This window comes from Natronoglycomyces albus (genome assembly GCF_016925535.1).
Taxonomy (GTDB): domain Bacteria; phylum Actinomycetota; class Actinomycetes; order Mycobacteriales; family Micromonosporaceae; genus Natronoglycomyces; species Natronoglycomyces albus.
Window position 1 is genome coordinate 517,898 of record NZ_CP070496.1, and the last position, 115,343, is coordinate 633,240.

The 115,343-nt window shown below is 62.8% G+C and carries 95 protein-coding genes, 1 tRNA gene and 2 pseudogenes (2 of these 98 running past the window's edge); 59 read left to right on the plus strand and 39 right to left on the minus strand.

The annotated features are described in order from the left end of the window. The 3 genes in view from JQS30_RS02180 to JQS30_RS02190 are tightly spaced (each overlapping or abutting the next) and all read left to right on the plus strand, a layout consistent with a single transcriptional unit that may run on beyond the window. Nucleotides 1-589, plus strand: partial view of a helix-turn-helix domain-containing protein gene (locus tag JQS30_RS02180; protein WP_213171771.1) — the 3' portion only. The gene continues 251 nt to the left of window position 1, outside the view; only the last 589 of its 840 coding nucleotides appear in the window; its start codon lies off the left edge, out of view; its stop codon occupies nucleotides 587-589. Beyond that, nucleotides 576-764: a DUF397 domain-containing protein gene (locus JQS30_RS02185; protein ID WP_213171772.1), complete on the plus strand. Its 189-nt coding sequence runs from the start codon at nucleotides 576-578 to the stop codon at nucleotides 762-764. Before JQS30_RS02180 ends, JQS30_RS02185 begins: the two co-directional genes overlap by 14 nt. Next, the gene (locus tag JQS30_RS02190; RefSeq protein WP_213171773.1) at nucleotides 765-938 is read left to right on the plus strand and encodes a DUF397 domain-containing protein; all 174 of its coding nucleotides are present in this window, start codon (nucleotides 765-767) and stop codon (nucleotides 936-938) included. A gap of 61 nt (nucleotides 939-999) precedes the next feature. On the opposite strand, the gene JQS30_RS02195 is transcribed toward JQS30_RS02190, so the two are convergent. Next, nucleotides 1,000-1,869, minus strand: a complete 870-nt coding sequence (locus JQS30_RS02195; protein WP_213171774.1) for an NAD(P)-dependent oxidoreductase — start codon at nucleotides 1,867-1,869, stop codon at nucleotides 1,000-1,002. Nucleotides 1,870-1,950: 81 nt separating this feature from the next. Between JQS30_RS02195 and JQS30_RS02200 the strand changes: the two genes are divergently transcribed. After that, nucleotides 1,951-4,965, plus strand: coding sequence for an ATP-binding protein (locus JQS30_RS02200; protein ID WP_213171775.1), 3,015 nt, complete (start codon nucleotides 1,951-1,953; stop codon nucleotides 4,963-4,965). 58 nt (nucleotides 4,966-5,023) lie between these two features. On the opposite strand, the gene JQS30_RS02205 is transcribed toward JQS30_RS02200, so the two are convergent. The 3 genes from JQS30_RS02205 to JQS30_RS02215 form a co-directional block, all read right to left on the minus strand. Then, nucleotides 5,024-5,662, minus strand: coding sequence for a hypothetical protein (locus tag JQS30_RS02205; RefSeq protein WP_213171776.1), 639 nt, complete (start codon nucleotides 5,660-5,662; stop codon nucleotides 5,024-5,026). An 89-nt stretch (nucleotides 5,663-5,751) separates the two neighbouring features. Further along, entirely contained in the window at nucleotides 5,752-6,936 is a 1,185-nt protein-coding gene (locus tag JQS30_RS02210) for a hypothetical protein (protein WP_213171777.1), read from the minus strand. A gap of 417 nt (nucleotides 6,937-7,353) precedes the next feature. After that, nucleotides 7,354-7,701, minus strand: a complete 348-nt coding sequence (locus JQS30_RS02215) for a hypothetical protein (protein WP_213171778.1) — start codon at nucleotides 7,699-7,701, stop codon at nucleotides 7,354-7,356. A gap of 362 nt (nucleotides 7,702-8,063) precedes the next feature. On the opposite strand from JQS30_RS02215, the gene JQS30_RS02220 reads away from it, so the two are divergent. Further along, nucleotides 8,064-8,924, plus strand: a complete 861-nt coding sequence (locus JQS30_RS02220) for a DUF3137 domain-containing protein (RefSeq protein ID WP_213171779.1) — start codon at nucleotides 8,064-8,066, stop codon at nucleotides 8,922-8,924. 120 nt (nucleotides 8,925-9,044) lie between these two features. On the opposite strand, the gene JQS30_RS02225 is transcribed toward JQS30_RS02220, so the two are convergent. The 3 genes from JQS30_RS02225 to JQS30_RS02235 form a co-directional block, all read right to left on the minus strand. After that, nucleotides 9,045-10,895 carry an ABC transporter family substrate-binding protein gene (locus tag JQS30_RS02225; RefSeq protein ID WP_213171780.1) on the minus strand — a complete coding sequence of 617 codons (1,851 nt, stop codon included), beginning with the start codon at nucleotides 10,893-10,895 and terminating at the stop codon, nucleotides 9,045-9,047. Nucleotides 10,896-11,223: 328 nt separating this feature from the next. Then, on the minus strand, nucleotides 11,224-12,042 hold the full coding sequence (locus tag JQS30_RS02230) for an ABC transporter permease (protein ID WP_213171781.1): 819 nt from the start codon (nucleotides 12,040-12,042) through the stop codon (nucleotides 11,224-11,226). Next, on the minus strand, nucleotides 12,039-13,010 hold the full coding sequence (locus JQS30_RS02235) for an ATP-binding cassette domain-containing protein (RefSeq protein WP_246498009.1): 972 nt from the start codon (nucleotides 13,008-13,010) through the stop codon (nucleotides 12,039-12,041). The genes JQS30_RS02230 and JQS30_RS02235 overlap by 4 nt, the downstream gene beginning before the upstream one ends. Nucleotides 13,011-13,098: 88 nt before the next feature. Here JQS30_RS02235 and JQS30_RS02240 point away from each other — a divergent pair, with 88 nt between their 5' ends. Further along, on the plus strand, nucleotides 13,099-13,908 hold the full coding sequence (locus JQS30_RS02240) for a TetR/AcrR family transcriptional regulator (protein ID WP_246498010.1): 810 nt from the start codon (nucleotides 13,099-13,101) through the stop codon (nucleotides 13,906-13,908). Between the two features lie 91 nt (nucleotides 13,909-13,999). On the opposite strand, the gene JQS30_RS02245 is transcribed toward JQS30_RS02240, so the two are convergent. Together JQS30_RS02245 and JQS30_RS02250 are read right to left on the minus strand one after the other, a co-directional pair. Further along, entirely contained in the window at nucleotides 14,000-15,655 is a 1,656-nt protein-coding gene (locus JQS30_RS02245; protein WP_213171784.1) for a phospho-sugar mutase, read from the minus strand. Nucleotides 15,656-15,870: 215 nt separating this feature from the next. After that, complete coding sequence (locus JQS30_RS02250; RefSeq protein ID WP_213171785.1) at nucleotides 15,871-18,030, minus strand: serine/threonine-protein kinase; 2,160 nt, start codon at nucleotides 18,028-18,030, stop codon at nucleotides 15,871-15,873. Between the two features lie 339 nt (nucleotides 18,031-18,369). Here JQS30_RS02250 and JQS30_RS02255 point away from each other — a divergent pair, with 339 nt between their 5' ends. Further along, a complete protein-coding gene (locus tag JQS30_RS02255; protein WP_213171786.1) occupies nucleotides 18,370-19,965 on the plus strand; it encodes an acyl-CoA mutase large subunit family protein in 1,596 nt (531 codons plus the stop codon). 157 nt (nucleotides 19,966-20,122) lie between these two features. On the opposite strand, the gene JQS30_RS02260 is transcribed toward JQS30_RS02255, so the two are convergent. The 3 genes from JQS30_RS02260 to JQS30_RS02270 all read right to left on the minus strand — a co-directional run bounded on the left by JQS30_RS02260 (nucleotide 20,123) and on the right by JQS30_RS02270 (nucleotide 24,010). Beyond that, nucleotides 20,123-21,397 carry an MFS transporter gene (locus JQS30_RS02260; RefSeq protein ID WP_213171787.1) on the minus strand — a complete coding sequence of 425 codons (1,275 nt, stop codon included), beginning with the start codon at nucleotides 21,395-21,397 and terminating at the stop codon, nucleotides 20,123-20,125. 264 nt (nucleotides 21,398-21,661) lie between these two features. Further along, nucleotides 21,662-22,624, minus strand: a complete 963-nt coding sequence (locus tag JQS30_RS02265) for a quinone oxidoreductase family protein (RefSeq protein WP_213171788.1) — start codon at nucleotides 22,622-22,624, stop codon at nucleotides 21,662-21,664. Nucleotides 22,625-22,732: 108 nt separating this feature from the next. Then, nucleotides 22,733-24,010 carry a nucleotide sugar dehydrogenase gene (locus JQS30_RS02270; RefSeq protein ID WP_213171789.1) on the minus strand — a complete coding sequence of 426 codons (1,278 nt, stop codon included), beginning with the start codon at nucleotides 24,008-24,010 and terminating at the stop codon, nucleotides 22,733-22,735. Nucleotides 24,011-24,647: 637 nt separating this feature from the next. Between JQS30_RS02270 and JQS30_RS02275 the strand changes: the two genes are divergently transcribed. After that, the gene (locus JQS30_RS02275; RefSeq protein ID WP_213171790.1) at nucleotides 24,648-25,910 is read left to right on the plus strand and encodes a glycosyltransferase; all 1,263 of its coding nucleotides are present in this window, start codon (nucleotides 24,648-24,650) and stop codon (nucleotides 25,908-25,910) included. Here the strand turns inward: JQS30_RS02275 and JQS30_RS02280 are convergent. Both JQS30_RS02280 and JQS30_RS02285 read right to left on the minus strand, forming a co-directional pair. Continuing rightward, nucleotides 25,821-27,353, minus strand: coding sequence for a glycosyltransferase family 2 protein (locus JQS30_RS02280; protein ID WP_213171791.1), 1,533 nt, complete (start codon nucleotides 27,351-27,353; stop codon nucleotides 25,821-25,823). The genes JQS30_RS02275 and JQS30_RS02280 overlap by 90 nt on opposite strands. A gap of 137 nt (nucleotides 27,354-27,490) precedes the next feature. After that, entirely contained in the window at nucleotides 27,491-29,029 is a 1,539-nt protein-coding gene (locus JQS30_RS02285) for a glycosyltransferase family 2 protein (RefSeq protein ID WP_213171792.1), read from the minus strand. A gap of 135 nt (nucleotides 29,030-29,164) precedes the next feature. Here JQS30_RS02285 and JQS30_RS02290 point away from each other — a divergent pair, with 135 nt between their 5' ends. The 5 genes from JQS30_RS02290 to JQS30_RS02310 all read left to right on the plus strand — a co-directional run bounded on the left by JQS30_RS02290 (nucleotide 29,165) and on the right by JQS30_RS02310 (nucleotide 37,223). After that, a complete protein-coding gene (locus JQS30_RS02290; RefSeq protein WP_213171793.1) occupies nucleotides 29,165-31,639 on the plus strand; it encodes a glycosyltransferase family 2 protein in 2,475 nt (824 codons plus the stop codon). Next, nucleotides 31,618-31,782, plus strand: coding sequence for a hypothetical protein (locus JQS30_RS02295; RefSeq protein ID WP_213171794.1), 165 nt, complete (start codon nucleotides 31,618-31,620; stop codon nucleotides 31,780-31,782). Before JQS30_RS02290 ends, JQS30_RS02295 begins: the two co-directional genes overlap by 22 nt. Nucleotides 31,783-32,241: 459 nt before the next feature. Continuing rightward, a complete protein-coding gene (locus JQS30_RS02300; RefSeq protein ID WP_213171795.1) occupies nucleotides 32,242-34,383 on the plus strand; it encodes an ABC transporter ATP-binding protein in 2,142 nt (713 codons plus the stop codon). A gap of 119 nt (nucleotides 34,384-34,502) precedes the next feature. Further along, nucleotides 34,503-36,407, plus strand: a complete 1,905-nt coding sequence (locus tag JQS30_RS02305; protein WP_213171796.1) for a CDP-alcohol phosphatidyltransferase family protein — start codon at nucleotides 34,503-34,505, stop codon at nucleotides 36,405-36,407. A 354-nt stretch (nucleotides 36,408-36,761) separates the two neighbouring features. Next, a complete protein-coding gene (locus JQS30_RS02310) occupies nucleotides 36,762-37,223 on the plus strand; it encodes a hypothetical protein (RefSeq protein WP_213171797.1) in 462 nt (153 codons plus the stop codon). Nucleotides 37,224-37,758: 535 nt separating this feature from the next. Here the strand turns inward: JQS30_RS02310 and JQS30_RS02315 are convergent. The 3 genes from JQS30_RS02315 to JQS30_RS02325 all read right to left on the minus strand — a co-directional run bounded on the left by JQS30_RS02315 (nucleotide 37,759) and on the right by JQS30_RS02325 (nucleotide 42,806). Further along, on the minus strand, nucleotides 37,759-38,586 hold the full coding sequence (locus JQS30_RS02315) for a lytic polysaccharide monooxygenase auxiliary activity family 9 protein (RefSeq protein ID WP_213171798.1): 828 nt from the start codon (nucleotides 38,584-38,586) through the stop codon (nucleotides 37,759-37,761). A 689-nt stretch (nucleotides 38,587-39,275) separates the two neighbouring features. Continuing rightward, on the minus strand, nucleotides 39,276-40,271 hold the full coding sequence (locus JQS30_RS02320) for a ribonucleotide-diphosphate reductase subunit beta (protein WP_213171799.1): 996 nt from the start codon (nucleotides 40,269-40,271) through the stop codon (nucleotides 39,276-39,278). A gap of 114 nt (nucleotides 40,272-40,385) precedes the next feature. Further along, complete coding sequence (locus tag JQS30_RS02325) at nucleotides 40,386-42,806, minus strand: ribonucleoside-diphosphate reductase subunit alpha (RefSeq protein WP_213171800.1); 2,421 nt, start codon at nucleotides 42,804-42,806, stop codon at nucleotides 40,386-40,388. Between the two features lie 892 nt (nucleotides 42,807-43,698). On the opposite strand from JQS30_RS02325, the gene JQS30_RS02330 reads away from it, so the two are divergent. Beyond that, nucleotides 43,699-43,770 (plus strand) — tRNA-Arg (locus tag JQS30_RS02330). A gap of 509 nt (nucleotides 43,771-44,279) precedes the next feature. Here JQS30_RS02330 and JQS30_RS02335 read toward each other — a convergent pair. Continuing rightward, entirely contained in the window at nucleotides 44,280-44,534 is a 255-nt protein-coding gene (locus JQS30_RS02335) for a hypothetical protein (RefSeq protein ID WP_213171801.1), read from the minus strand. 851 nt (nucleotides 44,535-45,385) lie between these two features. Between JQS30_RS02335 and JQS30_RS02340 the strand changes: the two genes are divergently transcribed. After that, a complete protein-coding gene (locus JQS30_RS02340) occupies nucleotides 45,386-46,066 on the plus strand; it encodes a slipin family protein (RefSeq protein ID WP_213171802.1) in 681 nt (226 codons plus the stop codon). Nucleotides 46,067-46,219: 153 nt separating this feature from the next. On the opposite strand, the gene JQS30_RS02345 is transcribed toward JQS30_RS02340, so the two are convergent. Beyond that, entirely contained in the window at nucleotides 46,220-46,768 is a 549-nt protein-coding gene (locus JQS30_RS02345) for a DinB family protein (protein WP_213171803.1), read from the minus strand. Between the two features lie 247 nt (nucleotides 46,769-47,015). On the opposite strand from JQS30_RS02345, the gene JQS30_RS02350 reads away from it, so the two are divergent. From JQS30_RS02350 to tsaD, 9 genes and pseudogenes are all read left to right on the plus strand, one after another. Next, nucleotides 47,016-47,771, plus strand: a complete 756-nt coding sequence (locus tag JQS30_RS02350) for a hypothetical protein (RefSeq protein WP_213171804.1) — start codon at nucleotides 47,016-47,018, stop codon at nucleotides 47,769-47,771. A 929-nt stretch (nucleotides 47,772-48,700) separates the two neighbouring features. Beyond that, nucleotides 48,701-51,229, plus strand: a complete 2,529-nt coding sequence (locus JQS30_RS02355) for a S8 family serine peptidase (protein WP_213171805.1) — start codon at nucleotides 48,701-48,703, stop codon at nucleotides 51,227-51,229. Between the two features lie 240 nt (nucleotides 51,230-51,469). Beyond that, nucleotides 51,470-51,880, plus strand: coding sequence for a DUF4190 domain-containing protein (locus JQS30_RS02360; RefSeq protein WP_213171806.1), 411 nt, complete (start codon nucleotides 51,470-51,472; stop codon nucleotides 51,878-51,880). 165 nt (nucleotides 51,881-52,045) lie between these two features. Further along, nucleotides 52,046-53,206 (plus strand): alanine racemase, encoded by a 1,161-nt coding sequence (gene alr, locus JQS30_RS02365; RefSeq protein ID WP_246498011.1) that lies wholly within the window; start codon nucleotides 52,046-52,048, stop codon nucleotides 53,204-53,206. A gap of 326 nt (nucleotides 53,207-53,532) precedes the next feature. After that, entirely contained in the window at nucleotides 53,533-54,825 is a 1,293-nt protein-coding gene (locus JQS30_RS02370) for an alpha/beta fold hydrolase (RefSeq protein ID WP_213171807.1), read from the plus strand. Beyond that, nucleotides 54,825-55,268 (plus strand): annotated as a pseudogene (gene tsaE / locus JQS30_RS02375) (tRNA (adenosine(37)-N6)-threonylcarbamoyltransferase complex ATPase subunit type 1 TsaE); the annotation flags it as partial. The gene JQS30_RS02370 and the pseudogene tsaE, both read left to right, overlap by 1 nt. Before the next feature lie 161 nt (nucleotides 55,269-55,429). Beyond that, nucleotides 55,430-56,119 (plus strand): tRNA (adenosine(37)-N6)-threonylcarbamoyltransferase complex dimerization subunit type 1 TsaB, encoded by a 690-nt coding sequence (tsaB, locus tag JQS30_RS02380; protein ID WP_213171808.1) that lies wholly within the window; start codon nucleotides 55,430-55,432, stop codon nucleotides 56,117-56,119. A 46-nt stretch (nucleotides 56,120-56,165) separates the two neighbouring features. Continuing rightward, a complete protein-coding gene (gene rimI / locus JQS30_RS02385; protein ID WP_213171809.1) occupies nucleotides 56,166-56,648 on the plus strand; it encodes a ribosomal protein S18-alanine N-acetyltransferase in 483 nt (160 codons plus the stop codon). Next, the gene (gene tsaD, locus JQS30_RS02390; RefSeq protein WP_213171810.1) at nucleotides 56,645-57,757 is read left to right on the plus strand and encodes a tRNA (adenosine(37)-N6)-threonylcarbamoyltransferase complex transferase subunit TsaD; all 1,113 of its coding nucleotides are present in this window, start codon (nucleotides 56,645-56,647) and stop codon (nucleotides 57,755-57,757) included. The genes rimI and tsaD overlap by 4 nt, the downstream gene beginning before the upstream one ends. A 287-nt stretch (nucleotides 57,758-58,044) precedes the next feature. Here tsaD and JQS30_RS02395 read toward each other — a convergent pair whose 3' ends face one another. Next, complete coding sequence (locus JQS30_RS02395; RefSeq protein WP_213171811.1) at nucleotides 58,045-59,457, minus strand: PTS transporter subunit EIIC; 1,413 nt, start codon at nucleotides 59,455-59,457, stop codon at nucleotides 58,045-58,047. A 445-nt stretch (nucleotides 59,458-59,902) separates the two neighbouring features. Here JQS30_RS02395 and JQS30_RS02400 point away from each other — a divergent pair. The 5 genes and pseudogenes from JQS30_RS02400 to JQS30_RS02420 all read left to right on the plus strand — a co-directional run. Beyond that, nucleotides 59,903-60,139 (plus strand): annotated as a pseudogene (locus JQS30_RS02400) (PTS sugar transporter subunit IIB); the annotation flags it as partial. 214 nt (nucleotides 60,140-60,353) lie between these two features. After that, nucleotides 60,354-60,863: a PTS sugar transporter subunit IIA gene (locus JQS30_RS02405; protein ID WP_213171813.1), complete on the plus strand. Its 510-nt coding sequence runs from the start codon at nucleotides 60,354-60,356 to the stop codon at nucleotides 60,861-60,863. A gap of 53 nt (nucleotides 60,864-60,916) precedes the next feature. Continuing rightward, entirely contained in the window at nucleotides 60,917-61,168 is a 252-nt protein-coding gene (locus JQS30_RS02410) for an HPr family phosphocarrier protein (protein WP_213171814.1), read from the plus strand. Beyond that, nucleotides 61,161-62,876 carry a phosphoenolpyruvate--protein phosphotransferase gene (gene ptsP / locus JQS30_RS02415; protein WP_246498013.1) on the plus strand — a complete coding sequence of 572 codons (1,716 nt, stop codon included), beginning with the start codon at nucleotides 61,161-61,163 and terminating at the stop codon, nucleotides 62,874-62,876. Before JQS30_RS02410 ends, ptsP begins: the two co-directional genes overlap by 8 nt. 183 nt (nucleotides 62,877-63,059) lie before the next feature. Further along, nucleotides 63,060-63,563 (plus strand): NUDIX hydrolase, encoded by a 504-nt coding sequence (locus JQS30_RS02420; RefSeq protein ID WP_213171816.1) that lies wholly within the window; start codon nucleotides 63,060-63,062, stop codon nucleotides 63,561-63,563. A 40-nt stretch (nucleotides 63,564-63,603) separates the two neighbouring features. Here JQS30_RS02420 and JQS30_RS02425 read toward each other — a convergent pair whose 3' ends face one another. The 3 genes from JQS30_RS02425 to JQS30_RS02435 form a co-directional block, all read right to left on the minus strand. Continuing rightward, entirely contained in the window at nucleotides 63,604-64,002 is a 399-nt protein-coding gene (locus JQS30_RS02425; RefSeq protein WP_213171817.1) for a type II toxin-antitoxin system VapC family toxin, read from the minus strand. Beyond that, entirely contained in the window at nucleotides 63,989-64,249 is a 261-nt protein-coding gene (locus tag JQS30_RS02430) for an AbrB/MazE/SpoVT family DNA-binding domain-containing protein (RefSeq protein WP_213171818.1), read from the minus strand. The genes JQS30_RS02425 and JQS30_RS02430 overlap by 14 nt, the downstream gene beginning before the upstream one ends. 66 nt (nucleotides 64,250-64,315) lie before the next feature. Then, a complete protein-coding gene (locus JQS30_RS02435) occupies nucleotides 64,316-65,272 on the minus strand; it encodes a DUF3109 family protein (RefSeq protein WP_246498014.1) in 957 nt (318 codons plus the stop codon). Nucleotides 65,273-65,541: 269 nt separating this feature from the next. On the opposite strand from JQS30_RS02435, the gene JQS30_RS02440 reads away from it, so the two are divergent. The 7 genes from JQS30_RS02440 (at nucleotide 65,542) to JQS30_RS02470 (ending at nucleotide 71,663) form a co-directional block, all read left to right on the plus strand. Continuing rightward, nucleotides 65,542-66,354 (plus strand): sugar phosphate isomerase/epimerase family protein, encoded by an 813-nt coding sequence (locus tag JQS30_RS02440; RefSeq protein ID WP_213171819.1) that lies wholly within the window; start codon nucleotides 65,542-65,544, stop codon nucleotides 66,352-66,354. 135 nt (nucleotides 66,355-66,489) lie between these two features. Beyond that, nucleotides 66,490-67,410: a proline dehydrogenase family protein gene (locus JQS30_RS02445; RefSeq protein WP_213171820.1), complete on the plus strand. Its 921-nt coding sequence runs from the start codon at nucleotides 66,490-66,492 to the stop codon at nucleotides 67,408-67,410. Between the two features lie 414 nt (nucleotides 67,411-67,824). Further along, nucleotides 67,825-69,216 carry a gluzincin family metallopeptidase gene (locus JQS30_RS02450; RefSeq protein ID WP_213171821.1) on the plus strand — a complete coding sequence of 464 codons (1,392 nt, stop codon included), beginning with the start codon at nucleotides 67,825-67,827 and terminating at the stop codon, nucleotides 69,214-69,216. 193 nt (nucleotides 69,217-69,409) lie between these two features. After that, entirely contained in the window at nucleotides 69,410-69,619 is a 210-nt protein-coding gene (locus JQS30_RS02455) for a helix-turn-helix domain-containing protein (protein WP_213171822.1), read from the plus strand. Nucleotides 69,620-70,026: 407 nt separating this feature from the next. Further along, on the plus strand, nucleotides 70,027-70,128 hold the full coding sequence (locus tag JQS30_RS02460; RefSeq protein ID WP_007465623.1) for a 30S ribosomal protein bS22: 102 nt from the start codon (nucleotides 70,027-70,029) through the stop codon (nucleotides 70,126-70,128). 318 nt (nucleotides 70,129-70,446) lie between these two features. Next, nucleotides 70,447-71,241, plus strand: coding sequence for a lysophospholipid acyltransferase family protein (locus JQS30_RS02465; RefSeq protein ID WP_213171823.1), 795 nt, complete (start codon nucleotides 70,447-70,449; stop codon nucleotides 71,239-71,241). Nucleotides 71,242-71,357: 116 nt separating this feature from the next. After that, nucleotides 71,358-71,663 carry a DUF2516 family protein gene (locus JQS30_RS02470; protein ID WP_213171824.1) on the plus strand — a complete coding sequence of 102 codons (306 nt, stop codon included), beginning with the start codon at nucleotides 71,358-71,360 and terminating at the stop codon, nucleotides 71,661-71,663. A 48-nt stretch (nucleotides 71,664-71,711) separates the two neighbouring features. Here JQS30_RS02470 and htpX read toward each other — a convergent pair whose 3' ends face one another. The 8 genes from htpX to JQS30_RS02510 form a co-directional block, all read right to left on the minus strand. Further along, entirely contained in the window at nucleotides 71,712-72,557 is an 846-nt protein-coding gene (gene htpX / locus JQS30_RS02475) for a zinc metalloprotease HtpX (protein WP_213171825.1), read from the minus strand. Between the two features lie 105 nt (nucleotides 72,558-72,662). Beyond that, complete coding sequence (locus JQS30_RS02480; RefSeq protein ID WP_213171826.1) at nucleotides 72,663-74,153, minus strand: NADH-quinone oxidoreductase subunit N; 1,491 nt, start codon at nucleotides 74,151-74,153, stop codon at nucleotides 72,663-72,665. Then, complete coding sequence (locus tag JQS30_RS02485) at nucleotides 74,154-75,623, minus strand: complex I subunit 4 family protein (protein ID WP_246498016.1); 1,470 nt, start codon at nucleotides 75,621-75,623, stop codon at nucleotides 74,154-74,156. Beyond that, complete coding sequence (locus JQS30_RS02490; RefSeq protein ID WP_213171827.1) at nucleotides 75,614-77,497, minus strand: NADH-quinone oxidoreductase subunit 5 family protein; 1,884 nt, start codon at nucleotides 77,495-77,497, stop codon at nucleotides 75,614-75,616. Before JQS30_RS02490 ends, JQS30_RS02485 begins: the two co-directional genes overlap by 10 nt. 1 nt (nucleotide 77,498) lies before the next feature. Next, nucleotides 77,499-77,861, minus strand: coding sequence for an NADH-quinone oxidoreductase subunit NuoK (nuoK, locus tag JQS30_RS02495; RefSeq protein WP_213171828.1), 363 nt, complete (start codon nucleotides 77,859-77,861; stop codon nucleotides 77,499-77,501). Next, on the minus strand, nucleotides 77,849-78,025 hold the full coding sequence (locus tag JQS30_RS02500; RefSeq protein ID WP_213171829.1) for a hypothetical protein: 177 nt from the start codon (nucleotides 78,023-78,025) through the stop codon (nucleotides 77,849-77,851). Before JQS30_RS02500 ends, nuoK begins: the two co-directional genes overlap by 13 nt. Nucleotides 78,026-78,081: 56 nt before the next feature. Continuing rightward, the gene (gene mqnP, locus JQS30_RS02505; protein ID WP_246498017.1) at nucleotides 78,082-79,014 is read right to left on the minus strand and encodes a menaquinone biosynthesis prenyltransferase MqnP; all 933 of its coding nucleotides are present in this window, start codon (nucleotides 79,012-79,014) and stop codon (nucleotides 78,082-78,084) included. After that, nucleotides 79,011-80,468 carry a menaquinone biosynthesis decarboxylase gene (locus tag JQS30_RS02510; protein ID WP_213171830.1) on the minus strand — a complete coding sequence of 486 codons (1,458 nt, stop codon included), beginning with the start codon at nucleotides 80,466-80,468 and terminating at the stop codon, nucleotides 79,011-79,013. The genes mqnP and JQS30_RS02510 overlap by 4 nt, the downstream gene beginning before the upstream one ends. A 66-nt stretch (nucleotides 80,469-80,534) precedes the next feature. On the opposite strand from JQS30_RS02510, the gene JQS30_RS02515 reads away from it, so the two are divergent. Then, the gene (locus tag JQS30_RS02515) at nucleotides 80,535-81,188 is read left to right on the plus strand and encodes a UbiX family flavin prenyltransferase (RefSeq protein ID WP_213171831.1); all 654 of its coding nucleotides are present in this window, start codon (nucleotides 80,535-80,537) and stop codon (nucleotides 81,186-81,188) included. A gap of 331 nt (nucleotides 81,189-81,519) precedes the next feature. On the opposite strand, the gene JQS30_RS02520 is transcribed toward JQS30_RS02515, so the two are convergent. After that, a complete protein-coding gene (locus tag JQS30_RS02520) occupies nucleotides 81,520-81,732 on the minus strand; it encodes a BldC family transcriptional regulator (RefSeq protein WP_213171832.1) in 213 nt (70 codons plus the stop codon). 116 nt (nucleotides 81,733-81,848) lie between these two features. Between JQS30_RS02520 and JQS30_RS02525 the strand changes: the two genes are divergently transcribed. Further along, the gene (locus JQS30_RS02525) at nucleotides 81,849-82,376 is read left to right on the plus strand and encodes an Lrp/AsnC family transcriptional regulator (protein ID WP_213171833.1); all 528 of its coding nucleotides are present in this window, start codon (nucleotides 81,849-81,851) and stop codon (nucleotides 82,374-82,376) included. Further along, nucleotides 82,309-83,385 carry an L-cysteine desulfhydrase Cds1 gene (gene cds1, locus JQS30_RS02530; RefSeq protein ID WP_213171834.1) on the plus strand — a complete coding sequence of 359 codons (1,077 nt, stop codon included), beginning with the start codon at nucleotides 82,309-82,311 and terminating at the stop codon, nucleotides 83,383-83,385. The genes JQS30_RS02525 and cds1 overlap by 68 nt, the downstream gene beginning before the upstream one ends. Before the next feature lie 98 nt (nucleotides 83,386-83,483). On the opposite strand, the gene JQS30_RS02535 is transcribed toward cds1, so the two are convergent. The 3 genes from JQS30_RS02535 to trpS form a co-directional block, all read right to left on the minus strand. Continuing rightward, the gene (locus JQS30_RS02535; RefSeq protein WP_213171835.1) at nucleotides 83,484-84,716 is read right to left on the minus strand and encodes a YihY/virulence factor BrkB family protein; all 1,233 of its coding nucleotides are present in this window, start codon (nucleotides 84,714-84,716) and stop codon (nucleotides 83,484-83,486) included. A gap of 148 nt (nucleotides 84,717-84,864) precedes the next feature. Further along, a complete protein-coding gene (locus JQS30_RS02540) occupies nucleotides 84,865-85,512 on the minus strand; it encodes a 2'-5' RNA ligase family protein (RefSeq protein WP_246498018.1) in 648 nt (215 codons plus the stop codon). 171 nt (nucleotides 85,513-85,683) lie between these two features. Further along, complete coding sequence (gene trpS, locus JQS30_RS02545; protein WP_213171836.1) at nucleotides 85,684-86,730, minus strand: tryptophan--tRNA ligase; 1,047 nt, start codon at nucleotides 86,728-86,730, stop codon at nucleotides 85,684-85,686. Nucleotides 86,731-87,064: 334 nt separating this feature from the next. Here trpS and galE point away from each other — a divergent pair, with 334 nt between their 5' ends. The 10 genes from galE to JQS30_RS02595 all read left to right on the plus strand — a co-directional run bounded on the left by galE (nucleotide 87,065) and on the right by JQS30_RS02595 (nucleotide 100,074). Beyond that, complete coding sequence (gene galE / locus JQS30_RS02550) at nucleotides 87,065-88,036, plus strand: UDP-glucose 4-epimerase GalE (RefSeq protein WP_213171837.1); 972 nt, start codon at nucleotides 87,065-87,067, stop codon at nucleotides 88,034-88,036. 175 nt (nucleotides 88,037-88,211) lie between these two features. Continuing rightward, entirely contained in the window at nucleotides 88,212-88,550 is a 339-nt protein-coding gene (locus tag JQS30_RS02555) for a hypothetical protein (RefSeq protein ID WP_213171838.1), read from the plus strand. A 578-nt stretch (nucleotides 88,551-89,128) separates the two neighbouring features. Further along, nucleotides 89,129-90,211: a BMP family lipoprotein gene (locus tag JQS30_RS02560; RefSeq protein WP_213171839.1), complete on the plus strand. Its 1,083-nt coding sequence runs from the start codon at nucleotides 89,129-89,131 to the stop codon at nucleotides 90,209-90,211. A gap of 228 nt (nucleotides 90,212-90,439) precedes the next feature. Next, on the plus strand, nucleotides 90,440-92,170 hold the full coding sequence (locus tag JQS30_RS02565; protein ID WP_425498847.1) for an ABC transporter ATP-binding protein: 1,731 nt from the start codon (nucleotides 90,440-90,442) through the stop codon (nucleotides 92,168-92,170). After that, the gene (locus JQS30_RS02570) at nucleotides 92,167-93,444 is read left to right on the plus strand and encodes an ABC transporter permease (protein ID WP_213171840.1); all 1,278 of its coding nucleotides are present in this window, start codon (nucleotides 92,167-92,169) and stop codon (nucleotides 93,442-93,444) included. Before JQS30_RS02565 ends, JQS30_RS02570 begins: the two co-directional genes overlap by 4 nt. Nucleotides 93,445-93,449: 5 nt before the next feature. Continuing rightward, nucleotides 93,450-94,760: an ABC transporter permease gene (locus tag JQS30_RS02575; protein ID WP_213171841.1), complete on the plus strand. Its 1,311-nt coding sequence runs from the start codon at nucleotides 93,450-93,452 to the stop codon at nucleotides 94,758-94,760. Between the two features lie 2 nt (nucleotides 94,761-94,762). Continuing rightward, entirely contained in the window at nucleotides 94,763-95,155 is a 393-nt protein-coding gene (locus JQS30_RS02580) for a cytidine deaminase (protein ID WP_213171842.1), read from the plus strand. A gap of 68 nt (nucleotides 95,156-95,223) precedes the next feature. Continuing rightward, nucleotides 95,224-96,504, plus strand: coding sequence for a thymidine phosphorylase (locus tag JQS30_RS02585; protein ID WP_213171843.1), 1,281 nt, complete (start codon nucleotides 95,224-95,226; stop codon nucleotides 96,502-96,504). A gap of 322 nt (nucleotides 96,505-96,826) precedes the next feature. After that, on the plus strand, nucleotides 96,827-98,305 hold the full coding sequence (locus JQS30_RS02590; protein ID WP_213171844.1) for a SulP family inorganic anion transporter: 1,479 nt from the start codon (nucleotides 96,827-96,829) through the stop codon (nucleotides 98,303-98,305). A 179-nt stretch (nucleotides 98,306-98,484) separates the two neighbouring features. After that, entirely contained in the window at nucleotides 98,485-100,074 is a 1,590-nt protein-coding gene (locus JQS30_RS02595; protein WP_213171845.1) for a cation:proton antiporter family protein, read from the plus strand. A 182-nt stretch (nucleotides 100,075-100,256) separates the two neighbouring features. Here JQS30_RS02595 and JQS30_RS17485 read toward each other — a convergent pair whose 3' ends face one another. The 4 genes from JQS30_RS17485 to JQS30_RS02615 form a co-directional block, all read right to left on the minus strand. Beyond that, nucleotides 100,257-101,873, minus strand: coding sequence for a hypothetical protein (locus tag JQS30_RS17485; protein WP_213171846.1), 1,617 nt, complete (start codon nucleotides 101,871-101,873; stop codon nucleotides 100,257-100,259). A 125-nt stretch (nucleotides 101,874-101,998) separates the two neighbouring features. Continuing rightward, nucleotides 101,999-102,757: a hypothetical protein gene (locus JQS30_RS02605; protein ID WP_213171847.1), complete on the minus strand. Its 759-nt coding sequence runs from the start codon at nucleotides 102,755-102,757 to the stop codon at nucleotides 101,999-102,001. A gap of 51 nt (nucleotides 102,758-102,808) precedes the next feature. After that, complete coding sequence (locus tag JQS30_RS02610; protein WP_213171848.1) at nucleotides 102,809-103,189, minus strand: hypothetical protein; 381 nt, start codon at nucleotides 103,187-103,189, stop codon at nucleotides 102,809-102,811. Nucleotides 103,190-103,430: 241 nt separating this feature from the next. Continuing rightward, nucleotides 103,431-104,108 (minus strand): RibD family protein, encoded by a 678-nt coding sequence (locus JQS30_RS02615; RefSeq protein ID WP_213171849.1) that lies wholly within the window; start codon nucleotides 104,106-104,108, stop codon nucleotides 103,431-103,433. 290 nt (nucleotides 104,109-104,398) lie between these two features. On the opposite strand from JQS30_RS02615, the gene JQS30_RS02620 reads away from it, so the two are divergent. The 10 genes from JQS30_RS02620 to JQS30_RS02665 form a co-directional block, all read left to right on the plus strand. Next, nucleotides 104,399-105,064: a DUF4272 domain-containing protein gene (locus JQS30_RS02620; RefSeq protein WP_213171850.1), complete on the plus strand. Its 666-nt coding sequence runs from the start codon at nucleotides 104,399-104,401 to the stop codon at nucleotides 105,062-105,064. A 73-nt stretch (nucleotides 105,065-105,137) separates the two neighbouring features. Then, complete coding sequence (locus JQS30_RS02625; RefSeq protein WP_213171851.1) at nucleotides 105,138-106,202, plus strand: adenosine deaminase; 1,065 nt, start codon at nucleotides 105,138-105,140, stop codon at nucleotides 106,200-106,202. Between the two features lie 109 nt (nucleotides 106,203-106,311). After that, nucleotides 106,312-107,565 (plus strand): amidohydrolase family protein, encoded by a 1,254-nt coding sequence (locus tag JQS30_RS02630; protein WP_213171852.1) that lies wholly within the window; start codon nucleotides 106,312-106,314, stop codon nucleotides 107,563-107,565. A 175-nt stretch (nucleotides 107,566-107,740) separates the two neighbouring features. Further along, nucleotides 107,741-109,111, plus strand: a complete 1,371-nt coding sequence (locus JQS30_RS02635; protein ID WP_213171853.1) for a hypothetical protein — start codon at nucleotides 107,741-107,743, stop codon at nucleotides 109,109-109,111. Nucleotides 109,112-109,771: 660 nt separating this feature from the next. Next, nucleotides 109,772-110,476, plus strand: coding sequence for a class I SAM-dependent methyltransferase (locus JQS30_RS02640; RefSeq protein WP_213171854.1), 705 nt, complete (start codon nucleotides 109,772-109,774; stop codon nucleotides 110,474-110,476). Nucleotides 110,477-111,333: 857 nt separating this feature from the next. After that, nucleotides 111,334-112,614 carry a geranylgeranyl reductase family protein gene (locus JQS30_RS02645; protein WP_246498020.1) on the plus strand — a complete coding sequence of 427 codons (1,281 nt, stop codon included), beginning with the start codon at nucleotides 111,334-111,336 and terminating at the stop codon, nucleotides 112,612-112,614. 45 nt (nucleotides 112,615-112,659) lie between these two features. Further along, nucleotides 112,660-113,019, plus strand: a complete 360-nt coding sequence (locus tag JQS30_RS02650; RefSeq protein WP_213171855.1) for an NADH-quinone oxidoreductase subunit A — start codon at nucleotides 112,660-112,662, stop codon at nucleotides 113,017-113,019. Further along, complete coding sequence (locus tag JQS30_RS02655) at nucleotides 113,019-113,669, plus strand: NuoB/complex I 20 kDa subunit family protein (RefSeq protein ID WP_213171856.1); 651 nt, start codon at nucleotides 113,019-113,021, stop codon at nucleotides 113,667-113,669. The genes JQS30_RS02650 and JQS30_RS02655 overlap by 1 nt, the downstream gene beginning before the upstream one ends. Next, nucleotides 113,609-114,307, plus strand: coding sequence for an NADH-quinone oxidoreductase subunit C (locus tag JQS30_RS02660; RefSeq protein WP_425498848.1), 699 nt, complete (start codon nucleotides 113,609-113,611; stop codon nucleotides 114,305-114,307). The genes JQS30_RS02655 and JQS30_RS02660 overlap by 61 nt, the downstream gene beginning before the upstream one ends. 42 nt (nucleotides 114,308-114,349) lie before the next feature. Then, nucleotides 114,350-115,343, plus strand: partial view of an NADH-quinone oxidoreductase subunit D gene (locus JQS30_RS02665; RefSeq protein WP_213171858.1) — the 5' portion only. 374 nt of this gene lie beyond the right edge of the window; only the first 994 of its 1,368 coding nucleotides appear in the window; it begins with the start codon at nucleotides 114,350-114,352; its stop codon lies beyond the right edge, outside the window.

Consider the following 115,343-nt stretch of genomic DNA (forward strand, 5'->3'; position numbering starts at 1 on the left):
TCAGCGGGGATGGTGGGAGAGCCATTTTGATCTTGGCTCCGCTAGCCGTATCTCACCGACGACGCAGCTGCTGGTTGAGGCGGAACAGGCGGCTACTCGCATTCGCTCCCTGCAAGCTGAGGTGATTCCGGGGCTGATCCAGACCCAGGAGTATCACCACGAAATGGACCGAGCAGCGGTGCCCTCATTGCGCGATGATTCTGGTGCGGGGTTCCAGATCCGCAGCCGCCGCAGCCAGCTGCTTTTCAGTCGCGACGACCAGCCTCAGCTCGAATTCATCGTCGGGGCGGGCGCGATGCACTATCTGTCGCAGATGCCCGAAGAGGTACGGCGCGGTCAGCTCCAACGACTGGAAGAGGTCGCCTCGCTGCCGAATGCCTCGATTCATGTTCTCGACCGCATCCATGCGGCGGCTGCCGGTGGGTTCACGCTCATTGACTCTCCGGATCTGAGCTTGGTCTACCAAGACGTTGCCCACGAGGGGAGCTATCGTGAAGAGAAGGCACTATTGTCGCTCTACGACGAGATCTTCACCCATGCGTTGAAGCAGGCCGTAGGCATAAGGGAGTATCTGAATGAAATGGCGTAAGAGTTCACGCAGTCAAGCCAACGGCACAAACTCAGACTGTGTTGAAGCGCGCACGATCGCTGGGGCATTCCAGGTGCGGGATTCGAAGCTTGGTGAGTCCTCGCCGGTTTTTGGTCTGGCTGAGGGTGAGTTTGCCGGGCTGCTGCGTGCGGCCAAGCGGTTAGGGAGCATCTGAATGAAATGGCGTAAGAGTTCACGCAGTCAAGGAAACGGCACGAACTCGAGTTGTGTTGAGGCGCGTGTTGCGGCCGGGGCGTTCCAGGTGCGGGATTCGAAACTGGGCGAGCCTTCGCCGATCTTTCATCTGCACCCAGGTGACTTCTCCGCGTTGCTTCGCCGCGCGAAGTGATGACCCCCAGCACCTAAGCGGCCCTCGGTGAACCGAAGGCCGCTTTACTATGGTCGTTTACCTAGTGGCCGCGAATGGTCTGGTACGTGGGCACCGGTTCGCCCTTTTTCTCGCTGGCTTCCAGGCTGCGGCTGTAAATGTCTTGCACCGCGCGGATGACGCTGGCGTCCACCCCGACTTGCTCGCTCGTGTCGATCACGTGCTGAGCCCCGGCATGCATCATCTTCAACTCCGAGACTCCGCCCCAGCCACCGTCTTTGGCCATCATGTTGGTGAAAGCCATGAAATCCGGCAACGTCTTGGGCACGTGCTGCGCAAACGGCAAGAACCGGTCCGGGTCCTCGCCCCACCGTTCAATGGTGGCCCTGGCCTGTTCGAACGCCAACAACATGGGGTGGAACAGGTTTAGCATCGTCTGGTAGTACAGGTTCGCCGTGGCCGGGTCCTCCCCGATGTATTCGGGGCGACTCAGCGGAGCCAACGTCTCCTCATAGGCCTCGTACAGGTGGCGCGGGCCCGAATAGAACACATAGTTCAGCTCGTGCGTCAGATTGTCCGACTGCGTCATGGGCCCACCGGTCAACTGCCGCGCCCCCTGCTCGCCCAGCCAAGCCGCGCCCTCGGCGGTCTCGGTGGGGTTGCCCGAGGTCATATTGACGATGATGCGTCCCTTAAGGTGCTGGGCCACCGGTTCCAACACCTTGCGAACAGCCTCATAGTGCGTCAAGCTGACCACGATCAAAGTGTTCGCCTCCAGCGCCTCGGCCAGAGACGCGGCCTTGATCGCCCCTTCGGCCGCCATCGCCTCGGCCTTGCTCTCGGTCCGGTTCCACACCGTCACGGCGTTGCCGGCCGCCAAGAACTGGCGCACCATCGCCTGCCCCATCGGGCCCAAACCGATCACAGTCACCGGCACTTTCGCGTTCGACATAGTCACTCCTTGGTTCGTCGTTGGCCCAACAGTGCCGCTTCGCGCCTACGGTTGTCCTACGGTCGGCCTACACTTGCCCTCATGCGGTTTGGAGTGCTCGGCCCCATCGCGGTGTGGACGGACACCGGAGACGAGATTCGCATACCCGAACGCAAACTTCGCCTGCTGCTAGCCGCGCTCCTGTGCGACCCGGGGCACGCCGTCTCCGCGCCGCGACTCTGCCAAGACCTATGGCCCCACCTGGACCAGCCATTGGCCACCCTGCAAGCCAAAATCTCGACTCTGCGCCGCCTCTTTGAGCGAGCCGAGCCCGGCGGACGAGCCCTTATCGAACACCGGGCCGGGCGCTACCGCCTGGATCTGAGCCGGGCCACCCTGGACCTAGCCGACTTCGTCTCCCTGACCGAACGCGCCCGCTCCCCTTTGGCGGCAACGCAGCGCATCGCGCTGCTGGAAGAGGCGTTGCGGCTGCGGCGCGGCGACGCCTATGCCGACGCCGAGACCGAAACCTTCGCGGCCGCGGCCATCAGAGGCTGGCACGAGCGCGAACTGTCCGCCCGCCTTGCGCTAGCCGCAGCCCGGCTGGACGCGGGCCAACCGCACACCGCCGCCGTCGAACTGGAGAGCCTGGCCGGGCACCACCGCCTGCACCAAAGGCTGCAAAAGCTACTCATGTTGGCCCTCTACCAGTCGGGCCGCCCCGAGGAAGCATTGCGAACATATGAGGCTCTACGTCGAGGCCTAGCCGATTCACTCGGGATCGACCCGGAACCCTCGGTGGCCCAACTACACCTAGACATGCTGCGCCAAGCCGACCATCTGCGCGCCGAGGCGACACCGCCCCCGGCCGACCTCGCCCCGGTAAGCATGGGGAAGACCATCGGACGCGACCATGACCTGACCCGGCTGCGCGACCTGCTCAAGCAAGGCTCCCTCATCACGTTGACCGGACCCAGCGGCATCGGAAAGACCCACGTGGCCGCAGCCTTGGCCCAGCTGGTGCGCGACGATTTCCCCTCCAACGGGCGATGGGTCGAGTTGGCCCAACTGCCACCGCAGGCCAGCGCTGAGGCCATCGCGGGCGATATCGCCGCCCAGCTGGGCCTCAGCGACGCCGCACCGGAGCTAGACACCGCGACCAACATCGCCGGATCCAGTGCCATCGAACGCCTCCGGACGAACCTTAAAGACAAGTCGCTGCTGCTGGTCCTCGACAATTGCGAGCACGTGGCCGAGAGCGCGGCGACGGTCGTGGCCGCCCTGTTGCGACAGTGTCCGGGCTTGCGCATCGTCGCCACCAGTCAGGAGCCGTTGCGGGTGCGCGGTGAACAGCGCTACCCGGTCGGTGGTCTCGACCTGGCTGCCGCAGCGGAGCTGTTGGTCGTGCGAGCTCGCTCCCATGACCCCAATTTCGTGCCCGCCGAAGGCGAGCGGGAACTCATCGCCCACATCTGCGACCGGCTCGACGGTGTCCCGTTGGCGATCGAGCTGGCCGCCGCCCGCATCCATTCCCTGGGAGCCAAAGATCTGCTGGCGCGCCTTGATGACCAGCTAGGGCTATTGCGCGGCAACCGCCGCGACGCCCCCAAGCGACAACGGACCTTGTACGCGGCCCTGGCCTGGACCTGGAATCTGCTCGACGAGGAGCAACAGCGACTATGGAGCCACCTGTCCATCTTCGGCGGCTCGGCGACCCTAGCGGCGATCGAGGCCGTCACCGATGCGGCGGCCGCTTTGGAGACTCTGGTCGAACGCGGCCTGGTGACCGTGAAGGCCACATTCGAGGCCCGCCGTTACCAGCTACTCAACGCCGTTTCCGCCTTCGGAGCCGAGCAGCTGACCGCTGAGACCGCGTCCCAATTGGCCGCCCGACACCATCAGTACTATGCGAGCCTCGCCGCCTCGGCACACCGGGCCCTGTTTGGCCCCGAACAGGCCACCTGGGTGGCCAGGCTCAACAGCGAGGCCGCCAATGTGCGCCAAGCCCTCACCACCGCCCTCGACCAGGACGCCGCCACCGCGATCGCCATGGCCTGCGACCTGGCCTGGTACTGGTACATCAGTGGACGCATCGACGAAGCACGCCACTGGTTGACCTCGGCGCTCAACCGCAGCGACCCGGCATCCTCCGCGCGCGCCGCCGCCTGGCTATACGGCATCGAGCAGCGGGTCAACCCCACCAGTGAACCAGCGCCGGAGCTCGATGTCGACGATGAGAGGCTGCTGTGGTTTGCCCACCTAGCATTGGCGGACACGGGCCGAGGCCGCGACTGGGAGCTTATGGAACGACTGTTGACCTCGGGTGACGACTGGACCAGGGCCGCCACCCTGTGTACCCGGGTGGTTCACCGCATCGCCGAGGGGGACATTGTCGCGGCCAGGGACGATGCCGAAAGCGCCGCTAAGCTCTTCGAGGATCTGGAAGACGGGTGGGGCCTATGCCAGGCCATCGATTGGCAGGCCGAGGCCACCTTGATTCTGGCTCGCTACGAGGAAGCCCGCGAACTCAACGAACGAGGCCTTAACCTGGCCGTGGAGTTCGGCTTGCCGCTCAAAGTCGCCAACCGGCAATGCGGGCTAGGTCGCGTGGCGCTTCTGAGTGGCGATCTTGGCCAGTCCCGCACCTGGCATCAGGCCGCGTTGGATACCTCGCGGGACCAGGGCTACGTCAAAGGCGTGGTCTCGGCCCGCATCGGGTTGGGTCTGACCGCCCGCAGGGCCGGGGAGTTGGTCGAAGCCGAACACCACATGCGGCAAGTTCTGGAATGGAACCGGGACCCGGATTTCGCCGCCGTGCGCACCCTGGCCTTGGCCGAACTGGGGTTCGCCGCTGAGCAGCGCGGTGACGCGGCCACCGCAGAACGCCTCCACACCGAAGGGCTCACAGTAGCGCGCGCGGCCGGGGACCCGCGTGCCATCGCGCTGGCGCATGAGGGCTTGGCCGGTGCCTGTTCCCTGGCCGGGCAACGCGACCGTGCTCGCCAACACTTGGAGAAGGCCGCACGACTGCGCGAAGAACTAGGTCTTCCGTTGCCTGAGGCCGAACGAGACGACGTGGTGCGCATTGAGCGGCGACTCAGCGGCACCTGTGAATAGACACAGCCTCACGCAAGACCGTCACCGGCGATGGCCGACCGGCCATCGCCAGCCGTGATTAGGTCCGGGTGGAGGTGTCGTCCTCCGCATCGGTATCGGAGTCCTCGGCACTGATCGGGCCTTCCTCGCCCAGCTCCAAACATCCGAAATGGTTATCGGGGTCGTAGGGGCCAGAGTCAGGCAGGCCATACAGCGGAGCGTCGAGCTCTTGCCTGGTCGGGTCGTCGACCTCGAAATCACCCACCACGGAGAAACGAGTGAAGACGTCGTCTTGCACGTCGCACAGCGTAATCCGGGCCTCATAGGGTTCGTCCACGCACTCGGGCATACACCACAGGCCCGAGACGGTGCCAATGGCGACGGCCCGATCGGGACCCCAGATGTACCACTCCATGTTGTCGGCATTCGAATTCTCTTGCAACATCATCGATTCGGGAGTCTGCACCAACTCATCGGGAATCGGGTCTTCCATATGAATGAGGTGCGCGTACACGTCGTGGACCTCTAGTTCGTCCGGGAGACCCTGGGTCAAGTCATCCGGTGCGGCGTCCTCATTGGAGTCGTCATCCTCCGTTGGTGCTTCGGCGGTCGGGGTCGCTTCGTCCTCCGGGGCCGCGTCGTCGCCGGTACCGCAAGCGGCAAGGAGGAGAGCGCTGGCCGCCCCTGCGGCCATGAGCGTCATTCGAGTTAGTTTCATGTCCCCACGATATGTCATGAGCACGCAGGCGCAACCCAACTTGCGCCTGCGTGAAGCACTACGGTTCCCTCAACCCAGCCTGACAAGACTCAGCGAGTGTCAAGATAGTCGCCCCAACCTGAGGTGAATTCCTTGCCCTTCTTAAGCTGCTCCTTCTCTTCCTTGGTCATCTTGTTGTCGTCGCCATCTGTCAGGCTCCGATAACCTTCGTAGCCCGTCACAAGGTCGCCCGTGGCGTCGAAGGCGAAGCCAGCGGCCGCCTCGCCAAATGTTCCATCGTGCTCAAACGCGGTGACCAAATGTTTACCGACGTTGTAGGAGGAGGTAAGGATGTCCATGACCGGCTTAACGTTTTGCAGCACCTTTATGACGGTGTTGAAGATCTGCACCGCAACTTGAAAGACCTGCGAAACCTGCAACTTGAACTTGATGAACGCGATGATCCTCCTGGCCACCGACACAACCGTGGTGGCGATTTGCGTGGCTATGGTGCCACCAAAGGTCACCGCCGAAGCGGCCATCGAAATAAGCCACTGAGTCGCCTGCGCAGCCAGAAAGTCCGAAAGTTCCTTAAGCACGTAGGCATAGGCGTTTTGAGCCAGCTTGGCGGCAGCGTCGAGCAATTCCTTCACAACCCGGCACGCCAGCGCCGCGACCCGAATAAAACCGTACTGCTCATTAATCCGCAGACGAGCCATATCGGCATCGTCGCCCTGCCATTGGCCAAGCGGCCCCTCGACTCTCGTGCGAAGGTTGTCGGCGATTCCGAGGAACTCCTGTCCAGCGGCTTCCCACATGCTTCCGGATGTCTTGAGGCGATCCTCGTTGCCCAGGAATAGGCCGACCAAGTCCTCCAGCGGCTTGACTAGGTTTACCAGAATGTCGAGCCCGAGCTGGATGAGCCAGCTAATCGGGTTCTCAAAGATCTTTTCCAGTCCCTTGATCAAACTTTCGGCAGAGTCGAGAACCTCACCGACGTTGCCGCCCAAACTCAAGAGAGTCTCCAGGTCGAAGCCTTCGTCATACAACTTCTTCCCGTCGGCGTAACCCCCCTCGAACCCATCGGCGATTTTCCCCATGTGCTGGGTGCCGTCGTGGAGCGTCGTGCCATCCGAAGTCTTGGGAGGGCTCTTAAACACATCATCTTTAATCGACTCGTAGACCGAATCTTGGCTTCCTCCCAAGAGGCTGCCATCTTCGTAGCGGAACATGTCCGACTGAGACGGTCCATCCTCTTGCAGCCGACCAAGATTTCTCTCTTCTGCTTCGGACATTGCCGATTCCTTTCAAAAAGTCTGGTTCCTCAGAGCCCTAAGAGCTCCTATCAGGTTTCTCTTCCTACTGCGGTGGAGTGATGTCGCGCCTGGCCGCGTTGTCGGCCCTTGCCCATACCCGCTGGGTATGAACAAGCACCTCCGCCTCCCCACGCACTGACAGCACACCATCCTCGCCACGGAAACAAACCTGATAGGAGCTCTAAGCAGCCCTTATGTCATCAAGGACGGGTTTCTGGCCACGCCGAAAACGCAGGTGAGGCCTATGCGAAGGTGCACATTCACAGCCGCAGGAGGCGACGTTGACGCTCCGCGACGAGCCGACGAGAACGCTGAAAGTGCAAGCCTCAGTGGCGCGAATGTGAGTAGGGCAGGCCGACCTACCGGCGGTCACTGAACCGAAGCTAGGAGCAGCCTCTAGCCAGGTGGTGGCTGGTAGGAGTCGGCAACCTCGGTGGCGTCGCCCAACTGATCGAACGCCCGGGCAATGTCGGCCTCGTTTGCTTCGATCTCTTCGGCCTCGTTTGCGATGCGATCAGCGCTGGCGGTTAGAGACTCAGGCAATTGACCGATCATGTCCCGGATGATGGTGGTTCCAGGGAAGTAAATGCTGGCAAAGAGCGCACCTGGCACTCCCCACATTGTCCAGTCGGGGTCAGCGTCTTCGAGATAGCTAAGAGTGCTTTCCGTGAGATCAGCCGTTTGCCTCAACGATTCAGCTAGCTGGGCGAGCTGTTCGCAGCTGACTTCAATGGATTCGGACATGGATTTTCCTGCCTTCGGCGTCTCCGCCGGTCATCATCGGCCTTAGGGGAGGGCGTCAGTCATGGTTGTTTGCTGGCGATACGCATAGATGCGTTATGGACAGTCTATACTGGCCAGTCAAATTAGACGTACCCTCTGAGCTGGAAAGACATTCAGTCCAAAGTATTGTGTTGATCACATTTGACTCAGGTGTTCCCTCTGGTACTTGGCGGCGCGGTGACCGTTTCAGAGCTTTCAAGCGGCCATATCGATCATGCAGGGAACCGGAGGCATGTGCGGGGCACGGTATCCTCCGGTGAGTCCGTGGCTGACCTCAACCTGGTCGGCAGTTACGAGTTGTGGCCGATGTGAGGTGGCGAAGAATGGGAACCGACAGCCCCCTGGCGCATATTGCCTTGGGTGAACAATTGGCCAACGTGTCATTTGGATGGGTGCTGTATATAACCGTGGCGGCAGCGGTGCTGGGATTCGTCTTCTACCGTCGGGGGGCAGCAGCGCGGGAACGCAACGGGCGGTACCGCACCTACGCGGAAAAATATCGCCTCACCTATTGGCCGCGTGACTTTGGAATGTTGGGATTTTCCAAGGTCAGCCCCTTTGGCGTAGGGGGGAACCGCTTGGCCCGCTTTGTTTTTGAAGGTCCCTACCACGACACCGAACTGGTCACGTTCGAATACAGCTACCAGCCGCGAGCGCTGAGCATGCGGAAACGACAGGGCCCCAATAATTCACAGAAGGAACGGTTCCAGGTGGTGGCGCTGCGGCTGCCGCACACGTGTCCATTCCTCCAGTTGAGCCCCAACGACGGCTTGGAAGACAACACCACGGTCGTGGAAGATCTCAGCAACGCGCTTGAAAATGTGCTGCCCGCCGATGTCAACCGCGACCTGCGCGACTGGTTGGACCGCAAAGTCGGCTCCATCCTCAAGCCAGGCAAAGGCAAGAACGAACTCGCCTTTGACAATCCGGTCTTTGACTATCAGTTCAATGTGACCTCGCCCGATGCCCGGTTCGCCGAGCATGTGCTGACCGAGGAACTGATGCAATGGCTGCTCGAACAGGACAAGGCGCTCAGGCAAGTTATCCGCATAGAGGGCAACTGGTTGATGACCTTCGTCAACAGCGACTTCCGACTCAAGCCGATCCGCCCCAACGCGCGTTTCCTGCACGAGTTGATCGCGCACATGCCCGAACAGATGCGAACCAGCCCCCAACGCGCCTAGGGCGTACGCGAGAAACGCCTTCGTCTGAGGCCTCCTCAGCCCCCTCGAACCGCGACGAGGCCAAAAGTGGGGGCCAACTCCAGAAGTCGACCCCCGCCCCGCATCCATCGGCCAGAGGCGCTATTCCTGGTCAGCCTCAGTATCGAGGATGCCCCACTGCGCGATATTGGACATGCCGCGCTGCGAGGAGGCCCAGTTGTCACGCACGTTGATCAGGCTCTCGTGCGCCATGATCAGCGAAGGCGTGTCAAACAGCGGCAACACATAGGCCTCGGCCACGACTGCCTCCACTGAGGCATTGACCCGCGCAGCGGCCTCATCCATGTCGGTGGTCTGCTTGATGGTGCCCAAGAGCTCGTCGAGATCATCGTTATTCAACCCGCCCCAGTTGGACCCGGACGTGGAGTGCCAATGCTGGATCGGGTAATTGGTGAATGCCGGGGTGGCCGACCAGCCGTAGACGATCATGTCGTAATTGCCCTCGGCCAAGACATCGGCCAGATCGCCGCTGGGGTAGCCCACCAGGCTGACACCCAAACCGATTTGCGCCAGATCATGTTGGGAAAACTCGCCCACGGCCTGGCGATTGGCATTTCCGTTCATCACCGAGAAAGTCACCTCGACGAGCTCACCCTCTTCGGTGAGAAGGCGATCATTGTGGTCCCAGGTGTAACCGGCCTCGGCGAGAATCTCCCGGGCGGCCTCATAGTCGCCCGAACCCTGACCGGTCTCACTGATGTGGTCGACGTGGTACTCGGAGTCCACCGAAAACGTGTGGTTGGTGCGCTTCTTCACGTCGTCAACGTCCATCACCAAACCATGCGTGCGCTCAATGAGCGTGTCCACATTGATCGCGGTAAAGATGGCCTGGCGAAGCGCCAGGTCTTGCAGGAACTCATTTTGCACGTTCAGGTCGATATGCTCCCAACTAGGGCCATCGCCCAGCGCGTAGCGCACCTCGTCCATCGACTCCAGTTGCACGATGGCGTCCGGGTCGAAATTGGCTGGCGTCGCGCCATGAACAGATCCTTGCCGCAGTTCGGTAATCAACGAGTCAAAGTCGTCAATGACCTGGAACGTCACCGAATCAAGCGTGACCTCGGCCGAACCGGCCCACTCCGGATTAGGCTCCATCATCACGAAGTCACCCTCCACAGCGTCGGTGATGCGGTAGGGCCCCGCCGTCCACTCCGGCACCGTCGTCAAGAAGTGCTGCATGGCCTCCCCCATGTGTTCGGGGTCGCTCTTCCAATCCGTGAAACCATGCTCTTCGGCCTGATGCGCCGGATGCGACAGCACTTCCTGGAACTCCCACTCCGGGTCGATAAAACCATCGACCAAAGTGATGACGACGCCGTGATCCCCATCGGCCTCAATCGAGTCGATGGACGAGAAAAAGGCCGGAGCCGGAGAGTTGCAACCCTCGTCGCACAGGGAGGAGTCACCAGCGCGGGCATACCAGTTGAAAATAAAGTCATCGACATTGATGTTCACCCCGTCGCCCCAGGTGGCATCCGGGTTCAACTCATAGCGCACCCGCATGGGGTCCTCACCGATCAGCTCAGCCCGGTCGGCGAACACCCCATCGTTGAACTCCCATTCGCCCACCTGATTGAAGATTCCCGACGTGGGATAGATACCGCCCATCGCCTGCCGCTGATAAGTGCTGCGGCTATCGGCGTGCGCCTCGGACCACCCCGACCACTGGGCATCCATGGCCCACACGATATCCCCACCATCGATGCGAGGCCCGGAATTACATTCCAGGGGATGTTCGATGCACTCCTCGAATCCAGCCCCCCGGTATTGGCCGTCGGTGCCGCCGACCACACAGGCACTCAAAGCCATCGCCGAAGCCGCGAGTACGCCTAGAGGCAGTGAGAACTTACGTATGCGCATAGTTTCCTCCACATAGGGCCGGGCGCGACGGGCGCTGAGGACGCCGCGCCACACCCGGCCGTGTTGGAGCACAGCCTGTCACATTTGGGGCCAAGTGCCGTAAAACCGGCGCGAACCGGGACTTACTTGTGATGACCCCGTAATGATGTGATCGAAATCCGCCACTGCGCTGCGCCACCGCCCATCTGCGGGTAAAAGGCCAGCTCGGCACAGGCAGAGAATGAACGAGGCTTGATCCCTTCCCGGACACAGGTCACCCGCGTTGCCCCGTTCGCACCCGGCGGCGCCCCGCCGCCCCGCTCGGGACCACCAGGGGCCAGACCAGCCCCCACTCCTCTGAGCCCCGACACCCAAAGTGGCCTAGCCAGACTGTCGCTGGTGGCCCGCCACGCTAAGTGATCTAGCGTCCCAGCGCCCGATACTTCCGCATCGCCAAGGGCACAAAGATCGCCAGCAACACCAACGGCCACAACATGGCCAGCAGCACCGAATTATCGGTCACCCACGAGCCACCACTAAAACCAGGATTGCCAAAAAGCTCCCGCGTGGCCGCTGCGGTCGCCGAAATTGGATTCCACTGAGCTAGCGCACCGAGCCAACCGGGCATCGTCTCAGGAGAGACGAACACGCTAGAGGCAAAGGCGAACGGCCACACCATGATCTGTACGGCTACCACTACCTGCGGATCGTTCGCCACCAAACCCAGATAGATCCCCACCCAGGTCACCGCCAGCCGCAGCCACAACAGCAACCCAATCGCCGCCAACGTCTGCGTAATGGAGCCATGTGCCTGCCAGCCCACCAGCAACCCACACGCCATGACCACAGCCAAGCCCACGACCGCGTTGACCATATCGGCGGCACCGCGACCGGCCAGAACCGCCGAGCCAGCCATGGGCAACGACCGGAACCGGTCGGCCAACCCCCGCTGAGCATCGGTCGTCACCGCCATCATCGTCGACTCCATACCGAAGAGCATCGTCAAGACGAACATCCCCGGCAAAAGGAACTCGCGGTAGTCGCCCCCGCCAGGCACCTCCATAGCCCCGCCGAGGAAGTAGCCGAACATGAGGATCATCAACACCGGGAACAGCAACCCGATGAGCGGTGCCGCGGGCTTGCGCACCCAGCGCAGCAGCTCCCGCCGCGTCAGCGTCCAACCGTCAGCGAGGGCCCAACCGAGGCGATTCGACCGCGCGACTGCCTGTACTTGACTCATTGTGCTCCTTGTGTTGCGGCCGTCAGATGCAAAAACACTTCGTCGAGAGTGGGGCGACGCAGACCAATGTCCTCCACGTCGATATCGTTCTCCTCCAAGTCGCGCAGGGCTTGCGACAACGCCCGCATCCGATCGGCGACCGGGGCCGACAGCATGCGGTTATGCGCCTGGACCTCAACCTGCGTGCCCGCGACCTGGCGCACGATCGCCTCAGCGGCGGCAAGGTCATCGTGGCGACGCACCACCACATCCAGCCGGTCTTGCCCGATGATCTCCTTCAACGTCGAAGGCGTGCCCTCGGCGATCACCCGGCCCCCCTCATCCCCAGGCGAAGCCAGCAACGAGATGTGATCGGCCAACTGATCGGCCTCCTCCAAATACTGCGTCGTCAGCAGCACGGTCGTGCCAGCCGCGACGAGATCCCGCACCGCCTGCCAGACCTCGTTGCGCGAACGGGGATCCAAACCCGTCGACGGCTCATCCAAAAACAGCACCGTGGGCGCCATGATCATCGCCGCAGCCAGGTCGAGGCGCCTCCGCATCCCACCTGAATACGTCTGGGCTCCCCGGTCGGCCGCCGAGACCAAGTCGAAGCGCTCCAGTAGCTCCGCAGCGCGCTGGCGGGCGCGTTTCGCGCCCAGGTGATAGAGGCGGCCAAACATTTCCAGGTTCTGGCGACCGGTCATTTCCTCGTCGATGGCCGTGCTCTGCCCGACCAGGCCGATGTGTCGCCGCACGTTGTAGGCGTCCTTGACGATGTCGAACCCGGCGATGGTGGCTCGGCCCGCGTCGGGGGCCAGCAGGGTGGCCAGTAGCCGAACGGCGGTGGACTTGCCGGCCCCGTTGGGGCCGAGCAGCCCGTGGACGGTCCCGGCGGCCACGGCGAGGTTGAACTCTTTGAGAGCGGTGGTGCCTTTAAAGGACTTGGTGAGCCCTTCGGCCCGGACGACAGTTTCGTGTGCTTGCACCTGTTCTCCATTTCCGTATGTCGTACGGTTATGGAGTATAGTATTATCCTTATGGAATACGGAAATGATTGTGGGGTATGTCACTAAAATGGCTGAGCAGTACAGCGGGACCGGAGATCCCAAGCGCAGCATGGATCTGTTGTGGCACCGATACGAAGCGCCCAAACGAGGGCGGAAGGCGCGAATTTCGGTGGAACAGATCGTGGAGGCGGGCATCGACATCGCCGATGCCGAAGGCCTGGAGGCGCTCTCCATGCGCAAGGTGGCCGAAGCATTGGGCGTGGCCACCATGTCGCTGTACTCGCACGTGCCGAGTAAAGCCGAGCTGATCGACTTGATGGTCGACCGCGCCAGCGCCAAACACCTCAACCTCGGCACAGTGCTCCACGAGGGGCCAACAGCGCCCAGCACCCAGACCTGGCGCAGTGGCCTGGAGGCCATCGCCCGGGGCGATTGGGGTCTGTACCGCCGCCATCCGTGGCTGCTGCAAGTCTCCACGAGCCGCCCCAATCTCGGGCCAGCCACTATGGACAAGTACGAGCGGGACCTGCGGGTCATCGAAGGGCTGGGCCTGAGTGATGTGGAGATGGACGCCACCGTCAGCATGATCAACGGTTTCGTACGCGGAGTGGCGGCCATGGCGGCAGAGGCCCAAGCATCAGAGGGCAAAACCGGTGTGTCGGACCAGGAATGGTGGGAGAGTTTCGCGCCGTTGCTGGCCGAAGTCATGGACGAATCCGCCTACCCGACCGCCTCGCGCGTGGGTGCCACGGTGGGGGAGGAGTTCCAGTCACCCAATCAGCCGGACTTCGTCTTCGAGTTTGGATTGCAGCGGCTCCTAGACGGAGTGGCGAGGCTCATCGAACAGCGACAGCCCGGCCAGCCGGGCGAGGGCTAGGCGGGTAGTGGCCGCAGCAGGCGCGCGGGCCCCAGCTAGATGCCCTCATCCATCGATGGGGTGATCCCGCCGGGGCCCGCGCGACGACGCCTCAAATCCCGAGAATGTTCTCCATCTCGGTTTTAAGAGCCTGCAAACTAGCCCGGGCTCGCTCGGTGGCGGACTCGCGGTCAGAGCCGATGGTCTCGCGAACCTCCAAGTAGGCCTTCAGCTTCGGTTCGGTGCCGGAGGGACGACACACTGCGCGAACCGTATTGGTCTCGATGATGACCACATCGGCCTCGGGCAGCAAATCCTGCCACTCCTTGACCGGTTCATCGAGCAGCGTACTGGGCTTGCGGGCCCGCAGACGAGACATGCAGTCGGCGATGTCCTGCACGTCCTCCACCCGCACCGACAGCTGGTCGGTCAGGTACAGGCCGAATTCTTGGGAGATCTCGTCAAGGCGCTCCTGCAACGTCTCCATGCGGGCGGCCTGCCCGGCGGCGATCTCGGCCACCAGCAAGGCCGCGGTGATCCCATCCTTATCGCGGACGGTGTCGGGGCTGACGCAGTAGCCCAACGCCTCTTCGTATCCAAACGCGAGGTCCGCCGCCGCGCGTACGATCCACTTGAAACCGGTGAGCGTTTCGTTGTAGTCGCGTCCCCGCTGGTCACACATGGCCTTCAGCAGGGTCGAGGAGACGATGGTGGTTGCGTAGGTGCCGGTCTTCCCCTTGCGCATCAGGTGGTCGGCCAGCAGGATGCCGACCTCGTTGCCGCTGAGGGCCCGCCAATTCCCGTCGCGGGTGGGGATGGCCACGGCGCACCGGTCGGCGTCGGGGTCCAAGGAAATGGCCACGTCCGCGCCCTCGGTGCGGGCCAGCCGCAAGAGCAGGTCCATCGCCCCTGGCTCTTCGGGATTGGGGAAGGCCACGGTCGGGAAATCCGGGTCGGGTTCGGCCTGTTCGGGGACGAGGACCGGGGCCGCGAAGCCCGCGGCCTTAAGCGCCGAGGTGAGCACGTGGCCCCCGACGCCGTGCATCGGAGTGGCGACGATGGACAGCTGTTTGGGGTCGTGCGGATCGACCACGGTGGCGGCATCGGCCACATAGGCCTCGACGATGTCGGTGCCCAACGTGGTGCCCGGCTCGCCCAGCGGGATCTGTTTGAGCGGACCAAGGTCGGCGATGGCCATCTCAATTTCGGTGTCCACCGGTGAGACGATCTGGCCGCCGTTGCCCCGCTCGCCGCCGAGCTGTTCGCCCAAGTACACCTTGTAGCCATTGTCTTGGGGCGGGTTGTGGCTCGCGGTCACCGTCACGCCAGCGGCGGCACCTAGCTTGCGCACCGCGTAGGCCAACACGGGAGTGGGAAGTGGTTGCGGCAGCAGGTAGGCCTCGCGTCCCGAACCGGTGACGACGCGGGCGGTTTCGGAGGCGAATTCGTCCGAACGGTGCCGGGCGTCGTAGCCGATGACGACTGGCCCGGTGGCGCCTTTGGCGTTGAGCCAGTTGGCCAGTCCGGCGGCGGCGGAGCGGACAACGGCGAGGTTCATTCCATTGGGGCCTGCCCGCAGCGGGCCGCGTAGCCCGGCGGTTCCAAAGCGCAGGCGGGAAGCGAAGCGGGAGGCCAGTTCCGCCGCGCTGCCCGGGAGCGCGTCGAGCAGCCCGTAGAGCTCGTCGCGGCTGGACTTATCGGGATCGTCGGTGATCCACCGCAGCGTGGCGGCGCGGAGTTCGTCTAGGTCAACCATGGTCTGTTCCATGTCGAAATATTCGCATATCGGGCCGCCATATGGGGGCCAGGCGGCACTACCGAGTCGCAATCCACAAAAGGTAGGATGAATTTTGGCGCGGGCCCATCAGGCGGCTCGACGGACTCCCTAGCGTGCGCCGACAGCGGTCCGCCCGGCAGCACTGGGCCAGGCGAACGAGCCGCCGCAAGCGCCGATCGCATGAACCTGCGTTAGCGGACCCGGCGTCAATCAACGGTGAAGGAATCGACCGCTTCGTGGTAGACCTGCTCGGAGAACTCCCACTGATCGGCCGCGCCCGACACGTAAATGCCGATGCCGGGACCCTCAGGGCTTTGCACCACTCCCCAAATCGAGTGCCGCTCCTCCCCAGAGGCCGACAACGTCCCGGTGTACTCGATGACATGGCCCGACATGCCGCCAAACTCCACCGGATCCAACCGCACGATATCGATGTCCCGCATGTGCCCCGACTGCTCCATACCAGCGATCATGTCGTTGAGGAAACCATCGATCGACGGGTCCAGAATGCGCCACGAATTGGAGTAGAAACGCACCCACTGCGACGTGTCGTCGGGGTTGGCGTACTCGATGTAGTCCTCGCCGTTGTTGCCCTCACCCCAGGCGGCCGGGTAATGGGCGCTGAAGCCATTGGCGTCCTTATGCAAAGCCGTCTCAAAGCTTGGCGTCTCATCGTCGGGATCGGCCGAGTCGCTAGTATCCGAGGCGTCGTCGGCAGGGGAAGGGCCGCCGCCGTCACCATTGAGCGCCGACATGTACAGCAAGAACGACAGGCCACCCGCGACCAACAACAAAATACACACGATGGCGACGGGCTTGGCCTTCGACGACTTCTTCGGGCCAGGAGGCTCCGGCATGTCGCGGCTCGGCTCGCGACGAGGCGGCGGCGCCGGTGGCGCGGAACTGGGAGGCACCTGCTGATGTTGGCCGGTGCTCTTCGGGGCCAAAACGCCCGCCAGTTCTTGCCGCACCTGCGCCAACGTCATGCGATGCTCGGGCTCCTTGGCCAGCATCCCGGCCAAGAGAGTAGTCAACGGGCCCGCATTGCGCGGAGACTCCGGCGGATCATGGACGACCGCGCGCATGGTGCTCACCGCGTCGCCGCGATCAAACGGAGGCCGACCCTCGACAGCCGCGTACAAGGTCACGCCCAGACTAAAGATGTCGCTCGGTGGATCGGCCTTACCGCCCACAGCCCGTTCGGGCGCGATGTAGTGGGCCGACCCGAGCACTTTGCCCGGAGTGGTGCCATTGGAGACGTTATGGGCCTGCGCGGCCCCGAAATCGCTCAGGACGCACCGGCCATCGGCCGAAACCAGCACGTTGCCCGGTTTCACATCCCGATGCACGATCCCCGCCTCATGCGCGGCCTGCAACGCCCCGACCAACGCCAGCCCGATCTTCGCGACCACGCGGGGAGGCAGGGGGCCGTCACTGGCGAGGATCTCCGACAGCGACCGAGACTCCAGCAGCTCCATGACGATCCACGGCAACCGGTCATGGGTGACCACGTCGAACACGCGCACCACCGAGGGATGCGACAGTCCGGCGGCGATCTGGGCCTCCCGGACCGAACGCTCCAACAACAACTGGCGTTCGTTTGGAGGAAGCCCAACGGGCAAAAGTACCTCTTTGAGCGCCACGTCGCGTTGCAAAACGGTGTCCTTGGCCCGCCAGACGGTACCGTTACCGCCCTTGCCGACCAGGTCGATCAGCTGGTAGCGCTGCGCGACCATCGTGCCGGGGCCCGCCGGGGCCGTCTGGTCCGGAATCGGAGGTCGCGCGGCGTAATCGGCCCCCGGGGGCACCTGAGTGAAACTGGGTCCCGGTCTCTCGCCCGGGTCGAAATGTTCGCTAGCGCCGGGCCGCGCCGCGAAGGAACCGCTATGCGCGCCGGGCCGCCATGCGCCCGAATTGTGGCCAGCGGGGTCCCGCTGCGGCGGGGGAGCATGCAAATCCCGCTCAAAATGCGATCCGGAATCCCGATAATCGGCCAAAGCTGAATCAGGAGGGCCCCCAGGCCCTCCATGACTAGGCAAGCTGTCGCTGTTGGACCGTACCCCGAAAGCATCGAACGACGTCATCGAACCGCTGGGCTCCCGATTGGGAAGCGGCCGGTCGCCGTGCACGTCACGAACCGGCAGGTCAGACGAGGGCAGAGCTCGCGGCCGGGCATCGGCCGAAGACACAGCGAAAGAGCGCGACGGGCCATCGCCACGGGCAGGCCCTGGATTCAGCCCCGAGTGCTGTCCTGGGCGCTCCGTGCGGGTTCGCATCGGATCGGGCTCGCCACCATTGAAAGCTGGGCTGTGGATCGATCCACCGTTGCCAGGCCCTTCGCGGCCAGCGTCCGATGAATAATGCATCTGCTGCTCCTTGAAAGGGGGTCGCCACTAGTGTGCCCCGCGGATGCCAGTGGCAAATACGCACCCCACTCATTTTTCCCCATCCACGCCTAGAAGTGGTGCCACCAACGCCGAGCCGCGCGCAAAAATCACCGCCAGTGGTGACGCGCCTTCACTGTGGCACACTCCCGCCCCGTACGACACCCCCAAAATAGACCGAAGTTAATGCCGCAAACGGGCACCGAACCGGCCAATGTCAACCACAAAGGCCACGTGCCCAGCGACAGCGGTAGTCAGATTTGCCACCAAACCCCGACGCTTCCTCGCCCACAGCCCACCGGTCGCTTTAGGATGACGGGTATGGCACAGAAGCCGCAAGCATCACGAAGCAGTCAGTCCGGGTTCCCCATCGCGCCGCTATACGGACCCGAGGACCTCAGCGACGATCTCGCCGAGCGCCTCGGAGAACCCGGACAGTACCCCTACACCCGTGGGGTCTACCCGACCATGTACACCCAACGCCCCTGGACGATGCGGCAATACGCCGGCTTCGCCACGGCCGAGGAATCCAACCGCCGCTACCGGCAACTCCTCGACGCTGGAACCATGGGCCTGTCCGTCGCCTTCGACCTGCCCACCCAAATGGGCTACGACTCCGACCACTCCATCGCCGCAGGCGAAGTGGGTAAAGTCGGCGTCGCCATCGATTCGCTCGACGACATGAGAACCCTGTTCAACGAGATCCCCCTCGATCAGGTCTCCACCTCCATGACCATCAACGCCCCGGCAGCGCTCCTACTGCTGCTCTACCAGCTGGTCTCTGAAGAACAAGGCGCAGATCCGGCCGACCTCAAGGGCACGATCCAAAACGACATCCTCAAGGAATACATCGCGCGCGGAACCTACATCTTCCCGCCCGCGCCCTCCCTGCGCCTGGTGTCGGACACGTTCGCCTACTGCCACAAGGAACTGCCCAACTGGAACACCATCTCCATCTCGGGCTACCACATGGCCGAAGCCGGAGCCAGCCCCGCCCAGGAGATCGCCTTCACCATCGCCAACGGCATGGAATACGTCCGAGCCGCGCAAGCGGCGGGCATGAACGTGGACGACTTCGCGCCCCGGCTGTCCTTCTTCTTTGTCGCCCGCGCCACGCTGCTCGAAGAAGTGGCGAAATTCCGCGCCGCCCGCCGCATCTGGGCCAAGGTCATGAAAGAGGAATTCAACGCCCAAAACGAGAAGTCGCTCAAACTGCGCTTCCACACCCAAACCGCAGGGGTTGAGCTGACCGCTCAACAGCCTGAGGTGAACCTCGCGCGCGTGACAGTGCAGGCGCTGGCGGCCGTCATGGGCGGAACGCAGTCGCTGCACACCAACGCTTTCGACGAGGCCATTGCCCTGCCCACCGAGAAGTCGGCCCGTCTGGCGCTGCGCACCCAGCAAGTCATCGCCAACGAGACTGACTTGACGGCGACGGTCGACCCATTCGCCGGTTCCTATGCGGTGGAGGCGATGACCGACGAGGTCGAGGCCGAGGCATGGAAGCTCATTGACGGCGTGTTCGCGCATGGTTCGTCGGTGCAGGCCATCGAGCAGGGTTTCCAAAAGAGCGAGATTGAGCAAAGCGCCTACCACATCGCCAAGTCGATCGATAACAACGAGCGTGTTGTGGTGGGTGTCAACAAGTACCAGTTCGATGACGATGAGCCCTATAAGCCGTTGCGAGTGGACCCGACGATCGAGGCCGCGCAAGCCGACCGTCTCAAGGCGATCCGGGCCAAGCGTGACAACGCCGAGGTCGAGCGCTGCTTGGCTGCGGTGAAGGCCGCCGCGCAAGGAGACCAGAACGTCCTCTACCCGATCAAGGACGCGCTCAAAGCCATGGCGACCGTCGGCGAAACCTGTGACACGCTGCGGGAAGTCTGGGGCCGCTACGTCCCGCCGGAGTTCTTCTAACCGCACTCGATTCCCCAGTGGGGCCAACGACGAACGAGAACCAGGCCGACTCAGCACGCTTCTGAGTCGGCCTGGTTCTCGGTATCGAGCCGATGGAAAAGGGGCGAGCCCACCGCGTTCGCGCCCGGGCATCGACGTCAGGTCAGTGGCGACCGATTCAGCTTCTTACAGCTGGCTCCAGCGGTGCGGAGGTCTGCGCCGGAGTCACCGGAAGCGGAGCCACCAGAGCGGCCACGGCCACAAACAGGGGAATGAACATCGAAATCCACAAGACCAGTGAGAACGAGTCAGTCCAGTCATAGAAGACCGCAAACAACACCGGTGAAAAAGCAGTACTGCCCACGCTCACCGAAGCCACGGCCCCCCGAATGGAACCGATATGGGCCACACCGAACAAACGCGGGGTCATGGCAGCTTCAATGACCCGGACCGCATTGCCGGCCGCCCCAATGGCGATCCCAAATCCCAACGCCGACCAGCCAGGCGTGACCACGGTGCCCCAGGCGATCGCGAAAGCAAAGAGGAGCATCGACACCGCCAAGAGACGACGCGGCCCCATCCGGTCAACCAGATACCCCAACATCAACGTGGCGATAATGCCAGCGATGGACTGCGGTACAAAGTTCGCGGCCGCCTCGGTGGCGGTCAGGCCGTGTTCACCCAGCAACGCGATTTGATGGAAGGCGATAGCGGTACCAAAGAACCCCGCCGCGCCCACAGCACTGAGCAAGACCCAAAAGTACGGATGACGCATCGCCTCGGCCCGGGTCACTCCCCATTCGGGCACTACAGTCGTTCCCGTCGCCAATTCACCGTCGACCCGTTGGCCGATATCGCTGGGACGGTTGCGCACCAAGAACAACGCCAGCGGAATGACCACCACCGCGATGACGGCCGCTTCGATGAGCATGGCGGTACGCCAGTCGGTCGCGGCGATCAGACGCTCAAGCAGCACCGGTGATGCCGCGATGACGCCCCCGCCGATGGCGCTTTGAATGCCGAGGGCCGTGCCCCGGTGTTTGTCATACCAGCGTGAAACCAACGTGGCCGCGCATAGCCCCAGCGCGCCTTGTCCCAACATCCGAATGCCGACGAAACCGGCCCCCAACCCGATGATGCTGGTTGCGAAAGACAGTCCGATCAGGGAAAGGCTGAAGCCACCGGCCACGACCGCCATCGTCAACCTGGTGCCATATTTGTCGACCGCGCGACCAATCCAGGGAAGCGAGAGGGCACCGACGAGCGTGCCAATCAGGTAGGCGGTGGAGATCGCGGTGCGAGAGACTCCGATATCGCTGATCATCGGGTCCAGGAAGACCGAAATGGCAGCGGTTTGGCCCGGAGCGGTCAGGCTGACCACTATGGTGGCGACGACGACGATGCGGGGACCGGCAAAGCGGCGAACACCGGTGGTTGGCTCGGTGGCGATCATGTGAGGTGGGCTCCGGCCATGGTGGAGGATGAGCGGGCAGTGATAAGTGTCGATGCGAACGAGGGGCGGCGTGAAGTCTACTGCGCAAAAGGCCCCAAATGTGTCGTGTGTGATGAATCTCAGCCTGTTGGCCAACACCGCGACTCACCAGCGAGACAAGAGAAGAGCACCTACCTCCGCGGTGCCCTCGTCGGTACATCTCCGCACATTGGCAGGTGCTCATGAGCTCGTTGAACTCGATAAACATTGTTGGTCTTGCATCGGCTAGGGGATGAGGAGGACCTTTCCTGTCGTCTGCCTGCCCTCTAGCGCCTCATGGGCGGCCGAGGCGTTGGACAATGGAAATTCTGCCCCCACCCGTACAGTGAGCTGATCGTCGCCGATGAGCCTGAACAGTTCCCCTGTGCGCCACTGATATTCCTGGGGCGTGGCGATAAAGTCCGCCAGCGTCGGCCGGGTCAGGAAGAGCGAACCGCCCTGGGCCAAAATCTGCGGATCAATGGGTTCAACCGCCCCCGAGGACTGCCCGAACAGCGCCATCGTTCCGCGCGGACGCAATGCCTCCACGCTGGAGGCAAACGTGTCGCGCCCGACCCCGTCGAACACCGCGTGGACGCCAAGTCCGCCCGTTAGCGTTCGCGACAATTCCACGAATTCCTCATAGCCACACACCGCGTCAGCGCCGTTATCGCGGGCCAACGCCTGCTTGTGCGCGGTTGAGGCTGTGGCGATGACATGGCCTCCGCGCTGTTTGATCAGTTGGGTCAGCAACAGGCCAACGCCACCAGCGGCCGCGTGCACCACTGTCCATTCGCCGGAGCGAACCGGATGCACCGAGGTGCACAGATAATGCGCCGTCAAACCCTGCAACATCACCGAGGCCGCCGTGCGGATATCGATATCGTCGGGCACCAACGCCAGCTGATCGACATCGGCGATGATCACATCGGCATAGGAGCCCGACACGGAAGACCAAGCCACCTTGTCGCCCACCTGCACACTGGTGACGCCCTCACCCAGCGCGGTGACCACGCCGGCTCCCTCTGAGCCGGGAGTGAAGGGCAATGGCAACCGATAGGCTCCGCTGCGGTGGTAGGTGTCGATGTAGTTGACGCCGATCGCCGCCACTTGAATAGCCACCTGCGCGGCCTTTGGGGTCGGTTCGGGGACGTCGGTGGGGTGAAGCTGCTGTGGCCCACCGGTTTCCTCGACCAGAATCATGCGCATAGTCAATCGCCTCCAGTGCTCGACTATAGGCATTCACACTAGCCAGTGTCGATGATCGCCCCAGGGTCCCAAGGACGAAGATTCTCGATCTCGGCGGTGGCGAACGGGTTAAAGCTGTTCCACGCTGGCGGCGGAGTGTCGGCGCAGTTGGCCGCGAGTATCCAGCAGCAGCCCCGGCATGTCGGGGATAGTCTGGGCGTATTCGGCGTGTGCTGTCAGCAGGATCGTCAAATCCACCCCAGTGGTATCCACAGTGGGTATACGGTCGATGGCGACCCCGTCGACGCTCCATTGATCCACATGCGGATCGTGATACGTCAGCCGCGCCCCTGCGGCCAGCAACTTGCGGGCCACCGCTTCGGAAGGCGACTCGCGCTGGTCTGCGATGTCAGGCTTATAGGTCACTCCCAACAACAACACCCGCGCCTTCGACAAAGGCAGCTGGGCGAGGTTAAGCAGCTGGGACGCCCGCGACACCACATAGTCGGGCATCCGGTTATTGATCTCCTGCGCCAACTCAACAAACCGAAACGGGTAGCCCAGCGTGCGCACTTTATAGGACAGATAGTTCGGGTCAATGGGGATACAGTGCCCGCCCACCCCCGGCCCCGGGTAAAACGCCTGGTAGCCAAATGGTTTGGTCGAAGCCAGCGCAATCGCGTCCCACAAGTCCACGCCCAGCTCTCGACAAAACACCGCCATCTCGTTGACCAGAGCGATATTGACGTGCCGGTAGGTGTTCTCCAACAGTTTGGCCATCTCGGCCTCGCGTGGGCCCCGGGCTGTCACGACCTGGGAGACGAACGCCTCATAGAACTCGCGGGCCCGCTTGGTGCACCCGGGTGTCAGCCCGCCGACCACCTTCGGGGTATTGGTGATCGTGAAGTGGGCGTTGCCAGGGTCGACGCGCTCGGGCGAAAAAGCCAGATGAAAGTCCGACCCGGCCACTAGCCCATGCTTCTCCAACAGCGGTGCCACCACCTCCTGTGTCGTTCCCGGGTAGGTGGTCGATTCGAGTACCACCAGCGTTCCGGCCCGCAGATGCTCCGCACACGATTCGCTGGCCGCGGTCACGGCGCTCAGGTCGGGGCCGCCGGTATCGGACAGTGGTGTCGGCACGCAGATCACCACCACGTCGGCTCGCGCCTGAACTGACGCGTCGGCGCTGGCCCGGTATCCCTGGGCCAGCATCTGTTTGACCTCCGCGTCGGAGATGTCGTCAATGTGGCTGTGCCCGCTGTTGAGGTCGGCGACGACGCTCGGTGAACGGTCCAGCCCGATGGTGGTTAGTCCGGCCGAGGCGCAGGCTTGGGCCAAGGGAAGGCCCACATAGCCTTGCCCCACGATCACGACCGTGGGAGTGGAGGTGGTCTCGGTTGCCTGCACAAGTGTCCCCTTGCGGTTGGGCGGATGGGTGAACTGTGACGCCCGGTGCGCCTCAATGGCCTCGCAAAAGTCGCTTGCCGGGCCCGAGCTCGCATCGTTGCGGCCTACGCGAAAGTGTGAATTCCAGGCCGCGACTGGCGAAGTTTACGAAGGTAAACGAGCCGATGAGTATGCCGAAAGTGCCTTTTGCATAAGCCTCGTTGTCAAATTCTCGGTAGTTGCACCGTAGGTTTCGCCGCTGAATGAAAAGGGTTATCGGGGTAAACGTCGGTGAGGATGAGGTGAATTGCCGGTGCGGCTTTTGCGGGCGGACCGGTCGGTGTTTTTACACATGCCGCCTTGTGCGGCCTTGCATCCGCCTCTTCGCGCACGTGTTGGCATATGGCGTGCCACGAGGCTTGCGTACAAGGGTGATTTCCAGGCCGCGAGAGGCGAAGTTGACGAAGGTAAACGAGCCGATGAGTTCGCCGACAGTGCCTCTTGTGTGAGCCTCTACTTGAAATGCCGATTTTTACGGGCCATCCGGATAATCCGCTAGCGAACCCTTGCGACACGTTCACGGTTAGTACATTGTTATTTCACGCCTGCGCATGATCGATGACAGTTGCTTTCCGCTTTGCCTTTTTAACGTTTGCGCATGTTGCGGCTTAGCGTGATCATTCCGGTCTATAACGTCGAGGATTGCCTAGCGGATTGCCTCGACTCGATTCTTGGCGACGCTAGCGCCGATGCTGCCCAAGGGTGGCAGGTCGAAGTCATCGCCGTCGATGACTGCTCCACCGACTCCTCACTGTCTATCCTCGACGCCTATGCGGCCTTCGACACGCGATTGCGCCTGCTGCGCACGGAGCGAAACTCAGGCTCCGGGCCCGCGCGCAACCTGGGCTTCGCCCACGCCACCGGCGACTATGTGTGGTTCGTCGACGCCGACGACGTGGTGGTGCCCGGCGCGATTGGCCACGTGTTGCGTCGTTTGAGCGAAGCCACCGGGGCCCGACGGCCCGACGTGTTGCTCGTCGGACACGAAAAGATCGACGATGAGGGGCGACCGGCAGCGGGCAACCTGGACCAGCTGGTCGCGACCGCGCCCATGCGACCGGCCACGTCGCGACCTGGCGAGCAAACGCGGCCTGGCGAGCAGATCAACCGCAGCCGTGGCCTGCTGCGACCCGGACGCACCGGGGTCAGCCGAGCCGCGCCCGCCCGGCAATGCCCGACGAACATCGCCCTGACTGGCTTTGCCCTCAGCGAATGGCCCGAGGCCATCCATTACACCCACACTCCGTGGACCAAGATCGTACGGCGGCGATTCCTCGCCGACACTGGCCTCACCTTCCCCAGCGGCTGGTATACCGACCTGCCGTGGACCTATGGACTGTTGGTTCGGGCCGCGCGCATAGCCGTGCTGCCGTCAGTGGTCTACCGCTGGCGGCAGCGTCGCAGCGGCTCCATTACGCGCACCCAAGACCGCCGACACTTCGAGGTGTTCACCCAATGGGAGCGAACCTGGTCGGCCCTGCCCGAAACGGTGCCCCAGGCAATCCGGCGAGAACTGTTCGCCCGCATGGCCTGGCACCTGCTGTTGGTGGCGGGCAACAACGAACGGATTCGACCGCGCGACCGCCGCGCCTTCTTCCGCCGGGCCGCGCGACTATATCGCCGGTACCTACCGCCGGAGGGCTACCCGATACCCGGTGGCGTCAATGGCCTCAAACAGCGCATCCTCGCCTCAGGCTCCTATTCGGGCTATGCGCTGACGCGTCTGGCTTGGCGCACCTGGAACGGTCTGCGGCCGCAACGCGAGGAGGAACTAGCGCCACCACAGCAGACGTCGCACAGCGCGCTTGGCCGCCCCCACTCCCGCCCGACCGGCCAGAGCCGACGCAGAATCCGCGCCTGAGCCAGCCAGCGGGAAGGAGAACGCGTCGACTCCCCACACCTGCGCGACGACCTGGTCAAGCTCCTCGTCGCCGCCGCGCGGCAACAAGTGCCGCGCCCGGGCCACCGCCGCGGCCCGCTCCAGCCGCATCGGCCCCGCGTCGGTGTCGATGGTGGCCACACCCAGCTGACGCCGGTTGAACTCACCTATGACGTCGCGTAGCACATGCCGAGGAGCGATCAGCCCGGCCGGTACCCACAACCGGTAGGGAGTCAGCGCCTGGGGCGCAAACGAGGTCGCGAACCGCACCCGGGCATCGCCGCGAAACATCTCCCGCAACAACGTGCTGACCAGATGAGGGTGATCAAGCGGGTCGTGTCGGCCCGTCGGAGGCGCAGGCCACTGTGGTGCGATCAGATGGAGCCGCACATCCGGGGTCGAACCGGCCAACAGGCCATTGGCGGTCCGTTCGGTCGCCTCAATATCGGTCACCTCAATGGCCACCTCCACCAGCGGTGTGGCCCAACCGCGCGCGGCGCGAGGTCGTTTCGGGTCCAGCTCAGGCACCCGGTTGGCCAAGAACGGTTTGCGGTAGCGCTTGGCCTCCTCGCCCCGCCCGTTGATCTGGGTACGACCCAAATGCCAGGCCGAGGCATCGCGGCTGAAATCATCGCCGGTGGGAGCATCGTCGGGCACGAACACCGCCCCCGCCTGCGAGGCCCGGTAACCAAACTCAGTGTCGGAACCCAGCAGCATGGTGGAGTCAAACCCACCGGCGGCCTCGAACAGGCTACGACGCATCGACCACGTGGCACCCGTAGTCACCCGAAACGCCCGATGGTTCTCCGTGGCCAAGCCGTCGGTACGGTCGATAATCGCAGCGATCCAATGCGGGTCCCCGCCCTCGAACAGCTCCCCAGCCCGGCCCGCGGCCACCATTTGCCGCACCACATGCGGGCTCAGCTGACCGGGCTCATAGTCGACAAACCGCTTGTGCCCCAACACCAGCAGGTAGTCACACACGTGATGCCAGCGCATGTGCGAGGCCACATGCTGGCCAAAGGCCAGCATGTCGGAGTCCAGCCGCATCACCACGTCGGCCTCACTGGCCGCGACCCCACAATTGGTGGCCTCAGCCGAGGACCACCGGCCCGACTGCGGCGTGATCACGCGCGCGTTCAACTGGCTGTGCGCGGGTATGCGCAACGGTGGGTCGGAGCCGTCGTCAACCACGATCACCTCCAGCAGTTCGCGCGGATAGCTTTGCGCCGACAGCGCCGCCAGGATGACCTCAAGGCGATCCTGATTACCATGCGCGGGCACGATGACGCTGACGCTCAGCTGGGCCCGATCCCACCTCAACGCCGGTCGCAGTGGCCGATAGTCATTGCGCCTCAGCCGGGGCGGCCCCGCCGTCGCGGTGGGGCCCGGCGGGGCCGGCTCGGCCATGATCGTGTCGTTCACTTCTGCCTCCCAATAACGAGGTCACTTATGTGGACTAAGCCCCTGGCGGCTGATGCAAAAGGCACGTTCGGTGTTCTCGTCGGCTCGTTGAAGAGCGCAAATTTCGCCTCCTGTGGCCTTGAGTTCGCACTTTTGCATCAGCTTCCTGGCAGGCGGCCTTGGCGTAGCCGATGCAAACGGTGCCGCACCGGCCCTGGCAACAACGTGCGCACCGCACGGCGGGCCAGGCTGGCCCTGGGCGGGGTAAACGCCGTGACCGATGCGGATCGCCGGTTCGTTCCCGCCAGCCCTCGACGAGTGCTCGCGCCCCAAATCTGGGCCACGACGCGGTCGAGGTCGTGTTGCTCGGGGTCGCCTTCGGCCAGCCGCGCGGCGCGAGCGAACGCGGCGCGTCGCTCCAGACGGGCCTGGCCGCCGCCGGGCAGCTCAACGGTGACCAGCCCGGCCCGGTCGGCATCAGCCGCAGCCGTCAGCCGCCGCACCGTGTCAGTCGAGGTGGCCTCGGGGTAGGGCAGCAGCAGCCGAAACGGCACCGCCGGGTCCGCAGCGGGGGAGCTCTCCAATAGCCGCACGCGGCTCTCGTGCCGGTAGTGTTCGGCGACCAGCCGCAGCTGGGCGGCAGAGCTAGACAGATCCGTGGCCCTCTCCTCGCCCTCGGGCCAGCCCCGCGCGGCCACGAGACTGACGCGCACGTCGCTGACCGTGGCGTCCAACAGGGGAGCCACCGCCGCGTCCACGTTGTCGACAGTTTCCCCAGCTGGAATATCGATGACGATGTCAACGTAGGGCACCTGCCAGGCCCGGCCGGGGCTAGAACGCCGCGCCGCCAGCAGCGGCACGCGCTGTGCGACAAAGGGGGTGCGGAAACGGCGACCTTCGACGGCGCTGGCTTGCATGTGGGAGGTGCCCAGGTGCCAGGCCGAGGAGGTGGTCTCCGGCACGAACACCGCCCCGGCTTGGGCCAGCCGGTAGGCGAATTCGGTGTCTGAACCCAATGGCAGCGAGGGGTCCATACCGCCTACTTCGTCAAACAGTTCGCGTCGGAGAGACCCGGTCGCGCCGACGAACACTCGGTAGGAGTCGACGCGGGCTTGTAGTAGTTGGTTGGTGTCATTGAGGACCGTTTCGATCCAGTGCGGTGCCGAGTGCTGGTGTCCGCGCAATGTGCGTACCTGGCCGCTAGTGACCGCCGCGAATATCTGTTCGGGAGTGAACGCGCCGCTGGTGTAGTCGATAAAGCGCTTGTGGCCCAGCACGGCCAAGTAGTCCGCGCAGTGGTTCCAGCGCATGTGCGCTTCGAGGTGGTCGGCGAACGCGACCATGTCGGAGTCAAGCCGCACGATCACGTCGGCGCAGGAGGCGGCGACGCCGTGATTGACCGCGTAGGCCGAACCCCACCGGCCTCTCGGCGGGCGCAATAGTCGAGTGTTCTCCGGTTTGATGGGTGGCAGCCGCAAGGGTGGCTCGGAGTTGTCGTCGACGACGATGACTTCGAACAATTCGCTTGGGTAGGTTTGGGCGGCCAAAGAGGCAAGAGTGAGGTGAAGTTTGTCGGGGTGTCCGTAGGCGGGGACGATAACGCTGGCGGTCAGTTGAGGAGTCCATTGTGCCGAGTTTGGCAATGACAGTACGCTGTAGTCATTGCGCACAATGCGGGGAACAAATGTGGTAGCCATTTGTTCGCAACATTAGCTTTGCGATCGGGCTTTTTTAATAGGTGAGTCGACAATTCACGCAGTGTTTGAACCCTGGTCATAGATTGTTGTGCCGGTCTTTTCCATACTGGCTTATTGCAATTCGAGACTTTCCCTATGCCAACTCGGGCCCTTTCATATTCTGCGCAGCTTCTTGATGACTATGTCGCCACGTCGCGTCGGCGACCCGGCGGCACTTTGCTGGCCACCTACTTGCGCACCCGCTCGCCTGCGGCCTTGCCGTTGCTGCGTCGCGCCGCCGAGGGCGCCACAGGTACCACGGCGGCCGAGGCGGAGGCGGTGTGCGCCTACGCGGCGGCGGTCGCTTTGCTAGACCCGGCGACGGCCACGGTCACCTCGCAGAGCTTGCGCAAGGGCTTGGTCCTGTACGACCAGGCACTCCAGCGGCTCGGCCCGCGTCGCATTCCTCCTCGGCATCAGGGAATTCACGCGCAAGCGGCGTGGAGCCTCGGCGAGGTCGACCAACTGCGGCACCTGTTGCGGCGATACCGGCGGGTGCCCGAGGCTATCGCCGCGAGCTTGCGGGCGAACCTGGCCAGTCCACCGTTGGGCGATCAGGAGGGCGAATGGATGCGGTTGCTGTCGGCCGCCTCGGGTCTGCCAGGGTTGTCGCTGCGGCCAGAAGCCACGTGCGAGACCGGGGAGGAAACGGCGTTCGACCGGTTGCGCGGGCCTGCGCTGGAGGCGGTTGACGGGCCGCTCATCAGCGTCATTGTCACCTGTTACCGGCCAAATATCGGGCTGCTGACCGCGATCACCTCGCTGGTGGAACAAACGTGGCGCAACCTGGAGATCCTGGTGGTCGACGATGCCTCCGGGGACCAGTACGCGCCGCTATTGCGCCGCGCCGAGGAGCTCGACGAACGAGTACGCCTCATCCGGCTGGACCACAACGGCGGCACCTATGCGGCCCGCAACACCGCGTTTGACCTGGCCAGGGGCGAGTTCATCACCGGCTTGGACTCCGACGACTGGGCCCATCCGGCGCGGCTGCACCAATGCGTCCAGCCGCTACTAGAGGATGCGAGCCTAGTGGCAACGGTTGCCCGGGCGTTCATGGTCACCGAAGACCTCACCGTCGCTCGCCCCGGCCGGGAACCCTCCACAGTGTCGACCGCGTCGATGATGATTCGCGCCGCGAGGGTCCTGCCGCGCCTGGGCTACTTCGACCAGATCCGCAAGGCCGCCGACACCGAGTTCCTACGTCGCCTCCATGTGGCCTTCGGCAACGAGGCCGTGCGCTACCTGGATCGCAATTGGATTCTCATGCGCCAATCGGACGGGTCGCTCTCCCGCGACGAGTTCGGCCCCGGATGGTCGCATCCGGCCCGCTCCGCCTACAAGAGCGCCTACCAGCTATGGCATTCCCGCATCCGAGACCAGGCGGCCGATCCGTATCTGAACCGTTCCCCCAAACCCAGACCCTTTGCCGCGCCTGACCACTTTCTCCACCGGGCCCAGGACCGTCCGCGCCGTCACTTCGAGGCCGTCTACGCGCTGGACTGGCGACCCTACGGCGGCCCCCAGAAATCCACCTTGGAAGAGATAGCCGCCCTGCGCGCCCAAGGCAGGAGCGTCGCCGTGCTGCATATGGAATCGTGGCGGCACATGACCACCCAGCCCCGACCGTTGTGCGAACCCATCCAGCGGCTCATCAACGCCTCAGAGGTAACGCAGCTATTGCCCACCGACGAGGCCACCTGCGACCTGCTGATTTTGCGATACCCCCCGATCTTGCAGTTTCGCGCGACCGAGTCCAGCCGTATCCGCGCCCGCTCCATGATCATCCTCGCCAACCAGGCCCCGAGCGAAAACGACGGCTCCGATCTGCGCTATGTGCCCGAAGACTGCGACGCGGCCGCCTGGGACCTCTTCGGCGTGCGGCCGCACTGGGTCCCGCAGGGCCCTGCCGTGCGAGCGGCCCTAGACGGGCTCACAAAGCTGGCCGATATCGACATGCCGGGCATCATCGGAGAAGTCCAACCCCACCGCGACGGCCCGCGCGGCAATATCCCCATCCTCGGCCGCCACTCCCGCGACGACTGGTCCAAATGGCCCGCCGACGCGGCCACCCTGCGCCGGGTCTACCCGGTCGAACTGGACCCCACCGAAGACATCGACGTGCGCCTGATGGGCGGCGTCTCCGCCGTCGAATCGATACTGGGCGAACCCGTACCCACCCACTGGATCTGTTACCGCCGCGACGAAACCGACGTCGACAGTTTCTTGCGCCAGATCGACTTCTACGTCTACTACCCGCACCCGATTCAAATCGAGGCATTCGGACGCGCCATCCTCGAAGCCCTCGCCGCCGGGTGCGTCACCGTTTTGCCGCCCCACTTTCGCGACACCTTCGGCGACGCCGCGCTCTACCGCCAACCCGAGCACGTCCGCGACACCATCTGGGAATACTGGCGCGACCGCGACGCCTACCTCACCCAAAGCCGCCTAGCCCAGCGGCGAGTCCGCGAACGCTTCAGCCACGAGTCCTACCGCCAGCTGGTCAGCCCATACCTGCCCAGCTTGACCACCACAAGGAGCCAAAACCCGTGCGAGTTATCAAGAAGCTGATGCGCCCACTGTACGAGCGCCTGCCCGCCACCCGGCGCGACCGCGACCTCGCCCGCCGATTGGAACACCTGGAATTCACGCAGCGGCGCATCCTCGCCGCGATCGAGGCATCCCGGCTCGAATCAGAACGTCGCGGCTCGTGATCATCGCCTCATTTGCCGGCGGCGCCACCGGGCCGAATCCCACCGCGCCCCTCCGAGAGTCGGTTATCCGACACTAAGCAGAATCCACAGCTCACACCGCCGCGCCAGCACACAGCCTCGCCGGACCCCGCCACCAACAAGCCAAACCGGAGGCCCACCGCGATCAAATCGGCCCGCAGCACAAAAGCGGACAGAATCTGCCTACAGGCCGTTGCCGCGTATGCTTGTAAACTGGATGCTTGTGCAAAAGCGCCACCGCTGCCCGCGCTAGTGAGCCGCGTGGACGCGAACGTGAACGCGCTGTGCCACCACACACAGCGGGCCCGCCACGCGCCGCCACTTCAGCGGCGACAGCACCTGCGTCCACGTCGCCCCACCGGAGACCAGCCGGTAGGGAAAGCTTGAATGTCGTATCAACCCCCGTGATAGTCCACGCCGCAACTCTCCAGGAGGGCCGCCATGTCAGAGCCGATCATCCAGGCTCGTGACCTCGGCATTCGCTTCGACAAAGGTCGCCAAAAACAAGGAAGCATCAAAAGCCTCTTTGTCCGACGCGAAACCAACAAGCCCAAACACGTCGAAGAGTTCTGGCCGCTACGCAACCTCAACTTCGACATCTACCCGGGCGACTCCGTCGGCGTCATCGGCTCCAACGGAACCGGCAAATCGACCCTCCTACGCCTCATCACCGGCGTCCTCCTCCCCGACGAGGGCTACGTACGCCGCCGCGGCAACGTCGCCCCCCTCATCGCCCTCTCCGCTGGCTTCTCCGGCGACCTCACCGGCCGCGAAAACGTACAACTCGTCGGAGCCCTCCACGGCCTGACCCGCAAAGAAATCGCCGAAAAGTTCGACGAAATCGTCGAATTCGCCGAGCTAGAAGACTTCATCGACACCCCGGTGCGCCACTACTCCAGCGGCATGAAAGTACGCCTCGGGTTCGCCGTCATCACCCAACTTCCACACCCCATCCTGCTGGTAGACGAGGCGCTGGCCGTGGGCGACCGTCGATTCAAACGCAAATGCCACGAAGTGATCGACCGGCTGCTCAAAGAAGGACGCACCCTAGTGTTCGTCTCGCACGCCGCCTCCGACCTCAAGCGCTACTGCAAGCGTGGCCTCTTCATGGACGCTGGCCGCCTCATTGTCGACGGCACCGTACAAGAGGCCCTCGACGCCTACGCCGAGACCGACGAGGCCAAGGACAAGGCAGCGAAGGCCAAGCGGCGCAAGAAAGCCGCCGAGAGGAAGGCCAAGGCCGACGAAGCGGCCATGAAGAAGGACGCCGAGGAAACCAAGAAAGCCAAGTCGAAAAAAGACAAGCACAAAGATAAGAAGGACAAGAAGCAGTCGATCAACCTCGACGACACGCTGGTCTTTCGCTCCCTGAAGCGCCGCAAAGGCGCCACCGAGGACACCGAAGACACCACAGAGCCCACCGGTCACCGCCCGGCCGAGTCCGAGGTGGCCACCCCGAACGCGACCGTGGACTTCCACGACAGCTCGGACCTGACCGGCGACATCGCCTACTCAGCCAGCGCCTCCCTGCGCGACCAGAACCAACCCGCAGGCAGCGACCAGGCGCCAGCAGCGGCGCAGAACTGGGCCGAGGAGTCCACGGAAACCGAAACCACCGACGAACAGACCGAGCCCCCCACCAAGGTCGCCAAGTCCGACCGCGCCGCCGAAAAAGCCTCAAAGAAGGCCAAAGCGCTGGAAGAAGAGTCGCAGTGGGTCTCAGACCTGGCCGCCGACCTGCGCTCAGAGGGACCCCTCGACCGCCGGGACGCATTCGATGAGCCTCACAGGGCCCAGCCCGAAGCGCCGCACCCGGCTGGGCACAACCCCGATGAGCCACCCACCGCGCCATCGGCGCGCACCCAGCCGCATCCCCGCGAAGAATCGGCCGACCACGACCCTGGCTTGGCATTCCCCGAGAATCAATGGCCGCGCCTGAGCACCGACGTGCACAACATCATCGACCAGGTCGCCGCTCCCAAAGACACCGAAGCCGAGTTCGGGGCCCAATACCCGAGCGACCCCGCCACCCCACCGAACCCAGACCACTCACCTGAGAACACACCGGCGTTCACCTCCTACTTCGACCGGCCACCGGCCGCTGGACCAGCCCACCCCGGATCGAACCACCGCCAAGAGGACCCAACGGCCGACTCCGGCCTCAGCCTCACCCAAGAAGTCTGGGAAGGCTACTGGGACGAAAATCAAGGACATCCGCCCGAAATCCTGCCCTCCACCGACGAAACCGCCGTGCTCGACCAGCGCAAAAACAGTGAACCCTCCACAGGCGGTCACGACGAAGACCCCAAGCCCGAACCCGCCGCCTCACTGTTCGAACCCGCCTCACCGCCGAAGGAAACCGCCGAACCCACCACAGCGGCCGAGCCGACCCAGACACCCCCCAACGACCGGCCAGCCGCCGGCATCCCCCAAGCCGGGCGGCCACACATAGGCCGCCCCCAACTGGGACGCCCCCAACCGGGCCGCCCACCCGAGGGCACCTCTGAGACCGACTACTCTGAGACCGGCTCGCCCGTAGGCTCGATCGACTACCGGTCGACCCGAGGTGAGGAACAGCCCTAACCGGGCTGCGAAGCCACCAAAGAACACCGGCCCGCCTCGCCCTCCCACAGCGGCGGACCCGAACGAGAACCTGTGCGAAACCACACCGACGACAAAACCCGCTGGGCCGGAGACCACCTGTGACGACCGCTCTTATCCTGCCTGGTCACCTACCAGGCACCCACGTGCAAGCCCAGATTCGCGCCGCCGGCGTCGACCAAGTGCGCCAGATCGACCCCTCCACCGATGACCCCTGGGAAGCCATCGTCGACGCCGCCATCACAGCGGCCGACAACAACACCGGCGCCCTCTACATCGCCACCAGCGACCTAGTCGCCTCCGACGTCACCATCGGGGCGGTCCTCGCCGACTCCTCCCGCCGCTCCGGCCTCCTACTAGGCGTCGACGACGCCGCAGCCGCCCCCGTGACCGTCGACCGCGGCCTCGTCACCGGACCCGGCCCCGGCCCATGGCGCTCCGGCGCCCTAGCCAAGATCTCGCTCGCGCACCTGAAACAACTGCGCGAACACTGGAACCGCGACCACCCCGAAGGCACCGATGCGTTCGAACGCATCGTCGCCACCCTCTGGGCCGCCGCCATCCCCGTCACCGCCTACCGCACCCCCGGCCTGCCCCACCGCCGTGCCACCAGCGACGCCGAAGCAGCCACCACCCGCGAAACCATAGACGCCATCGACCTCGACGCATGGCGACTCGACGGCGCGGTCAAAAAAGACGACGACATCTTCGCGACCTACTGCGTCTCCAGCTGGTCGCCCCTCCTGGTACGGGCCGCCGCCAAACTCAAACTACAACCCACCCTCATCACCTGGGTCTCCATCCTGTTCGCCGCAGCCGCCGCCGGCCTCTACGCCACCATGGCCGACAGCGCAAGCCCAACGATCTGGTTCATCGTGGCCGGAACCCTGGTCTACTTCAGCTTCGTGTTCGACTGCGTCGACGGCCAACTAGCCCGATACACGCAAAACTTCTCCTCCTTCGGCGGCTGGCTCGACATGATCGCCGACCGCAGCAAGGAATACGCCATCTACGCGGGCCTCGCCGCCGGAGCCACCGCCACCGGCGTCGACAACGCCTGGCTCATCGCACTGACGGCCATGGTCGTACAAACAATCCGCCACACCATCGACACCTGGTACGCCGTCCTACTCGACACCGCCGTGGTCCAACAAGCCCAACGCCGCGAATCCGAAACCGACCCGGCCACCCGCTCCGCCGCCCTCGGCAGCCGCCTCGGCGCGGCCTCGAACCACATCATGTCCGACCGCGGCTCCCTGCTCTACTGGACCAAACGCACCCTTGTCGCCGGAGTGGGCGACCGCTGGATCGTGCTCGTCGTGGCCACCATCGCCTTTGGCCCCTACATCGCCCTGTGCATCCTGCTGGGATGGCAACTATTCGCCCTGGCCTACACCTCCGCGTGGCGATTCCTACGCGCCCTCGCCGCCCGCACCGCCGCCTTCGCCCGCCCCGACATCGCCGCCCACCGTGACGACGGCATCGCCGGAGGCTTCCCCTGGAGCCACGCCCCCGGCACCTACACCCTCCTCGGCGTCGCCACCGCCGCCCTGGCCGTGGCCATGGCACTATACGACCAGCCCTACCCCGCCCTCGCCACCGCCGCCATTGCCCTCGTACTCGGCTTCGGAGGCTCCCGCGCCGCCCACGACGGGTACTTCCATTGGGTGATTCCCGCCGGGCTACGAGCCATCGAATTCGGCGTCATCTCCACCGCAGCCTTCGTCGCCGAAGTACCCTACCCGGCCCTATTCCTCCTCCTAGCCGTCATCGCCCTGTACTTCTACGACCTAGCCGCCGGACTCGACAAAGCCGCATCCCCCGTCACCGACCGACGCTGGGGACTGGGCTGGCCCCAGCGCGCCGCGCTCATCCTCATCCCCGCCCTCGTCGACAGCGTATGGAACACCTCCATCACGACCTGGGCAGTCATGGCGCTGGCGACGTATGTGGCAGTGGTCTTTATCGGCAACGCGGTACGAGGGATGCTGGCACCTAGCTTGTGACACCGGTATGGCCAAGATCATTTTGGAGTTCTCGCATCCGCTGAGGCGCGGGTCATTCCTGCGCTGGCCAACCCCTTGGCCCCTCGGTGGGGCACTTTGGTGTTGTGAGGGGCGCGGCGAGTAACTCGTGGGTTGGGGCCTCAACGGTGCGCGCATTTGTTGTGACAGAACGGGAACGGCCACGGTAAGATACTCATAGGCTTATTCCAAAGTGGGTTAGCCCAAGTGCGACCCGGTCGCCGCGAATGTGCAATGGGAACTAAACGGGCCCGCTGTGGGCTCCACCGGCCAAGCACCAGCAATGGCGTGAATCGGTGAAGTAGAGGCAGGATCTCAGTCCTTCTGTCGGAATTTATGAGTGACAACGGCTACCGTGTAATGGTGAAGAAGAAGTACCGAGTCATACGCACGCTCGTCGGCACCGCGATGGTGTCGGCGGCGGCTTGCTTGGTGCTCGTTTTCGGTGCCTTCATGATGAATTCCTCTGAGCAGACTCCCGACTCGCAATGGGAGCTAGCCGACCGCACGACGCCGATGCCGACCGATCCCGAACCCGATGGCACATTCGCGCCCGAAGAAGTTCCCTCCGAAGACCCGACCGATCCCGACGCCTCGCCCGGTTCTCCTGACCAGGACAAGGGGGAGCCCGGCGGTTCAGGGCCGGGGGTGCCCGAGGAGGACACCGACAAGCGGGGCGGTCCCGGAGTGTTGAACATGTCGCTTCCGGCTCAAGCCGGCCTGTCCATGGGGGTCATTGGTCTGGCGTTCCTGGCCCTGCTGCCGGGCCGCAAAATGCCTGACTACCTGCGTCACTAGTTTTCTAGCTGGAGCGTTTCCGCGCGGGCGGTGAGCTCCTGAATTCTCCCATCCACTAGGCGGACTGGGAGGCTTATGCAAAGGCACTGTCGGCTTTTTCGTCGGCTCGTTTAGAGCTCCTATCAGGTTTGTTTCCTTGGCGAGGACGGTGTGCTGTCAGTGCGTGGGGAGGCGGAGGCCCTTGTTCATACCCAGCGGGTATGGGCAAGGGCTGACAACGCGGCCAGGCGCGGCAGCACACCACCGCAGTAGGAAGAGAAACCTGATAGAAGCTCTTAGGAGCGTAAACTTCGCCTCCTGAGGCCTTGAACGTGCGCTTTTGCATACGTCTCAAGGTTTATGAATTAGTCACGGCACAAAAGAGGTGGGCCGCAACGGATATCCGTTGCGGCCCACCTCAACCGGTAGAACACACAGAAGCCAAGCTCACTGAAGAACTCGTCACGAGGCGACTTACAGCGCTGTCGACGGGGAGATCACAACCGTGTCCGCCTGAGGGCGACCCAGGTTAAGCCCCTGTCCAGCGCTTGGGCCGCTAACACGTTCGCAGGTGGCGCCAGGGGCCCCATTCGCCGCCCGAACCAGGCTGGTCGCCTCGAGTCCAGTAAGCGGCCTCCCACTCGGAGTTGTTGTAGGTAACGACGTCACCGCCGGTGTAGGTCACCGACGAAGCCCAGTTGGGGGCCTCGCAGTCGGTCGGGTCGGTGCCGCCGTTGTCGTCATCGTCATCGTCGTGGTCACCGAAGACGACGTCGGAGCAGGTGTAGAACGCTTCCGGTGAGTCGGTCCGCTGCCAGATGGAGTAGATGAGGTGGCGTCCGTCGCGAGCCGGGATGGTCGCGTCGAACCAGTAGGAGCCGCCCGAGAGTGTCGGGTTGGAAATGTGTCCGAACTTCTCCAGGTCATTCCAGTTCAGGGGGCTGTTGGGGTTCCAGCCTTCCTTGGTGATGAACAGCTCGAAGTAGCCCACGTGTGGAGCCGGGGCGCGGTACTCAAAGTTGTGGTGACCAGAGGTCATCTGGGTGGCAACCCAGTGAGTGCCGGTGTTGTCCAACGCCGAGTATTTGGATCGCCCGGCGCTACAGAGCTGGCCGTCGGGAATGATGGCCTGGTGGTTGCCTGCCGCGTTGGCTTGGTTGACCTCGTGCCAGTCATAGAGCGGCTGGGTGCCGTTTTGCTGGACTAGGTCGATACAGGCTTGCGACTGCGGGCGTTCGGGGCCCTCCAGGAAACAGTTATAGACGCGGCTGACAGGGTCGCTCATCGATCCGTGGGAATGTGCGGGTGCGGCGGCCAGGAGGCTGGCCCCCATGGCCGCGGCTGCGCCGACGCTTATGAGCGCGGCGAGTTTGCGTATACGCATGATCGCGGTTCCTTGTCTTCAATTAGAGGGTGAATACGGGAGTATGAAGTTGGGGTCTCTATGCGGCGTCACCATCACAGCAACTCCAAGGGCTGACTTGTGGTCGTTGTGGACGACCAGAGTTGCTGCGAGGCGTCTTCGCCTCCGGCTGAAGGTCTTTCCCGGCGCTTGAGCGGGTCAGCCTTGAATGTTCCGGACCCTTCGATGACGACTCGGTTGCGGATGTCAGGGTCCGCCAACCGGGCCGATACCCAGGTCTTGCTATGTCGCGGAACACAGCCGCCGTATTTACAAGAAACTTTAATAAATAATTAAGGCGTATGCAAGACCTTCGATGTCTTGAGTCGGAGGATTTTCGCACGTCACGACACACCAGACCCGTTGGGTCACACAGACAACAGGGGTGACGACGGGCAGGGGCGCAAGTTCCCATGGCGGCATCCGGTAGCCGCGTTCACAACGAGAGAGAAGATGTCCCGGAACGCTCAGAAGTGGCATTGTGCGAATCCAGTGCCATCACAGTCCCGATAGGCGCGGTCTCGGTAGCCGAGGCGGTCCTGGCCGCAAAGCTGGCTCGGGCGAGACCGTTGAGGCAGGCACCGGGCCAACCCCGCCTCACTCATCCCAGTGGAGAACACGCGAAACCCCGGCCAGTTGCCCGACCGGGGTTTGCGATACAAACGTGACTCCTAGAAGTCCTCGTCCAAGTCGACCTTGCCCTCAACTGCCACCTGGTAGGCGGTGGGGCGACGTTCGAAGAAGTTCGTCAACTCCTGCACGTCCTGCAACGCCATGAAGGGGAACGGGTTGGTCGAGCCGTAGATCTCCTTCATGCCCAAGCGCTTCAGCCGCTGGTCGGCCACATTCTCCAAGTACGACTTCATGTCCTTGTAGGTCATGCCCGGCATACCATCGCCGATGAGGTCGGCGGCGAACTGTAGCTCACACTCGACGGCCTCCTCCATCATCGAGCGCACATCGGCTTCCATCTTGGCGTCAAAGAGATCGGGCTCCTCTTCGCGCACGATGTCGACCACGCTAAAGGCGAAGTTCATGTGGCACGACTCGTCGCGGAAGACCCAGTTGGTGCCCGTGGCAAGCCCGTCAAGCAGTCCGCGCGACCGCAGCCAGTACACATAGGCGAAGGCCCCGTAGAAGAACAGGCCCTCGATACAACCGGCGAAACAGATCAAGTTCAGCAAAAAGGCGCGCCGGTCGTCCTTGGTCTTCAGCTCGTCGAGCTGGAAGGCCGAGTCGATCCATTTAAAACAGAAATCCGCCTTCTCCTTGATGGAGGGGATGTTCTCCACCGCCGCGAACGCCTTGACCCGGTCCTCGTGGTCGGGCAAGTACGTGTCCAGCAGCGTCAAATAGAACTGCACGTGCACGGCTTCCTCGAACAGCTGCCGGGACAGGTAGAGACGGCCCTCCGGAGAGTTGATGTGCTGATAGAGGTTGAGCACCAAGTTGTTGGCCACAATGGTGTCGCCGGTGGCGAAGAAGGCCACCAGCCGATTGATGAGGTGGCGCTCTTGCTCGGTGAACGAGGCCAAGTCCGTCAGGTCCGAAGCCAAGTCGACTTCCTCGACCGTCCAGGTGTTACGGATGGCCGCCCGGTACTGCTCGTAAAAGTCCGGGTACTTCATCGGCCGAAGTGTCAAGTCCATGCCTGGATCGAGAAGCATGCAAGTATCCTTTCACAGTGGAGAGAGGGTGGGCGCGTCTATGCGGATTGGGCGCCCACCCATTCTGGTGTCGAACCGCCGCAAGGCGGCCCTGGTGCCAGTGAGGAAAAAGCCCTACTGGCAGGCCTCACACGACTCCGGGTTCTCTAGCGAACAGGCCAGCTCCTCTTCGGACTTCGCGACAGTGGCAGCGTCCTTGGCAGGCGCATCCGCGGACACGGTGGTCTGGTTGATGCGAGTGGCCGGGCGCGAACGCAAGTAGTAGGTCGTCTTCAGTCCCTTACGCCATGCGTAGGCATACATCGACGAGAGCTTGCCGATCGTGGGCGTCGACATGAACAGGTTCAGCGACTGTGCCTGGTCGATGAACGGGGTTCGCGCGGCCGCCAAGTCGATGAGCGACTTTTGCGGCAGTTCCCAAGCGGTGCGATACAGCTGCTTAACATCGGCCGGGATGGACTCGATGCCCTGCACCGAACCCTCCGCCACGATCACGGCGCGTCGAACCTCCTCGTTCCACAGGCCCCGCTCCTTCAACTCATTGATCAGGTGGCGGTTGACCTGCATGAACTCTCCGGAAAGCGTCTCGCGCTTAAACACGTTCGACACCACCGGTTCGATGCACTCCGCGCAGCCAGCGATCGAGGCGATCGTCGCCGTGGGCGCGATGGCGATCATGAGCGAGTTGCGCAGACCAGTCTGGGCGATCTTGTCGCGCACCGCGTCCCAGCGGGACTTCCAGGTCACCGAGGCATCCGCGTAGTGGTCCAGATGCAGCACGCCATCGGCGGCGCGGGTTTGGTCAAAGTTGGAGTGAGACCCCAGCTCGGCGGCCAGGTCGGCTGAGGTCTCGTAAGCCGTCACCGCGATGGTCTCGGCGATTTGCGTCGAGAGTGTGAGCGCTTCGGGCGAGTCGAAAGGCAAACGCAGCTTGAAGAACACGTCTGCCAGCCCCATACAACCCAAACCAATTGGCCGCCACTTGCGGTTGGCCTTTTCGGCTTCGCCAGTGGGGTAGAAGGACAGGTCGATGGTGCGGTCGAGGAACTTCACGGCCGTGCGCACCGTCTGCGAGAGGCGGTCGAGGTCCACGCCGCCGTCAACGACATGCTCGGCGAGGTTGATCGACCCGAGGTTGCACACGGCGGTCTCGGAGTCGTTGGTGACCTCAAGAATCTCGGTGCACAGGTTGGACAGGTGAATGACGTTTTCTTTGCGGGCCGTCTGGTTTGACGTCCGGTTGGCCGTGTCGGAGAACGTCATCCAGCCGTTACCGGTCTGGGCGAGCGTGCGCATCATGCGCCCGTACAGCTCGCGGGCAGGGATGGTCTTCTTGGCCTTTCCAGCGGCCTCAGCGGCCCGATAGGCCTTCTCGAAGTCCTCGCCCCAGGAATCCACTAGCTCGGGGGTCTCCTTGGGGTCGAACAGCGACCACGGCGCGTCTTCTTGCACGCGGCGCATGAACTCGTCCGGGACCCAGTTGGCGAGGTTGAGGTTGTGAGTGCGGCGGTCCTCAGAACCGGTGTTGTCGCGCAGTTCCAGGAACTCTTCGATGTCGGCGTGCCACGTGGCCAGGTAGACGCACGCGGCGCCCTTGCGGCGGCCACCTTGGTTGACCGCGGCGACGGAGGAATCCAGCGTGCGCAGCCATGGCACGATGCCGTTGGAGTGGCCGTTGGTGCCCTTGATGAGCGAGCCGCGTGAGCGCACCCGCGACCAGGCGATGCCGATGCCCCCGGCGTACTTGGACAAACGCGCCACCTGGCTGTAACGCTCGTAGATCGAGTTCAGCTCATCTTGGGGGCTGTCCAGCAGGAAGCACGAGGACAGTTGCGGGCGGCGGGTGCCGGCGTTGAACAGCGTCGGAGAGGAAGGCAGGTATGCCAGCTGCGACAGCAGCGTGTAAAGCTCGGCGGCCTCTTCCACACTGGTGGACAACCCGCAGGCCACGCGCAGGAAAAAGTACTGCGGGCGTTCCAACACCAGCCGGTTGCTGGGGTGACGCAGCAGATAGCGGTCATAGACGGTACGCAGACCGAAGTATTCGAAACGGTCGTCGGCGCTCTCATCAATGAGGGCGTCCAAGGCCTGGGAATGCTGTTCGACGAATTCCACCAGCCCCTCGGAGAGCAGCTCTTGGTCCGCGCAGGCGCGCACTGAACTCGAGAACGAGGTGGCTCCGCCTTGGGCGGCCTCACCGGAGATGTGCTCGCTCAACAGACGGGCGGCGAGCTTGCTGTAGGTCGGTTCGGAAGCCACCGACGAGGAGGTGATCTCGATGGCGCGCTCACGCAGTTGGTTGACTGTCGCACCCGGCCATAGGCCCGATTCGATCTGCCTGACGACGTCCTCGGCATCGACGTCGGTGAGGCCCTGGGCGTGGAAGTGAACCTTGGCGGCCACGGTGGCGAAGTTGGAGTCGGGCGTGTTGAGGCCGCTGGGAACGACAGTGTTCTCCTCGAGGGACAGGTCCCGGTCGTGAGCCCCGGTGCCAGGGGCGGGAGCCGTGGATGTGGTTGTAACTGCGGTGTTCATGATTGCGGTCCCCTCGTGCGTCAACTTCGTTGCCAACTTCTGCGGGCCTAGGGCAGCTGGTGGCACAAGCACACGAGGTGCCGATGCCGCCTTCAACCCACCCACGAGGCCAGCGACTTCTTCGCGTCCGCTTGCGGCGGTGCGCCAACCACTGGCAAGTGTCGGACTCATTGCTTGGTAAAAGACGATGTCTTTGTGGCAATTCACCGTTGCGGGGCAGTCTCGGAATGGGACGTCCGGGCGCAGCGGCGACAGCCAACAGAGCGCGAGCCTAGCGGCACGGCCCGACATTTCCGGGCCTCGCTCTGTGCGAGTCGGCCGTGTCGTCGAGATGGTTTCTCGTCGCCACCTGCGCCGGTATCCGCACCGAGTTCCCTCTTGCGTCGACATCGTCAAGGTTGGGGGTAAATCTGACCTGCGACGTTGTTCTCGTAGCGATTTCCCCGCCTCGATTCGATCGAACCAGCGGCAGTTGGAATCATACATGTTGTGGGCGAGTGCGTGGGGACACCCAAGATATTGGGTTTTTCGGGGTTTTGGCTGGATAGGGCAGCTCGTATGAGGTAGGGTGCGCGTCCCAGCGGAGCAAGGCTGGAAAAAGTGAGATCTTTCTGTCAGCCATTCGAGTGGTTGGGACTTTTGCGGCCCCTGTGGCCGCGAATTCGCCCACGTCGAGGCCAACCGTGGCACCCGACTTTGAAAGACCGGCGCTTCGGTCGCGAACCTGGCCCGTCAAGACGGACGCGGCCATGCGAAGCCCAACCGTCCCACCCTAGCCCGAGGACGCCAACGGCATTGCGCAAACACTCCTGACAAGGAGGGCTGCGGCACATCCGGCGGGGTGATCCTGGTCGATCAGCGGTAACTGATAAGCTCGTCTGTGGCTCGATTAGCCCCCATAGCTCAGGGGATAGAGCACCGGTCTCCGGAACCGGGTGCCCAGGTTCGAATCCTGGTGGGGGCGCAGTTTCTTAAATATCGCACATGATCGCCGTGGTGCCTTTCGTAACGAAGGCAGCGCGGCTTTTTCATGCGTGGGTAACCTTCGCGATGCCACCCGCGTGAATTCGCTTCACCGCACCGGCCAGTTGTGACACCATCCGGAAGACCCTCGGTGGCACGCCCGAGGCCAGCCCGGTCGCCATGGGGTCGTTGTTGACTGCGGCCGGGCGGTTCTACGGCGCACCGCCGCAAAATCACCGCAGGAGAGGCCTGAGAGTGATCAGAAACCTGTGGAGAGTCAGCAGCCGTAGCTTGTGGGGACGGTCGGCGGCGCACGCCGACTCAACGGGACATGGGCGCATCTGGACCGGGAACGGGTCCACTCGCTTCCGGTTTCGAAACTCTTCAAAGGGGGAGCGGACCAGCACCTGGAACGGATCGACCTTGGTGGCGGTCGGGGTCGCTAGCGGGCGACCAGAACCGAGCTTTGCGCAGCGCGGAGGCTCCTATGCTCGGTTCTGGCAAGGGAGGTCAGGATTTCAGGGCTTCGGCCTGGCTTTGGAGTTGTTCAAGCTGAGCGACCACTCCGGCTAGGGACGCCTGGGCCTGTTCCAGGCCATCCTTCAACGACTCGATGCCCGACACCAGGGACTCCGAGCCAACTGACTGGGCGCCGCTACTGGCCTCGTCCACCACAGCCTTGCTGGCTTCGATGCTGCTGGACGACTCGTTGACGCTGTCGATGTTCGCGCCGATTTGGCTCACGACTTCTTCAAGACTGGACACGGTAGTCCTTTCCACAAGGGGCGATGGGCTCATGCGGCCCAAGGAATCGCGCTCGCCTGGGCGAGCAACGCTGACAAGCGCTCACGGTACCAAACCAGAGCCGATTTCTCCGTCTAAAGTCCGACACCTTCACGACTGGGTTTGAGCTTCCTGGAACGCGCAAGAGGGGCCCAGTGCGGACACGTCGACGTTCGCGGTCATCGTGACAAAGGCGGGGGCCCATGTCATTCCCAAAGCCCAATGCGAAAGGCACTGTCGGCCTTCTTGTCGGCTCGTTTAGGAGCGTAAGCTTCGCCTCCTGCGGTCTTGAAGGTGCGCGTTCGCATAAGCCTCCAATGTTGCCCCGCACCGTGGTGCCGGGAAAACCCTTTGACCGACAAGAGGATTTCTCTCTACACTGTGGGCACGGTCCAGACAGCAGCGCGCTGGATATCGCCAGTGGCGTCCTGCACATCGGACCTTGTGAGGTAAAGCCTTTTCAAGGCTCGGGTTCGAATCCCGAGAAGTGTCTGGATGGTTTGGTCATCGACCCATTCTGGTCGGCCTTGCGTGCCTGATTCCTCACCTGTGGCCACGAGTTCACCGAGGCCAATGTTTTCAGCAGCGCTCCCTTCGACACGTTTGTTCTGTGGAGCCCACATTTTCAAGTGGGACCCACCTTGCTTGAGGTTGAGGCGTCGTTGCACGAAGGATTGGCCCACGACATCGTTGTCCCGCAAGTGAACACTCGGAACACCCGCCGACCAGCTAGACAACCATCCAGGCACTTCGTGCCTGACCCAATACATTGCGCACTCGTATGAGGGCCTGGAGCGCGCAACTGAGATAACCAAGCAAGGAAAGTGATAGCCATGGCCACCGTCATCGTTCACGATTGGGAACGGGTTCTCCTGTTCACCGATGGCACGCTCCAGCGGACATTGGAGCCGGGACGACACCGCTACCGCAAGCGGAATTCGTTCCTGCACCACGTGGACATGCGACCTGCCGAAGTGCGGGTTCCGGGACAAGAGGTGCTGACAAACGACGGCATCTCGGTGCGCGTCAGCGTGACCGCGCAGTGGCGGGTGGCCGACCCGGTGACCTATCTAATGGGCTCTCAGCTGCCTGACTCCTTCCTGTACTCCTCGCTTCAGGGCGCGATTCGCCACTGCGTTTGCGAAGTGGACTTCGCTACGGCCATCGGCGACCGGTCCGCTATTGACCGAGGACTGCTTGCGTTCGCGCAAGAGGAGGTCGCTTCATTTGGCATCGAACTCGATCAGGTCCGGGTGCGCGATGTGATGATGCCGGGCGCACTGCGTCGAGCCGCGATGGATGTCGCGATCGCCCGTGAAGAGGGCAAGGCTTCCTTGGAAGCGGCTCGGTCGGAAGCGGCCGCCTTGCGGTCCCTGACCAATACCGCGAAGCTGCTGGAGAAGCACCCGCAGCTGATGCAACTGCGTACACTCCAGGTCGCTCAAAACAGTGATGCGACGTTGGTGATCGACCCACGCGCGGGCGTGGCGGGCACACGTTCGGATGCGGTCTAGCCGCGCTGGGCCGCACTGAGACCAACCGTGGCGGCCCGGGCGGATCAGGTGAAGTTACTGGCCAGTGGGCGCGACATGGCTGGGAACGACCCAGTGGGATGGTGCCGCGCTGGAGCGAAGGCGATTGAGAAGCGCCTAGCATCGCGCGGAGGACTACTGAGACTTGTTCAGAGCTTGATATTGCTCGTACCAGCCCTGTGCCATCGCCTTTAGCTCGTACATGGTCTTGCCGTCGATAGATTCGCGGATGATGTCCGCGTGGCCAGCGTGTCGAGCGAACTCTTCGATGAGATGGCCCAGCATCCAGCGCACCGACCAGGATTCTACGCCGGGGAAGAACGGCCGCAGCATGTGCGGGACGGCTATTGGCGCCTCCAGGGGCAGCCCTGCGAGGGTCTGCTCAGTGACTGATGCGACGGCATCAAGCCGGTCGAGCAGTTCTTGGCGGGTCGCCTGCGGCGGTGGTTGGTCATTGTCGAACGATTGTGGAACCGGCTCCCCGACGGCGTCCTTGACCCAGCGGGTCTCGACTTCGGCGATGTGGTGCAGCAACCAGGCCAGGCTTAGGTCTCCGGCGGTCGGCTTTAGGTGAAGTTGCTCGTCAGCCAGTCCGTAAGTGGCGTAGTACAACTGCCCCCGCTGGTGCTTCAGGTACGTCATCAAGTTGTCACGCTCACCAAAGGTGGGTGGTGGCAGCGGCATCGTGACTCCTGGTGGTTGTGAGTGAACCGTTGACAACACTGTAGGTGGAGAGTGTGACAGCGTCGGTTGCGAAGTGCGCCTTCATCGACAGGAGCTGCGCAGACGGGGTCGCATGGGGCGAAACGTCGGAAATGCGTCAGTTGTCGATCGTTGTGGGGAGCACGCGACCACGCCCTGCCTAGTGGGAGTAATCTTGACTTTTCAGAGTTAATGTGACCTGATTGTTATGTCCAGTAAAGGGGTTCACATGCCGCCAACTGCGCCACGCAAGTCGTTGCGAGTATCGGGGATCATTCGCCCCCCTAAGCTGGTTGCCGTGCTCAATGGGTGGGGCATTATCGGCGGAATTGTCGCGGTTGTGGCCTCGGTGATCCTCTTTATCGCCACGTTCCTGCCGTGGGCGCAGTACCGGCCATTGCAGGAAGTCAATCTGTGGAACCTCGCGGGTATCGACGATGTGCAGTTCGGCGCGAAGGTGTGGCTGTTCGTGGCGGCGTGGGCTGTGGTGGTGGTGAGCCAGTTCGGCTACCTGTTGATTTCAAGCCCGATCGCGCAGGTGTGGCTGGTGGCCGCGAGCATGGTCGGTTGGGTATTCGTGGCGATTGGGTTTCTCGGGGTGTTGGCGGTCAGCCGTGACCTGGGGCCATTGTTGTACGGGTTCTACCTCGCCGCCGTGGCGCACGTGATCGTTTTGGCGGGGACGGCCGTGGCCTGGTCTAGTATTTCGCCCTCGGCTCCGTCTGCGCCAGAGCGCCCCGCGACTGTGCGTGGGCATGCGGTCGCGCCGAATGTCGACTTGTCCTCGTTGTCGTCAGATCGCCTAAACTCGATGGGGGAACCGCCAGCCCAGGCATCGGGTCACGATCAGAGCCCGGACCTGGAGAGCACGTTGCGAAGGCTGGGGGAGCAGCGCGACAAGGGGCAGATCTCGGCGTCGGAATACGAAATGTATGCGAATAATTTGCGCAGCAAGCGGGGCACGATTTACGGCAGCGGCGCCTAGAGCGCCCGGGTGACATTCCCCGTCTGCCAAGTTGTGGCCCACCATAGGAATTGCGAAACCCGCGCCCGTGCCGCGTGTTCGCCCCATATGTCGCGGCGCTTCGGGCGCGTGCGGGCCATAGAGGGTTCAGGGTGGCTCAACGCCGAAAGCAGCTCTTGTCTCCGATGCGGATGTGACAGGGGCGATTGAAATGTGCGTAGGGATCTGTGGCGCTCCAGCGCCATCGAAGGTGAATTTTATTCACCTAGGGACCCCCTTTTTTATTCTCGCAGGAACGGCATGTGGCCGTCAATCATGAAATATCCGCCTGTGGATAACGCTGTGGAAAACTATGTATGCGAGCCTGCGAACACCAATGGACGCGAAATTTTATCCCACTCGCGCGTTAGTCCGCGTTCCCCTGGCAAAAATTGCCGTTGCTGGCAATGATTTATGCCTAACGCCGCGACAGGCGCAACAGAACTGCCGGTAAGGGAATATGCGATTTCATCAAGACCGGTCCTATTCCCTTTCCCGCATTGGTTGGAATTGGCTCCGGACTCGCCACTAGTTATACGTATGCAAACAATGCGACGACAGGCCAGTCTCGAGCACTTAGCCGCGAGAGCCAGCCCACGATTGCGGCACGACCGACAGTCGCGCAAAGGCCAAGCTACTGTGAGGCTTATGCAAAAGTGCAAATTCAAGGCCGCAGGAGGCGAAGTTTACGCGGGTAAACGAGCCGACGAGAACACTGAAAGTGCCTTTTGCATAGGCCTCTGTCCCCCATGTGGGCGACACGCCACTCCAAATGCGATTCCTTTCCCCACCAATCCGTGATCATAGTGGAGTCCATTCACTCGAAGAGACATCTCATCGTGAGAACTCGTCCTCTTTCGCATCGCCACCGAATTCTCGGGCACTCACTCTTGCAATCGAAAGGTCGCCAGATGGCTCAATTGCCACGCATGCTCACGGCGTCGCTACTGTGCGGGGCGCTTATCGCCCCCGCAGCGGCCACCGCCAATGAGTCCATATCCGCATCCGCCACCGACATTTGGCTCGTGCAAACGTCCAATATCGAGCAACTGCGCGCCCACGCCAATGGCCTGGATTTCAACGAGCGCAACCACTTCGAGCACCTGTGGCAAGGCATCTCCATCGAAGCCAGCTCCGCCACCGCACGCTACCTGGAAAACGTCGACGGCGTCGAAGCCGTGTTTCGTTCCCAGAACTACGATCTGCCCGATGTCGAACCCGGTCGCACAGCCGAGGCCGACAGTCGAGAGCGAATCGCGGAAATGGACTTCGCCGTCGACGCCACCGGCGTCAGCCAGCTTCCCGACCATCTGACTGGCACGGGAATGAAGATCGGCATCATCGACACCGGCATTGACTACCTGCACCCTGACCTTGGTGGCTGCTTTGGCCCCGGTTGCAAAGTCAGCCACGGGTACGACTTCGTGGGCGACGACTTCGACGCCACCGAACCCGGCAGCGACCCGCAGCCAGGTCCCGACCCGATGGACTGCAACGGTCACGGCACCCATGTGGCCGGCATCTCCGCGGCGAACGCCTCGGACTCCGAGGGCGTCAATGGAGTGGCTCCCGACGCCGAACTGGGCGCCTACCGGGTGTTCGGATGCTCCGGCTCCACCTCCGCCGAAGTGATGCTAGCGGCGATGGAGCGTGCCTACACCGACGGCATGGACGTCGTCAACATGTCCATCGGCCTGGCCTTCTCCTGGCCCGAATACCCAACGGCGGTCGCCGCCAACGAACTAGTCGAGCATGGCGTCTCCGTGGTGGCCTCGATCGGAAACTCCGGAGAGTTCGGGGTCTACTCAGCCTCGGCCCCCGGCCTGGGAACGGATGTCATCGGCGTGGCCTCGATCGACAACCCATTCGCGCGCGCGGACGCCGCGCTGGTGCGTCCGCTCGAGGTCGAGATCGGATACGGCTCGGTCAATGACGCGCCTGGCCTAGTGCCCGGCGAGGAACTGCCGCCGCTGCGGTGGCACGGCCTCGGATGCCCCGACAGCGACGCCGAAAACAACGTCGAAGGCTTCACCGCCCTCATGGTTCGCGGCGAGTGCACCTTCGCCGAAAAGTACGAGCGCGCCATCGCCGACGGAGCCCAGGCAGTTGTCATCTACAACGACCGCCCCGGCCTCTTCGCCGGAACCGGCGTGCCCGAAGGCGAGGACGTCGTGATGGCCACGCTGTCGAAATCTGACGGCGAGCAGCTACACGACCTGGCCTCCTCCGGCGAGGATGTGACCTTGGAAGCCACCGGAGAAAAGGTTCTCGTCGACCTGCCACTGGCGAACCTACCGTCGGCTTTCACCAGCTTCGGGCCCAGCCCAGACCTGGCCGTCAAGCCCGACCTGGCCGCCCCCGGTGGCGGCATCTGGTCGACCTACCTGACCGACGCCAACTCCTATGCCTCCCTCAGCGGCACCTCGATGGCAGCGCCACACGTGGCCGGAGCGGCCGCGTTGGTGTTGCAGGAGCGTCCGGAGCTAAGCCCGTATGAAGTCAAGGGCGCACTGGTCAACACCGCGAACCCGATCCCTAGCGGCCAAGGAGAGTCGACCGTTCTCGAACCGGCGCACCGGCAGGGATCTGGCATGGTGAACGTGCCCGCGGCCGTAGAGAACGAAGTCCGCCTCACACCAGAGGCGCTGGCACTGGGGGACTCCACCGAGCAGCCCCGGATTGAACACATCGAGGTGAGGAATACCTCCGACCACGACGCCCGTTACGAACTGGTTCACCGTCCTTCGCAGGCGACAACCGGCTCGGTGTTCACTCCCCAGACAATCGTCGCGACCGCGGACGTCACGTTCGAGACCGACACTGTGGACATCCCCGCCGGTCAGACGGCGAGGGTCCAGGTGTCAGTGACCGCACCCGAGGGCGTGGACGACGGGACCGTCTATGGCGGTTACGTGGAGTTCCAGCCGCTGCGCAAGGGCCACTCACTCGTGGCGACCTACGTCGGCTACGTGGGCGACTACCGTGACATCGTGGTCATGCCCAACGACATCTGGCTGGCCATGCCCGCCCAAGCGGAGAGCCTGCCAGGCAACGACCGTATTTCAGAGACCATCCTCGGCCGGATCGTCAACACTGACGAACTCAGCCCGCTCGAGGACGGAGCGGTCTTCGCCGCCGACGCCGAGGAGCTCCCGACCGCAGTGGTGCATGTGGCCCACCAGACTCCGGTACTGGAGGTCAGCGTCGAACGCCTCGACAGCACCGAATCGTATGACCTCATCATGGCCTCGTGGGTGAGCCGCAACGCCACCGAGGATGCGAACTACGCGTTCGATTTGCGGGAGTTGCTGGGAGAGACCGAACTGAGCGAGGGCGACTGGCAGGTGCGCGTGAGGGCGTTGAAACCTACCGGCGAATTCGATAACCCCGACCATTGGGAAGACAAGGTCTCACCTCCGTTCACGATCCAGCAAAGCTGATGCGGAAGCGCCCCGCCAATCGTGGCCCACGGCCAGGCGGGGCGCTTCGGCACTCGCCATCACAGCCAGTGCCAACGAACGGGGAATGACCACCTACGAAGGGCGCTGGCGGACTGGGTTCCGCCAGCGCCAATTCCGACAAACATTCGCAAAATGACTCGCGGGGTCGCCAACGGCATTAAAATCCCCTCGTAGTGGAAATACGTCATCGTTACCGTCTACGAGAACAGGGAGTCAGCCATGACCTTTCCTCCAGGGCCTCCGCCAGCAGGTCCACCGCCCACCGGCGCCGGACCTGGCGAACCTCCCGAAGAACCACCCCCACCCGGTATGCCCCCACCTCCAGGAGGGGCCCATCCACCACCCGGTATGCCCGCAGGTGGTGACCAAGGAAATGGCCTAGCCATCACCGGCATGGTGCTGGGCATTGTCTCGATCCCGGCGCTGTGCATACCCGTGGTCAACTTGGTCATGGGCCCGCTGGCGATCATCTTCTCCGCGCTTGGGCTCAAACGCGCCCCCGTGGTCTACAAGGGCAAAGGTATGGCCATCGCCGGCCTGGTCCTAGGCATCATCGCCACAGTCTTCGTGATTCTCGGGCTTATCGGACTGGTCACCTTCGACTCTGACATTGGCGACTGGGACTACTAGGGCACCTCATCGGTTCAGGTAAGGCACCGTGGCGTATTCACCGGCGTCCGCCGGGCTTGAATCCGCAGGTGTACATACGTGTGCCCACTGGGGATCACAGTCGGCGATCGCGACGCGGGCTCCTCTGACAGCAGAGGAATTGCGTGACAGCGTAGGGTTACAAACGTGGCTAACACTGCGATTCCCACACCGGACAACGTCGAATCCAGCGCCTGGCAAGCCGAAGCGGTCGTAAACACAGACACGATGGCTGCCAACATGGAGTGGCTGGATTCCCAGACCTCTGCCGACACCATGGCGGTGGTCAAGGCAGATGGCTACGGCCACGGCATCGTGCCAACGGCGCGAGCATGCCTGGCCGGGGGAGCCACCTGGCTGGGGGTCGCCACGCTCGAAGAAGCCCACCGCCTGCGCGACGCCGGGATCACCGCTCCGCTGCTGGCGTGGCTTATCTCGCCGGGCTTGAATGTGGCTGGCGCCATCGAACGCGATATCGACCTGTCGGTCTCCGGCGTCGAACTACTCGAAGAGGTGCGCCTCACCGCTGAACGGCTGGGCCGCCGCGCCCGCGTACACCTGAAGGCCGACACCGGAATCAGTCGTGGGGGAGCCCCCCAGTCGGCATGGGGTCTGTTGGCCGACACTGCCGCGAAGTACCAAGCCGGTGGAGCGATAGAAGTACTCGGAGCGTGGAGTCATCTGGCTTGCGCCGAGGACCTGCAAGGCCAGACGAACGCCGACCAGATCGCTGGATTCGATCTGTTCTTGCAAGCGCTGGCAGAGGCCGGTCTCCAACCATCTTTGCGTCACCTGGCCAATTCGGCGGGTGTGATCGCAGTGCCACGGACTCACTATGACTTGGTGCGTCCGGGCATCGCGATCTACGGCTACAACCCGGTGGTCGAGGTCGACACTCCGCTGAAACCGGTGATGGAGCTGCGGGCGCGCGTCACCCTCACCAAGCGAGTCGAAACCGGTCGCGGTATCGGCTATGGCCACACCTATGCCACCGAGCGCGAAACCACGATCGCGCTGGCCCCACTGGGCTACGCCGATGGGATTCCGCGGGTGGCCTCCAACAAGTGTGAGCTGTTGTTGAATGGTCGTAGGCGGCCCATTCGAGGTCGGGTGAGCATGGATCAGGTCATTGTCGAGATGGGCGACGATCCGGTGCGACCGGGCGATGTCGCCACCTTTTTCGGGCCTGACCCAGCTGGACCTACCGTTGATGACTGGTCGGTATGGGCGGGCACGATTCCCAACGAGATCCTCACTCGCATCGGGGCGCGAGCCAGGCGCCGTTACGTCGGTTCGGCCCATCTTTAGCACCGGAGGGCTGCGCATCCTCAGGGGCGCAACGCGACCGGCCGCACCACCGTAGATCCAGAGTGGATTAGGGATTGGTTACCGGCAACGTGAATCTCCTCGGGGGTTGAGCTTGGGCGATGGGGTTCCCTGTTCGCGACGCCACTTGTGGCCGCTGGGAGAAGGACGAACAGGTTCGCATGGATCACACTTGAGGGCATCTGCACGCCGAGGCTGTCGAATGCCGCGACCTACCCGTGAACAGAAGCGGCGACCACCGCTGCGGCCACTGCGCAGAGGGCACCCACTGTTTGAGGTCAACACTGTTTTGGGAAAACGTAGTATTTATGAACCACACACAACGCAGTAGCGGAGGAGACGTGGGGCGCTGGAAAAAAGCCGGAATCATCGGGGCGACGGTTGGTGCCGCAGCGGCCGCCGTGGCCGCTGGTGTGGCCGCACCGCGCTATCTTGCGCGGCGGGCCCGCAGCGATAAGGCCGACCCCTATGCCGCCGAACCTTTTGAGTTCCCACCCACCGACCACGTCGGCATCGTCACCACTCGCGATGGGGTTGACCTCAACGTGGAGGCAATTGGGGACGAGGACGCCCCGCTGACGGTCATCTTCGCTCACGGCTACTGCATGGAGTCGGGCGTCTTCTATTTCCAGCGTAAGGCGCTTAACGAGGTTCTCCATCCGTCTAAACACCATGGGCCTGGCACGAACGGCAGCCGTGGCAACGGGCACTCGCCAGATGCCGCCAGCCGCCGTAATCTCATCGCATACCTGCATGAACATCCCAACGCTGGTTTCCGCGCCGTCTTTTACGACCAGCCCGGCCACGGACGTTCTGGGGCGTTGCCCGACACCGAATACAGCATTGACGACTTGGCCGCCGCGCTAGAGGACGTCATCGAAGCTGTCGCGCCCGAGGGCAAACTGATGATCGTGGGGCACTCGATGGGCGGCATGTCCGTGTTCGCTCTGGCTCGCCGCCGCCCCGACCTCTTCAAGAAGCGGGTCGCGGCCCTGTGTCTCATCTCGGCCTCCGCCGGGGGGATCAACGAACTCAACTTCGGCATGCCGCGAGTTCTCAAGCGCGTCCGTCGTACCGCGCTGCCGATGGTGCAGCGTGTCACTGGGTGGACGCCGCAACTCATCGACCGGGCCCGCCACCTAGCGGGTGATATCGCCTGGTTGATTACGCGAAAGTATGGTTTCGCCAATGATGACCCCTCGCCGGCGCTGGTGAGTGAGGTAGAGCGCATGAATACACACACCCCCATGCCCACAGTAATGGGGTACGTACGCGCTATCCTCGATCATGACGAGACCGCGGTCTTGGGGACCATGCGTACATGGAAGATCCCCACGTTGATCATCGTTGGAGACGACGATCAATTCACGCCCACGGAACATGCTCGCTTCATCGCCGAGTCGCTCCCGCACGCCACGCATGTCGTCCTAGCGCAGGCCGCGCACGTACCGCAAATGGAGCATCCCGGTGAGATCTCACAACGATTGTTGGAGATCATTAACAAGACAGTCGCGTCGACGCCACCTCTCAAACGGGGCAGAACACGCAAAAGCACCCACCGGTTGTGGACACCATTTAAGAATCCCAAAAAGGAGTTCTGATGAAGATCGAGATGCCCAAGGCTGAGGACACCCACATGTTCGGGACCCAGCTGGCCGACGTACTTCGGCCCGGGGATCTGGTCATACTCACCGGCGACCTCGGCGCGGGAAAGACGGCCCTCACCAAGGGCATCGGCGCCGGGCTGGGAGTGTCGGGCACCATCACCAGCCCCACGTTCGTGATCGCTCGAACTCACCGTGGCGGCCAGCGCCGCATTCCCCTGGTCCACGTCGACGCCTACCGCCTAGGCGGGCTCGAAGAGCTGGACGACCTTGACCTCGACACCGACGTCGCGACCTCGGTCACGTGCGTCGAATGGGGTGCGGGCCTGGCCGAACGCCTCAGTGAGGCACACCTGGAAATCAAGTTGGTGCGACGCGCCGATGACGTGCGCGAGATCGAACTTCTCGCCCACGGAGGCGACTGGACCCAGCGTCTTGCCGCGTTCGCGCACACCCTGTCCTGCGCAGACCACGCCTCGGCGATCCCGGCTCAGACCGGGGCCGAGTCGGAAACACACCCGTCAACCGATCATCACCAATCAGCTCAAAAAACCCCAGCCGAGACCAACTCGGCGCGACAAGACCGCACAATAGGAGCTGCATGCTAACTCTCGTCGTCGATACCTCTACGTCCGCAGTCCAGGCCGCACTAGTCGACATTGAGCCCGCCGGGCCCGATACCGCGCCAACGGTGCGAATGCTGGCGCAGCGACAGCGAATCGACGCCCGCGGACACGCGGAGTATCTGACCCCGTTTGTCAACGAATGCCTGGAAGAGTCCTCGCACACGATGGCCGAGGTCGAGGCCGTTGTCGCCGGAGTCGGGCCCGGTCCTTTCACTGGGCTGCGCGTCGGTTTGGTGACCGCCGCGGCTTTGGGACACGCACGTCACATTCCCACCTATGGAGTCTGTTCTCTCGATGGCATAGGTGGAGCCTCCAGTGGTCGGGTGCTGGCCGCGACCGACGCTCGTCGCAAAGAGATCTATTGGGCCGAGTACGCCCAGGGCCAGCGCCTAGGCGACCCGCAGGTCTGTAAACCCGATCAGTTGCCAAACCTCGAAGCAACGCAAGCGCTGGGTGAGGGGGCGGTCAAGTACGCCGATGTCATCGGCCTGCCTATCGCCGACGGCCCTCTTCATCCGAACCTGGTGCACTTGGCCGCTTCCGCCGCCGACCGGGTGGTGGACAAGGCTCCTTCGGAGGGTTTGACTCCGCTTTATCTGCGTCGGCCCGATGTCACTGTGTCGACGACGAAACACATCCCGCAGCCGGGGGCTGTCAGTCGATGAGGTACTGCCGCCGCGCCATGTCGGTAGCTGTCTGCGAGCTGCGAGGATGAACGGTACGTCAACCAGTTACCGCATCGAGCGTTTGCGCTGGTGGCACCTTAGGCACATTGCCCATTTGGAGAAGCTGATCTTCGGGGCCGAGGCGTGGACTGACGGCATGTTGTGGGCGGAACTGGCCGCGGGGCACTATTACCGAGTGGCACTACCGTCGAGGCCGGAACCTGGTGCCCAGGATGAAGTGTTGGCCTACGCGGGTTTGGCGTTGGTTCCGCCCGAGGAGGCGTGGATTAACAACATCGCCGTCGCCCCCGCCGCTCGCGGCAGGGGTATTGCGAGGGCGTTGTTGGAGGACCTCCTGTCACATGCTCGTGACCAGGGAATTCAGAGCGTATTGTTGGAGGTCGCCGTCGATAATATGCCCGCCCAGATCCTCTACGATTCATTTGGCTTCGACACTGTCGGAATCCGCAAGGGTTATTATCAGCCGTCGAACACTGATGCCGCTGTTATGAGAATGGAACTGCAATGACCGATATCGTGCCCGCACCGCGACCCGCCGGTTCCGCCGCTGGGCGTTTCGAGAGGTCTCAGCCGCTGGTGTTGGGCATCGAGTCCTCCTGCGATGAGACCGGCGTGGGTATTGTGCGCGGGCTGGACCTGCTGGCCAATGAGGTGGCATCGAGCATGGACCAGCACGCTCGATTCGGTGGTGTCGTGCCGGAGGTGGCTTCCCGCGCTCACTTGGAGGCGATGGTGCCGACCGTGCAGCGGGCGCTACAGACGGCGGAGGTGACATGGGACGACCTCGACGCGATCGCGGTGACGGCCGGGCCAGGTCTGGCCGGGGCGCTCATGGTTGGGGTCGGCGCGGCCAAGTCCTATGCGCAAGCTACCGGCAAGCCGCTCTACGGTGTTAATCACCTGCGCGCGCATTTGGCAGTGGACACGCTCGAACACGGTGAGGTGGAGCCGGGAACGCTGGGCCTGTTGGTCTCGGGTGGACACACCTCACTGCTGTTGATCGAGGATTTGGCGGGTAAGGTCACCGAGCTGGGCGAGACCATCGACGACGCCGCCGGCGAAGCGTATGACAAGGTGGCGCGCATTTTGGGAATGCCTTTCCCGGGTGGGCCGCACATTGACAAAGCCGCCCAGGATGGTGATGCGGAGTATGTGAACTTCCCGCGCGGGCTCACCAGCGGCCGCGACATGCAGCGGCACCGGTACGATTATTCGTTCTCGGGGCTGAAGACGGCGGTGGCCCGGTGGGTGGAGGCGCAGCGGGCCGAGGGCCGCGACATTCCGATCAACCATGTGGCCGCGTCGTTTCAAGAAGCGGTGTGCGATGTCTTGACGCGCAAGGCGATTCTGGCCGCGAAGGAACATGGAGCGGACACTCTGATGCTCGGTGGTGGCGTGGTGGCCAACTCGCGTCTGCGGGCCTTGGCATGGGAGCGGGCCGAAGCGGCGGGTATGCGCGTTCGGCAGCCGCGACCGGCGTTGTGCACGGACAACGGCGCGATGGTGGCTGCGCTCGGTTCGCATTTGGTCGCGGCCGATGTGGCACCGTCTCAACTGGATTTCCCAGCGGACTCTTCTTTGAGTATCGATGTGGTGGCCTTGGCCAACGGCGAATGAGGTTGCCCGCATTGGGGACTAAACCCACGGTTGCGATCTGGGCGGGCTAGAGAGTTTGTCGCCTGGCCAATGCCGATGGACACATGCAAAAGGGGTGGGGGCGAACCGCGACGCGGTTCGCCCCCACCCCTTTTCTTGTCGCCCCTACGGCGGTTTCTCACCTGCCAGGGTTGGTGTTTCGGTGCCCTGAGCCACCGGCTGGCGGGGCCCTGAATTGACGTGAGGTCGCCCTGGGTCTCCATTAGGGAGGTACCGGAATGCCTCAATGCCGCCGGTGGCTAGGGGACCTATTCTCTTGGTTTGTCTCCAGTGTCTCCGTCGGCCTGTGGTGGCGTATCCGTCGCGGATGCCTCGGTGGAAGCAGTGGAGGTAGCCGGGGTTGGGCTTTCGGCCAGCTGACCGTTCTCCTCGGTTCCCTCGGCTGGTTCACGGCCTGGCGTGGGCAGGTTCAGCTTCTTGATCAGGTAGTAGAAGATCAAGAAGTACACGACAAAGTAGATCAAGCCGACCACCAACACCAGCAATGGGTTGCTCGTGTTGGACTTACCGAAGTTGAGTAGGTAGTCGATCAGTCCGGCTGAGAATCCGAAGCCGATCTTGATATTGAGCAGGTCGGCGATGAACATTGACACGCCTGTCATGACCACGTGTATGCCAAACAGCAGCGGCGCGATGAAGATGAACGCGAATTCGACCGGTTCGGTGATACCGGTGACGAACGCCGTGGTACCGGTGGCGATCGCGAAGGACAAGGTCGTCTTCTTGTTCTCCGGTCGTGCCGTGGCCCAGAAGGCCAGCGCGATGGCGGGGATCGCGAACATCATGATGGGGAAGTAACCGGCCATGAACGTTCCGGCGCCTTCTTGGCCCAAGAAGTAGCAGTTCAGGTCACCCGATGCGGTCTGTCCATCCACATTGCATCCGGGAATGGTGAACCAGACGACCGAGTTGATGATGTGGTGTAGCCCGAAGGGCACCAACAGGCGGTTTGCCATGCCGTAGAGCAGGGCGCCGATGCCGCCGTGTGTGGCCATCCAGTCTCCGAAGGCGTCCACCCCGATGGAGGCCATCGGCCACAGGAGACCGGCCAACACGCCGAGCAAGAGTCCGGTGACGGCGGTGGCGATCGGCACAAAGCGCCGGCCACCGAAGAACGACAGCCAGGTGGGCAGCTTGATGCGGTGGTACTTCTTCCACAGGTATGCCGAGAGCAGACCGACGACGATACCGCCGAGCACGCCGGTGGGGTTTTGCATTCCCATGTCGAGGTGGTCGTAGAGTTCGCCGTCGCCGTCTACTGCGGTGATGAGGACGTTGTCGCTGATGCTGGACTCGGCGAACATGATCATGCTGACCGCATGGAAGGACAGGTAGCCGACCAGACCGGCTAGGGCTGCCGAGCCGTCGCCCTTCTTGGCGAAGCCGAAGGCGATGCCGACTGCGAACAGTAGTGGCAGGTTGGTGAATAGCGCGTCTCCGGAGGCGGCCATGACTTTGGCCACGGGGAGCAACCATTCGGCGCGGCCGCCGAGACCGTCGACGCCGAGCATGTCGTCTTGTCCGAAACGCAGCAGTAGCGCGGCGGCGGGCAGGACGGCGATGGGCAGCATGAGGCTGCGTCCGAAGCGTTGGAGAACCGCGAGGGCGCGGGTTCTCCAGGGAGTGGTGGGCCTGGATTTAGTGGAATCGGTGGCGCTCACTTGTTGTCCCTCCTCTGGGCAAGAAGTCGTGGCCGGATTGGATAAGTGCGGATACTACAGAGGTGCGCGTACGAAACCGTGCGGTTAATTGGCTTTCTGGCTGGAGTTTTACGCACACCACGTACATTTGGTAGGTGAGTGTTAACACATGGTGAGGATGCGTGGTGCCAAAGGTGAGTCTAGGGCCGGGAACGGAAAAACCGTGCCAAAATTTTGTTACCTGGTTAACAACTTTCATCGATATAATGTGACCTGATTCACGAATGGCTGACTGATTATGTTCTATCAGTGCTCATAGATGTTTGTAAACCCACCCTAGTGGGCAAATTATCGTCATTGATCTATCATTTCGGCACAGGCACTCCAGCCACTGAAGCACCCGGATTCTGCCCGGGTACGGCTCAACGCGGCGGTATTCCGTGCGTAGGCCGAGGGGAAGGGAAGACAGAAAATGGATAAAGCTGAAGCGATCGTCAAAGCCCTAGGCGGCAGCGCGAACATCCTCGAAATCGAGCCGTGCGCGACCCGGCTACGTACCGAGGTCGAGGACGAAACCCTGGTCAACGACGCAGCGCTCAAAGCCGCTGGAGCCTATGGCGTGATGCGGGCGGGCACCGTCATTCAGGTTGTCGTCGGGCCCGAGGCCGATGTCATCGCCTCCGATATCGACGACATCCTCTAAGCGCAAACGCCGCATACCGCCGCCTCGCACCGCACGGGATTGACCCCGCAATGGCCCAACCGTCGTGCTCAGTGGGACGTTCCAGCCCTGCTTAAATGAGCACAACTGCGCAGATTGTGCGCGAAACAGGGCTTGAGCAGCGGTCATGCTGAGAGGTTTACTCGTAGCGGCGATGACACGGACTCATATCCCAAACCCAGCACAAGGAGCTGCCGTGAGTGAAATCTTGGCCCCAGTCTCAGGCACCGCCGTCGATCTATCGGCGGTCGACGATCCGGTGTTCTCCCAGGGCATGGTCGGCCCCGGGGCCGCCGTCGAACCGAACTTCGAACCCGAGGTCGCCGCTGTACGCGAACCGCAGGGAGGTGAGGTGCCCAAGGACGTCACGAGCGAGGCTGTGTCTCCCATCGGCGGCACCATCGTCAAGCTGCACCCGCACGCCTTTGTCGTCGCGGGTACGCATGGCCATGGCGTCCTGGTTCACCTTGGTATCGACACCGTCGACCTCAAGGGCGAGGGTTTCGAGCTCCTGGTGCGTGAAGGGGAGACCGTCACCGCCGGACAAGCCATCGTGCGCTGGAGCCCGGCCGCGGTGCGTGCCTCCGGCCGCTCCGCCGTATGCCCAGTCATCGCGCTTGACGCGGACCCGAGCGTCGTCACCGACCTGGCCTCGGGCGAGATCAACACTGGCGAAGCGCTTTTCACCTGGTCTGACGCCACCTGATCCGCCCCACCTACCCAACGCCGATAACCACACACCAGTACCAAGAGAGGTCCATGATGGCGCAACGCGAAATTAAGGTCGCCCTGGAAGTAGGGCTGCATGCCCGGCCCGCCGCCCAGTTCGTGCAGCTGGCCGCCGCCTCCGATTCTGAGGTGACGGTCGCGAAAGCCGGTGGTGAGGCCGTCAACGCCAAGAGCATGCTCTCCGTGCTTAGTCTTGACGTCCGTCATGGCGACACCATCACCATCACCACCGATGACGCCGAGGCGCTGGGACACATCGAAGAGCTGGTCACCAGTGCCTAGGTCGGCTGCTTCCGGATCAGATGGACTCGTGGGCATCGGCGTCTCCCCCGGGATCGCGTTCGCCCCCCTCAAACGTATGGCGGAGCCGATAGCGGCTCCCGAGGCGAGCCTGCGCCACGCTGGCGACGCCGAGGCGGAGCAACACCGCCTGACCCAAGCGCTCCACGCCGTCGCCACCGAGCTGGAACGGCGCTCCGAACAGGCTCGGAGCGCTGGCCGTGACGATGCCGCCGACGTGCTACAAGCCCAGGTCATGATGGCCTCGGACCCCGGCCTGCCCGAAGGAGCGGGGGCCATGATCCGGCAGGGGAAGGCCGCTGAGCGCGCCATCTTCGACACGTTCAACACCTTCCGCGACATGATCACCTCCGCAGGCGGGTACATGGCCGGGCGAGCAGCCGACCTCGACGACATCCGCGACCGAGTGGTGGCCGTGCTGACCGGTGCGGATATGCCCGGCATCCCCGAATCCGACGAGCCGTTCATTTTGGTCGCCCATGACCTGGCTCCGGCCGACACCGCCGGGATTGACGCGGACCTTGTCACGGCCCTCGTCACCGTGCAGGGAAGCCCCACCAGCCATACGGCCATCCTCGCTCGCACCATGGGCATCCCGGCCGTCGTCGCCTGTGCCTCCGCCGCCGAGCTGGAGGAAGGCGTTCAGCTGCTGGTTGATGGCAGCTCGGGCACGATCAGTGTCGACCCCGACGAGCAGCAGGTGGCTCAGGCTCGCGAAGTCGACCGACTGCGGCTGGCCGCCATCGCCGAATCCACCGGACCCGGAGCGACCGCCGACGGTCACCGGGTGCAATTGCTGGCCAATATCGGTGGACCCGACGACGTCGCGGCCGCGGTGGCCAATGGAGCCGAAGGGGTCGGTCTCTACCGCACCGAGTTCCTTTACCTCGACCGCGTCGACGAGCCCACTCTCGAAGAACAACGCCACGCCTACCATCAGGTCAGCGTGGCCTTTCCCAACGGAAAGGTTGTGGTGCGCACGCTCGACGCCGGGGCCGACAAGCCGCTGGCGTTTATCCCCACCGCCGAAGAGCCGAACCCGGCGCTGGGGGAGCGGGGTCTACGTCTGGCGCACACCCATGCGCAGCTGTTGGCAGACCAACTCGAGGCCCTGGGGCAAGTCCACGAAAATGATCCGGCCGAGCTCCTGGTCATGGCCCCGATGGTGGCTGACGTGGACGACGCGGAATTTTTCACCCGCGCCGTTCGCAACGCCGGCCTCAATCAGGCCGGGATCATGGTGGAGGTCCCCTCGGCCGCGATTCGAGCCCGGGACCTGGCCGACATCGTGGACTTCTTTAGCATCGGCACCAATGACCTCGCCCAATACACTTATGCGGCAGACCGGCAGGTCGGAAACCTCGCCGCATACCAAAACCCTTGGCAGCCAGCGCTGCTAGATCTCATAGCGATGACGGCCCGCGCGGCCGCTGAGGCCGAAAAGCCATGCGGAGTGTGCGGTGAGGCCGCCTCTGACCCGGTGCTGGCGTGTGTGCTGGTCGGACTCGGGGTCACGAGCCTGTCGATGTCTGCCCCGGCCCTGCCGATGGTCAGAGCCGCCTTGGCTCGCCACGACCTGGCACAATGCCGGGCGGCGGCTGAAGCGGCCCTCGGGGAGCGGGACGCCGAAGCGGCCAACGCGGCGGCTAAGGAAGCTCTGCCAGCCCTGATGGAGCTGGGGCTGGCTTAAGTGGCCGGCAAGTGGGCCTGGCTTGAGTGGGCTCTTGCCTAAGTAGGGGTCGGTCTGGGGAGACCTGGCCCGAGATGGGCTCTTACCGAAGAGTCGACCATGGGTGAGGCCGTTGGCCCGAAACCGAAATCGGACCTGCGTCGTAGGTTGGCCAGCAGGCGTGTTCTCACTAGGATCGGCGGTATGGAAACGCCTCCCGCCCACCTCGAATACCGCCCGTCCGCCCGCATCATCCTGGCCAACCGTCGCGACGAGATCTTGCTGTTCAACGAGAACCACCCGGTCAAGGGTCCGCTGTGGTTCACCGTGGGCGGCCGTTTGGAACCGGACGAAACTCCCATGCGGGCCGCCGTGCGCGAGTTGAAGGAAGAGACCGGCCTGGTGGTGGCGCCGGATCGACTCGGCCAGCCCATCGCCACGAGCAGGGGCGAGTGGGAGTATCGCGGGCGTCAGCTGTGGAGCTACGACACGTTCTTCTTCCTGCGGGTCGATGAGCTAGAGGTCGACGACTCGGGAATGGAGGACTATGAGTTCGAGCAGATCGCGTCGCATCGCTGGTGGCCGGTCGGTGAGCTGGAGACCACGACCGCGCTGATCTTCCCCGGCGAGTTCGCGTGGCTGGCGCGGAGACTCGTCTCCGGCGAGACCTGGGACGAGCCGGTGAAGCTACCCTGGTTCGTCGCCTAAGCAACTCGAAGGGCTCGCCGATGAGCCTTTGAGCGGAACGCTATGTCAACAGTCGCATGCCCGCGTTGTTGGCGGCACCTTTGTCGAACGTGACCGTGTCGGAACATCCCGCGTCGTGGTTGCGAGCCGTGATCAGAGCATCGGCAAAACCGGCTCCGTCTTGTGCGGCCTTCAGCGCGGTGCGTACGAGATCCGCGCGCTCAGCCACGATCTCGCGGGCATCGATCAGCCGCGCCATGGCGCCGGTAGCCTCGTCGACGGAGTAGGCATAGCCGCGCTTGCTGGTAAGAACCCAGTAGAGCTCTACCAACACGATGTGACTGATGTATCCGGGCCGTTCTTCGGACAGTGTCTCGATGCTCCGCGCGGCGATCTCACTTCGCTTGGGATCGTCGTTGGTCAAGAATCGAACGAGAACGTTGGTGTCAAGTCCGATCAACGTCGAGGCCTTCCAGCGCGCCGTCGGCGACGGCCGCATCCATCTGTGCTTGGCTGAGAGGCCGTGGCGGGGGCTTCAGAATGCCCCGCAGCGAGGAGATCGAGGGCTTCGCCGTAGTCGGAATCATTTCGATCGTCCCGTGGTCGGTCTCTTGAAAGTCGATCCGGACGCCTTGGGACAACCCGTGCTGCTGCCGCAGCTTATAGGGGATCGTCACTTGTCCCTTACTGGTAATAGTGGCTTCCATCGTTCCTCCTTACTTAAGTGTAAGGAATATGTGGGCGCGGGGCAAGCTTTTCGCCCCCTCCCACGGTCAATCCTCGCGCACCGCCTCTGCCTCGGCCAGCTCCTGGTTCGCCTGCACAGTGGCCGGATGCGGCGCGACCAGACCCATCTTGGCCCGTTTTTGGCACAACTGGGCCAGTCGGTCATACGCGGCCTTGCCCAGCATCGCGATCAACTCGTGCTCGTAGGACTCCCACACCGGCTTGCTCGCCGTATGCGCCAAGGGGGAGCCGGTGCACCACCAGTCGAAGTCGTGCCCTCCCGCGCCCCAGGAACGGCGGTCGAACTCGGTGATCCACGTGACCTCGATGTCCGTGCCGTCGGCCTTGGACTCGGTGGTGAAGTCCCGCTTCACCGGCAACTGCCAACACACCTCGGGCTTGTAGTCCATCGGGTGGACTCCATCGCGTAGCGCTTGCGCGTGCAGGGCACACCCCTTCCCGGCACCGAAGCCCTCCCGGTTGAGAAAGATACAGCCCCCGTCGACCACGGCGGTCTTCTTGGCGGGCTCTTCCTCCCCCTCGTCGTTCTCCAGCGTGTCGTCCTCAATCGTGTCGGCGAATCGCTTCGTGTGGTACTGCCACGTCTGTGGCGTCAGCCGCTTGACCGCCTGCCGGACCCGCTTGATGTCGGCCTTGTCAGTGTAGAAAGCCCCGTGCAGGCAGCACCCGTCCTCGGGCTGCTTGTCGCTGATCCCCGGACAGCCGTTCATGAAGATGCAGCCCCAGCTGGACATCAGCCACGTCAAGTCCGCCCGTACCACTGTCTGTGGGTCGTCGGGATCGGTGAACTCGACCCATTCGCGGTCGAAGTCCGGGTCTACCTCTTGCTTGGTGGGGTGATGCAGGGGCCTCAGGCCCAAATCGGGGCGGTCCGCCGCCGCGTCGGCCCCCTCGGCCTGGCCCGGGACTGTGCCCTTCGGCTCAGCCGTTCGTCCACGTGCCGATTTTCGCCCCATGATCACTCCCCGCGCATTATTGCTCACCCGACAAATTTACTCCAAGCAGACATATTGACGTGCCCGGCCGCTCATTCACGTTACGGAAACGCCACCCCGCCACGAGGGCGGGGCAGACCACTGCTGGCTATGCGCCCCGGGCTTCACCAGCGCTAGCCTCACACGTTTGGGCCCGCGCGAAGCAGCGGAGGCGGCCGGGTCGGTACCCACCTGAAAAGTCTGCGAGTTTCTCAAGTTACCGCGCGTTGCCCCGCCGCTTTGGGGCCCGTTACCTTCGGCGCGTATTCTTGGTCACGATGACTGCAAGTGAGGCGCCACCCGTGTTGCTGTCAACGACCTCGGTTTACCCCGAGCCGACTCCGGTGGCGTTTGAACTAGCCCGCCGACTCGGTTACGACGGAGTCGAGCTCATGGTGTTCACCGACCCGGTCAGTCAAGACGCCGCGGTGATCAAACGCCTGAGCGACCACTACGGGGTCCCCGTCGGGGCCGTGCATGCCCCTTGCCTACTCATGACACAGCGCGTGTGGAGCCCCGACCCGTGGCATCGCCTGCGTCGCAGTGTGGAGATGGCCGACCACCTCCATGCGCCCATGGTGGTCGTACACCCGCCGTTTACCTGGCAAAAGGAATACGCGCGGCGCTTTCCCATCGTGCTCGACGAGTTGGAGAGCCTCTTTCCTCACATCACCGTGGCGGTGGAAAACATGTACCCGGTGAAAATGGGAAAACGAAAATTGCGGCCCTACACCCCCCACTGGGACCCGACTCGGCGCGGGCACAACGCCTACACGTTGGACTTTTCCCACTGTGCCGCCTCAGGGGCCGATGCGATGGAGATGGCCCAGCGTATGGGGGAGAAACTGCGCCACATCCACCTGACCGACGGCACGAAACCCGGCCTGGACGAACACTTGATCCCCGGTCGCGGAAACCAGCCGTGCGCGCGATTGCTGCGGCAGCTAGCCCTCCAGGGCTGGGACGGGGCGATCACGGTCGAAGTGTCCACCCGCAAATCCGGCTCCCGGTTGCAGCGGGAAGCCGACTTGGCCGAATCGCTGGAATTCGCCCGGGAGGCGATGGCCATCCAGCGGTTGCCCAGCCCCTAGCGAGCCGGTCGCAGTTCCCATCTGGTGGATCTATCAGCGGTCTCAACGTCACAAATGTGAGTTTTATCTGGTAGGTAGCTAACAGTTTCATCTACCCTATCGACAGTCAAACGGTGAGATGGCTACTCTGCCTATATGCTGCGATCTGCAATTCTAGCCGCTGCTCGGTCATCGAAGATTGAGCGCCTCGTCGGTACCGCCCCGCTTAGCCGGTCGGTGGTTCGGCGCTATGTCGCTGGAGAAACCACCGCCGATGCCTTGGCCGCCGCCCGCGCCCTTGCCGCCGACGGCCTGCTGTCCACCCTTGACTACCTCGGTGAAGACACCCTGGACATGGCTCAGGCCGAGTTCACCCGGGACGAGTACCTGCGGCTGCTGCAGGCGCTGAAGGAAGAGGGTTTGGCCGAGACCACCGAGGTCAGCGTGAAGCTGTCCGCGCTGGGCCAGGACATCGACCCCGAAGCGGCCTACCGGCACGCTTCCGAAATCTGCGAATCGGCCGCGAAGGCCGAAACGACGGTCACCGTCGACATGGAAGACCACACGCGCACCGACTCCACCTTGGAGATCCTCGGACGCCTGCGGGCCAACTTCCCCGACACCGGTGCCGTCCTCCAGTCCTACCTGCGCCGCACCGAGGACGACTGCAAGGACCTGTCGAAAGAGGGCTCCCGCGTGCGTCTGTGCAAGGGCGCGTACAAGGAGCCCGAGTCGGTCGCCTACCAAGGCAAGCTCGATGTGGACCGCTCGTATGTGCGCTGCATCAACGCCCTCATGGCCGGAGAAGGCTACCCGATGCTGGCCACCCATGACCCGCGCCTGGTGGAAATCGGCATCGACCGCGCCAAGTGGTTCGACCGCGACAAGGACTCCTTCGAGTTCCAAATGCTCTATGGCATTCGTCCCGAAGAACAGCTGCGCCTAGCCGCCGAAGGCTACCGGGTTCGCTGCTACGTCCCCTACGGGGACCAGTGGTACGGCTACCTCATGCGCCGTTTGGCCGAAAGGCCGGCAAACGTGTCCTTCTTCGCGCGCTCTCTGGTAAGCAGGAAGTAAGCGAAGGCTTAGACCACCTCGCGCACCCTGTAAGACGCCGCCGCCATGAGGCGGCTAGCGCGAGTAGACGACGACGAAGCCGCCGCACACAGGCGGCCCGTGGTATGTGACCCTCCCCGGATCGGCACAGATTGGGGAGGGTTTTCATTGTGACAAACCAGTATCGTGGGAGTTGTGACTCACCACCCCGGACCTCCCCATGGAGCGCCGCCCCCGCAGGGTCCCCAACCACCTGGGCCGCCCGCTGGGCAACCCCACGTGCCGCAACAGCGTCCTCCCGCTGAGAGCCAGAGCTACGCGGGCCCGGCCATGAACCCTCCCCAGCCTCCGATCCAACCGGCGCAGCCGCAATACCAGCAGCCCGGCCACCCGGGCATGGCATCGCCACAGCCACCGCAAGGAACACATCCGGGGATGTCACCGGGCGGTCACGTGGGCCCAGGCATGTACCCCGGCGGCTACCCGGCCGGACCGCCCCCGCGCACAGGCGGCTCCAAGGGCCTCGTGGCGATCCTGGCGGTCGTGGTGTTGGCCGCATCGGTCTTCGGCGGCGCGCTGGCCTCCGGCTGGCGACCCATCGACATGGAACCGGACCGGGGCACTTTCGAAGCCGGAGCGATCCTGCCCGGGGAAGGCACGATCCCCAGCCCGGGCCCAGACTCGACCCTGCAAGAACGCATCGACTACTTCGAAGAGCAGGCCGAGCTACGCCTTGAGGCCCATGGCGAATCGCTCGTCTCCGGCAGTCTGGAAGGCTGGCTGGCCGCCTTCGACCCCACGTTGCACTCGTCGATGTCCGGTCGCTACGAGACGTTGCAGGCGATGGATGTCAGCCAGTTTGACTACCGGATCACCTCCGGACCGCACGAGGACACCTCGGGCCCGGTGGAGACCTATGACGTCTCGGTGGCGGTCAGCTACTGCTTTGTGGTTCCCGCCGGGGAATGCATCCCCACCGACACGGCCATGGAGACGGTCTGGAGCGAGACGGACGCGGGCTTCGTCATCATTGAGATGAAGGAGTCCGACCACAGCCCGCGTGGTCCGCACCCGTGGGAAGCCGACGACTTGGTCGCGGCGACCGGCGAACGCACCGTGGTGGCACTTCCCTCTCACATGGAAGAACATCTGGACTTCACCTTGCAAGAAGCCGAGAGCGCTGCGGCCCTAGTCGATCAGTACGCGGTGTGGGAACCAGTGGAGCGCTACGTGCTTTATGTGGCCGGGGACGACGAATTCGATCGCTGGTTCGGCGGCGACATGGGTGACAACGTGGTCGGGTACGCGTTGGGCCTGGACGGTACCTATCAAGGCACGCTGCAAGAGACGACGATGCCCACGGTGGTGGCGGTCGATCGCACCGGTTGGGGCGAGGAATTCATCTCCACGGTCCGCCACGAGTTGGCCCATGTGGCGACACTGCACCGAGCTGACTCGACCCGCAACTACCAAGAGACTTGGTGGATGGTCGAAGGAATCGCCGAGTACATCGACTATGAGGGCCCGGTCGGTAACTACCCACGCCTGCAAGATGTTTCGGGGTTCGTCAATGATGGCGGTTGCAGCAGCGACATCCCGCCGCCGAGCAACAGCGACTCGGCCCTGGCGGGCTCAGGTTCCTACGGCTGCGCGTTTCTGGCTGTGACTTATATGGTCGATGAATACGGCCAGGATGACTTCTTGCAATGGTTCGGTGAATCGGTACGCGAAGGCAAGAGCCCGTCGCGAAGTGCCGAGGACATATATGGGAAATCATCTTCTGAATTGATGGAAGAAATTACGCGATACATACAGGAAACTGTCTGAAATTGACTATTGCCCGCTGTGGCTGACTGCCGTAACATGAGCAACACCCCAAACGGTAGAGGCAGTCGTCACAGAGAAGTTACGTACTCCCCTCTCGGGGTAATTGCCTGACCAATGGGCGCACCACTCCCGGTGCGCTCCCTGACACCGGTCCCCTCTGATGCCAGGTGGCACCAAAAGAACGGTGAGATATATGAATGAACCCAGCAAGATTCTCGATGAAGTCAAGTTTCTGACAGTCTCTGAGGTCGCTGAACTGATGCGGGTCTCCAAGATGACTGTCTATCGCCTTGTCCACTCCGGGGACTTGCAGGCGGTGCGAGTCGGCCGCTCCTTCCGAGTGCCCGAAAGCGCAGTGGAGGATTACCTCTCCGGCGCGCTTGACTCTACCGCGAAAGAATAAGCACCCGCTCGATCACGATAAGAAGTCTATGAACACATGAAGAGCCGATGGGCGTTCTCGTTGCATCGTTGACTTCGGCTAACGGTGTCCCTCGCGGCCGTTCGGCTCTATTTCCAGGAGAAGAACCTCCAAGCACCCTGATATACCACCTCGGCCGACCCGGTGAATCATTCCCGGGTCGGCCGTTTTGCCTCCCTGTGCAGGCGGAACTATCGTCGCGGGTGCCCCGCTGGTAGCTCGGATGGCGGCCGCGCATCCAGCAGGGCGGCAGCGGCCTGACCGGCCCACTAGAGCCTGCCCTGTGATGTGATGGGCTACCTACCGGCCCTGCGAGTGGCCCCATGGGCGGGGCACGTTAGCCTAGTGGGGTAGAAAGTTTTCCTAGTTTTGATCTGTGAGGTACCTCTATGGGCTCGGTCGTCAAGAAGCGGCGTAAGCGCATGGCAAAGAAGAAGCACCGTAAGCTGCTTCGTAAGACCCGCGTGCAGCGTCGTCGTCTCGGCAAGTAGCCCTCACGCTCGACCTCGCCGATAACTGCGCTCATCACCGAATCGCCCCAGCCACCGGCTGGCGCGATTCGCGCCGGTGAGCGCATTTGTCTGCCCAAAAACTCTCAGCGGCACCGCATAGCCGCGATCCTATGGCCACCTTGCGCAGGCGCGACCGCGCCGACTATGTGCGCCCCAAGCCCATCAGCGCCACCCCATCAAGGTGGACCCGGTGGTAGCCGCGCGTGGAATTTCGTTCTCGTCCGCAAGTAGTGATACCGTCACTATAAGCGCGTAAGCCGTTGTCAGGCACCACTCTCAGGGCAGGTAGGCCGCCGCATGAGCAACCCTTTCGATTCGGCTCCGATGCGAGACCGTTTTGATCCCGAACTGACCGAACACCTCGCGTTGCCCATCTTGCGACAGCTGTACAACAACTGGTTTCGGGTCACGGTCAACGGCATCGACAATCTGCCCGAAGAAGGGCCCGTCCTGCTGGTCGCCAACCATTCGGGGACCATCGCCGTGGATGCGATGATGCTCATGGTCGCCGTCCACGACGAACCCGAGAAGCCGCGCCATCTGCGCCTCCTGGGCGCCGACTTCATGCTAAATACGCCCATCGTCGGGCAAGCCGTGAAACGGTTCGGCGCTACCGTGGCCAACCCGAAGGACGCTCTTGAGCTGGTGCAACGCGGTGAGGCCATCGGTGTGTTCCCCGAGGGCACCAAGGGCACCGGAAAGCCCTTCGCGCAACGCTATCGGCTGCAACGTTTCGGGCGCGGCGGGTTTGCCGCGCTCGCCTTGCAAACCGGCACCCCGATCATTCCAGTGTCCATTATGGGGGCTGAAGAGATATACCCGCTCATTGGCAATATGCCACGATTGGCCCGCAAACTAGGACTGCCGTACTTCCCAGTGACGCCAACGTTCCCGTTTCTGGGCCCCTTGGGTTTGGTTCCGCTGCCGACGAAGTGGACAATCGAATTCGGCAAGCCGGTGGAAACGGCCGGGGCCGAATATGACGCGCACTCGGCGCGAGACGTCTTCGCATTGGCCGATTCGGTCAAGAAGACCATCCAGGCGACCTTGGACGGCCTACTAGAACAGCGCGGTTCCATCTTCGGGGACTGAGGCGCACCCAAGACGGCGGCCCGCGCCACGGGGCGCTGAGCGCCATACGGCCCTTGAATCGCATCGGGCTGTCGCGACCTAGTCGCACCCGCGAATCAGTACGTTAGAGTAGGGCCATGGTAGAAGCAGCACCATTCGCCCTCCAAGTCTATGCCTGGACCATGTTCCTGATCAGCGGCTTGTCGGGTCTGCTGGCGATCGGAGCCGCTTTGCACTGCGCGGTGCAAAAGAACGAGGTTTTCGGCGCGATCGGCACGATCTCCAAGGGCACATGGCTGGCCGTCCTCCTCATCCCCGCCGTCTTGGCCATGTTCCCCACCGGCCTGGCGTTTATCTTCGGCCTGATCGCCTTGTGCGCGGCATTGGTCTACCTACTGGATATCCGCAAGGGCATCAAGGAAATAGGCCAAAACCCCTACTAGGACATGACACAGGGCCTCCGCGACATCGCAGAGGCCCCACGCGGTCGGTTAGCGGATACCCCGCGACATAGCCTGCAAGCGCTGCACCCGATCTTCGGTCGGCGGGTGGGTACGAAACAGGTTCGCCATCCCGCCACCCCGCAACGGGTTCGAAATCATCAGATGCGCCTCCGAGGCTGCCGGAGAGTCAGCGCGCATGGGGACCTGGTCCACGCCCCGCTCGATCTTCTTTAGCGCGCTAGCCAAGGCCATCGGGTCGCCGGTCAGCTCGGCCCCCGATTTATCGGCCTGGTATTCGCGGCTACGGCTGACACCCATGCGGATGATGCCCGCCGCCATTGGGGCCAGCAGCATCAAAGCCAGGATGACCAGCGGATTGCCACCGCCGCGTCCCATCGCGCCCCGGAAGTACAGGATGTACGTCAGCGAGGTGATCATGCTGGCCAGGGCTCCGGCCACCGAGGAGATGAGGATGTCGCGGTTGTAGACGTGGGACAGTTCGTGTCCAATGACGCCCCGCAGTTCGCGGGGGCTGAGGATGCGCAGAATACCTTCGGTGACCGCGACGGCCGCGTTTTGCGGGTTGCGTCCGGTGGCGAAGGCGTTCGGTTGTTGAGTGGGCGCGATATAGAGCCTCGGCATCGGCTGGTTGGCCTTATGCGACAGTTCGCGCACCATAGCGTACAGTTCCGGGGCCTGATACTCGGTGACCTCGCGGGCCTGCATCGCCTTGATGGCCAGCTTGTCGGAGTTGTAATAGGCGTAGCCGTTAATCCCCAACGCCAGCACGGCGGCGATGATGACACCGGTGGTCCCGCCCAGCAGGGCCCCGATTCCAATCACGATTCCGGACAGCGCTCCGAGGAGGACTGCCGTCTTCAAGCCGTTTCGCATATGACAAACGTACAGGTCAAAGCTGAAAAAATCTTGAGTGTGATATGGCCTAGGCGGTGGCGTGCGGCACGATCACCGCGCTATCTGGACCTGATGGCCGACCCATCAGCCGAACTGGGCCCAGCTCAAGACGAGCTCGGGAAGGAAGCCGATGGCCAGGAGCATGATTCCCGCCACCACCGCCACCGCCAGGGTGGGGCCGTGCGCCTGGTAGTTACTGGGCGCACCGATGAGGATCGTACGCAACAGCCGCAGATAGTAGACCAGACCGATGGCGGTGCCAACGATGACGGCGATGGCCAGCCCCACCGAAGCCCCGGCCAACCATTGCAAGATGGCGACCTTCGCGAACAGCCCCGCCATGCCAGGCGGCAGCCCCGCCAGACCCGCGACGGCCACCGCCAGGAGAGCCGCGGAGCCGGGCCGCTGATGCCACAACCCGCTCAAGTCCCGGATGAACCCGCCATCGTTATCACCGCGAATGGCAGTCAGGACCGTCAAAGCGGTCGCCTCCATAAGCACGAAGAACACCGCGTAGGCGAATGCGGCCGCCGCCGCCAGCGCCGGATCAGCACGCCCGGTGAGTGTCACCAGCGCGGCCAATGGAGCCAACAGATAGCCCGCGTGCGCGACCGAGGACCAGGCAAAGAGACGTACCGTACGCCGCTGGGAGAGCGCTCCCAGGTTGCCAACGAGAATGGATGTCAGCGACAACGCGACCAGAATCGTCCCCACCGTCAGCGGCGCGCTGGCGAGGCCAAAATAGGTGATCCAGATGATCGCGACCGCTCCGGCCAGCTTCGATGCGCTGGCCAGGTAGGTGACCACCGGTAGGGGGGCGCGGTCATAGACCAGTGGAGCCCAAGCGTGCAGGGGAGCGGCGGCGATTTTGAACGCCAATCCGCCAATGAGGAGCGCGACTCCGGCCGCGACCAGCGCCGGATGGGCCTCGGAGAGATCCAGCGCGCTGAGGTGAACAGTCCCGGCGGCCGCGTAGAGGATCGCCGCACCCATGAGCGCGGTGGCGCCGGTGGTGACCGAGGCGATCAAATATGTCACGCCCGCCTCGGTGGAGGCTCGGTCACCGCGCAGGCTCACCAGGATGTACAGCGGCAATGTCACCGTCTCCACGGCGATGATGATCGTGATCAGGTCGCGGCTGGAGGCCAGCACCACCGCCCCGGTGAAGGAGGCCATGAGCAAGAAAAGATACTCGCCCACCGGCTTCGACTCCGCCGCCGGATCGAACGGTCTCTCACCTTCGCTTCCAAGAGGGGCTGTGGCCAGGAAGCGGGCCGACAGCGCGACGGTCAGCAAGGTTAGCGCCGCGAACACGACCACCGCGGCGATGGCGGGCCGGTCCAGGACGAACGTGAAGTGTCCGGCCACGGGGAAACTGACCAGACCATCGAGCCCCTCGGCGGCCGCGCCCAACCAGATGGCCGCGGCTCCCGTCGCGGCGACCCCCAGGGCCGCCAGGGCCGATAGGGCCCGCCGGTTACTCCACAGCAGGTCCAACACCAGCACCAACACCGCCGTGGCGGCCGCGATGTAGGCCGGTAGCAGCGCCAGGTGATTGATCGCTTGTGCTTCCATCTAGAACGCCCCCCAGCCGATGCCGTCGGCGAACATGTCGAGCATGAGCCACGGGGCTAGACCCAGCAGCAGGGTCAAGAGCACCAGGGGCGACCAGATCGCCAGCTCGGACTTACGCAAATTCGTGTCCACGATGGCCCTCACCGCCGGGGCCGGTTGGCCGTAGACGACCTGTTTGAGTAGCCGCAAGAAGTACGCCACCGTCAACAGGGCTCCCACCGCCGCGACAACGGCGGCGATCAACCACATCCCACCCAGTGACGCGGTGGCGTAGACGGTGAACGCCTCGCCCCAGAAACCGGCCAGGCCCGGCAGCCCCAGCGACGCCAACGTCCCAAAACCCAACAGTCCCGCCACCGACGGCGCAACGATACGCAGCCCACCCAGCTGGGAGAGGATTCCGGTGTCCGTGCGGGCCTTGATGCCGCCGACCATAAAGAACAGCAGTCCCGTGATCAACCCGTGCGCGATGTTGGCATACAGCGCCGCGTACATGCCCGAGAGCGTGCCCGTGGCCAACGCCAGCACCACAAAACCCATGTGTCCCACCGAAGAGTAGGCGATCAGTCGCTTCAGTTCCGTCTGCGCCAGACACACCAGCGCGGCGACGACAATGCCCAGTGAGGCCAATGTCGCCAATACTGGCGCAGCCTGCGCCGCCCCATCGGGAGCCGTGCCGAAAGCGACCCGGATCAGCCCGTACGTGCCCAGTTTGAGCAGCACCCCGGCCAGAATCACCGAACCGACCGTGGGGGCGGCGGTGTGCGCGTCGGGTAGCCACGAATGGAACGGCCACAGTGGTGCCTTCACGGCGAAGCCGATCGCCAGCAAAGCGAATGCCGCCAGCGACAGTTCCGGGGAAATCCCGCCAGCGGCGATAATGTCGCTCAAACCAGCGGTGCCGGTGTCGAACACCACCAGAAACAGGCCCGTCGCCATCAAAAGTGAACCCGACAGCGTGAACACGGCGAACTTAGCGGCCGCGTGCCGGGAACCTTTACCGCCCCACCAATAGATGATCGCCCACATCGGCAGCAGCACCGCCTCGAAGGCGATAAAGAACAGCACCAGATTGTCGGCCAAGAACACCGTCGACACCGCCGCTTGCACCGCCAACAACCCAGCGGCCAGCGCACCGGGCCGGTGCATCGGGTTGGCGACCGTATGCACGCAGCACAGGAAGGTCAACAACGCGGTCAACGCCACCAGTGGCCAGGAGATCCCGTCGACGCCCAACGCGAAATCCAAATGCGCGCTGGGAGCCCACGGATACGACACTTCATGCCACCAGCGGCCAGCGCTACCCTCAGCGCGATCAAAAGGCAATACCGCGACCGCCACCAGCGACAGCACCGCAATACCAGTGGCCAACTGCGCGGCCCAACGGCGATGCCGCACCAGCCACACAAGAAGCGCCCCCGCCGTCGGCAGTGCCACCACAGCGATCAACGCCAGCGAACCTAGGACCACAAGCTCACCCCTATCGCCGCGATGGCCACCAGCAACGTCCCAGCGACTCCGATGCGCAAATACGTCACCAACCCGCCCCGATGCGCCATGCTGACGTGCCGCGAGACGTTTTCCGTGGTCGATTCGGCTCCACTGACCGCCCCGTCGACCAAGCGCGTCTCCACGGCCACGGCCGCGGCGCTGGCGGCGCGGGCCACAGTACGCGCGGCCGACTTCTGCGCCCGGTCCAGATAGAACCCTTCACTAAACGGGATAGCCCGCCACCCGCCGGGAACCCTGTCGCGCAAGAGGATCTTTTGCGTCCGGCGCCAACGGTCGATGGTCGCGATCGCACCAATGAACGCCGAGACCAACAGCAACGTCATCACGTCCAAGTGGAACGACGGCAAAGCCGTGAACGGCCCGGCGAAGTAGGCAACGCCCAACGTCGCCGTTGGCACCAACAGCACATACAGCGCCGCAGCCAAGAGCGGTTGCACCCTCTGGGGCCCCATCCGCGTCTGCTCCTGGACCGGCTGCGCCTCGGTGGCCTTCGACTCTGGCGCTGAGGTGCCCTCGCTGCGGGCCGCATCGGGACGCACCGGCCGCGCGAACAGCCACAGCCACAGCCGGATCGCGTAAGCGGCGGTCAGCGCGCTGGCGACCATCCCGGCCCAAAAGACGACGATTCCGGCGGCTGTGGCCTGCTCGTAGGCCGCGCCGAGGACGGTTTCCTTGCTCCAGAAGCCGCTGAATGGCGGTAGGCCGATGAGCGCGGCCAGCCCGATGGTCATGGCCCAGAACGGCAACGGATGTTCCTGCCTGGACAGGCGAGTGCGGCGAATGTCCCCGCCCGCGGTGGTCTGGGCGATGATGACCCCGGCGGTGAGGAACAGCAGCGCCTTAAAGGCAGCGTGTGTGAGCAGGTGAAACAGCGCGGCATCGGCGGAGGCGACCGCCACGGCGGCGAACATGAACCCGACCTGGCTGACCGTTGACCAGGCGAGGATGCGTTTGAGGTCATTGGCGGCCAACGCGAACGTTGCCGCCATCAGCATCGACAGCGCTGCCACAATGGCGATCACCAGCAGCGCCTGGGTGTGCCACACCGGAAGCAGCCGTACCAATACGTACGCTCCGGCGGCGACCATCGTCGCCGCGTGGATGAGCGCTGAGATTGGGGTCGGCCCGGCCATCGCGTCGGGCAGCCACGTATGCAGCGGGAATTGGGCGCTCTTTCCGACACAGCCCAGCAAGATCAACATCAGTGACCAGGTGACGAGTGTGGGGGAGAGGTCGGCCGCCACAATATCGGAGATACGGAAGCTCCCGGCAGCCGAACCCAACAGCATGACGCCAAGGATGAAACCGACATCGGCGAACCGTGTCACCAGGAACGCCTTGGTCGCCGCGCCCGGCGCGGTGCGCAAACGCGGGTTATGGGCGATGAGGAGATAGGAGCACGCGCCCATGATCTCCCAGCCCACCAGTAGCATCACCAAGTCGTCAGCGGCCACGACCAGCAGCATCGCCGCGCAGAACAAACTGATCTGGGCCGCGTAGGGGCCATAGCGTTCATCGTCACGCATGTACGTCACCGAGTACAGCTGCACCAAGGTGGCCACCCCGGCCGCGGCCAAGGCGACCGCGGCGGTGACAGGGGACATCGCCATCGACGCGGTGACGGTGACATCCCCGAAGTCAGCGAGGCGATAAGTGGTGGCCAGTGACGTCCCGGCCAGCGCGATGACGGCGGCGGCGACCGTTGCGAGGCCCGTCCCGGCCAAGGCCAGCGCCAACGAAAGCCTCGTTTGTGGGCCCTTGCACAGCAGCCCCAGCAGCCCGGCGGCACTGGGGGCGGCGATCATGATCCAGGCGAGAGTTTCCACTTGCACGTCAATCACCCGCCTGCGTCGTGGCGCTCGGCGGCACGTTTTGGGCTCGCTCGGTGGTCATCCGCACGCCCGATTCCTGCGGTAGATGGTCGGTATCGATCGAGGACCGGGCCCGCCACAGCCGCAAAACCAGCGCCAAACCGACCCCGACCTCAGCGGCGGCGATCACCACGATGAACATGGCGAAGCTTTGCCCCGTGTGCGCGCCATGCGAGACATCGGCGGTCACCAAAGTGATGTGCACAGCCGCCAACATGATCTCCACGGCCGCCAACTGCAAAATCGCGTTTCGCCTTGTCAAGATCCCGTACACGCCGATGGCGAACAGGGCCGAGGCCAGCACATATCCGATTAGTGGATGCACGCGGCCTCCTCAAACCCCACCCGGGCCAGGAAACCAGCGGAGGCCACGGCATGCGCCCCTGGCTGAACATCTATGCCTGCGCCCTGGCGGGAGCGCACCTGAATGAACCGACGCGCGGCAGCAGGCCGCTGACCGTCGGACGAATAGGCCATAGGGGGCAACATGCCCCTTATCTTCGCGTAATTGTGTCCCCAGGCCAAGGGTCTAGGGACGCGATTCGTTAACGAAACAGCAAATCCAGGGCCGCGAAGGCGAACAAAGCCATCGCCACGAAGCCATTGGCGGTGAAAAACGCCCGATTCACCTTCGACAAGTCGTGCGGCTTGACGAGTCGGTGCTCCCAAATCAGCGCCACCGCCACGATGGCCAAACCGATCCACCACAGCGCGCCGAACGAGGCCCACAACCCAAACCACACCAACAGAGCCCAGGTCAGGGCGTGAGATGCGGATGAAGCACGCAACGCCGTGGCCACCCCGAAACGCGCCGGAGTCGAACGCACCCCCGAAGAGCGGTCAAACTCGACATCCTGGCAGGCGTAAATCAGGTCGAACGCCCCGATCCACAGGCCCACAGCCAGCCCCAACACGATGGCAGGGCCCGAACCGGCGAACGTGCCGGTGACGGCCAGCCACGCGCCCACCGGGGCGACCATCTGCGCCAGACCCAACACCGCGTGCGGGAAGTCGGTAAACCGCTTGGCGTACGGGTAGACGATCAGCGGGGCTACCGCCAATGGGCTCAACACCAGGCACAACGGGTTCAACAGCGCCGCCGAACCCACAAAGAACACCAGGCTCACCGCGCAGCCGACATAGGCGGTGGGCAATGACACCGCGCCCGTGACCAGCTCCCGCTGCGCCGTCCGGGGATTGCGAGCGTCAATGTGCCGGTCGATGATCCGGTTCGCCGCCATCGCCAAGGTCCGCCCGGCCACCATCGCGACCGTGACCAACACCAACACATCCCAGCGCATCCATGAGCCATCCGCAGCCGGATGCAACCGCATCGCGGTCAACGTGGCCAAGTAGGCAAACGGCAGCGCGAACACCGAATGCTCGATCGCGACCATCTTCAAGAACGCCGAGATCGGATTGCGGCGGCGCGCGAGGCCGGGGTCAATGCTCTCCGGGGAGGTGGGGGCGGAACTCACAAGCCGTACTCTTCCCAACGTTGGTCGACATGGGCCTTCACAGCCGAGGACATCTTCATCATTTCCGGCCAGCCGCGCGTGTACCCCTCCGAGGGCAACTTGGCCGTCGCGTCGATTCCGGCCTTACCGCCCCAGAACTGGTGGTACGAGGCGTGGTCCAGATGATCCACCGGACCCTCCGTCAACAACAGGTCATGCGAATAGTCCACATTGCCCAGCGCCCGCCACGCGACCTCCGAGTAATTGTGCACGTCGCAATCGGAGTCCACCACCACGATCAATTTCGTCAAGCTCATCATATGAGCGCCCCAGATCGCGTTCATCACCTTCTGCGCGTGCTTGGGGTATTTCTTGTCGATCGACACGATCACGCAGTTGTGGAACACCCCCGCAGGCGGCATCGAATAGTCCACGATGTCGGGGATCAGGATTTGCAACAGCGGCTTGAAGATCCGTTCCGTGGCCTTACCGAGGCCATGATCCTCCTGCGGCGGAATCGAGGTCACGATCGAGTGATACACCGGGTTCTTCTGCATGGTCATCGTCTCGATATGCATCACCGGGAAGTCCTCCACCGGAGTGTAGAAACCCGTGTGGTCGCCGAAGGGCCCCTCGGGCATCCGCTCGCCCGGTTCGACCCAACCCTCCAAGATGACCTGCGCATTCGCCGGCACCTGCAAGGGAACGCTCACGCAGTCGACCATCTCGACGCGCTGGCCGCGCAGAAACCCGGCGAACAGGTATTCGTCGATGTCGCTGGGCAGTGGCGCCGAAGCGGCGTAGGCGGTGATGGGATCCGCCCCGATGGCAATGGCGATGGGTAGACGCTCTCCGCGTTTTTCCGCCTGCGCGTAGTGCTGGGTGGAGTTCTTGTGGATCTGCCAATGGAGGCCCAGGGTCCGGCTGTCGTGCTGTTGGAGGCGATACAGTCCCAGGTTGCGTTTGCCGGTGGCCGGGTCCTTGGTGTGGGTGAGGCCGAAGTTGTGGAAGATGCCGCCGTCTCCGGGCCACACCTGTAGGCCGGGCAGCTTGTTGAGGTCCACCTCATCGCCGGTGAGCACCACTTGTTGACAGGGGGCGGACTTGACCTTCTTCGGTGGCAGCGACTTCAGCTGCATGATCTTGCCCAGCCCTTCCCGGATGCCAGACCAACCGACGGGCATTTCGGGTCGGGCCAGTTCTCCGATGCGGTCCCCGACCTCGTCCAGGTGCTCCACACCCAGCGCCATTGCCATACGCTTCTCGGTGCCGAACAGGTTCATGGCGATGGGCATGTCACCGCGCGTCGGGTTTTCGAACAGCAGGGCTGGGCCGCCGTCCTTGACCACCCGGTCGGTGATTTCGGCGATCTCCAAGGTGGGATCAACCGAGGCTGACACGCGTTTGAGCTCCCCCGCAGCCTCCAGGGCGCTGAGGAAGTCTTTCAGGTCTTCAAAAGGAAACTTTGCAGCCACGCCCCCATTCAACCACTCGATAGGCGTGTTACCCACCCCACGTGTCACGCTAAGTAGGTGACGACTATGCGTAAGCCATCAGCGCGACCCCCTCGTAAGCCCTGGGTAGTCGGCGTCTCGGGTGCCTCCGGATCTCCGTATGCGAAGGCTGTCATCACCGCCTTGCTGGAGGCGGGCGAATCGGTGGATCTCATCGTGTCCCGGGCCGCCCGACTCACGTTGCTCGACGAGACCGGGTTCACCATCCGCGATGCCCATTGGCAAATTGACGTGGAGAAATGGCTGGAACGTGAGGTCGACCCAGAGCAAGTGCGCTACTGGCAGGTGACCGATTTCGCCGCCGGTCCATCGTCGGGTTCCTATCCGGTAAAGGGCATGTTGGTCGTCCCGGCGACCTCGGCGGCCTGTGCCGGGATCGCCCGGGGTCTCAGCAAGGACCTCCTGCAACGGGCGGCCGATGTGAACCTCAAGGAACAACGCCCGGTCGTCATCGTCTCTCGTGAGACTCCGTTGTCGCGCTCTCACCTGGTCAACCAGGTGGACTTGCACGACGCTGGGGCGCTGATCTTGCCCGCCACTCCAGGCTTTTACGCGGGGGCACGCGATGTGCAGCAGCTGGTTGACTTCGTGGCGGGGCGGATCTTGGACGCGATCGACGTGCCGCATACGCTCTATCAACGCTGGGAAGGCGAACTGGGCGCCGCTCGCAAGCCCGATTGAGCCCGTGGCCGCGTTGAGTCGGTGGTCAGCGCGTTATTTCGCGGGGCCACAAACGATGGCCGTCGGCCAGTGGGTGGGATGAGCGCACAAATTAGCGGATCCTCGCGCCCAACCTGGCCGGTGTCTGCGAGTGATCCGCTAAGAAGCCTAAAGATGTGAGGCGCATCCTGCGCCAGGTGTGCGATCTGGCGGGAGGTTGAGCCGGTGGACCTGGCAACGTGCGCCAGCTGGGTGAACGTCGCACGAATGCGATCCGATTTACGGCCTAACTGGTTGAATCTCGTTGCGGTTCAATCAGAATTAGCCCGTAAAATCATGCGTTTACCTGTGATTAATAGGAACTTGCGCCAGTGTGGCCTTCGGAGAGGCTGATTTCTCCTTCGAGTAGCGCACGAACCTCCGACTCACGGAAACGCCGGTGACCACCCGGAGTGCGGATGCTACCAATGCGCCCGGCCGCGGCCCAACGGGTCACAGTCTTAGGGTCAACGCGGAATAGAGAAGCAACCTCACCTGGTGTAAGTAGGCGGTCTTCAGCTTCCATGACAATTCCTCCCCGTGATGAATGTTCACTTCGTGCGGTTAATCCCATTACAACACTATTCCGGCAAAGCTGCCATGAGTTCTTGAACATACTTTCGGTTAGATAAACTCATCCACGTGGACGACATTGATAGGAAACTTGTAAACATTCTGTGCGCGGACGGTCGCACCTCGTATGCCGAATTGGCGCGCCAAGTCGGACTAACACCGCCCTCGGTCCAAGACCGGGTAGCGAAGTTGGAACGCACTGGAGTGATCGTTGGCTACCGAGCCGTGGCCGACCCCGCCAAAATAGGTCTAAATGTGACTGCTGCCATCGGAATTGGCACCCAGTCAGGGCGCGAGTACGCTCAAATTGCCAGTGAATTCGAGAAGATCGACGAGATCGAGTCTTGCTACTTCGTCGCTGGACGGGAGTCGTACCTCATCAAGGTGCGCGTCCCCGACATGAGTGACCTGCAGGACTTGCTGGAGCGCATCGGCGCCATCCCCGGGGTGGCGGAAACCCGCACCACCATTGCGATCACGACTCACTGGGAAGGACGCCCCCAAGAGGTCAAAGACAGGGAGTTAACCCATGGAAATCGCCGACCGAAGCTCATCCGTCGCTCGCGAATGGGTCAACTGGGCGGTTTCCACCGTTGAGGCGGACGCGAACCGATCAGCAGACACGCATCTGCTGCCATTCCCCCTGCCCGAACACTGGGGGGTACAGCTGTACTTGAAGGATGAGTCGGTGCACCCGACCGGCTCGCTCAAGCACAGGCTAGCCCGATCGCTGTTCCTGTACGGCCTGTGTAACGGATGGATCGACAAGGACACGACCATCATCGAGGCCTCCTCGGGCTCTACGGCCGTGTCCGAGGCCTACTTCGCCCGCATGCTCGGCCTGCCCTTCGTCGCCGTCATGCCCGCGTCCACCAGCGCTCAGAAGATCTCGGTCATCGAGTTCTACGGCGGTAAGGCGCATCTGGTCGACGACGGTTGCGCGGTCGTGCCTACCGCACAACGTCTGGCCGCCGAACTCGGTGGCCATTTCATGGATCAGTTCACTTACGCCGAACGAGCCACAGACTGGCGCGGCAATAACAATATCGCCGAGTCGATTTTCGAGCAGATGAGTTTGGAAGCCCACCCGATTCCAGAGTGGATTATTGTGGGAGCAGGAACAGGCGGAACTTCTGCCACAATAGGCCGCTATTTGCGATACCAGCGCCACAATACAAAGCTATGCGTTGTTGATTCAGAACATTCCGCGTTCTTTCACGGATGGAAAGAATCCAATCCCGAATACACCGTCGAGGAGCCTTCACGCATTGAGGGCATCGGCCGTCCGCGAGTGGAAGAATCGTTTATCCCGCAGCTCGTCGATCGCATGGTGAAGGTCCCCGACGCCGATTCGATCGCGTGCGTGCGGTGGGCCTCGAAACGTATGGGGCGCAAGCTAGGTGGGTCGACGGGAACGAACCTGTGCGCCGCGTTTGATCTCATCAGCCACATGAGGCGCCAGGGGCGGCAGGGTTCTGTGGTGACCCTGTTGTGTGACGACGGAGCTCGCTACACCCACACCTATTTCGATGACGACTGGGTAGCTTCCCAACAGATGGATCTGGCGCCGATGTACGCCCGGCTCGAAGAACTCTTCGCGTCCTGAAGCCGATGGGACACCGCTGAACTCGACTGCTGGAATCGGGTACCGGCCAGTAGCGATGAGCTGTTCGGTGGCCACACCGCATCAGCGACCGTCATGCGCTATTCGCGGCGCTGACTATCCTTATCGGACTGTGAATGGGTGTCTCCTGCGCTGTCGTCTGCGCCCTCGACGACAAGGTCGCGCGGATTGCCATTGGGCTCGGACTCCACCTGCTGTGCCAAACGTTGCGAATCGATGCTTTCTCGCTGCGAGAGGTCATAGGCGGTTCCGCGCTGGCTGGTGGCCGTCCACGCGGCGGCGAAGAGCAACATCTGATTGAAGATGTACAAGAACACGAGCAGACCCACGGCGGTGGCGACCGCCTGATAGGCGGGTCGGTCGGTGGCTCCCGTGATGTAGAAGCGGCCGACGGTCTTCAACAGTTCCAGGCCGATTGCCACCGCCAGTGCCGCACCGACGATGCGGCGCAGCGGGATGGCTAGGCGGGGAAGTGCTTGCAGGATTGCCGCGGCCAGGATCGCGTTGACGAACACACCCAGCAACAGGCTGGAGGCGGCGATGAGGAATGTCTGTCCGCCACCGTTGGCCGCCTCGTCGTTGACCCACGACACTAGCCACTCGGCTCCGGCGGTGATCGACACAGTGGTGATGAGGAGAATGCCCAGCCCGACCAGAACCCCGAGGTCGACCAGCCAGCGAACGACCAGGTTGCCCGGTTCCGGTGGGAGCCCCCAGATGGTGCGCACGGAGAAACGGACGGCTTTGACCCAGGCCACGCCAGCGATAAGAAGGCCCGCGAGTGCGAGGACCCCAACACCGGTGCGCGAGTCTTCCAACATGGCGATGTCGACAACGGGCAGGTTGGTCTCCAGCCAGTCTTCCACTGCGGCATAGAGCCGTGGGATGTTGAGCATGTAGCCGAAGACGGCGACCGCTAGCAGTGACAGTGAGAACGCAGCGAAGAAGGCGTAGTAGGAGATCGCGGCGGACAGCTGGCTGCCGCCGATGGAACCGAAGCGTTTGAACGCCAAGACCAGATGGTCGATGCTGGAGGATTTTTGGCGGATCGCCATCACGCGCGCACCGAAGCCGCTTTCCTTCTTCTCGTCGGATTCCGTGGAAGTGGCCTGGTCAGGGCGATCATCGAGCTCGGTATCGTGCGCCTGAGAACGCGCCTCGACGCTTTGGCGATCATGCACGGCCGGATCTTGCGACATGGTCTCAGCGCAGATCGGATCGGTGGTTGAGGTTTGGGCGGGCTTGGCCGTGCGGTCGGTAGCGGGATCGTCGTGGGCGCGGTCGCCCGGGGTTGGGTTCGGCTTGTCAGTCACCCCTTGATTGTGTCGCTTCAAAGGCGACTTCGCATGAGTCTGCCGACAAGACCACTCACAGCCAGACATTTTTCTGCCGGGATGGGCCGAATATAGCCCACCGGAGTCTGTCGCAATGGGCCTGTGGCGCGGAGTTGGTTCGCCCAAACTAGGCGGCGCGGAGCGCGAAAGTGCGCTGTGGCAACCATTCGGTGTTGGTCGGCTCTGACTTGTGCAGGTACCAGGTGAAGGAGTCGACCTCGAACTTCGCTTCGAAGGTGGCGAATTTGGAAAAGATGGAGTCGAGCGCCGCCGAGTCGACATCATGCGCGATCGTCACGTGCGGATGGTAGGGAAATCGCAGCGGACGCCACAGCAGCTTGCTGCGGATACGACCGGCCAGCTGTTCGCAGGAGGATATTCCCTCGGCGATCGCGACGAACACCACCTCGGTGATCGGGCGGAACGAACCGGTGCCTCGCAGATGAAGGGTAAACGGGCGTGACTGCTCTGCGACCTCGTGCAGGTGCCTCTCGACGGAGTCCAGGTCTGACCGAGGGACTTCGGTGGGGCCCAAGAGAGTGACGTGTGCTGGCACGATGCCCCCATTGGGGTCGCCCGCCTCAATCCGGGCGTTGTCCAGTTGCTCCCGCCAAGGCTGCGGGATTGGGATCGAGACCCCGATGGTGCTCATTGACTCCTCGTCGTCGCCCAATTCGGCTTCCTCGGCGAAAGAATCGGGCCGGAATCCGTTGTCACCGCCGGAGGTGAGCGTTCCAGCGGTGTCGACTCCCTCAATGGTGGTGCCCTCGCGCACTACGTCCACTCCTACCAGCTTCTTCCTCGGCTCACGGTGAGGCGCAGCGGGTGTGCGTCAGCACCACGGAGATCGAGCCCACCACAGGAGTCGGGGCTTGAGCCTGTTGCCACGACGTCGCGCACCCGCTCGCGCCTTCGTTCGGGCGATATTTGCGCTGAACTCATGGTGTTAGGACTTATTGTCGCCGGGAAGGGACACTGGTGGGAAGAAGCCAACCCTGTCGTATACGCGCGCCAACGTGGTCGAGGCGACCTCGCGGGCCCGTTGCGCGCCGGAGTCGAGGACTCGTTGTAGTTCGGCCTGGTCGGACAAATACTCCTGAGTGGACTTGGCGATGGGTTCGCAGAAGTCCGCCACCACTTCACCGAGGTCCTTTTTCAGATCCCCGTAGCCCTTGCCCGCGTAGTCCGCCTCCAGCTGCTGGAGTGACTTGTCGGCCAACGCCGAGTAAATCACCAGCAGGTTAGACACGCCCGGCTTGTTTTCCGGGTCGTAGGTGACCTCGGAGCCGGTGTCGGTCACCGCTGAGCGGATCTTCTTGCGGATGCGGGCCGGTTCGTCACGCAACTCGATGAGACCGTTCTTGGTTGAGTTTGACTTCGACATCTTCCGTTCGGGGTCGCCCAGATCCTTGATGGTGGCCGTTTCTTTGAGGATGTGCGGCTCCGGAACGGTGAACACGCGCTTGTAGGTGTTGTTCATCCGGATGGCCAGGTCGCGAGTCAACTCCAGGTGCTGGCGCTGGTCTTCACCCACTGGGACTGCATTGGCCTGGTACAGCAGGATGTCGGCCGCCTGCAAGATGGGGTAGGTGAACAGCCCGACCGAGGTGCGCTCCTGCTTGGAGGACTTGTCTTTGAACTGGGTCATGCGACTGGCTTCGCCGAACCCGGTCTGGCAGTTGAGAATCCAGGCGAGCATGGCGTGTTCGGGTACGGCCGACTGCGGGAAGATGATCGACTCGTCCAGGTTCACACCAAGTGCCAAGAGTTGGGCGGTGGCAATAAAGGTGCGTTGCTTGAGCACTTTGGGGTCATAGGCGACCGTGATGGCGTGCATGTCGGGAATGAAGTAGAAGCACTCGTGAGTTTCCTGCAAGCTAACCCAGTTCCGCACCGCACCCAGGTAGTTCCCCAGGTGGAACGAGTCTGCGGTGGGTTGGATGCCGGATAGAACGCGAGGCTTTCGCGTCGATGCTGGATTCTCTTGCGTCATGACTCCATTCTGTCATCCCCAGGTGCGAGTTTTGACGCCAGGTTAGCGGCGTTTCCAGCTGATTCGGACAAGAAGGCGCAGGCAGTGGCCCAGTGTGATGCGCCAATGGGCACGCTCGAGGGATACACGCTCTGGGCACCTGGGGCGGGTAGGGTTGGCACCAGGCTGAGACAAAGGGCGATGTATGCCGTCGCCTACCTCCGTAAACGTGTCTTCATGCGGTATTGGCGGTGCGATCGAATACGCACGATTGGCGCCGATGCGCAAGATCTGAGAACACGGCGCGCTTGCGTATGCCATCACGATTGAGCACCTGGGTTACCGGAGGAACACCGTGAAGTATCTCGTCACTGGCGGAGCTGGATTCATTGGCGCCACTGTCGCCACCATGTTGATGGAGGCCGGGCACGAGGTGGTCGTCATTGACGACTGCTCCCGGAACTCGCAGCGGTTTGTTCCCGCTGGTGCGAAGTTGGTCCGCAAGCGAGTCCACGAGGTGGCCGATGTTCTCGATTCCAGCTTCGATGGAGTGCTGCATTTCGCTGGTCTGATCGCGGCGGGGGAGTCGGTGGAGTTCCCCGAACGATTCTGGGACAACAACGCCGTTGGCACCCTGGTGCTCCTGGAGACGATGCGCAAGAGCGGTGTGCGCAAGCTGGTGTTCTCGTCCTCGGCCGGGGTGTATGGCAACCCCGAGAGCGTCCCGATCACCGAAGATGCCGCGACTAACCCGGTGAATGCCTACAGTTACACCAAATTGAGCTGCGATATGGCCATCGCCTCGGAGGCCGTGGCTCACGGCCTAGCCGCCGCCAGCCTGAGGTACTTCAACGTAGCCGGTGCCTACCGGGACAAACAGGGAACCTGGCGTGGGGAGAACCATGAGCCAGAGACCCACCTCATTCCGATCGCGCTCGAGGTTGCCGCTGGTAAACGCGACAAACTAGCGATCTTTGGAGACGACTACCCGACGCCGGATGGAACCTGCGTTCGCGACTATATTCACGTGGCCGACTTGGCCCAGGCACATTTGCTGGCATTGGACCACGTGGAGGCCGGGGAACACCGGGTGTACAACCTGGGTTCGGGTACCGGCTACTCGAACGCGCAGATCGCGCAGGCGGTTGCCCGAATCACCGGCCGAGAGATTCCGGTCGTCTACACCGATCGGCGTCCGGGAGACCCGGCGGAGTTGGTTGCCTCCTCGCAGCGGGCGAAGTCGGAGCTGGGATGGAAGCCCACCCGCGATTCGCTGGAGCAAATGGTGGGCGACGCGTGGGCCTACTATCAACACACTCAGGCCTGAAGCGGGGATTGACGGCCGCCGAGCCGGGGCATCGCGTGGCTTATTCCGGCGCGATGGCGGCCAGTGGTCGGCCCTAAGCGTGGGAGCAGCTTATTTAGGGTGGCCTTAGCGCCGCGTCCCACATGTTATTCGGAGGCCAGTCGATTGCGTACGTCCGCAATGGAATACTGCCCTCATGGATGTACTGCAATCGATCGTCGTGTTTCTGCACCTCCTTGGCATGGCCATGATCTTTGGGCCCTGGGCAATGGGGATGCTTGAGAAAAAGCACCGCACTTCGATGACCATGGTCATCGGGGCTGCGACGCAGCTGGCCACCGGCATCATGCTGGCCGGGCTGGCTGGGGCCGACGGCAACCACGCCAAGATCGGCATCAAGGCCGTCTTGGCGCTGCTATTGGCCATCATGATCGTCGTTCCCTGGTACAAGAAACGAGAAAAGGTCGCCAGCGGCCACTTCTACGGCATCGGTGGTCTGACCATCATCACCGTCGCCATCGCTGTCCTCTGGTAGAGAGGCCCGCGATGGTCAATTGCTAGCGCCGACGCGGCAGCGCCGCAGTGTGCAAGGCAGTATCGTCCCAACCACTTAAGCCCCTCAGGGTCTTATCCTTTCCGGTGGTCCCGCCTTCCGTGCGGGGCCACCGGGCTTTTTGGGGTCGATCCCCGCTGAACGCCGTACGGGTTGGCTTAGGCTATGTTCGACTCATTGGGGCTCGACTCAGGCCTGGTCATCGACCGCTGAGGCGAGTTCCGGCCATGAAAACGCACAGGGCCAGACACACGCAAACGCAATGGCGGACGAAGAGGCCCAGCCAATGAAATTCGCCCGGGGGCATTCGGGACAAAACCGGAAAGGTCGGGAGCACCTCCACGCTCCACGCACAGCACAGCGACGGTCACCACGGTTTCCGCTCGGCGTAGCGACATACCCAAAGCAGAATCAAATAATGATCTTGGCAATTACGATTCAGTAACGGCCGGTACCTTTTTGGTTGCGAGGTATGGCAGTGAGTGGCCTCGACCAGCTACTTTCGCCCAGGACCCGAAATTCATCGGATGATTCGACCGCCCGACGATTGGATGCAAACAATGGCAACGAAGCTAGGGAAAACCATCTTGGCGGGGCTGGGGGCTGCCAGCCTAGTGGCCGTCGCCGCCTGCGCCGAGCCGCCGGCGGACGACAACGGAAACGGCAACGACCCCGAGGCCTCCTTCACCGCGTGCATGGTGACCGACACCGGCGGAGTCGACGACCGATCCTTCAACGCCTCGGCTTGGCTGGGCATGGAGAACATCCGTGACGACAACGACGACATCGCGATCGAATACCGGCAGTCCAACTCTTCGGCCGACTTCGAGCCCAACCTGCGCACCTTTATCGACGAAGGCTGCGACTTCATCATGTCCGTCGGTGGGCTGATGGAAGACGCCGCCGAGCAGATTGCCCAGGAAAACCCGGACGTCCGCTTCGGCATCGTCGACGGAATGGTCGCCGAACCCAACGTCCACTCCATGGAGTTCAACACCGCCGAGTCATCGTTCCTCGCCGGTTACCTGGCCGCCGGAATGACCGAAACCGGCGCCGTTGGAACCTACGGCGGCATGAACATCGCCCCCGTGACCATCTTCATGGACGGCTTCGCCGAAGGCGTCGCCCACTACAACGACGAGCACGGCGAAGACATCGAAGTGCTCGGCTGGAACGTCGAGAGCCAGTCCGGCTCGTTCACCGACGACTTCCAAGACACCACTGCCGGCCGCGCGTTGGCCGAAACTCTCGTCAGCCAGGGTGCCGACATCGTCTTCCCCGTGGCCGGACCGGCCGGGGTCGGAGCCGCCGCCGTCGCCGACGAAGACGACAACGTCTCCTTGATCTGGGTCGACATTGACGGATGCACCTCGCTGGAAGAATACTGCGACGACATCCTGTCGACCTCGGTGAAGAACATTCCCGACGCGGTGTACGAAGCCATCGAAAACGCCTACAACGAAGGCGACATGGACGCACACTACGTCGGAACGCTGGAAAACAACGGCGTTAGCCTCGCTCCGTTCCACGAAATGGACTCGCTGGTCTCCGACGAACTCAAGAGCGAACTGGAAGCCCTCGAGGCCGCCATCATCGCTGGCGACGTCACCGTCGAATCTCCGGCCACCCCGGAACGCGACTAAGCCGCATAGCCAGCCAGGAACCCGGCCACGGGTTCCTGGCTGCTCTGGCGGCCAGAGCCATGGCCCTGGCCGCCAGAGCAGAGATTTTGCCGTCAGTCCAGCCCCGACGCCAGGCGTACCGCCACGGCGTCCGAGCCTGGCCGGGACGTCAGGACCACGCAGCCACCACCGTCACAGCACCCACGGTGCGGCACGCCCAACCTGGTGGGCATTCAAAGGAGTAGGACCCTGAAACTCGAACTGCGGGCGTTGACGAAGAAGTTTGGGACCTTCGTCGCCGACGACAACATAGACTTGGTGGTTCAACCAGGGGAAATCCACGCTCTGTTGGGGGAAAACGGAGCCGGGAAATCCACCCTGATGAACATGCTCTACGGGCTGCTCGAACCCACCTCCGGGGAAATCCTCATCGACGATGAACCGGTCACGTTCGACAACCCCAAACAAGCCATCCGCGCGGGTATCGGCATGGTGCACCAGCACTTCATGCTGGTGCCGCCGTTCACCGTGGCCGAAAACGTCATGCTCGGACGGGAGTATCACCGCTACGGGGTGCTCAATCGCAAAGCCGCCCGCCAGGCCGTTATGGACGTGTCCGAACGCTACGGACTGCGCGTTGACCCCGACGCGCTCATCAAAGACATTCCGGTGGGCGTGCAGCAGCGAGTCGAGATCATCAAGGCGTTGCTAGGGGACTGCCGCCTGTTGATCATGGACGAACCCACCGCCGTTCTCACCCCGCAAGAGATCACCGAACTGCTCGACATCATGCGCACCCTGGCCGAGTCGGGCACGTCGATCATCTTCATCAGCCACAAGCTCAAAGAAGTCAAGGCCATCGCCGATAAGATCACCGTGATTCGGCGCGGCAAAGTCACCGGCGACCTCACCCCGGACGTGTCGGAGATGGAACTGGCCTCCGCCATGGTCGGCCGCGACGTCAGCCTCACCGTCGACAAGGGCCAATCCACTCCCGCTGACTCCAGCCTGGAGATCCGCGACCTCACCGTCATCGACGAACGCGACTGCCGGGCCGTCGACGGGCTCGACCTCACCGTCCGACGCGGGGAAATCCTCGGCATCGCTGGAGTTGAGGGCAACGGCCAAACCGAACTCGCCCGGGCCCTCATCGGCCTGGCCGGGCACGCCGCCGACGGAGCCAAAGAGAAGATGACCGGCTCCATCAAGTTCCACGGCCGTGAGGTCAGCCGTTCCTCACCGTTGCGCCGCATCCGGCTGGGACTGGGCTACATTCCCGAAGACCGAGCCCGCCACGGCCTCATCAAAGACTTCACCGTCGCCGAAAACTTGGTCCTCAACCAAATCGGAGACGAACCATACTCACGCAACGGGGTGCGCAACTTCAACGCCATCCATGAACTGGCCGAACGGTCGATCTCCACCTTCGACATCCGCACCGAAGGGCCCGACAAGCCCGCCAGCTCACTCTCGGGCGGGAACCAGCAAAAACTCATCATCGCCCGCGAATTCTCCCGCAAGCTGGAGCTTCTGGTCGCCTCACAACCCACTCGCGGGGTCGATGTGGGCGCCATCGAGTTCATCCACAAGCGCATCATCGAAGAGCGCGACGCCGGAGCCGGAGTCCTCCTCATCTCCTCCGAACTCGATGAGATCCTCTCGCTGTCCGACCGCGTCGCCGTCATGTACAAAGGCAAAGTCGTCGCCGTGGTGCCCCCCGACACCCCACGCGAAGTCATCGGCCGCTACATGGCCGGGGCCGTGCAAGAAGGCGTCGACGCGACCATCCCCGACGCGGTCGTCACCCTCGCAGGCGGCGCGACGGTCGGGGCCACGGCCACCGACGACGTCGCAGCACAGATCAGCGAAGAGCCAGCCGCGGACGCAGTCGTCGAGATCAGCGACCACGACGACCCCGAAACCGACCCCACCACGAACGACCCCGCACCCGAGGACGACAGTAAAGGAGGTGACAAATGAGCACCACCACCGAAACCGGACACGACCCCAAGAGTCCAGGCACCGACGACAAGCGCGACGGATTCGTCACCGTCTTCGGCCGCTACCTGGCCACCGCCAACACCTTCATGGTCACCGTGTACTCGCTGTTGCTCGCCCTGGTCATCGGCGGACTACTCATCATCATCTCCGACCCGCACGTACGCGGGACGTGGACATACTTCTTTAGCCGACCCCAGGACGCCTTCAGCGCCTCGTGGGACGCCGTCAGCACCACCTACGCCAACCTGTTCAACGCCTCGATCATCAACGTCAACACCGTTGGCGCCTGGCTCAGCGGCGAAACCACCTTCGGCCGGGTCCTCAACCCGATCTCCGAAACGCTCTTCTACGCCACCCCACTGATCCTCACCGGACTGGCCGTAGCCCTAGCGTTCCGCGCCGGACTGTTCAACATCGGTGCCGAAGGCCAAGCCATCATGGGAGCCATCGCCGCAACCGTCGTCGGCGTCAGCCTCGGACTGCCCTTCTACCTGCACCTACCCATCGCGCTCCTAGCCGGAACCATCGCCGGAGGCCTCTACGGAGCCGTACCGGGCATCCTTAAAGCCCGCACCGGAGCCCACGAAGTCATCGTCACCATCATGATGAACTTCATCGCCCTGCACTTCCTGCTGTGGGCACTGGGCACCACCGTGCTCGACAACCCCGACCGCACCGAGGCCATCTCCAAAACTGTCGAGACCTCAGCCCAACTGCCGCCGCTACTGAGCTTCCTCGGCAGCCACCTGCGCGTCCACCTCGGACTCTTCGTGGCCCTAGCCGCCGCCGTCGTCACCTGGTGGCTGTTGTCGCGCTCCACCTTCGGCTTCCGCATCCGTGCCGTCGGCGCCAACGCCGACGCCTCAGCGGTCGCGGGTATCTCAGTGGCCCGCACCTACGGCTCCTCCATGGGAGTCTCCGGAGCCCTCGCCGGGCTCGGTGGCGCGGTCATCCTGCTGGGAATGAACCCGTACTACCTCACCGACGACCGCATCATGAACATCGGCTTCGACGGAATCACCGTGGCCCTCCTGGCCCGCGCCAACCCCTACGGGGTCGTCGCAGCGGCATTCCTCTTCGGAGCGCTCAGAGCCGGAACCCAAGCCATGCAACCAGCGATCCCCATTGACATGGCAACCCTGCTGCAAGCCATCATCGTGCTCTTCATCGCCGCGCCCGCCCTGGTCAAGGCGACCCTGCATCTCAAGACACCACGCGGTGGCCTGACCACCCTCTCGGCGAAAGGCTGGTGAGAACCATGACGAAGACCGAAGCTCTCACCACCGAAAAGTTCGAACAAACGGAGTCCACCCGCGACCGACACCTCAAAGCGGGCATCTCATTCGCCCTGCTGGGAGCTGGCGTCGCCGCCATCGCGGTGTTCGCCGTCGCCAGCGAGGCGCGCACCGTGCTGCGACTCAACATCACCCGACCCGACGTCTCCTTCGCCGTACCCACCGCGTTGACCATGATCGCGCTGGGCGCCATCGCCTTCGCACTAGGCGCGATCATGCTCGCCGGGATATACCGCCGCCTCTATGTCTTGGCCACCTCAGGAGCCGTCGCCGCCATCGCGCTGGCGCTCGTACTGTGGGGATTCGGGCGGCCAGGGGTGCAAGTACCGCTGGAATCGCTGCTCGCCGGGACCCTATTCCTGGCCCTGCCGCTCATCCTCGGCTCGCTCTCCGGCGTACTATGCGAACGCAACGGCGTCATCAACATCGGCATCGAAGGCCAATTCCTCATGGGAGCCTTCGTCGGCGCGCTCGCCGCGACCATCGCCAACAATCCGTACATCGGCATCATCTTCGCCATGATCGCCGGGTCGCTCACCACCATGCTGCTAGCCGTCATGGCCGTGCGCTACCAAGTCAACCAGATCGTGCTCGGCGTCATCCTCAACGTGCTCGCGCTGGGACTCACCGGGTTCCTCTTCGACCGCGTCATGCGCGACGAACCGATTAGTTTCAACCGCCCAGGAGGCGTACCGCGCCTCGGAAGCGTCCTCGAGGGCGTCCCCGTCCTCGAGAAGCTGCCCACGATTCCCCTAGTCGGGCCGCTGTTGTTTAACCAAAACATCTTCGTCTACGCGGCGCTGTTCGCCGTAGTATTCCTATGGTTCGCGCTCTTCCACACCCGCTGGGGCCTACGCACCCGCGCAGTCGGCGAACACCCCCACGCCGCAGACTCCGTGGGCATCAACGTCAACCGCTTCCGCTTCTGGAACGTCACCGCCGCCGGAATGCTCTCGGGCATGGGTGGAGCCTTCTTCACCATCGGACAAACACTCGCGTTCTCCAAAAACATGAGCGCCGGTCTGGGATTCGTCGCCCTCGCGGTCATGATCATCGGCCGCTGGAACCCCTTCGGAGCCCTCGCCGGTGCCCTCATGATCGGATTCCTCACCGAAACCCAACGGCAAATGGCATCCATGCCCGGCGGCTCCCCGATTCCGTCCGAATTCCTCTCCATGCTGCCCTACATCGCCACCATCGTGGTCGTGGCCGGACTCGTCGGACGAGCCAAACCACCAGCGGCCAACGGCCAACCATTCACACCAGGAGGCTGACCATGAACGACATCGACTGGCCGGCCCTACGCGACGCCGCCCGCACCGCAATGCGATCCGCCTACGTTCCCTACTCGAAATACCCCGTAGGTGTCGCGGCCTTGATCGACGACGGACGCATCATCCGCGGCTGCAACGTCGAAAACGCCTCCTACGGCCTCACCCTGTGCGCCGAATGTGGCCTCGTCTCCCAACTAGCCCTCACCGGCGGCGGCCGCATCGTTGCCATGGCCTGCGTCGACGCTCAAGGAAACCCCCTCACCCCATGCGGACGCTGTCGCCAACTTCTCTACGAACACGGCGGACCCAACTGCCTCATCGACGACCACGACGGACCAGTCCCCATGAGCTACCTGCTGCCCGACGCATTCGGACCCGACCACCTCACCACCTGAGGGCCCCGCGACAGAAACCAGCGCCGGACAACACCCGCCGCGCAAACCTTGAACCAGATAGGGACGACATGTTCACCGCAGTAGACGTCATCCGCACCAAACGCGACGCAGGCGAACTGCGCAAAGAGGCCATCGACTGGGTCATCGACGCCTACACCCGTGGCGAGGTAGCCGACGAACAAATGTCCGCCCTGGCCATGGCCATCTTCCTCAACGACATGAACGCGCGCGAGATCGCCGACTGGACCGACGCGATGATCCGCTCCGGAATCCGCATGGACCTCTCCAGCGTCGGCAAACAGTGCGTGGACAAACACTCCACCGGCGGAGTCGGCGACAAAATCACCCTGCCCCTAGCCCCACTAGTGGCAGCCTTCGGCGTCGCCGTGCCACAACTATCCGGACGCGGACTCGGACACACCGGCGGCACGCTCGACAAACTAGAATCGATCCCCGGCTTCGACGTGACCATGACCGAAGACCAGGTCATCACCCAGCTGCGCGACATTGGAGCGGTCATCTGCGCGGCCTCCTCCGACCTAGCCCCAGCGGACAAAAAACTCTACGCCCTGCGCGACATCACCTCCACCGTCGAAGCGATCCCGCTCATCGCCTCCTCCATCATGAGCAAAAAGATCGCCGAAGGCACCGACGCGCTCGTACTCGACGTCAAAGTAGGGTCCGGAGCGTTCATGAAAGACGAAAAACGCGCCCGCCAACTAGCCGAAACGATGGTGCGGCTCGGAGCTGACCACGGCCTGCGCACCACCGCCCTCCTCACCGACATGAACACCCCCCTAGGCCGCACCGCAGGCAACGGACTCGAAGTCACCGAATCGGTCGAAGTCCTCGCCGGCGGCGGACCATCCGACGTAGTCGAACTCACCGTGGCACTAGCCAGCGAAATGCTGGCGCTAGCCGGAATGCCAGAGGCCGACCCGGCGCAAGCCCTACGGGACGGCCGAGCGATGGACACATGGCGCAAAATGGTGACCGCCCAAGGCGGGGACCCAGACGCGGCCATGCCCAGCGCGAAAGAAACCGCCGACATCACCGCCGACCGAGACGGCATCGTCACCACCATGGACGCCTACTCGGTCGGGGTAGCAGCCTGGCGACTCGGCGCCGGACGCACCCGCCAAGGCGAAAAAGTACAAGCCGCCGCAGGCGTGGAAATTCTCAAAACCGTCGGAGAACCCGTGCGCGCCGGAGAAGCAGTCTTCCGACTCCACACCGACACCCCAGAACGCATCGAACCGGCCCGACAAACACTGAACGGACAATGGTCCATCGGCACCAACCCACCAGCGCCGACCTCGATCGTGCTCGACCGCATCGGCACCGCCTAAGAACCCGACCACACAAACGCTTCAGCCCAAGCCAGTCGAATCCCGGGCCGCAAAAGCCGCCGCCCGGCTGACACAGCCCCACTCAACGGCACCGGGAAGCGACCTCAGGCAAACATCGTCCAGAAACGAGACCTCGCCAGCCACCCAAAAGAAACAACCTCACGCATACGGACTATCTGTAACGCTGCACACCCTCCAGCGAATCCGCACGACTGGGACCCCAACCGTGGCCTACCCTAGGAACAGCTTCTAGTACCGTCCACAGATGCGCGGTGCTCTCCACCACACTGTGAACGGTCTCTGTATGCCCAAAAATGCCGCAATGACATCGCGGCGTGCGCGATTCAGCATCCCGCGCCCCATCGTTCCCTTCCTGCGAACCGAACTCCTCGCAGGCCTCCTAGTCGCCCTCGCCCTCATCCCCGAAGCGATCGCCTTCTCCATCATCGCTGGAGTCGACCCCAGCGTCGGCCTCTTCGCATCGTTCGTCATGGCCTGCTCAATCGCATTCCTCGGCGGACGCCCAGCGATGATCTCAGCCGCCACCGGCGCCATGGCACTAGTAGTAGCCCCCCTCGTCGCCTCCCACGGAGTCGGACACCTCCTCGCCGCGACCATCCTCGCCGGAGTCATCCAAGTCATCCTGGCCCTCACCGGCGTCGCGAAACTGATGCGGTTCATACCCCGCAGCGTCCTCACCGGATTCATCAACGCCCTGGCCATCCTGATCTTCCTAGCTCAACTGCCCCACCTCCTCGGGCAAGGCTGGCTCGTCATCGCCATGGTCGCCGGAGGCCTCGCCATCATCGTGGGCCTGCCCTACCTGACCAAGGCAATCCCCGCCCCACTCATCGCCATCGCCGGACTCACCGTGCTATGCGTCGCCTTCAGCATCAGCGTCCCCACCGTCGGCGACATGGGAGAACTACCCAGCGGCATGCCATGGGTAGCGCTACCGGGCGTACCGTTCACCATGGAAACCCTCGCAGTGATCGCCCCATACGCCTTCGCGCTGGCGGCCGTGGGGCTGCTCGAATCGCTCATGACCGCGCAGGTCGTGGACGACGAGACTGACACGAACTCGAATAAGACCCGTGAAGCCGGTGGCCAGGGGATCGGCAATATCATCACCGGCTTCTTCGGTGGGATGGCTTCGTGCGCGATGATCGGCCAAACGATGATCAACGTCAAATCCGGGGCTCGGTCTCGTCTGTCGACGTTCAGCGCCGGGCTTTTCTTGCTGATCCTGGTGGTCGTGTTCGGCGGGGTTGTCGCCTCCATTCCCATGCCAGCTCTGGTCGCGGTCATGATTTTTGTGGCGGGAGTGACCTTCGATTGGCGCAGTATCCATCCGCGGACCCTGCGACGGATGCCCTTGGGAGAAACGGCCGCTATGGTCGTGACGGTCGTGACAACCGTGCTGACCCACAACCTGGCTATCGGTGTGGGGGCGGGCGTGGTCGTCGCCATGATCTTCTTCGCGCGCAAGGTCGCCCACGTAGTGGACGTCACCAGCGTTACCGACCCCGACGGCGGTACCGAGGTGTATGCGGTGACCGGGGAGCTCTTCTTCGCCTCGTGCAATGAACTGGTTTCCGCGTTCAACTATGAGGGCGATCCCGACCACGTGGTGATTGACTTGACCGACGCGCACATTTGGGATGCTTCGGCTGTTGCCGCCATGGACACCATTTGTGCCAAGTACGAGCGGCGAGGGAAGACCGTCGAAATTATGGGTCTCAATCGCGCTAGCAAGGCGATAAAGGAGAACCTGGCCGGAACCATGTCGAACGCCCATTGACACATCCGTAGCCATGGGGACGGGCTATTCGACGGCATCATGTCACCTACGACTACCGTGGACTAGCACGGTCAATGTCATGTGATTGAATTTCATGCGGTAATCGACTGGTTCTCGGATGTTGAGGACGCCTTGCGAAGTCCGAGATATGAAGTTCAGCTTCACGGAGGTAAATGGGCATGGACCCCGCGTATATCTTGATCCCGTTTCTCGGTGGCCTGGTCGCCCTAGCGGTGAGAATGCCGCCGCTAGTTGGATTCTTGGCAGCGGGGTTCGTGCTGAACGCGCTCGGTTTCGATCTGATTGACGAAATTGAGACGATTGCCGACCTTGGTGTCATTTTGCTGTTGTTCACCATCGGGTTGAAACTCAACGTCCGCACTCTGTTTCAAGGCAAGGTGTGGGGGACGGCCTCGTTGCATATGGCAGCGTCGACCGGGTTCTTCATGGTCGTGTTGGCTGGTTTGAAACTGCTTGGTTTCGCGGTTTTGGCTGATTCCGGCTGGACCTCTTTCGCCGTGATCGCTTTCGCTCTGTCCTTCTCCAGCACGGTCTTCGTGGTGAAGGTGTTGGAAGAACGCTCAGAAAGTCGCTCACTTTATGGGCGCACCGCTATCGGCATCCTTATCATGCAGGATATTTTCGCGGTCATCTTTATCTCGGCTTCGACCGGTGAACTGCCCTCCCCCTGGGCGATTCTTTTGCTGGGATTGATTCCGGCGGCCCCGCTGTTGCGCAAACTCATGCCGCGTGTGGGTCGGGGCGAGATGCAAGTACTTTACGGTGTCGTTTTGGCCTTGGTTCTGGGATATGCGTTGTTCGAAACCATGGGCATCAAGGGTGACTTGGGGGCGCTGATTATCGGTATGCTCCTGGCGCCTCACGCGGCGGCGAGCGGCATGTCGAGGGCCTTGTTCAACGTGAAGGAATTGTTGCTAGTCGGTTTCTTCGTCTCGATCGGGCTCATGGCGATGCCCACTTGGGAATCGGTTGCGCTCGCTGTGATGCTTGTTGTGCTTGTGCCGCTTAAAGGAATGTTGTTCCTGGCGATACTGTCGCGGTTCCGGTTGCGTCATAGAACCTCAGTTCTCGCATCGTTGAGCCTCACCAACTTTTCAGAGTTTGGGCTGATCGTGGCGGTCATCGCTGCTGGAACCGGCTGGATCGATGAGGAATGGCTGGTGGTCTTGTCGCTAGCTGTCGCGATCAGCTTCGTCGTATCTGCCATCGCCAATACCCGTAGTGACGCGGTTTTGCGGGTGGTCGAGCCGCGTCTGTCCCACCAAGACCCGGCTAAGTTGCACCCCAATGACCGTCCGATCGAGATCGGCGATGCGAAGGCGATCGTGTTGGGCATGGGCCGGGTCGGGCAGGGAAGCTACGATCAGTTGAGCGATGGTCACAATCTTCGAGTGCTGGGTATTGATAGTGACGAGGAAAAAGTAGCCCAACTAAGTTCTGAGGGCTACAACATTATTGAAGGCGACGCCACCGATCAAGATTTCTGGGAGAAGCTTGTTTCCCGGGATGATGTGGACGTGGTCATCTTGGCCATGTCTGAATTCCAGGGAAACAAATTCGCTCTCGAACAGTTTGCGCGGGATTCGTGCGAAGCTACAATCGCCGCCATTGTCACACGTGCCGAAGAGGTCGAGACGCTGCAAAAGCTTGGCGCTGACGCAGTGTTCCATTTGTACGATGAAGCGGGGCATGGTCTCGCGGACGATGCTATGGCAATTCGCATGGAACGTTCGGCCAATAGCGACTGAAGTCCTGCCGTCGGGCGTGAGTTGGTTTGCGGCCGTGATGCCTATGAGAGTTTGGCGTCTGGGCAGTGATGAAGGAGGGCGCCGAGGTAGGTGCGGCGTTCATTTTCAGTGTGCTTTACCAATTGTGGTTGTGGCCCATAGCGATTCGCTATGGGCCACAACCACAACTGGTTTATGAGTGGTTAGGCGTAGGGGTCGTCGTCGGGGTTACCGATGCCCCAGACGTCGTCCTCTTCTTGCAGCCAGTCGTCGTTTTTCGATTCGCCGTCTTGCTTGCCGCCAGCGCCACCCATGCCGCCGCCGCCCATCATGCCCATGCCGCCGCCCATGCGACCGGAACCGGAGCCGCTACCGGAGCCGCCTGCTCCACGGCCTGCGCCCATGCCGCCTGCGCCTGCGCCACCGGTGCCTCGAGTACCGGAACCGCCGCCCATGCCAGCACCGCCGGCGCCACGGGCGCCCATACCGGCGCCGCCTGCGCCACGAGCACCCATGCCAGCACCGCCGGCACCGACCATGCCGGCGCCGCCTCCGAAACCGCCAGCACCAGCACCGGCACCGCCGCCCGCGCCGCCACCGAAACCACCGGTTCCGGGGCCGCCCGGGAGACTCGGATTGCCGCCGGAGAGACCGCCGCCCCAGTCATTCTCATCGTCATCGTCAGAACCAGGAAGCGACCAGTCGGGCCCACTGCCCGAGCCGCCCGGGTACGAGCTGCCTCCGCTACCGGTGCCAAATCCTCCTCCGGGCAGACTTCCGGCGCCGCTTCCGATACTCCCCGCTCCCGTCGAGAGATTGGGGCCAGGCCCAGCTGTCGAGTCGAAGCCTTCCATGCCTCCGAGGTCGGGCGAACCGACCGGAGGGGGTGAACTAGGGCCGTCCGTTGGGTCCATGTCACTTCGGTCGGCAATGTCAGAGATGTCTTCTGGCTGGTTCCGGAATGACAGACCGCTGAGTTCACGACTCGTCAGCGACTTGCGGTCCTTGATGTCATCGACTTTCTGGTTTCGCTCTTCCAGGAATTCGTCGATCATATCTTCCCCAGCACGGTCGATGCGCCGCTGGGACTCACGCCTAGCTTGTTCTCGTGCCTCCTCGCGCGTCTCGACTTTCACTTCCATAGAGCCTGACTGAGGATTTCCGTAGGAATCGTAACCTTGGCCGTAATAGCCTGTATCCACGAGATAGCCGCCAGCTTCGTAAATTTCATTTGTGCGGCGTTCTATTTCTTGGCGCTCTTCTTCCGCATACGTTGACCCTTCCATGGTGACAGCATCTGCGATTTCATCCCCACCCACTTGAACTTGGCATTTTCCGGAAGCCCACGGTGGACGTATATGTAGTTTATAATCGTCGCAGCATTCCCCGGGGATGAGATTCATTTCGGCAGGTGGGAAAGGAGTTTGGCCGGATTCCAAAGCTTGATGGTTCCGCAGTGTTTCGCGGGCGGAAGAAAGCTCTGATACTACGTCGTCAATCTTTTCCTGTGTCCGGCCGATCTTGGTACACGTTTCGGTTACAAGCTCTTCGATATTGTCGAAGTCTTGACCTTGCCAGCCATGTGACACTTTCTTAATTGCGCTATCGAGATCTTCTCGAATAGCTTCCAAGCGTTGAGAGGAGATGATCCTCCACTCTTGCAGGATTGGCAATATAGCGTGTTCATTGGGCGGTTGGATGAAGTCAAGGACTTTGTTAAACGTTTCTTGAGTAGGGTGGAAATATTTGTTTGCAGGAACCGGCACTGACCATTGCTCGCGGCGGTCAGGGAGGCCCGACATGAGCCCTTCCCAGGCCATCTCTGCCTCACTCCTTCCAAGGCCACAATCATCCTCAGTGCATTCCCGCTGACTAAGGTCGTAGTATGCGATATCTGCGTTCTCGAGACCTGCAAATGAGTCTTCGCGCTCTACATTCCCGCCCATTAGTTGTTCCCTTCTGAGGCCTTGGCAACGATAGTCTCGTAGAGATTCGGAATGTAAGTGTCTTTCACCCAGTCCGAGACCTCGGGCAGAGTAAAGCTATAGGAAGGATCGGCATAGATGTCTGCGGCGCCTTCGTTGAGTGCCATGGCGACATTCAAGTCGGTATCTATGTTGATTTCAACTTCAACCACATACGTACCGTCGCGGTAGAAGCCATGAACGCGATGCGCGTCCCCGGTGCCTGAGTAGAAGTATCCTTCGTTCCAAGGTCCATCGAAGTCGCCGTCAGAATAGGCTTCCCACTCAGAATTCGGAGAGTCTACGAGCTCTTGGGTTAGGTCTTGGAAGCTCGCCACCCGTTGCTCATATAGTTGGATGGAGTGCTCTTCGGCCTCAAATGGGGCCGCGTGAAGGTAGATGTAGCCACCAACGGTTCCTCCACTCGAGTCTTCGAACTGGATCAGACTATTGCAGGAAATGGCTTCGTAGAAGAGACCCGTCGTGCGAGGTGAGACCGTTGGGCCCTCGGAGAAACGTGCATCTCCAAGGTGAGGAGTGATTGAACTTGGATCGAAGATGTCGCAGATTTCGTCTTCCCAGCTGTATATTTGGTCCGACACGGCCGTATTTGAATCCGACTCGTTAGCTCCGTTGATGTCACCGTTGGCGTCGTTATTGTCACTGCATGCGGTTGCTATGACAAGAGTGGCGATGAGAGTGGTGGGAAGAATCATGCGTTTGCTGCGGACCGTTTTCACTGCGAAGTCCTTCTCTGTTGATACGTCTGTTTGAGATTCATATGCTTGGGGTCACTGCTGTGGGAGGGGCCCGTCCCAGTTGGTTCCGCCCGGGCCAGCGCTGTTCCCATCCAGATCCAGAATCTTCAGGTCGCGCACATTTTCTTCCTCCGAGAACTGCTCGCCCTCGAGAGTCTGATCCAGCGTTTTGATCAGACCCTTGAGGGTTGCCTTATAGTTCTGGAGGTCTTGCCAAATGTTCGTGAAGGATTCAGAGTAATCTCCGGCGCGCCCAGCCTCGTCGGCAAGACCGAAGGCGGGGGCATAACTGAGCGTCCCACCCTCCTTGAGGTGGATGATGATGTCTTCCTCAAGGTACTCAAGTTGCATCTCAATAGTAGTTCTAAATAGCGCGACCTCATCAGGGTCAAATACGCGGTCTCCTGAGCTCATAGTCTCTCCCTGGGCGGCATGTCTGGTAGTGTATGGGGTTCCTCCAAATACGAGATTACCAAGTCACCGCCAATCTTGTTGACCTAGCAAACTGGTTCTAGGTACAGCTGTGAGCCACGGATTCTAGACGAACCAGAACGTTTACCCAAAGTGCTTGTTACATCACTGAAAGTGTGTGGTGGCTCGCTGTCCATCGGCTCGTGTTGTTGTGGCGAGGCAGGGTTTATTGAGTGAGCCTTGCTCAGTGTTGGTAGTGCAGTACGGCCATTTCGCCTAGCTGCTCGACATTGCGTAGGCGCAGCGGGTTCCTGGGGCCGAAGGGGTAGGTGCCCGGTTGGATGAAGCGGGTTCGTTCTGGTCCTCCCAGGATGAATGGTGCGATCGCCAGGTGTAGTTGATCGACTAGCCCTTGTGACATGAACTGTGAGAGCACTGTCGCGCCCCCTTCGACCATGAGCTGTTCGTAGTTGCGGCTTCGCATATCGGCGAGGATGTAGCCGAGGTCGATGCTGGGCCCAGTCGGGACCACTGTCGCCACCTCGGCGAGGCGATCCCTGGTGGAGGCGAGTGCGGAATCCGTGGTGTAGACAAGCTTCTCGGCCCTTCCTGTGAAGAACTTTGCTTGAGGGTCGAGGTTCCCGGTTGAGGTGATGGTGACCTTCGTTGGCGTGGGGCCTTTGCCAGCCGACTTCCGGTCTCGCCGGCGTTCCTGTGAACGGACTTCTAGCGTGGGGTTGTCTGCCCGGATTGTTCCCGCGCCAACCAAGATGGCGTCTACTGTAGACCGCAAGTGATCGACGCGATCGAAGTCGGCCTGATTGGACAGTAGGAGACGCTCGGTGGAATCATCATCGAGGTAGCCATCGAGGGATACGGCGGCGGATATCAGGACGTGGGGTCGAGGGCTGTGAGGCTTCATCGTTACTCTTCCCCATTGGTGTGAGCGGCCGTCCAAATGTTGACTGTCGAGGTGGGAGCCACTCTGCGTGGCCGCGTGTGCGCATGATCCCACGCCTTAGATACTAACGAAAAAACCTGAACATCATGCACCGCTCACGCTCGGTTATCTCATGGGCACAACAAGGTTCACGGGGTTGACATGCGGCTGTACCCAGCATTGACCTCGTTCTGTGTTCCACGCTACAGTCGGTAAAGCTCCTTGCCCCCTGTATTACTGCCCCACCATTAATTCAGTGAGGACGATCGTCAATGGCCCCATTGATTACTGATCCGCGTCACATCCGTCACCGTACGTTCGCAGGCTTGGATCGGCTCGGGCTGGGAGGCCTTCCAGATCGTTTTCCCCTCGCGTTTTCGCCCAATGACCGCCCTCGGCTGAGGTCGCGTTCCGACATCGAGGCGCGGGCGGCGATCTTGAACGTCGTCCAGGCTCGCGTATTCGACATGCCTGAAGACATGGCCATGAGGTGGCTCCTTGACGCGCATGTGCTCGATGAGCTCACTCCCGGCGAATGGGGTTTCATCGCGTGCGGCCGGGGCGACCGAATTCTTTACGCCGATCAGCTGGAGAGCCTCTTCGCCCTCGCCTGGATTCTCGGACTTGCTCATCACCTCGACCCGACCACGCCATGCAGTGAGGACCTCCCCGATTTGCTTCCGGACTTGCGGGCTCCGGAGTCGCTGGCCGATTGGCGAGGCCGCCGCCTGCCCGCTCAGCGGGACCCCGGCGAGATCGCGGAGATGCTGGACCTCTATTACTGCCTGGACTGGATGTGTGAGCAGGCGCACCAATCAGGTATGGCTCCACCACATGGTCTCGACGCCAACCTCATTTGGCACCGTCGGTGGGCGCTTGAGTGGGCCCTCGTCTTCTCGCCCACTAACGCCCCCCGCTGGGATCAAATCCAACTGTGAGCCTCACTGTGCCCGGCCGAATAGTTTCACTCCATTGCCGGGTTCATCCACGCTCGGTCAGTAGGATGGCCGGATGAGCAATTCCCTTTCGCAAGCAGACGTCCGCAAGCTGCCCAAAGTTCTCCTGCATGACCACCTTGATGGCGGTCTGCGACCGCAAACCATCATTGAGTTGGCCGAGGCGATCGGCCACCAGTTGCCCGAGTCTGACGCCAAGTCGCTCGGCCGCTGGTTCGCCGAGTCCGCCGATTCGGGCTCCTTGGAGCGTTACCTCATGACGTTCTCGGAGACCACCGCCGTTATGCAGAACCCGGAGGGCCTCCACCGAGTCGCTTCCGAATGTGCCCAGGATCTTGCCGCTGACGGTGTTGTCTACGCCGAGGTGCGGTACGCACCTGAGCAGCATCAGACCAAGGGCTTGTCGTTGGAAGAAGTCGTCGAGACGGTGCAGGAGGGCTTCGAGCACGGTACGAAGCTCGCGGCTCAGCAGGGGCAGACGATTCGCATCGGGGTGCTCATCGACGCCATGCGCCAGGCCGACCGTTCTATGGAGTTGGCCAAGCTCGCCGTGCGTTACCGGGACAAGGGCGTGGTCGGGTTTGACATCGCTGGCCCGGAGATCGGTTTCCCCGCTTCTAAGCACAAGGCCACATTCGAATATTTGAAGAAGGAGAACCTGCCCTTCACCATCCACGCGGGTGAGGCTGTGGGCGTCGAGTCAATGTGGGACGCGCTGCAGTTCTGTGGGGCCAATCGCCTCGGCCATGGAGTCCGCCTTATTGATGACATCAAGGGCGACCAGCTCTCCACATTCGCGCAGTATGTACGCGACTTCGGGGTTGCTTTGGAGACGTGCCCCTCCTCGAACCTGCAAACGGGCGCCGCTGATTCCATTGCCACTCACCCTGCCGGCAAGCTCTACGAGCTGGGATTCCGCATCACGATTAACACGGACAACCGCTTGATGAGTTCGACGAGTGTGTCGAAGGAATTCGCGCTCATGTCTGAGGCCTTCGGATGGGGTGTTGGGGATGTCCATGCGATGACCTTGAACGCCGCCGCAGCCTCGTTCCTGCATCACGATGAGCGCAACGCTCTCATCAAGGATGTCATTAACCCTGGTTACGAACGGGCCTGATTCGTCAGGAGCGTTGACTCCGCGCCCTGCGGGGAGGAGTCAACGCTCTGGCTGGTTTACGGCAGCCCGGGCACCAAAATGTGACAGGCGGGCGCGTTAAGCTCACCTCATGCACATTTTTAAGGCCCCCACGGTGGTGCCCATTGCCTCTGATGTCATCGCCAACGGCGCCGTTGCCGTTGATGAGGGAAAGATCGTCTATGTCGGCCCGGCGGACCAGGCTCCCGAATGCGATGACGTCACCGAGTTCACCGGTGTCATGATGCCGGGGTTGGTCAATGCCCACACTCATCTTTGCTACTCGTCCTTCTCGGATATGTACACCAACGAGAAGGAATTTTTCGAGTGGATTCAGGAATTCGCTCGCCGCAACCCGACCTTGTCGGACGAGGAGTGGCGCGCTTCGGTCCAGGCGGGAATCGATGAAAGCTTGCGCCACGGCGTTACCGCGGTGGCGGACGTGGTCTCGCCCGCACCCGCCTTGTCCACAGTGCTGAGTTCCGAGCTGGCGGGGGTTGCGTATTGGGAGGCGTGTCTCATTGACAACAACGGATGGGAACAGCAGCGTAACACCTGGCGCGACGTTCTGACCGAATCCCGGGCGACGAACAACTCCGCAATGGACGTGGGCATCAGCCCGCACACGTTGTACACGATTGGTACCGGGGTGGCTAAGTCTCTGGCCGAGCTGGCGCGCACGTTTGAGATCCGGCTGCACCCGCATTTGGCTGAAACTGAGCACGAGGATCTCTATGTGCGTCATGGGGCGGGTCCATTCGCCTTCATGGCGCGACGCATGGGCGCGGAGTTTGAGATCGCGGCCAATGGCGGCGAAGGTCATTCGCCGACGGTGCAGATGGAGAAGTCTCGCCTCCTGGGCTCTGATTCGCACGTGGCTCATGGAGTTCATGTCGATGAGGACGACCGCAAGATCCTTTTGAAGAACGAAACAGCGGTTGCTTTGTGCGCCCGTTCGAACAAACGTCTGGGTGCGGGAGAGGCTCCGGTAGCCGCTTACAGGGCCGCTGGAAACAAGGTCGCCATCGGTACCGATTCGCGTGCTTCGGCCCCCGACCTCGATGTCGCCGGGGAGTGGATGCCACTGAAGCGACTGGCGTTGTCCCAGGGTGACACTGGTGCAGGCTTGGACGAGTGGCTAGTGCGGGCTGCTACTGAGGGTGGGGCCGACGCGATGGGCCGCAGCGATATCGGCCGTTTGGTTGAGGGCGCTAGGGCCGATCTGGCAGTTTTTGATGTCCAGGGATCGTCAAATGCGTATTCTGCCCTTGTTTCGGATGCGGCCGGGCGTTGCTCGGCGACCGTTGTCGCTGGCCGCTTGATCAAGCATGAGCAGGTCAGCTAGGTCGGTAATAATCTATAGTAGACAAACGCGATGATGATGCGGGGCTTTTGACCTGCCCGGTAACGGTTCTGTATCGGCACTTGTGGCTTCGCTCTCAAGCAGTACATACTTACGACACAGTCGCGGCACCTGCGGTGACTGCTTGCCCTTCCCGAAATACCCCGGAGATCCCCCCATGTCCTTGACTCGCACTGCTCGCCGTGGCGTGGCCATTTCGACGACTGTTGCTGTCACCGCCGGATTCGCGGCGGTCGCAATGGCGTCGGCTGCGGCCAGCGAGGTAGGCGAGCCGCTCCTGCGGGTTGCCCAGCCCAACGCCGTCATGGACTCTGTGTACCCCGGCAAGCGTATTCGGATGTCGGTGACGAATGAATCCAGCATTACTGCCGAGAATGTCCAGTTCGTGATCGAACTTGAGAATCCCGATGTTGACGTCACCTTTCTGTATATTCCTAACGCAGAGCAGCCGTGTGAGGTGCTTGATGGCGCTTCGAAAGCCGTGTGCGACGTTGGAGATGTCGAGGGCGGGGAAACCCGGCACTTTGATTCGATTTCGTTGTATGCCTTGGAAAGTGCGATAGGCACGCCCGCTACCTTGCGTGTTACCTCGGACACTCCGTTTGACAATCGGTATGCGGTTCAACAGTTCTGGGTCGTGCCTAACTACTTCACTGGAGTTGACCTGACCGTGTGGAGCGTGGAACAAATTCACATTCCCGCCGGTGAGTCGGTTGCTTTCGGTGCGCGACAGCTGGGCTTTTACAACCAAGGTGACGTTGACGCCGAGGGACTTGGCTTGATTTTGAAGTTCCCAAGCCCCATTTCGGTTGACCCGGCTCCTGGCTGCACGTCTGTCTCCTATAGGTTCGCCACGACTGTAACTTGTGAGTTTCCTGACCTGGTAGTACCAGGGGCAACGGAGTCTGGTACTCGCGTTGGGCATGACATCGGGACTCTGTCTATTTCGGAGGAGTCCCAGGTTGATGGTTACTTTGGGTTTATCGACGGGCATGCGGTCGCATTGAATGCTCTGCAGGTTGAGGTCGAAGTTCCGGACTACTCTGATGATCCGGATGATGATGAGGAAGAAGTCGAAGTCGAGATTTTCAGCCTTCACGATGGAGAGGTTGAACCTGAGATCGTAGATATGTCTAACCGATTCATCGTTATGTCAGTGTCGTCGGAGCGAAAGATTGACCCCACCGAGACTCCCACGGACGACCCCACCGAGACTCCCACGGACGACCCCACCGAGACTCCCACGGACGACCCGACCGAGACTCCCACGGACGACCCGACCGAGACTCCCACCGAGACTCCCACGGACGACCCGACCTCGGGTGGCCCGACGACTCAGCCCACTCAGACTGGCGATGTTCCCACCAGCGAGCCCGGTAAGGGTGGCGATGGTCGACTGCCGGTCACAGGAACCAGCCTGGCGGCCTTCGCCGCAGGTGCGGTAGCTCTGCTGGCAGCGGGGTTGGCCCTGATGTTCCTGGCTCGTGGCAGGAAGTCCGAAGAGGACAGCGAGGTCGCCTCGCAATGACAAAGGCTTTATTCATGGAGAGCTAAATTGGAGGAGTAGCTCTCCATTCCCCCTGGAGGAGACGGGACGCGCCCACTGTGTGGGCGCGTCCCGTTGTTTTCTGCCAGGGGCAAACAGGGGTCGCCTTTTGCGATCCTCTTCGAGGGCTTCATTGCAGAAGCGCTGCGCATATGATGTGAATCTGATTAGCTTTGGTTGAGATGTCGCGAGGGTGGCTGTCCCACATCGAGGACTGTGGTCGCGCTGCGGGGCGCGTGCCGGGCTGGTGTGCCAGACTCAAAACCCACCGCGCGGTGATCCCAGTGGAAATCACTGTCGATAACGGTTCCATCACAGAGATGGACATCGAGTGGGATTTCGTTCACGCTTGTTGCGGGTGCGCATGCCGAGTATTCGAGTTCATGGCGGTCTGCCAATTCATACAACCGATGAGCGGTCTGGAAGCACTCTATATATATGGAGCCACCGTCGCTGGGGCCGAAACCTGAGATAGAGGTTCACAAGCTTCAAAGTTGGCGACACGGGACCGACACACCCGGAGCTGGCCGATACCAGTTCCCGGTCTTGAGCGTTGTTGCCTGGCGAACCCCTTGGTCCGCCGGAGTCCACACTGATGGGCTCCGGCGGATTTCTTTCCGTCTTTTGTGACAAGCTGTCTGTATGAGCCAAGAGCACAATCCCGAAGCTCCGGATGCCACTGTCAAGGAGCCGCGTCAAGTCGCCGCCATGTTTGATCGAGTTGCCGCCGGTTATGACCGCACGAACACGGTGATGGTGGCAGGTCAGGACCGTGGTTGGCGGCGCGCTACGCGGGCCGCGCTTGAGCTGGGGCCGGGGCAGCGCTGCCTAGACCTGGGGGCGGGTACGGGAGTGTCGACTGCCGAGCTGGCGAAGTCGGGAGCCGATGTCGTCGGCGTCGACATGTCGCTGGGGATGATGGCGGAGCACGGCGACCGGGACGTGAATCTGGTGGCGGCGAACGCATTGAATCTCCCTTTCGGGGACGGTACTTTCGACGCGGTTACGGGATCGTTCTTCATTCGCAATGTTTCCGATGTCGATGCTTGCCTGGTGGAGGCGCGGCGGGTGTTGAAGCCGGGTGGCCGTTTGGTGTTGTGCGAGATCACACACCCGACCTGGCAGCCGTTCCGTTTCGCGCACGGCCTGTTTGTGAAACATTTTCTGCCGCGGGTGGCGGGGGCGGTCGGCTCCGATAAAGAGGCTTATACGTACTTGTCAGAGACGATTGACGAGTGGCCGGAGGCGGCTGACTTTGCCGACCAGATCGTGCGGGCCGGTTTCAAGCAAGTGGCGTGGCGCAATCTCTCAGGTGGGGCTGTGGCCTTGCACCGGGGATACAAGTAGGGGCACCAGATAGGGCGCGAATGCTGCATGGCACCGATCCATCGAGATCGTGTGCTGCAAGGTGCTGCCTGTCCCGCACGGACCAGGGCATGTGCGCTGGTGGATAGTCGATGGCCTACCGCTGGCGTGGCCGGGGTGGGTCGGTGTTTACGCAGCTAGTGCGCGGTGAGAGTTGCGACACGCACGGAATCCGAATGTGAATTTTTTTCACCTGGGGACCCCCAATTTCATGATCTCAGGAATCGTTTGTGGGCGTCAACGATAGATCCGCCGCCTGTGGATAACTCGTTCTTGTGCTGCGGTGACGGCCGGTGATTAACAGCGTTGCCGGTCGCTCATGGTGTTCCGTGCATCACGGTTGCGCATTCAATACCGCCTCAGGCCCTCGGCTCATTGCTGGCGCTCATGTTTGATACTCAAGCAGCCCCTTGCGGCCAATGTTCAACCCGCGCGGCAGGAGGCGAGTAACCCTGCCCGTGACGTGGACCCCTCTGGCCTCGCCTTACACACACCTCTGGCTCACCGTGGGCGCGAGGCACCCCTCGCAGGCTATTGGGCGCCTCGGATGGTTCCAACGGGTACCACTCGAGCTCTCAACCCGCCTTAGATGTGGGCGTTTTTCGAGGTGAGGACGCATGCTTGTGCTCGTGGCAATTGCGGGAACGACTCCCTCTGGGCGGCCTGGGTGCCGTGACCAGTGGTCTCCAAGTGTGCTCCCGAAAACATGAAAAGTTAGGTTGACCTAAGTAACAGTGGTGGATTGGTGTGGTCTTACACTGCACTCAAGAACGCTTGTGAAGATCTTCACAAGCCCCGCAGGTCGCCCACACCACCGCCCAAAGCCTGAGAGGACCCACGTGAACACTCACGTAGCCCCAGCCGCTGACGTCATTGTCGTCGGCGCAGGACCCGGCGGTTCCGCAGCGGCATATTACCTTGCCCAACGCGGTCTCGACGTGCTTTTGCTGGAAAAGACCCAGTTTCCCCGCGAGAAGGTGTGCGGTGACGGACTCACTCCGCGTTCGGTGGCCGCCCTGCTCAAAATGGGCATCGACACCTCCGAAGGCAATGGCTGGACCCGCAACAAGGGCCTGCGGGTCGTCACCCGCGACATCACGCTCGAGTTGGACTGGCCGACCCTAGACGCCTACCCGGCCTATGGGCTGAGCCGAACCCGACTCGACTTCGACGACCTGCTCGCCCAACGTGCCGTCGAAGCTGGAGCGCGGCTCCAAACAGCCACTCAAGTCACCGCCCCGACCTTCGACCTGGCCGGGCGCGTCAATGGCGTCCAAGCTCTTCTCGGGCCAGACAAAGAACCCGTCACCTACCGAGCCCCACTGGTCATCGCCGCTGACGGTGTCTCGGGTCGGATGGCGTTGGCACTAGGTCTCAACCGCCGCGACGACCGCCCCATGGGCGTGGCCGTACGCCGCTACTACTACTGCGACGCCAAACACGACGACGACTATCTCGAATCCTGGCTCGAACTGCGGTCCGCCTCCGACCCCGACACACTCCAGCCCGGTTACGGCTGGATCTTCGGCCTCGGCGACGGCCGCATCAACGCCGGACTGGGAGTGTTGAACTCCTCGGCGTCCTACCAGCAGGTGAACTACCGCCAGCTGCTACTGGACTGGCTGGCCGCCACCCCAGAGGAATGGGGCCTGCGAGACGAGTCCAACGCCGACGGCCCCATTCGCGGAGCCGCCTTGCCCATGGGCTTTAACCGGGTCCCGCACTATTCGCGCGGCATGATGCTCATCGGCGACTCCGGCGGCATGGTCAACCCCTTCAACGGGGAAGGCATCGCCTACGCGATGGAATCGGGCGACATCGCGGCCGAAGTGGCCGCGAAAGCCTTGGCAGCCAACAGCTCCCCCCGCCGCGAGGCCGCCTTGCGGACCTACCCAGATCAGATCTCTGACCATCTTGGCGGCTACTACCGCATGGGTGGGATATTCGTGAAGCTCATCGGCCACCCCGAAGTCATGCGCCTGTGCACCGAACAGGGCATGAAGTCACGCACGCTGATGCGCTTCGTACTCAAACTCTTGGCCAACCTCACCGACGCTCGGGGAGGCGACGCCATGGACCGCATTATCAATGGACTGCAACGAGTAACCCCCAAAGTGTGACCTGGTCACCCATCGGGCAGTTGTGAAGGGAGGAGGAGCATTGCCATGGAGCTCTACGTACCAGTAGTAGTGATGTTCGCAGTAGGCCTGGGCTTTGCGATTGTGTCGATGCTGGGTGCCACTTTGGCGGGCCCACGTCGGCCCAACCGCGCCAAATACGAGCCCTACGAATGCGGCATCGAGCCCGCCCCGGCCGTCGCAGGTGGCACGCGTTTCCCCATCAAGTTTTACCTGACCGCGATGCTGTTCATCGTCTTCGACATCGAGATCATGTTCCTCGTACCGTGGGCGGTGTACCACGACGTACTAGGACTGTTCGGCCTGTGGGCGATGGTTCTGTTCGTCGGCACGCTCTTCATCACCTTCGCCTACGAATGGCGACGCGGTGGATTGGACTGGAATTAATGGGTATTGAAGAGAAACTTCCGTCCGGGGTTCTCCTCACCTCGGTGGAGTCGTTGGTGAACTGGACCCGCAAGGCCTCCCTATGGCCGGCGACGTTCGGCCTAGCCTGCTGCGCCATCGAAATGATGGCCACCGGCGCGGCCCGCTACGACACTGGCCGCTTCGGAATGGAGGTCTTTCGCGCCTCCCCCCGCCAAGCTGACCTCATGATCGTCGCTGGCCGAGTGAGTCAAAAGATGGCCCCGGTTCTGCGCCAGATCTACGACCAGATGGCCGCCCCGAAGTGGGTTCTGTCCATGGGCGTGTGCGCCACCTCCGGCGGCATGTTCAACAACTACGCCATCGTGCAGGGCGTCGACCACGTCGTGCCCGTCGACATGTACCTGCCCGGCTGCCCGCCCCGCCCCGAGATGCTGCTCGACGCGATCCTCAAACTGCACGAGAAGATCCAGCACGAGCCCCTCGGCGAGAAGCGTCGCCAAGAACAGGCCCAAGAAACACCCCCCGAGGTGCCCTACGGTTCCATGCCTTCCTCGTACCGCTTCAACAAGCAGCTACGCAAGGAATGGACTGAGGCGGCCAAGGACGGATCGGCCGAACAACTGCGCATCCGCCGGTTCATGGACCGAGTACAGGAGGAGCAGAAGTGAGCGACGACAAGAAGGGCCTCTTCGGAGTCTCCGGCTCCGGTGACACCTCCGGCTTCGGTGGACTCGTACGCCCCGACCCCGTCACCGACGAGATCGTCTCCACCGAACCCCCATACGGTTCCTACTTTGACGAAGTCGTCGACACGTTCAAAGACCTCCTAGGCGAGGAATCGATTCGCGGAATCGTCGTCGACCGAGACGAACTCACCATCCATGTCGACCCCGACCAGGTCGCGCATATCTGCCAGACGCTACGCGACGACGAGGCGCTCAAGTTCGAGTTCTGCAACTCGGTCTCCGGAGTCGACTACGAAGGTCGCGAAAAGCGCCTGCACGTGGTCTACCACCTCACCTCGATGACGTACCGCCGGCGCATCCGCCTCGAAACCGCCGTCAGCGTCGAAGACCCACACGTGGCCTCCGTGACGCAGGTGTACCCCACCGCCGACTGGCAAGAGCGCGAAACCTACGACATGTTCGGCGTTATCTTCGACGGACACCCCGCGCTGACCCGCATCCTCATGCCCGACGACTGGGAGGGCTACCCGCAGCGCAAGGATTACCCGCTGGGCGGCATCAGTGTCGAATACAAGGGCGCCTCGATTCCCCCGCCAGACGAACGGCGCTCCTATGAGTAACCACCCAGTCCCCACCTCCACCACCGTCAAGGAGGGTCAGTCATGAGCGACACCACCAACACACCGGACGCCTTCGCCGCGGGTTCCAACGAAGCCGACGACGCCTACGCGCCCGAGCGCGCCACCACCGAAGGCCGCGTCTTCACCGTCACCGGAGGCGACTGGGACGAACTGGTCAGCCAAGTCGACCCGGTCAACGACGACCGCCTCGTGGTCAACATGGGACCCCAGCACCCCTCGACCCACGGCGTGCTGCGACTCGTGTGCGAGCTCGAAGGCGAGACCGTGCGCTCCCTGCGCCCCGTCGTCGGCTACCTGCACACCGGCATCGAGAAAAACGTCGAATATCGCACCTGGACGCAAGGCAGCACCTTCGTCACCCGCGCCGACTACCTCGCCCCGCTGTTCAACGAGACCGCCTACTGCCTGGGCGTGGAGAAACTGCTCGGTGTGGAGGTGCCCGAGCGTGCCACCACCATCCGCGTCCTCATGATGGAGCTCAACCGCATCGCCAGCCACCTCGTGTGCCTGGCGACCACGGGTATGGAACTGGGCGCCCTGTCGATGATGATCTACGGCTTCCGTGACCGCGAGCACATCCTCGACATCTTCGAAGCCGTCTGCGGCCTGCGCATGAACATGGCCTACGTCCGCCCCGGCGGACTGGCCCAGGACCTGCCCGCCGGAGCCGAGAAACTCATCCGCGACTTCCTCGCCTACATGCCTAAAGGCCTGGACGACTACGAGAACCTGCTCAACGACAACATCATCTGGAAGGAACGCACCCAAGGCGTCGCCTACCTCGATGTGTCCGGCTGCCTCTCCCTGGGAGTCACCGGCCCCGTTCTGCGCTCCGCCGGGCTCCCCTGGGACCTGCGCAAAACCATGCCCTACTGCGGATACGAGAACTACGACTTCGAAGTCGCCACACACAATGGCGCCGACGCGTGGGGCCGCTACCTGGTGCGCATCGAAGAAATCCGCCAGAGTCTGCGCATCATCGAACAGGCCCTCGACCGGCTCCAGCCCGGACCGG

Bases quoted from the DNA above. Each gene is read 5' to 3' on its own strand.
- JQS30_RS02640 (WP_213171854.1), top strand. From the start codon at position 109,772: ATGAGCCAAGAGCACAATCCCGAAGCTCCGGATGCCACTGTCAAGGAG.
- JQS30_RS17485 (WP_213171846.1), bottom strand. From the start codon at position 101,873: ATGGCCTGGGAAGGGCTCATGTCGGGCCTCCCTGACCGCCGCGAGCAA.
- JQS30_RS02635 (WP_213171853.1), top strand. From the start codon at position 107,741: ATGTCCTTGACTCGCACTGCTCGCCGTGGCGTGGCCATTTCGACGACT.
- JQS30_RS02370 (WP_213171807.1), top strand. From the start codon at position 53,533: ATGAACCACACACAACGCAGTAGCGGAGGAGACGTGGGGCGCTGGAAA.
- JQS30_RS02240 (WP_246498010.1), top strand. From the start codon at position 13,099: ATGGCTGAGCAGTACAGCGGGACCGGAGATCCCAAGCGCAGCATGGAT.
- JQS30_RS02290 (WP_213171793.1), top strand. From the start codon at position 29,165: ATGCCAACTCGGGCCCTTTCATATTCTGCGCAGCTTCTTGATGACTAT.
- JQS30_RS02260 (WP_213171787.1), bottom strand. From the start codon at position 21,397: ATGATCGCCACCGAGCCAACCACCGGTGTTCGCCGCTTTGCCGGTCCC.
- tsaD (WP_213171810.1), top strand. From the start codon at position 56,645: ATGACCGATATCGTGCCCGCACCGCGACCCGCCGGTTCCGCCGCTGGG.
- JQS30_RS02195 (WP_213171774.1), bottom strand. From the start codon at position 1,869: ATGTCGAACGCGAAAGTGCCGGTGACTGTGATCGGTTTGGGCCCGATG.
- JQS30_RS02610 (WP_213171848.1), bottom strand. From the start codon at position 103,189: ATGAGCTCAGGAGACCGCGTATTTGACCCTGATGAGGTCGCGCTATTT.
- JQS30_RS02340 (WP_213171802.1), top strand. From the start codon at position 45,386: ATGGCCACCGTCATCGTTCACGATTGGGAACGGGTTCTCCTGTTCACC.
- cds1 (WP_213171834.1), top strand. From the start codon at position 82,309: ATGGAAATCGCCGACCGAAGCTCATCCGTCGCTCGCGAATGGGTCAAC.
- JQS30_RS02300 (WP_213171795.1), top strand. From the start codon at position 32,242: ATGTCAGAGCCGATCATCCAGGCTCGTGACCTCGGCATTCGCTTCGAC.
- JQS30_RS02255 (WP_213171786.1), top strand. From the start codon at position 18,370: ATGGCACAGAAGCCGCAAGCATCACGAAGCAGTCAGTCCGGGTTCCCC.
- JQS30_RS02620 (WP_213171850.1), top strand. From the start codon at position 104,399: ATGGCCCCATTGATTACTGATCCGCGTCACATCCGTCACCGTACGTTC.
- JQS30_RS02480 (WP_213171826.1), bottom strand. From the start codon at position 74,153: ATGGAAGCACAAGCGATCAATCACCTGGCGCTGCTACCGGCCTACATC.
- JQS30_RS02360 (WP_213171806.1), top strand. From the start codon at position 51,470: ATGACCTTTCCTCCAGGGCCTCCGCCAGCAGGTCCACCGCCCACCGGC.
- JQS30_RS02650 (WP_213171855.1), top strand. From the start codon at position 112,660: ATGGAGCTCTACGTACCAGTAGTAGTGATGTTCGCAGTAGGCCTGGGC.
- trpS (WP_213171836.1), bottom strand. From the start codon at position 86,730: ATGACGCAAGAGAATCCAGCATCGACGCGAAAGCCTCGCGTTCTATCC.
- htpX (WP_213171825.1), bottom strand. From the start codon at position 72,557: ATGCGAAACGGCTTGAAGACGGCAGTCCTCCTCGGAGCGCTGTCCGGA.
- JQS30_RS02655 (WP_213171856.1), top strand. From the start codon at position 113,019: ATGGGTATTGAAGAGAAACTTCCGTCCGGGGTTCTCCTCACCTCGGTG.
- JQS30_RS02555 (WP_213171838.1), top strand. From the start codon at position 88,212: ATGGATGTACTGCAATCGATCGTCGTGTTTCTGCACCTCCTTGGCATG.
- JQS30_RS02575 (WP_213171841.1), top strand. From the start codon at position 93,450: ATGACGAAGACCGAAGCTCTCACCACCGAAAAGTTCGAACAAACGGAG.
- JQS30_RS02445 (WP_213171820.1), top strand. From the start codon at position 66,490: ATGCTGCGATCTGCAATTCTAGCCGCTGCTCGGTCATCGAAGATTGAG.
- JQS30_RS02350 (WP_213171804.1), top strand. From the start codon at position 47,016: ATGCCGCCAACTGCGCCACGCAAGTCGTTGCGAGTATCGGGGATCATT.
- JQS30_RS02205 (WP_213171776.1), bottom strand. From the start codon at position 5,662: ATGAAACTAACTCGAATGACGCTCATGGCCGCAGGGGCGGCCAGCGCT.
- JQS30_RS02515 (WP_213171831.1), top strand. From the start codon at position 80,535: ATGCGTAAGCCATCAGCGCGACCCCCTCGTAAGCCCTGGGTAGTCGGC.
- rimI (WP_213171809.1), top strand. From the start codon at position 56,166: ATGAACGGTACGTCAACCAGTTACCGCATCGAGCGTTTGCGCTGGTGG.
- JQS30_RS02625 (WP_213171851.1), top strand. From the start codon at position 105,138: ATGAGCAATTCCCTTTCGCAAGCAGACGTCCGCAAGCTGCCCAAAGTT.
- JQS30_RS02455 (WP_213171822.1), top strand. From the start codon at position 69,410: ATGAATGAACCCAGCAAGATTCTCGATGAAGTCAAGTTTCTGACAGTC.
- JQS30_RS02315 (WP_213171798.1), bottom strand. From the start codon at position 38,586: ATGCGTATACGCAAACTCGCCGCGCTCATAAGCGTCGGCGCAGCCGCG.
- JQS30_RS02245 (WP_213171784.1), bottom strand. From the start codon at position 15,655: ATGGAACAGACCATGGTTGACCTAGACGAACTCCGCGCCGCCACGCTG.
- JQS30_RS02430 (WP_213171818.1), bottom strand. From the start codon at position 64,249: ATGGAAGCCACTATTACCAGTAAGGGACAAGTGACGATCCCCTATAAG.
- JQS30_RS02220 (WP_213171779.1), top strand. From the start codon at position 8,064: ATGGGAACCGACAGCCCCCTGGCGCATATTGCCTTGGGTGAACAATTG.
- JQS30_RS02615 (WP_213171849.1), bottom strand. From the start codon at position 104,108: ATGAAGCCTCACAGCCCTCGACCCCACGTCCTGATATCCGCCGCCGTA.
- JQS30_RS02265 (WP_213171788.1), bottom strand. From the start codon at position 22,624: ATGCGCATGATTCTGGTCGAGGAAACCGGTGGGCCACAGCAGCTTCAC.
- JQS30_RS02230 (WP_213171781.1), bottom strand. From the start codon at position 12,042: ATGAGTCAAGTACAGGCAGTCGCGCGGTCGAATCGCCTCGGTTGGGCC.
- JQS30_RS02560 (WP_213171839.1), top strand. From the start codon at position 89,129: ATGGCAACGAAGCTAGGGAAAACCATCTTGGCGGGGCTGGGGGCTGCC.
- JQS30_RS02460 (WP_007465623.1), top strand. From the start codon at position 70,027: ATGGGCTCGGTCGTCAAGAAGCGGCGTAAGCGCATGGCAAAGAAGAAG.
- JQS30_RS02185 (WP_213171772.1), top strand. From the start codon at position 576: ATGAAATGGCGTAAGAGTTCACGCAGTCAAGCCAACGGCACAAACTCA.
- JQS30_RS02210 (WP_213171777.1), bottom strand. From the start codon at position 6,936: ATGTCCGAAGCAGAAGAGAGAAATCTTGGTCGGCTGCAAGAGGATGGA.
- JQS30_RS02520 (WP_213171832.1), bottom strand. From the start codon at position 81,732: ATGGAAGCTGAAGACCGCCTACTTACACCAGGTGAGGTTGCTTCTCTA.
- JQS30_RS02465 (WP_213171823.1), top strand. From the start codon at position 70,447: ATGAGCAACCCTTTCGATTCGGCTCCGATGCGAGACCGTTTTGATCCC.
- JQS30_RS02500 (WP_213171829.1), bottom strand. From the start codon at position 78,025: ATGTTGCCCCCTATGGCCTATTCGTCCGACGGTCAGCGGCCTGCTGCC.
- JQS30_RS02570 (WP_213171840.1), top strand. From the start codon at position 92,167: ATGAGCACCACCACCGAAACCGGACACGACCCCAAGAGTCCAGGCACC.
- JQS30_RS02320 (WP_213171799.1), bottom strand. From the start codon at position 40,271: ATGCTTCTCGATCCAGGCATGGACTTGACACTTCGGCCGATGAAGTAC.
- JQS30_RS02585 (WP_213171843.1), top strand. From the start codon at position 95,224: ATGTTCACCGCAGTAGACGTCATCCGCACCAAACGCGACGCAGGCGAA.
- JQS30_RS02590 (WP_213171844.1), top strand. From the start codon at position 96,827: ATGACATCGCGGCGTGCGCGATTCAGCATCCCGCGCCCCATCGTTCCC.
- JQS30_RS02310 (WP_213171797.1), top strand. From the start codon at position 36,762: ATGAGTGACAACGGCTACCGTGTAATGGTGAAGAAGAAGTACCGAGTC.
- JQS30_RS02420 (WP_213171816.1), top strand. From the start codon at position 63,060: ATGGAAACGCCTCCCGCCCACCTCGAATACCGCCCGTCCGCCCGCATC.
- JQS30_RS02285 (WP_213171792.1), bottom strand. From the start codon at position 29,029: ATGGCTACCACATTTGTTCCCCGCATTGTGCGCAATGACTACAGCGTA.
- JQS30_RS02345 (WP_213171803.1), bottom strand. From the start codon at position 46,768: ATGCCGCTGCCACCACCCACCTTTGGTGAGCGTGACAACTTGATGACG.
- JQS30_RS02325 (WP_213171800.1), bottom strand. From the start codon at position 42,806: ATGAACACCGCAGTTACAACCACATCCACGGCTCCCGCCCCTGGCACC.
- JQS30_RS02450 (WP_213171821.1), top strand. From the start codon at position 67,825: ATGTCACCGGGCGGTCACGTGGGCCCAGGCATGTACCCCGGCGGCTAC.
- JQS30_RS02250 (WP_213171785.1), bottom strand. From the start codon at position 18,030: ATGCATTATTCATCGGACGCTGGCCGCGAAGGGCCTGGCAACGGTGGA.
- JQS30_RS02630 (WP_213171852.1), top strand. From the start codon at position 106,312: ATGCACATTTTTAAGGCCCCCACGGTGGTGCCCATTGCCTCTGATGTC.
- JQS30_RS02470 (WP_213171824.1), top strand. From the start codon at position 71,358: ATGGTAGAAGCAGCACCATTCGCCCTCCAAGTCTATGCCTGGACCATG.
- JQS30_RS02440 (WP_213171819.1), top strand. From the start codon at position 65,542: ATGACTGCAAGTGAGGCGCCACCCGTGTTGCTGTCAACGACCTCGGTT.
- JQS30_RS02275 (WP_213171790.1), top strand. From the start codon at position 24,648: ATGTTGCGGCTTAGCGTGATCATTCCGGTCTATAACGTCGAGGATTGC.
- JQS30_RS02410 (WP_213171814.1), top strand. From the start codon at position 60,917: ATGATGGCGCAACGCGAAATTAAGGTCGCCCTGGAAGTAGGGCTGCAT.
- JQS30_RS02580 (WP_213171842.1), top strand. From the start codon at position 94,763: ATGAACGACATCGACTGGCCGGCCCTACGCGACGCCGCCCGCACCGCA.
- JQS30_RS02595 (WP_213171845.1), top strand. From the start codon at position 98,485: ATGGACCCCGCGTATATCTTGATCCCGTTTCTCGGTGGCCTGGTCGCC.
- JQS30_RS02355 (WP_213171805.1), top strand. From the start codon at position 48,701: ATGGCTCAATTGCCACGCATGCTCACGGCGTCGCTACTGTGCGGGGCG.
- tsaB (WP_213171808.1), top strand. From the start codon at position 55,430: ATGCTAACTCTCGTCGTCGATACCTCTACGTCCGCAGTCCAGGCCGCA.
- JQS30_RS02190 (WP_213171773.1), top strand. From the start codon at position 765: ATGAAATGGCGTAAGAGTTCACGCAGTCAAGGAAACGGCACGAACTCG.
- JQS30_RS02215 (WP_213171778.1), bottom strand. From the start codon at position 7,701: ATGTCCGAATCCATTGAAGTCAGCTGCGAACAGCTCGCCCAGCTAGCT.
- JQS30_RS02200 (WP_213171775.1), top strand. From the start codon at position 1,951: ATGCGGTTTGGAGTGCTCGGCCCCATCGCGGTGTGGACGGACACCGGA.